This window comes from Glaesserella australis (assembly GCF_003260095.1).
Lineage (GTDB): Bacteria > Pseudomonadota > Gammaproteobacteria > Enterobacterales > Pasteurellaceae > Glaesserella > Glaesserella australis.
In genome coordinates this window covers 1-115,343 of sequence record NZ_PTPX01000001.1, presented here as the reverse complement: position 1 = coordinate 115,343, position 115,343 = coordinate 1, and the positions used below count along the sequence as shown (strand labels likewise).

Genomic DNA, 115,343 nt, shown 5'->3' with positions numbered 1-115,343 from the left:
TTTATAAAAAATACAATAATAAGAATAAAATCTTTAAGATATTTTATTGATACTTAGATTTTATCTAAAAAATCATGCTATATTTTATCTAATTTCTAACAAAAGATAGAAAAGGAGCAAAAAATGCAAGTAAATTATCAAGCAACTTCTCGTATTGATGAACTTGACCAACAAATTTTACGGGTATTAACGCAAGATGCGCGTGTTCCCTATGCAGAAATGGCGAAAAACTTTGGAGTTAGTGCGGGAACTATCCATGTCCGTGTCGAAAAAATGCGCCAAGCTGGAATTATTGAAGGTACAAAAATTCGCATTAACCCACGTCGTCTCGGATTTGATGTCTGCTGCTTTATCGGTATTATCCTTAAAAGTGCAAAAGATTATGAGAAAGTGATCGCAAAACTTCAAGCATTAGACGAAGTCGTCGAAGCGTATTACACCACGGGTAACTACTCTATTTTTATTAAGGTGATGACGCATACCATTGAAGAGCTTCACTATGTACTTGCGGTGAAAATTCAGGGGATTGATGAAATTCAATCGACAGAAACCTTGATCTCAATGCAAAATCCGATCTTGCGTGAGATCAAGCCTTAGGGTCTGTTTATAATTCATAAACAGACCCTAAAGCAAACGTTTCCTATTGATCTTGTTCACATTTTAGAAAATCCATTTGCAAAAAAGATCGCAGATCTGACCGCTTGATTGGTAGAATGAAGCATTATTTCAGTCGAATTTTAATTAAAGGAGTCAATTATGTCCGAAGTCTTTCATCTTGGTTTAACTAAAGCAATGTTAAAAGGGGCAAAAGTTGCGATTGTTCCAGGTGATCCAGCACGTAGTGAACGTATTGCAGCAAAAATGGATAATCCTGAATTTTTAGCTTCTACTCGTGAATTCACTTCGTGGTTAGGCTATGTGAATGGTCAGCCGATTGTGGTGTGTTCAACAGGGATTGGCGGTCCGTCTGTCTCAATCTGTGTAGAAGAATTAGCACAATTAGGCGTACGCACCTTCTTACGTATCGGCACAACAGGTGCGATTCAGCCACATATCAACGTGGGCGATGTGTTAGTCACAACAGGTGCGGTACGTTTAGACGGGGCAAGCCGCCACTTTGCACCATTAGAATATCCAGCTGTGGCGGATTTCCGTTGCACCAACGAGCTTTATGCTGCCGCTAAAAATCAAGGCATTGAGCCCTATGTTGGTATCACCGCTTCATCGGATACCTTCTACCCAGGTCAAGAGCGTTACGACACCTTCACAGGTAAAATCTACCGTCATTTCCAAGGATCGCTCAAACAATGGCAAGATATCAATGTAATGAACTTTGAAATGGAATCTGCTACGCTTTTTACTATGTGCTCTGCATTAGGATTGCGTTCAGGGATGGTATCGGGAGTAATCGTAAACCGTACCCAACAAGAGATTCCAAATGAAGCCACCATTAAAGGCACGGAAGATCGTGCCGTGTCTGTGGTAGTGGAAGCCGCTGGGAAGTTAGCGCAGGACTATAAATAGTAATATTTAACAAAAGACCGAATAGTTGTTGGCTATTCGGTTTTTTTATTTTAGTAAAATCACATCATAGTGGACAAAAACTATGCCACTAGATTTGCATCTATAGCTTTGTTTCCCACTTCGCAAACTCAACAAATTCCGCTAATTCAGGATACTGTTTAAGCCATTTTTGCCACTGGATTTTATCGACTTCAATCTCAACTAGGCGGTCGCCGAAGTCGTTGAAGCGTTCGGCTTTGATACATTGTTGTTGGTAAAATTTTGTATAAATCTGACCGCTTGTCGTCGGTAGCAATACCGTTTCGCAGACTAATTCGTTTTTTAGCCTTGCTCGCATTGCCTCAAACAGTAATTCAATGCCTTGCTTTTGTTGAGCGGAGAGATAGACGGCGATAGGCTTGCCGTCGTCGTTGTATTCGATGTGTGGCTCAATACCGTCCAAGCGATCGACTTTGTTATAGACCAACAGGGTTGGAATATCTAACGCTTTGATTTCGTCTAGCACTTGATTGACTGCATCGATGTTTTCGTTTTTGCGATCATCTGCACCGTCAATCACGTGCAAAAGCAACGTCGCTTCGGTGGTTTCTTGCAGGGTCGATTTAAAGGCAGAAACGAGATCGTGGGGCAGAAAGCGAATAAAGCCAACGGTATCGGCTAAAATTGCCGTGCCGACATCTTGAATTTGAATGCGTCTCAATGTGGGGTCAAGTGTCGCAAAGAGCTGATCGGCGGCATAAACACCTGCGTCAGTGATTGCATTGAACAGGGTCGATTTGCCGGCGTTGGTGTAGCCGACAAGGGAAATGGTCGGAATATCGGCTTTTTGGCGAGTTTTGCGGTTTTGATCTCGCTGTTTGCTCACCTTTTCTAAACGGCTTTGGAGCTGTTGAATACGCACTTTGATTAAACGGCGGTCAGTTTCCAGTTGGGTTTCGCCCGGTCCTCGTAAGCCGACAGCTCCGCCTTTTTGCTGATCTTGATTACCTAAACGGCGTACCAAGCGGGTCGATAAATGGCGAAGTTGTGCCAGTTCGACTTGCAGTTTGCCCTCGTGAGATCTCGCCCGTTGAGCAAAAATATCTAAAATCAAGCCTGTGCGATCCACCACTCGACAATCACACAGCGATTGCAAATTGCGTGTTTGGGCTGGGCTGAGTTGGTGATTGACTAACACCACCGTTGCCCCAAACTCTTTTACCGCATCGGCAATTTCTTGAGCTTTGCCTTGTCCGACATAGTATTTGATATGGGGAGCGGAACGAGTAGTCGTGAGTGTGGCGGCAATTTCAACGCCTGCGGATTCGGCAAGGGTTTGAAATTCAAGCAGATTTTCCACATCTTTGGTTTGAGAAAGATAAAGATGTACCAAAATGGCACGCTCTTTGTCAGGGCTGTGTTGGCTATCTTCAGGCAACACAAAACCAAACACAGATTGCTCTGCGTTTGGTTCATTAAAAAGATCTAAGGTCGTAATAAAAGTTATTCCGCTTTTTCTACCACATCTGCAAGCTGCTGTGTAGCCTGATGAGAGTGGTTAGAATTATTATTGTGAGAAATTGCACGAGCAGGCACAACTGTTGAAATGGCATGCTTGTAAACCATTTGGCTCACCGTATTTTTTAATAAAATTACAAATTGATCGAAAGATTCAATTTGACCTTGTAACTTAATACCATTCACGAGATAAATGGAAACGGGAATCCGTTCACGGCGAAGTGCATTTAAGTATGGATCTTGTAAAGATTGACCTTTTGCCATTTTATGTTCCTTCTAATTATAGTAGTTTAATGCTTTGCCAAAGGCGTAGCGATATTACCACAGTTTTTTGTAGTTTTGCTGTACTTTTTCGATCATTTTTGTATAAGATCTCTTCGGTTCTAAACTATCAAGCCATTCTACTTCACTTGTCCAACCTCTCAACCAGGTAATCTGTCTCTTAGCCAACTGACGAGTAGCACAGATACCTTTGTATATCGCTTCATCAAGGGAAACTTCGCCTGCTAAGTATTCCCACATTTGCCTATAACCGACACAGCGAATAGAAGGTAAATCGGCGTTGAGATCGCCCCTTTCATACAGCGTTCGCACTTCTTGCTCAAAGCCGAGATCGATCATCTTGTGGAAACGTTGCTCGATCCGTTGGTGCAACACCGTTCGATCTTGCGGTGCTATCGCAAATTGCAGAATATCGTAAGGGATCGCCTCGCCCTGTTGAGCGGTGAGTTCCGTCATTGTTTTTCCCGATATATAGAACACTTCTAAGGCTCGGTTGATCCGCTGGCTGTCGTTTGGGTTGATCCGCTCGGCTGAAATCGGATCGATTTGGCTCAGTTCTTGATGTAAGCCATTCCAACCGATCTGCTCCGCTTTCGCTTCAATTTCTGCACGCACAGTAGGATCCGCAGACGGCAACGGCGACAAGCCATCAAGTAAACTTTTGTAGTAAAGCATTGTGCCACCAACCAACAGCGGAATTTTGCCTTGAGCGGTAATTTCCGCCATTTCACGCAGGGCATCTTCACGGAAATTCATTACAGAATAACTTTCCGCTGGGTCAAGAATATCAATCAAACGGTGCGGAGCTAGCTCAAGTTCCTCCTTGCTTGGCTTAGCGGTGCCGATGTCCATACCTTTGTAAATCAAGGCAGAATCAACACTAAGCACTTCCACAGGAAGCTGTTGGCGTAGGGAAATAGCAAGATCGGTCTTGCCCGAAGCGGTAGGACCCATTAAAAAAATTGCGAGTGGTTTTTGCATTATATTCGTTCTATAAAATAACAAGCGGTGAGATTGTAGCGAAAGTTGGTAAAAATTTCACTAAATCTCACCGCTATCATTAACTCTTATAGCAAATTACTCTGTAGCCGTAAAATCATTTAATGTATTTGCATCTAGTTCAGGGCAACCTCTCCAAGTACAACCTTCTTTTGTTGCACCAAAGACACCATGAACATCTTTATCACTGCCAGCAGTGCGGTAGAACATACCACCAATATCTTGGGCTTCGCTACCATAAAATGCCCCTTTTGTCGTAATATCGTTGTAAGTACCCGCAAAAGTATTACCACTGATATTTCCACCAAAGACTGCTTTTTCACTCGTCGCATCAGAAAGCGTCACTTTCACTTTCTTATTCGCAAAATCTGCAATGGCTTTTGAACTCAGTTGTTCGTATGTGCCATCTTTTCCATAGAACGCAGAGCCAACATATTCAAACACACCTGTACTTGGTAACTTACGTAGTGTTGTACCTTCAGTGCCTCGCTCTGTACCATAGTAGTAGTGAGAATAGCGAGAATTTTCTGAACCACTTTCTGGCGTTAAATGTCCTTGAACAAATAGACTTGTTTTTCCATCCACAGTAACATACCCATAACGCATTTGCTCAAAAGTACTACCAAAACGTCCCTTTGGTAAACTTCCAACTTTTCCTGTCACTGTGCTATTTGTACCTTCGGCAAGATCGCTGTTCGTTAATGATTTAATATTATGCTGTTCAGAAGGTGTATCTTGATCTCGACGATTAGTTATCTCTTCTTTTGAGAAGAGCGTAATTGTTTTGCCATCAACAATAAGTTGGTTTAAATCTTTATGCTCTTTGATAATAGGTTTATCAACAAGTGTTTGTCCTTCAATTGCAAGGACTTTCCCATTGACATAACTAAAGTTGCTTTTTCTTGTGATAGACAGACCTGACCAGGCATCTATTTCAGTCCTAGAAACTTCTTCCGTCGCTTGGTTTTCAAACCCTTTTTTAAGTTCTGATGTATTATTTTCAACTCGTTTTATATCTGCGAGTTTTTCTGCTGAGATCTTAGCTTCTAATGCTTTTTTAGCTTCTTCTGCATTTTTTTCTGCAATCTCTTGAGCTTTAAGGGCTTCTTCTAATTGTTTTTGAAGTTCGTCAAGCTTTGCTTTTGACGTTGTTGAACTTTGTTCAGCCGCTTCCTTTTCTGCTTGTAATGTTGCTACTTTTTGCTCTGCTGCGAGCTTAGCTGCTTCAGTTTCTTTTGCTTTATTTTCTGCAGCCTGCTGTGCTTTTTGAGCATCTTCTGCTTTTTTATGGGCTTCTTTTAGTTCTTCACTCGCTTTACTATTCAAATAAGAATCTACACCTGATTTACTACCATTTGAACATGCTGTTAAAGCCAATGCACAAGCAACTGTAATTAAAGATAGTGTTATCTTTTTCATTGAAAAATCTCCTTAGTTTAAGAATGAGAGTTCTTTAGCACGAAGTTTATCAATAAAAAATAACAATCTCAACATTATTGATAATAATTATTATTTGATGAATAATAGTTTAGCTGATAATATCTATCCTATAGCTCATAAAGAGAGGAATATACAATGAAACATTTCAAATTCACTTTACTAGCGATTTCTTGCCTACTTGCTTTAACCGCTTGTTCTAGTAGCAGTGGCGGTGGTGGTGGATCAGCCCCGACCTATTTCACTGAAAAACCTCAAACAGAATCAACTTCTAGCTCAGGTAGTAATACTTCAGTTAACCAAAATACAGAAACATCTCCACAAAATGAGCCTAAAACACTCAAAGATCCTATTTTTCAAGGAAAAAATGGCGACAAATTAGTGGGAGCCCTAGTTACCATTACCCCAAATGGACAAATCTCAGGACAAAATCTAACTAGTTATCTAGGTGAAGATTTGAATGTTCTGATGCTGAATAAAGTCGAAATACCTTTGCTACCTACTAGTGCAGATGACGATCAATCTGGCTTTAAAGCGATTACATCAACTGAAGCTACTGCGAAATTAGGTAATATTCAAGGTTATACAAATAAAGCAACAACTGACTATCGTGATACCCGTTATTATCAGTTTGTACGTTTTGGTGTGGTTTCATTAAATAATCAAAACACCTTATTTGTTCAAGGGCTACAAACACCAATAAGTGGCTCTATCAGTGATATTGAGAACGGCTATGCTACACTTTATTCTATGCCAAAAAGCGGTAAGTTCGTTTATAAAAAAGGCGATGCGCTATATGGTAAAGATGGCAATTACGAACAGCTTACCGCAGATGTAAGTGCAGATTTTACTAACAAACAACTTAGCGTTTCTTTAAAAGATAGCGCAACAAAAGCGGAAAAAGTCGCCTTTTCAAGTGTTATTGATGGAAATACATTTAGCGGTAGCCATAATGGCGTAGATAGTAAGGGAGCATTTTATGGTAGCCAAGCAAACCAAGTTGCTGGCGTATTTTATCGAACAGAAGGTACAGAAGCTGGCTATCATGGTGTTTTCGGTGCAACAGATAAAAGACGAGACGCACAATAATACATATGTCGCTTTGTCCCATTAAAAAATCCCCTCTATCAGAGGGGATTTTTATTAGCTAGCTTGATGATTAAAACTTAATTTCTGCAGAGAATGCAAAATTTCGTCCTGGAGCATAAAATCGTTCAAGTCCTTTACCTTCACGATCAACCGTATTTGTGGTACTTTGTAAATTAATACCACGTAATGCGTCCCAAGTATGGTATTTACGATTGAAAATATTATAAACCCCGGCTCTCAATGTGACCTGTTTCCCGACTTTAACAAAGCCGAATAGATCAAACAATGTTGCCGAGCCATTTAAAAACGGATAGGTTTCTGTACCACCACTTCTATCGTAATAATATGTCAGAATCTGGGCATCTTTTGCTTTTTTCGCCCCCAAGTAACTCCAACGGGCCTGAATACTCCAACGGTCCTGCGGATCATCATATCCTGCGCCAAGAATCACTTTTACTGGTTGGATAGAAAGCAAACTTTCATCCGTATTATAAAGTTTACCTTTTGCATAACCAATGCTACCCATGACATTCCAACCCGGTTTAACAAAATCCCAAAGCGCATTTAAATTCAACTGACCTTTAATTTCAAGACCTTCGATTTTTGCTTTATCAATATTAACCGCTTGTTGGAATAATGTTGAATAGTAAGGTGACGAGCAACGGAAATCACATTCAGGATTCAGCTGCCAACCTAGAGTCTCTCTTTCATATAAAAAGTCACGGTATTTGGTTCTATATAACTGAATTGCAAAATTCCCAACAGAACTATCCGCTTGTAATGCCACTGTTTGGTTCAAACTCTGCTCAGGTTTTAAATTAGGATTTGCCAACCAGTTACCCGAAGCATTCAAGAAAGTGAAATACATTTCTGAAGCAGATGGCACACGATAACCACTAGATAAGTAATAGCTCCCTTTCCATGTTGGATTAAATTGGTAGGTAACGCCTAAATTACCACTTAGGCTTTGAAAAGTCGTGCTGTTGGAAGAAACCTGACCACAAAATTGGCAATAAACATCCGATGGTTTTGGGATCATTTTAGTAAAATCATAGCGTACGCCGAAATCACCAGACCATTTATCATTCCAAATAACTTTATCTTGTAATGCCAAATAAGCCTGCTGAGTTTTAATCGGCTTTTGAATCATATAGGAGTACACAGCTTGATAGTTTTCTCCGAAACCGACAACATCACGATTGATATTTTTAAACGATTTTTCCGAATAAGCTGTTTTCAATGATAAAACATGAGAACCGAATGCGGTATCTATTGGTGTGCTATCTATCCGAAAACTAAGACGATGGAAATCATTTTTCATATTACGATCGTAAATATCGTCCAAATCGCCCCATTGAGATCCTTTAAAATTCACTGCACCGGTCGTCGTTTTTTGCCAATCATAATCTACTTTCAAATAGCTTAATATGCTTTGTGTCGGAAAATACTCATAAGCAACATTCAGGTTATCTCGCTCAGTAATGTCTTTGGTATTACGCCAAGAATTAGCCGTAAAAGTATAGGATTTTTCTTCCGTATTATTTTCGTGATTTTGCCCAGAATAGGAGACGCTAACACGATGGTTTTCGTTTAAGAAATAGGCTATTTTAGCTAGATAGTTATGATTTTTGTGGTGAGACGGATCTGGAATCCCCCGCGATGACCCATAAGTATCTGCCCCGTTACCTAAACTTTTTAATTCATGCCCACGACGCTGTGAATATAGCCCGACGATTTCCCATTTGTCATCCTTATAGGCAGTACCCGCTGTATATACCCATTCGCGGTTCTTACTCGCATATCCTGAACGTAATAACACGCCAAATTTGTCACTTTCAGGGATAATATCATCTGCTATCACGGTACGATAACTGACCCCGCCACCTAGCGAACCACTTCCTTGATTGAACGAGTCCGAACCTCGCATAATATCAATGCCCGTTACTAACTCAGGATCGATTTGAATACGAGAACTGTTAAAGTTACCATAACGCGCATATAGGCTGTTTTCCTCAAAATCAGGTAATGAAACCCCATCAATGCTTATACCAACACGGTTTCCCTCAACACCTCGCATCGCAAAACCTTTGTTATGACGACCATTATCACTAACCCCTATATCTGTTGTATAGCGAACTAAATCTTTGGTATTCGTAATTAATTCATCCTGAATAACACGGCGAGATTTTTTAATTTCTCCCGTTGCTTTACTCTCTTCCTTCGCAACAACCCGAATTTCATCCAATTCTGTGGCTTGTTCTGCATACGCCATATTCCAACAAATCAAGCTAATCACACTGGCTAAAGGTAACATTGTGAGATTTTTCATAATTTCCTCTATCTTACTTAGGCAACGACACAGCCATTTCTGAATTATTAATATGCCCTAATTATTTTAATTTTATTAATAGATTATAGCGAAAGGAAAATAACTTTTCCATACAAATAAAAACAAATCTCATTTGTAAAATATATTGATTTACATCGTGTGCCATTTTAGAATTTAAATAATAAAAATATAGAATGAGTAACCTATGACTACACTTCAACAACAAATTACCCAGCTATTAGCTGAAAACCCAAACATCATTACCCTTGAAATTGCAGAGCAATTAAACTTACCGGAAGGAACCGTCCTTTGTAATTTACCGAGTGAATTTGTCCGCTTGTTCCCCGCAGAACGAGCAGAGGAGCTTCTCAAAGCAATCAGCCAGTGGGGAACTTTCACCACGATCATTGAAAAAGAGGGGTCAATTTTTGAGATCAAAGATCGCTTCCCAAGCGGTATCTTTGCTCGTGGTTATTACAATTTAAATATGAAAGAGGAAGAAGGGGCATTACACGGGCATCTTAAACTCGACAACATCGCCCAAATTGCCTTTGTTAGCCTGCCATTTAGAGGAAAAGAGAGCTATAACATTGCGTTTATTGCTCACAATGGACAAACGATCTTCAAAGTCTATCTTGGTAGAGATGATCAACGCCAACTTTTCCCAGAACAAATCGAAAAATTTAAGACATTTCAGTAATAAGGAGTAAGTAATGTCAAATCGTCAAGAAGTCTTACAAAACCGTTTAGGTCCTGAAATTCAAGAGTTCAAACAGAAAATGAAAACATTGGTGCTTGCCACGGTAGATAAAGATGGCACACCAAATGTGAGCTATGCCCCGTTTGTCATCAATAACGGTGAATATCAAGTGCTCATCTCAACCATTGCTCGTCACGCTCGTAACTTACAAGAAGTACCAAAAGTATCGTTGATGTTGTTGGAAGACGAAAGTCAGAGCCGTGAAATTTTTGCTCGTCGTCGCTTAACCTTCGATGCCACCGCTCGTGTCGTTGAACGTCATAGTGATGAGTGGAACGACGGTATTGAGAAATTAAAAGCACGCCACGGAGCTTTAGTTGATGAGCTTGCTACCCTGCAAGATTTCAAACTATTCTGCTTTAAGCCACAGCAAGGGCTATTTGTAAAAGGCTTTGGCAAAGCATTCCAAGTCAGCGCCGATGAGTTGGTCAATTTTGTTCACCTTGATGAAGGGCATAACAAAGAGCTTGGGCCTCACGAAAAAGAAGCTTAATTGTAAAGAAGGGCGGAATTCCGCCCTTTCTTACAGCCCCAACGCATACTTCAATGCTCGTTTTTTCAACGGCGTTGCCCGTTCTGCTACCACCAACGCCAAATTGCGAGCCACTTTTACAGGCAATAAATCCGTTTTAAAGGTTTTATAGAACAGATCCATACCCGTTTGCATCAGTAAATTATCAGGTTTGCGTTTCTGTTCATACCGTTTCAGCACCGTTTCATCTGCAACATTCTGCCCTTTTTCGACCGCTTGACCGATCACGTCCAACAGCACTTTGACATCTTTAAAGCCCAAATTCACCCCCTGCCCAGCCAGTGGGTTAATGGTATGAGCCGAATCGCCCACCAGCACAATGCCGTTACGAACATAGTGTTGAGCGTGTTGGCGAGTCAGCGGAAAACTGCCGTGAGCGGTCACTTCGACCTTACCCAAACGGCTTGGGAAATGGCGATTGATTTCATCGCTCAATTTCTCTTTACTCATCTGTTGCAACTGTGCGATCCGCTGTGGCGAGTCGTACCACACCACACAGCCATTATTTTCCAGTAACGGTAAAAAAGCTCTCGGACCGCTCTCAAAAAATTGTTGCCAAGTCACACTCTGTTGCGGAAGTTCGGTTTTCACCACCGCCAATAAACAGTGTTGGCGATATTGCCAACTGGTTAATCCGATCCCTGACCAACGGCGAACCAACGAATTTGCCCCGTCACACGCAATCAATAGCGGAGCAGAAAAGCTCTGCTGATCGACCTTAACTGTCCAAATGCCCTGTTCATCACGATTTGCAGAAATCTGCTCAAATCCGACCGCTTGCTGACAGTTCGGATAATCTGCCAACGCCTGCCACAGCCCGATTTGAATCAGATTATTTTCCACCATATAGCCGAGCTTATCCAAACCGAGATCTTGTGCGTGAAAAGCGGTATTAAAACCGTCAATTTCCCACGTTTCCAAACCGTCATAAGCACAAACTCGCATCGCTTCAATCTTCTGCCAAGCCCCTAACTGCTCAAGCAACGCCACTGAAGCGACACTGATCGCTGAAATTCGCACATCATAAGGTGCTTTCTCATCAAAGGTCGGCAACGGATTTTTCTCAATCAACGCCACGCTCAACCCTAGCTTTGCCAGCCCCAAAGCTGTCGCCGCTCCGACCATTCCACCGCCGATTACTATTGCATCTTTCATCACAGATTCCTTTTCAAATTTGTTGGCGAAAGTTTACTACAAGCGGGTTAATCTGCATTGATTTTTACAAAATTTTTGTGACACTCGTCGAAAAACGAGAATTTTTCACTGTTTAAGTACTCTTTTCCCCTTTACGCTAAAGCAAAAAGGAAAACTTATGTCTTTAGCGATTATTTACAGTAGAGCATCTATCGGGGTGGAAGCACCGCTTGTCACCATTGAAGTTCATATCAGTAGAGGCAGTCCGGGCTTAACTTTAGTCGGTCTGCCTGAAAAGAGTGTTAAGGAAGCACAAGATCGGGTGCGAAGTGCTTTGATGAATGCCAACTTTGACTATCCAGCACGGCGGATTACGATCAACCTTGCCCCTGCGGATTTGCCGAAAGAGGGCGGTCGGTTTGATTTGCCGATTGCGATTGGGATTTTGGCAGCATCGGGGCAGATTGATTTGGATAAGCTCAAACGGATTGAGCTGTTGGGCGAACTCTCTTTGACGGGCAATTTGCGAGCGGTTCACGGCACTATTCCTGCGGTGATCGCCGCCAGTCGAGCCAAGCGAGAAATTATCATACCCCAGCAGAATGCGAATGAAGCATCGTTGGTGTCGAATACGCAAACCTATTGTGCTTCAACCCTGTTGCAAGTGGTCAATTTTCTCAACAATCGGGATCAACTGCCGATAGCTCAGCAACTTCCGCAAAAAAATGTCGAAAATGCACCGCTTGTTAGCCGTGATCTGACCGACATTATCGGGCAGCAACACGCTAAACGGGCGTTGATTATTGCCGCCAGCGGTCAGCATAATCTGCTATTTTTAGGTCCACCTGGCACGGGCAAAACGATGCTTGCCAGTCGCCTTGCGGATCTGTTGCCTGAAATGGAAGATAGCGAAGCGATTGAGACGGCATCTGTAACGAGCCTTGTGCAGAACGAGCTGAATTTCCAAAACTGGAAAAAACGCCCTTTCCGTTCGCCCCACCATAGTGCGTCAATGGTGGCATTGGTTGGCGGTGGTTGTTAAAATTACAAATAACTGTCAAACGATACAAATAATTGTCGCCTTATAATCCAAATCATTTATAATCCACTTATCTATTTAACTGACTGAAAAGGAAGTGGATTATGTCATATTTCGACGAGAATAATTTAGATAGAGTTCGCTGGCGTTGCTCGCTTAATTTAGAGAAATATTTTGAAGGTGAATCACTTGGTGGGCGTTACTATAAAAATAATGAGTATGTTGCCACTTGGTATGAAAACCGTCTTTCACTAGATAAATCTAAAACACTCGTTGAGGTCACTTTTATCAATTTAACCAATCCTACCTATACAAACAAGAAAACAGGTGAAGAATGCCAAAGTTTCTTTAAGATTGCTTTACCTATCAACTACCTGCATAAAATTCCATTCGGCAGTATTTGGAAGAATGGTGAGTCGGAATATAAGTTTAAACTTAAAGAGTTTAAAGTTACCTTTTCAAAGAGTAAGGGATTAACCTATGAGCCACTTTGGGTAAATAAGGAATCTCATCCATTTGAAGCGGATAAATACGTTCATTCGTCTTATTTGAGAACATTTAAAGGGGATGGAAACCAGTTACTTGTTATTAAGCCTGAAAGTGATAATAAGTCTTATATTGTTCATCCATTACACTTCTTTATGGCTCACTATGGTTATTCAAGTGAGTTAAAACGCATCTTGATTACGGATAATTGGAGTAAGGTTGAGAAAAAACTACACCTAAATGAACCCTTTGAAGAAAAAGGTGTATTTGTACCAAATAACCTTTCCACGAAAGACGCGGTGTTTCTTTATCACTTGAAATATGACGCTTACACAAAAACAGTCGTAAAAGATATAACGACTAAAATCATCTTTTCTAAAGGTCAAGAAAGACCACACTATCGCATTCCTTGCTGGCACGACAAACCAATCATGCTTTCATTCTATGGTATTGAGTTAGGAAATTCTGTGCTTTGCTGCCAAATTACAGGGATTAACCAACCACAAGGCGAGCCAATTAACCTTTATTACCATTCTGCGATAAAAACAAGCAAAGATGGCAAGGGGCAAAAAGGCGGTGAACCTCAATACAGAACGAGAAAACAAGAGCGAGAACATGAACTTGAAAAGCTCGACATTGCATTAGATAACGTAAATAACCTTGTGACGGCTGATGTTATTGAACATCTGAAATTACTCGGCGAAGAGAGAGTGATTAACCGTGTTCAGCTTGTTCAAGAAGTGGAAAAAAGCGGCAAAGTAAAATTCTTAAACTACGATGAACCAGAGAATTACGGAGTGGGTGAAAAACAAGGAAAAACAGGTAATACAGGTATTGCTAACTGTTTCTATGACATTCCTAGTAATCAAGAAATTGAAGGTAAATCACGCCTCGATACCGTTTGGGAACATGCTAAACGCTTACGTCTCGAACAAGGCGCGAAGGTCTATTGGTACACTCCTAAGCTAGGGTTTAACGAAAGCGATAAGTTTACATTAGTTTCATTAGAGGAAATCCTTGATTCTCTGGAGCAATACTATCCAGTCGCAGCGTTAATATTGCGAGTGGATGTGCAACAAAGAACATTCTTTGTACTAAGTTTTCCTGCGAGAAATGAAAAAGAAAACTCAGGTTTTAGTAGCGTTGTTTACGAGCCAAAAGATATTAAACCGTTTTTATCAAACGAAGTAGATATTCATAGCAGAAATGAAAACCTGTTTAAGCTATTTATTGAAATCGTATCAAGCGAAGGTGTGAGCAGCGATTACGTTGATTCTAAAGACGGGAAAATGTCTTTATTTAGACATGTGGAAGCTAAAAAGACGAATAATAACTGGGTTTGGAATGGGATTAAAAAATTACTCTAACTTTTAGAAAATCATAATGGATAAAAATTTAATACCATTATTGACACTTCTAACTATATTTGAAGAACTTAGAACAAGACTCTAACAAAAATAGAATTTACAGTAAAGCTAATTATCTAATATGGCTACGTTAAAATTGAAGGAAATAGACAACTGTTATGAAAAGTAAAAAATATTTAAATATCCTAAGAGGAAATTCAATATCAAATCATACATTCAACACAATTTTAAGCGAAGTTAATATAAAGGAAATGTTAGACAATCTTAATTTATTGTGTACATACGAAGTATTTAAGTTAAGATTATCTACTCAAATTGATCAAACAGAAGAATCTTTATACACCCTAAATTATAGGCATATAAATGCAGAATCTGATTTTAAGTGGTTACTATTTTCTTGTGTTTTCCATAGAAAAAAACTATATAGCTTCATAAATAAAGAAAGGAATTTAGAAAAGTTTATTCTAGAAGAAGAATTTCATAAAGCTTTATGCGAATTATCTGATATAGAAAAAGAGTGTGGTATCTCTTTGTGGTCTATATCAATAAGAAAAACGTTAGAAAATAAACTAGGAATTAATGAAACGGAAAACAAAAATGGAGTAATGACATATATAAAGTATTATATGAAGGATAAATTTAATGAACCAAATATATTTATTGCTCAATATAAAAATATAACAATAGAAATAGATAAAGCACCAATAGATGAAAATCTAAAGAGATACATAAAATGGAAGATTTTTGGAGCTTCCGAATTGAAAGAATATCAAGACTTAGAGCACATATTGCGATATGAGATGAGAACATCTCTTATTGATATGTTTAAATTAGTTGTAGAAATTGTCACATACACACAAAAATGCGGAGGCGAAAACGAATTCTATAATCTATTTAATATGAAATTTCACCATATAATCAACACGCTAAAAGATAATATAACCTATTATATCTTCAACAATATTGCATATACATACTCTAGACTAGAAGAAAAATATAATTATGATAAAGATTATCTAAGTTTATACAATTATTATGTTAAAGGTGAAACATATAAATTTTTAGAAAGTCTTAATCAAATGCAAATAGGAAAAATAGATCTCGAATTACTAGAGATCGCTGGAGAATTAGATGTTTCTCCAGAAAACAAATTTATTAATAATATAGTTAAAAATATAAGAAATATAATCTTAAGAAATGATAAGTATATTGAATCCTATCAATACCTAAGGTGCGTATCATTATCATTCAGAGGAATCCCGTTATTCCAACAAATTAACTTATTTCTTTTGAGAGAAACCCCTTTTCTCAGTACAAATAATGAGGAATTTTATTCTTGGGCTTCTTGCTACTCAAAAGTTAAAACGCCTTTTTTGTTCTTTAATTTAAACAAAAATAAAGCCATATTAGATATAGAGAAAATCGAAAGTAAAAACATTATAGAAAAGATATGTTTATATCTGACAAACAAAGACATAAATGCAGATCTGATTTTTTCTTATTCAGAATTAAGATCTGAGCTAGCAAAGTTTTTATTTGCAAAAAAACTAACAAAAAACAATGAGTTAATTAAATCAAATAAATTTATTATAGACAACCAAGAAAACATCCATGATGAATTTTTTAAAGTAAAACTGGAACAGTTATTAATAAATTCAGAGTCTTTTAAGTATGATTTTGAAGGTGTATTAAGAACTGCATTTATTAATATAGAAGAAAGAAAAAATTTATATCTCTACAATTTGATTTTTATCGCGGAAGAAATAAGCTCTAACTTTGCCAAAGTTTCAAATAGTATTTATACACCTATATTTTTAAATATTTATTCGCTATGTATAGATAACAAACATGACTCTTTGCTGAAGCTAAGTCTTGAAGATTTTCTATATAAAAATAATTATAGTTCTATTCTCGAACTTACACAAAAAAGTGAGTTAAGTTTAGAAGAGCAATATTTTTTAAGGAATGTTTGCAAAACAGCAAATATGAAATTACTATTTGATAATCAATCAGAACTCAATAATGCTAGATTAAGCATATGCAAATATTTAATTTCCAAAAATACTGGTGATCAAGAACTTATTGATGAAATTAAAGATTTAAATAGAAAAATTACTCTTTATAAAGCAAAAAAGAACATTGAAACAAGTAGAATTTATGTTGACACATCTGTTTTTTTAGGAAGAGATTCACATAAATATAAAGATTTATTTGAAAGCTATTTAAGTCATTGTGAAAAAAATATTTCTTCAGAAGATGATGATGCTTTAGAAAAATTATATAAAATTATTAAAGATATTGACTATAAAGAAAATGGTTTCTCAATGAATGAAGCGATTCCATTAATTTATCCACTTGACTTAAATTATAGTGCGAAAAATTTAACATTTTATAATTTGATGAAATTAATGATGCATGAATTTACATTTGGAGAGAAAGGGTTAAATAATTTTTTAAGCACAAGAATTAGGCATGGTTTGCTACCTAATATTATAAGAAAGTGTGCACAAGATGAATATATATTATGTGCTGAACATTTTGAAGATAATGGGATAAATGAATTATCAAAGTTTGCTAGAGATGAAAGTGAAATAAACTTATTAAATGATTTTATAAGAAAATTCTCTAAGGAATTAGAAAGTAAAATAGAAGAATTAAATGATCAAAAAATTCAGATTAGCATATTGGATAGTCTCCTTCAAAAGGATAATAATCTTTTTAATGAAAATGCATTATTTCAATATAACGTAAATCCATTAGAGGCTTACGTAGTACAAAAGAATCTCAATTTATCTCCTACGTATAATGATTTTGTTAAAATCATTGTTGAGTGGTTATGGAAAAGGACCGATATAAACCTTAAAGCTGTAAAAAATCACCTAAGAAATGAATTCAAAGATAGCATTTTAAAATTGTCTGAAGATACAAAAATAAATATACCCAAATCTTTCAATCCAGAACTAACTAATGAACTATCTAATAGGGTTAATAGATTTAAAAATAGTTTTGAAGTAAACCTAGAGAAAATATCATCATGGTTTGAACGTTCAGAAATAGATAATGAAAATATAAGTTATGATATAAGAATAGCTATTGAAACAGCTCAAGACATACTCTCATTACCTCTAAAAATATTAAAAGTTGATGATTTTAAAATATCTAGCAAAAATCTATCTTATATTGTTGATATACTACTAATACTTTTTGAAAACTCCATATCAAAATCTGGCTTTACAAAAAAAGAAGACATTAATACTGAAATATCAATAAAGCAATCAGAAAAAGGTACAATATTAATATCTTGTAAAAATAACTATAGAGCTTGCGAGCCCGCTAGTTGTCTAAATAAGAAACTTGAGTTCTATAGAGAGTCTTATGGAAATGAAAGCAGAATGAGAAAATACCTTCAGCAAGAAGGGGGATCTGGATTATTTAAAATATGGAAAATAATAGCTATAGATTTAAATATATCTGAACATAATACTAATTTTTATTATGACAATGAATGCTTTATAATTAATATAGAAATGAAAGAGGTATCTCTATGATTAAAATATTACTAGTTGAAGATCAAGAAGAAAAAAGAAATGAAATAGAAAGATTTATTTTATCTTTAGATATTAAAGTGGAAATAAATAAGAAAACATCTCTTAGAGGAGCATTAAAAGAAATCTCTAATAACAAAAATTATTATAGTTTAATTATTTTAGATATGAGCTTACCAAGCTACGACCCCTCTGAAGATGATATAAACGGAGGTGAGCCGGAAAGTTTCGCTGGTTCAGAAATCCTATCCCAAATGCACTTAAGAAACATTAATATTCCAACTATTGTTATTACACAGTTTTCTAAATTCATAGGGGTTAACGTTGAATTTAAAGACTTGGATGAATTATTTAACTCTAAATACAATGACTTTTATAAAGGTTCTATATTCTATAATTCTATAGATAACACATGGAAAAAAGAATTGGAAAAAATTATATCAAATATATATTTAAAGGAACTTAAATAATGAAAAAAATATTAATTATTGACGACAACTATAGCAATCAGAAAATTGTAGCAAAACTATTAAAAGATGAATTAGATAAGCATACTATAGGGATTGAAACTAAAAATACAGTAAAGAGTGCCATAGATGAATTAAAGTTAAAAAAATATGATTTAGTTATTACAGATTTATTTCTACCATTAAATCTTGGTGATGAAGTAGATAATAACGGCGCCAAAATATTAATGGAACAAATAGAAAAAAATGGAAACGTATTAAAACCGACATATATTATTGGAATTACATCTCATAAAGAAGCCTACAACCAATATATAAATTATTTTAACAAAAAAGGGTGGAGATTATATATAAATGACTCTTCATTATCTGAATGTGAATTGAAAGAAAATATAGTAAATTATATGCTACACTCACCGAAAGAAGATGATAATGTAGATATATTAATAATTACAGCCTTACAAAAAGAACTAGATCAAATCCTTAATTTACCTTTTAAATGGGAAAACAAAAAATCTAGTTCTCACACATTCTATTTTAGCGATGTTAAAAATTTAGAAAGTAAAAACTTAAGAATTCTCGCTGTATCTTGTTTACATATGGGAATTGCCGCATCAGCATCCTTAACTTCAAAACTAGGAGCTTTATTCAAGCCTAAGCTTATATTAATGTCTGGTATTGCAGCAGGCATAAAAGGAAAAGTAAATCTAGGAGATATATTAGTCGCAGAATATTGTTGGGATTGGGGAAGTGGAAAAAAAACTCAAATAGATGGACACAGTGTAACAAAACAAGCACCGCACCAAATGTCTATGCCACTAAAATATAAAGATGGATTTCTACAACTCTCAAAAGACAAAAAGTTTTTAAATAAGTTATTTTGTGATTATCATGGTAACAAACCACCTTCAAATTTAGACTTACATGTAGGACCGTTAGCTACAGGTTCAGTTGTTTTAGAAGATCAAAATATAGTTACATCTATAATAGACCAACATAGAAATACACTGGGAATTGAAATGGAAGCCTATGGAGTAGCTTATGCAAGTCAATTACTAGGAATAGATTCAATAATAATAAAATCAGTTTGTGATTTTGCAGATACTGAAAAAAACGATGATTATCAATCATATGCAGCATACACAAGTGCAAAAGCTATAGAGAAATTTATTCAAGAGATATATGATCCTGTCTAACATAATGTAACAGTTTTATAAAAACTCGAAATCTTAACGGTATTATGTATACATCACATGATACTGTTTTTTTAGATTATTCCTACCTTAGATGGAAATTAAATTGCTTTTATAAATTTATATCTGCTTCTGTTTAATTGTTCACATACGAACCCTGTTGTATTTAAACCAGCAAAAATAACAGAGATTTTTTATGGCTCGAAGTTTACTAATAAACTCGCTTGATAAGTTGATCGTTGATTTACGAAAAAGCATACCTCCTTCTCAGTATTAGACTAAGAAGATCGCTAATGCACTAGGAATAAATTAAAAGGACAGCAAAAACCTGGTCTGCTAGAAAGCAGTTTCCTAGTGGAATAAATTCAATGAATTTGATGACATTATCTCCGCAAGTAAGAGAGTTTATTTGGGATTCAACCAAGTCAGAGAATGACCATATAGATAAACAGATAATAAAAGCAGTATTCCGAGATTTTCTTGAAGATGTTATAGAAAGATTATAGATAAAATAAGAGCTTCTGATTTAAAATACGGGTATGAAAAATCAGAAGCTCTTATAGTTATTTTCTGAAATTTGATAAGCTATCTAAAAAGACTAATAGCCCACGTCTTTCATCCGCACTTAGTTGATCCATGTGATAAGTCAAACGTTCTCTCACTTCATCTTCGCCAACAGGTATAAATTTTCTTGTATACGTTGTCTTACTATCTTCCGCTAAACAATCAATAAAGAACCAACCAATAGATGTATCAAGTGCGGTTGCAATTTCAACTAAATGGGAAACATTAATTTTATTATCCCCACGCTCATAGCGAGAAAGTTGTTGTTGAGCAATACCAATTTGTTCCGAAAGTGCTGATGCAGTAAGCCCCAATTCTTTTCTACGTTGCTGAATACGTTTACCAATAAATCTATCTACATCTGTAACGGATAACTTTGACATCGATCTAAATTCCTTACTTATCTTTTATTGATATTTTCGGGATTATTTACTAGTAAAAGAACATCTGATATAGTACATATAACCTAAATTACCTAATAACGGTGTATTTAGGGTGTAAACATAAATTAAAACATCACAAAGGGTTATCACAATGAAGAAGCTACTTCTCTTACTCGGAATAGCTGTATTTTCAGCTAACGCCACAGCCACATCTACACTTGATCAAGCCAAATTAAATACGGTTGCAAAGGTTTATCAAACAGGAAATTTATATAAATACGCCACCCCTGATTTTCAGAAATTGTTAGCTAAAAAAGCAAAATACGATAAATCCACGCCTTGTGATGATTGTGTAGGACACGAATCTTGGATTGATGGTCCATCTGCACAAGATGTTCCTGATTCAATTAACCCTAAATTCAAATTAGTTAAAGATAAGGTGTATGCCACGTTCTTATTTTTTGATGATAAAGTGACCATTAAATTTAGCTTAGATTGTAATAAGAATAATCAATGTTTGGTTTCTGACTTTATTACAGCAGAAGGCGATAGTTATAAGAAATCAATAATGAAATATATCAGATAGGGAAATTGAGATATGAAAAAAGTCTTTATTGCAACAACACTTGCTTTATCACTGACATCTTGTGCGGAATTAGCTTCATTTGCAAATGCATTACAACCTAGCAATACAATGCCTTCTTATGAGTTTTATGAGAAATTTAGCGAAACGAATAACGCTAAAGTAGTATTGACGATTTTAGAGAAACACCTAACAATGGTATCGATAGATGGGCAAAATGAACAAGTATTTTTATTTTCATCTAGTTTAGTGAATCAATCTACATTTGGTTGGTTTACCCCAAATGATGATTATTCCTTCAATAATAGAGTAAGCTATTTACAAGAAACGAAGAACAATAAAATTGAATATATTAGCTTTGGATTCAGCCACGTTCTAAGTTTATCTAAATCAAATTTTTATCAGATCTTCAATCTTAATCCAAATGATGTTTCGATAAGTCAATTAAAACAACATTGTTCCGCTTATCGAAGAATTGTTCCACTTTACAAACTTTCTATTAAGAATGGGAAATCACTCTATTTAGCTGAAGATATGGGAAGTGGTTCTGCTAATTCTTCAACAAATTTGATTATGTTTAACAGCAAGCCAGCTTGCAAGCGTTTAGGTTTTGATAAAACAGTCAAAGAATATGGTAATGAAAACTTTGAACAATAGAGTTTATCTATTTTAGTTTAATCCCAAAAATCAATCATCTTATTACAGAAGGAAACCATTATGAAAGAGTTGATCTATTTCTATCTTATTGTCGGTTGCTACATTGCACATCGTAGAACATCTCATCTTGATGCTAATTCAGCCGAATTTCTAAAAACATACCTGAAAATAGTATGTACATATCCTAAAGAGTTATTTAGCAAAATACCTAGTTTAAAGAAAAAAGAGTCTGAAAATCCTGAAAAACAACAAGGAGAATAAAATGGCTTTTTCTAAGTTTGGAAAATATATTTTTCCAGTGATTGCTACTGCATTTAGTATAGATGTTTTAGTGCCTAGTATATCGCCTTTACAACTAGTACCTACCTTTCAAAAGGAAATTGAGTGCGATGATTATGTTGTTGAAGAAACAGTCCGTAGATTCATTAACGAAGGAATCCGAGCTCAAAATGTTCAAGCAAATAAACTTGCTCAATTTTTTGTAGGGCACGCTACGCAAGGTTTAGACCGCTCCAATCCACTCTGGGATATGTTTGGTCGAGCAATGGAAGGTGCAGGAAGTATTGCTGAAGGTACAACAAGAATGCAGAATTATATTGCATTTTCTTCTTTTGAATCTAAAGAAATATCTGATAACAACGGTGTGAAGAAGTGTAGAATTATGGCTAATTCTATTGGTAACAGATTATCAGGTAGTGCAGACTATACTACACATAACTATATTGTGAGCATTAATGGTAATCAGGTTAGTGTTGATTAACTTGTTATATATCCATTTTTTAGAATCACAGTTCATAAGCAACTCAGCAATGGGTTGCTTTATTTTTTAATTTAATATTTAAAATAAAGTTGTTTAATTGAAGTATTTTAAATTCAATGAGTATTTGATAATAAATTATAAATAGCATAAAATTAACGACATGAATTTCGTCATCTTGAGTACAAATATGAAAGTAGTTTATCAGCATATTTATTCGGTAATGATATTTGCCAGCCTTCCTTATTCTCTTTTTGCTAATCAAACTGAAAACTTCTCTCGTTTAAATCAAATCGATGCTACGCAACAACAACGACAGCAACACATTCAACAAGCACAAGATAAAATATTGCAACCTCAATCTGATGTACGTTTAGATACCACCAATAAGGAAAGGTTGACATTATCAAACCACGAAATGCCTTGCTACCCCATCCATCGTATTAGTCTCGTTGATTACTCCACTACGCCCACTTCCTCTGAAAGCCAATTCCAATGGGCATTTGATAAAGCCGCTCATGATTTAAACTTAACCTTACCACACTGTTTTGGCGGTGAAGGTTTAGGTATTTTAATGAAGCAAATTCAAAATCGTATCATTGAAAAAGGTTATGTGACGACAAGAGTAGTGACCCAAGAGCAAGATTTACGTTCAGGGATGTTAACACTTACGGTGATTGCAGGTAAGGTGGGGAATACATTAGTTTCCGACAGTGGCAATGTCCCACGCTTTACACGCTTACATGCATTAACAGGACTTACCTTTGCGAAAGGCGATGTTTTAAATGTCAGGGAGATTGAGCAATCCCTTGAAAATCTCAAACGTGTTCCAACCGCCGAAGCCAATATTGAGATATTACCAAGTGAAACGGATGTCGGTGTCAGCGATATTAAAATCAGCTACCAACAAGCATTTCCTTTCCGTGTTAATCTCGGTTTAGATGATTCAGGCTCTACTTCAACAGGTAAATACCAAGCTTCAGGTACACTCTCTTGGGATAACCTGTTTTCAGCCAATGACCTGTTTTATACCAGCTTCACCCACAGTTTAAAAAGTAGCGATGATGAAAACGGAAAGCGTGCGACTAAAAACCTCACGTTTTACTATTCTATCCCATTTGGTTATTGGACACTTTCTGCTTCACAAACCTATAACCGTTACCATCAAGAAGTCTTCGGTGCCTTTGACAATAACTACCTGTATGCCGGTGAAAGTAATACCACCAAAGCGACACTTTCTTATTTACTCTACCGTGACAGCAAACGTAAAACTTCGATTTCAGGCTCGTTTTGGTCTCGTCAATCGCAAAATTATATTGACGGTGCGGAAATTGAAGTGCAAAAACGCCGTATGGCAGGATGGGAAGCGGGCATTTCACATAAAGAATATATCGGTGATGCAACCCTTGAGTTATCGGCAAATTATAAAAGAGGTACAGGTGCAAGGGGTTCGCTTGAAGCACCTGAAGAGCTTTGGGGAGAAGGTACATCTCGCCCTAAAATAATTACCGCCTCCATTGAGCTAACCAAGCCATTTATGTTAGGTGAACAACCGTGGCAGTACCAAAGTAGTTGGAATGCACAATGGAATAAAACACCACTGATTGCCCAAGACCGTTTTAGTATCGGTGGGCGTTATACGGTGCGTGGCTTTGATGGTGAGCTGACTTTATCCGGTGAGCGAGGTTGGTTATGGCGTAACGAGTTAGCTTGGAATGTGAATCGGAAAGGGCATCAGCTTTATCTCGCCTTAGATGGCGGACGGGTGATGGGATGGTCAACTGAATCACAACTGGGACATCATTTAATGGGTACTGCACTAGGCTTAAAAGGTGGCTTCGGTGGATTTTATTATGATGTTTTTGTCGGCAGACCTATCCGTAAGCCTGAGGGCTTTAGAACCTCGGATGCGGTAGCAGGTTTTAATATTGGATACAGTTTTTAATGGCTGATTGTCTTTCATTGGTTATTGATGTCTCGGAGTGAAAAATGAATAAAAAATGTTTCCGTGTAATTTTTAGTAAAACCCTTCAACGCCTTGTGGTGACATCTGAATTAGCAAAATCAGAAGGTAAATCTACGGAGCAATCCGCTTTTAGTTTATCGCAAATTTTTGCCCAAATCCGACCGCTTACCTTTAGCCTTTATTGTGCATTAGGGTTTGTGGCATTCTCTGATTCGGCATTAGCTAATCTGATTATTCAAGCGGACAAATCCGCCCCGAAAAATCAACAACCGATAGTGCTACAAACAGCAAATGGTTTACCGCAAGTCAATATTCAAACTCCGAACGACAAAGGACTTTCACACAATAAATATTCAAAATTTGATGTCGATACCAAAGGTGCAATTCTTAACAATAGCCGCACGAATGTGCAAACCCAACAAGGCGGTTGGGTGCAAGGCAATCCTTATTTAGCCAAAGGCGAGGCTAAGGTTATTTTAAATGAGGTGAATTCTTCTGACCCGTCGATATTAAAGGGTTATGTGGAAGTAGCTGGTAAAAAAGCGGATGTGATTATCGCCAACCCATCGGGTTTACATTGTGAAGGTTGTGGCATCATCAACTCCGACCGAGCAACCCTCACCACAGGTAAACCGCAAATTAAAAACGGTCACCTTGACAGTTTTGTGGTGGAAAAAGGCAAGGTCAAAGTTTCAGGTAAAGGGTTAGACAATAGCCGTGTCGATTATACGGAGGTTATTGCTCGAGAGACGGAAGTTAATGCAGGTATTTGGTCGAAAAAAGAAGCTAAGGTGGTAACAGGTAAAAATACCGTCAAGCGGTCGGATAGTCCAAAAGATTTGCAAATTATTCACACAAACCAACCGCTTGCAACAGAAAGTCAGCCACAATTTGCCATCGATGTCGGCGAGCTAGGTGGTATGTACTCAGGTAAAATCCACCTTATCGGTACTGAACATGGTGTCGGGGTGCGTAATGCAGGACATATCGGAGCTAGTGCAGATACCTTACATATCGACAGCCAAGGGCGAATTGTGAATAAAGGCACGTTAAATGCGCATCATACCGTTCAACTTACAGGCACAAAAGGCATTGAAAACCGAGGAAAAATTGAAAACCGTCAGGGAAATATCACCCTTAACACGGCATCCGACATTCAACAAAATGGCTCGATAGTCGCTCGCAGTGGTCATATTCATAAAACAGCAAACCAAGCTATTAATCAACAAGGTGAAACGGTGGCGAAAGGGCATATTACCTACAAGGCTCCAACAGTCACCACTTCAACGTCATCACTGATTGCCTCAGGTGTCGAGGTCAAAGATAGCGCACAAGGTGAAGTTCGTACACTTGAACCCCAATCGGCTCAAGGTAAGTCGATTACCGTCACCACCACAGGGAAAACCACATTACAAGGTAAAAATGTGGCATCGGGCAATATCAATGTCAGCAGTTCGGAAGCTGATTTAGACCACAGCCACACTTCTGCGCATGCAGTCAATGTCAATGCATCTCAAGGCAAAATTCAAGCTAACAATGCAACCTTGATTGCCCATACCGAGTTAGTCTTAACCACGCCAACCTCGCTTGAAACTCAATATAGTGATGTAAAAGCAGAAAAAATCACGACGAAACAACGATCATTGAATACGAAAGGAGCCACTTGGGAGCAAACCGGTACAGGCGAATTAAAACTGGATGTTGCAGATACATTACACAATAGCGGTGGTACCTTTAAAACCCAAGGGGATTTAACCGTTAATGCCCAAGGCGTAGATAACCAACAAGGGCGTTTGATTGCGAAGGGTAAATTAACAGTCAATACCGAGCGAGGTAAATTAGATTCGACACAAGGCTTATTGGTGGCAGAGAAAGATGTTACTATCAATTCGGGTGAATTGATGAATGACAGCGGTTTAATTCAGTCTAGCCAAAATGTGACGATAAATACCCACGGGCAAGCGCTCTCGAACCAACACACCTTAACAGAGGCACAAGATAAAGGAATTGTGGCGTTGGGGCAATTAAATATTCAGTCGTCCAATTTTTCCAACCAACAAGGGCGAGTAGTCAGTGGTGGCAATCAACAGTTTTCTGCCACGAACGTAAATAACGACCAAGGTTTGGTTTATACCCAACAAAACCTCGCCTTAAACGCACAAAATCTGACTAACCATCACGGCACGCTCAATGCAAGCCAACAGGCAACCTTGGCACTGACCGGGAATTTAAGCCAAACGGCAGGCACGGTTGAGGCGGAGCGTTTAAATGTGAGTGTTGGTACATTAAATTCGACCGCTCAAAGTGTGATTTTTGCGGATACGTTTAATATCACCACAGCACTAGGCTTCAATAATCAAGATAGTCGTGTTGTTGCAAAACGAGATGGTTATATTTTAACAGGCAGTGTATTGAATAATACCCGAGGCACACTAGGTAGCCAGCAAGGGGATATGATGATTGATACGCAAGGTCATCGCTTGCTGAATAAAAACGGTACGCTGGCGGCAGCAAAAAATATCACGGTAACAAGTGGGGAATTGCATAATCAGCAAGGGGTAATCTCTGCTCAAAATGTGGCGTTAGAGACAAATAATCAAGCACTTTATAACCAAAACACGCTAACAAACCAAAAAGAGAAGGGCATTATTGCTCAACAGACATTAGTCTTGAATGCCGGTGTGCTAAATAATGATAATGGATTAATTCTTTCTTACGATAAGAATAAAGTGACGGGATCTGCTTTGACTAATCACGGCGGGGCGATTCTTGCGGCTTCGCAACTTGATTTAAATTCAAATGATCTCAGTCAACAAGCTGGTTTAGTGAGTGCCAATATATTGAATATGGTGGTCGATCATATTCAATCTCATCACCAAAGCGAAATCAGTGGGCAGCAGGTTAATCTTCAAGCTCAAACTTTCGATAATCAGGAAAGTAAACTGATTGCTCGCCAGCAGGTAACGCTTGATGTTAAACAGGAACTGAAAAATCAGCAGGGAATGATTGCCAGCCTTGGCGATAAACTGATGATACAGGCTCATCAATCTACATTGAATAATGAAAAAGGTATCGTTGCTGTTGAAAATGGCACACTACAACTTGAAGCAGGCGCATTAGATAATCATCAAGGTGCAATTCAGGCAAACGTTGCGACATTGAATGTTCAAAATACCTTAAATAACCGCAATACGTTGGCAAATGAAACACAAGGTATCGTGGCAACAGATTTAACACTGAATGCGGCATTGGTTGATAATCAAGGCGGACGTATTACAGGACGAAATAAGGCTAGCCTTCAGGCGGAAACGCTAAAAAATCAATCTGGTGAAATACTGACGGCACAAGATAATACTCTTAATACACACCATCTTGACAACCAAGCTGGCACAATTGCTTCTGTTGCGGCAAATTTAAGTATAACAACCCAATCGGTATTAAATAATCAGCAAGGAAAGCTCAGTGCGAAAGATCGCTTAGTATTGAATACAAAAGGGATCGCAAATCAAGAAGGGAATATTACTTCATCTCATCAATTGCAACTTAATACGGCACAACACGCTTTGGATAACCAAAAAGGGGTTATTTTTGCTACACAACAAGCAAACATCGATGCGGGCGAGCTCAATAACTCGCAAGGTTTAATTCGTGCTGATAGTGATCTTGTCATCAATACTCATCAACATGCAATTGATAATCGCCATACACAAAGCCAACAGCAAGGCATTGTGAGTCTGGGAAATGTGAGCTTATTGGGATTAACACAACTTCTCAATCAGCAAGGCAAAGTCTACGCAGAAAAAGCTCTGGATATAGATGTCCAACAACAGACCCATAACCAACAAGGGCTAATAAAGTCTAATCATACTTTTACGCTAAATACCGCCACATTAGATAACCAAGCCGGAAATATCAGCGCTAAAACGGGTGTTATCACTGCTCAAAACATTGATAACCGTGCTATCTCTGAAAATGGCTCCCTGATTTATGGTGAGTATTTAACATTGAATGTCGCACAATTGGATAACCAAGGCACAAAAGCAACAGGAAAAACACCAAGTCAAGGTATCCAAGGGGCTGATATAACGCTTCGTACAACAGCCTTAAATAACCAACAAGGTGGTATTTATAGCAGTAATCATACTTCAATGACGATCGAACAACGATTGGATAATCAACAAGGCGAGTTATTGTCGGGTAATACGTTAAGTATTCAAAACGGCGGACATTTAATGGTGGATAACCAAGATGGCGTGATTCAAGGTCATCACGCCATTGACTTAACTGCGAAAGGTTTAGTCTCGCAAGGTCTGGTAAAAACCGAAGGGGATTTATCCGTGAGCTTAAAAGATAGCTTTACCTTAAATAAAGCGTTTGAGGTGGGCAATAACCTGACATTTAAAACAGAAGGCGATTTTACAAATAATATTGAACAAGCGGTCAAAAATAAGATAACGATTGCTGCGAATCATATTGTGAACAATCTGAATGCAGAACTTTCAGCGAATGAAACCACCCTTAATAGCAATAGTTTAACTAACCGAGGCTTAATTGACGGAAATAAAACGTTAATTAATAGCACGAAGGTGACTAATATTGGTACAGGACGAATTTATGGGGATCACCTGTCTTTCCGAGCAAATACGATTGAAAACCTAGCTGAAACACTAAATGGCGAAACGAAGGCGGGGACAATTGCGGCAAGGGAACGTTTGGATTTTGGGGTAGATAAACTCACTAACCGAGATCATGCATTAATTTTAAGTTTGGGGAATATGGCTATTGGTGGTGATCTTGATGCTCAAGGGTATGCAATAGGGCAAGCCGGCTTTGTTGATAATGGTAGTGCAACAATTGAGGTGTTAGGTGGAGCTGATATCAATACGATACGATTATTAAATCATGATCTTTATTTAAAAACAGGTATTAGAACAAATAAAGCCTATTTCAAAGAGTATACACCTGAAGCAAGCAGTGATATTTATTTTGGAAGTGGAGGAGAAAATTCTCAGGGATGGTTAGATTGGAACAACAATAACCGCCATGATCGTAATGCTTATTTCCGATTTAATAATGGTACATCAGTAGGTTCGCCAACTTGGTTTCAGAAATTTTATACCCGAACAACGAATACAACGACACTAGAATACCAAGATCCTGCCAAAATTTTGATTGGTGGTACTTTATCTTTTTTAGGTGAAAAATTAACGAACGATTCTTCACAGTTACTAATTGGACAAAAATTACGATTAGGTGATCAACTTTTTGATAGAAATATTGACAATTCTAGTTTAACAACTGTAGATACTCATTTAGAAAATATTGATTTACTAGGTGAAATCCATCGCCTTGATCAAGGTGAAACATCCACCTTAGTTTCTAAAAGAAAACGTAGAGGGACAAAAAAAGTTTGGGCTCATTATACAGAAAATATTAATCATAATTTTAATAGAACCTTACCAATTGAAACATTTGGCTTTCAATTAGTTTTAAACACCATTGGCACACCAATTTCATCGACTGCATCACTGGACAGCAAGCCTCAGGCTAAAGATGTGCAATTAGATACTGTTTCGGTTACTACAGCAACTGCAGAACAATTAGGAAAGATCACGGTTCCCCAAACGCAGTTAGGTGGTAAAACCTTTACGGAAATTACGCTTACGCCGGAGATCAATCGTGATGAAGTGGTTAATTCCGGTCAAGTGATTGCCAAACTCCATCAAGTTGTGGAAGGCGATACGGTTCCGGATTTAGCTAACCTGACCATGCCAATGGTAAAAACCCATTTGGCAGATGTACGTCTACCGGAAGCAAGTTTGTATAAAATCAACCCGGATGCTCCGAACGGCTATCTAGTCGAAACCGATCCAAAATTTACCGACCGTAAGCAATGGTTGAGTTCAGACTATATGTTTGAACAGCTCCGTTATAACCACGATAACGTGCATAAACGTTTGGGCGACGGCTTCTATGAACAGCGTTTAATCAATGAACAAATTAACCAGCTCACCGGTCGCCGTTATATTGAGGGTTACAACAACGATTTAGCACAATATCGAGCGTTAATGAATAGCGGTGTGCAATACGCCAAACAATTTAATCTTGCTGTGGGTGTGGGATTAACGGCAAAACAGATGTCGGAGCTAACGACCGATATGGTGTGGTTAGTCAATAAAGAAATTACGCTTGCAGACGGACGCAAAATCACCGCCCTTGTTCCACAAGTGTATTTAGTTGCACGAGATAGCGATATTAGTTCTCGAGGTGCAGTGATTTCTGCTAATCAAATTGTGGGCAATGTGGACGAACTCAACAATAGCGGCGTGATAGCCGGACGGGATTTAACCCGTATTCATTCCAACCAATTAGAGAACCAAGGCACGATTTTAGGTGAAACGGTTGATTTATCCGCTCAACAAAATCTGATTAACCTCGGTGGTCGCATTGAGGCAGTAAAATCTCTCTCATTGTCGGCAGGGAAAAATTTAGAAATTAGCAGCACGCTGTCTTCTGCTGAAAGTGCGGACGGCAATTTTGCCCGCACGGTTTTAGACCGACTTGCCTCCGTGAAAGTGAGTGGTGAGGGCGGTCAATTAAACTTACAGAGTGCCGGTAATCTTACCGTGAAGGAGGCACAGCTAGAAAGCCAAGGCAGACTGAATGCCAATGCCGGCGATGCTTTACACATCACCACCTTAACGACCCAAAACAAAGCGCATTACAACGGCGATGCGGATAACTACTACCGCTTAGACCAAAAAGCGGAGGTGGGCAGTACGTTAACGGGTAAGGAGGGTATTTCGCTGGTAGCCAATCATGATGTGACACTTCGTCAAGCGGAGGTCAGCAGTGAAGTCGGCAAAGTGTTAATCGGCTCAAAAGCGGGTGATATTGTGGTGGAAGCCGGTCAAGCGGAAGAGCAATTAGCCACATCAGTAAAATCCACCTCAAGTGGGTTCTTAAGTAAAACGACCACGGTGTCACGCCATTTTCACGATAACAGCAATGCGGTGGCAAGTAATGTAGACGGGCAAGCGGTGAGTCTGATTGCACAACAAGGCAATATTAGCGTGAAAGGCTCGAATGTGGTAGCAGAGCAAGATTTAATGCTGGCGGCGAAAGAGAATGTGTCGATTGTTTCGGGTGTGAATACCCATTACCAAGAGGATTACAGCAAAACGACGAAAAGCGGTTTAATGGGTTCGGGCGGAATAGGCTTTACGATTGGGAATAAAAAAGAAACCACCGAGCAAGACCTTACCCAAGAAAGTGCGGCGAGCAGTCAAGTGGGGAGCTTAAAAGGTAATACGACTATTCAAGCCGGCAACCATTACCAACAAACGGGCAGCATCGTGACTTCACAAGCAGGTGATGTCGATATTTTCGCTCAAACTGCGAACATTAGTACCGCCCGTTCGGATTATGAAAGCAATTATAAATACACGATGGAGCAGAAAGGCATCACGATAGCTTTAACCGGTGCAGTTGCGGCAGCGATACAAGCGGTCGATTCGACAGTGAAATCTGCAAAAGCGGTGGGTAGCAGTAAAAACAACCGAGTGAATGCAATGGCAGCGGCGAATGCCGGTTTTGAGGCGTTGCGGGCAGCGGAGCAATTACAAGGTGTCGCCCAAGCGGTATCAAACGGCTCGGCAACGGGCGGTGCGGTAGGGGTAAGCATTACCTACGGGCAACAAAAAACGGAACAAACCCAACATAGCGAAGGGAATACCGCCGAGAAAAGCCAAGTGAATGCGGGCGGTAAAGTGCATATTCAAGCCACCGGCAAAGGCGATCAGTCGCATCTTACGATTGAAGGGGCGGATATTTCGGGGCAAGGCGGTACGCATCTGAAAGCGGATGGGGATGTCAATATTCTCGCCGCAGACGAAAACCATCTTGAACGCACTAAAAATAAATCGAGTGGTTTTAATGTGGGTGTAGCGATTCAGTTCGGTAACGGCATTGCAGCAGGGATTACCGCCGGGGGAAATGTGGCGAAAGGCTACGGCAACGGCGAAAGTCAGGCGTGGGTGGCAAGCCAAGTGGGCGATAAAAACAGTCACACCACGATAGAAAGCGGCAAGGATACGAATGTTATCGGCTCACAAGTGAAGGGTAAACGGGTTGAAGTCAGTGCGGAAAACCTGAATATCGAAAGTTTACAAGACACGGCGAAATACGAGGGCAAACAGGAAAGTGCGTCGGGACAAGTGACGGTCGGCTATGGCGTCTCGGCAGGCGGAAGTTACAGCAAGTCGAAAGTCAATTCCAACTATGCAAGTGTAAAAACACAGGCGGGGATTTATGCTGGAGATGAGGGGTACGACATTGACGTTAAAGACCATACGGAGCTTACAGGTGGTTTAATCACGTCAACGGAGCAAGCCGAAACAGAACAACGAAACCGAGTGAGTACAGGGACGCTGAATGCAACGGATATAGAAAACCACGCCAGTTACAAAGGCTCAAGCATTGGTGTAAGTGGTTCGGTTGCAATGAACTTTGATACCCCGCTGGGTAATAGCGAAAATGGCATAGCCCAAAGTAATAAACAAGCTGTCAATGAAAAGGGTGAAAAAATTTACCTTGACTCACAAGGTAATGAAACGACAGAGGTGAAGACGGGCGACCAAGCTAATCAAGCCAAATTAGCGACGGGCTTAGCTTCGCTTACAAGTGGAGTCAATATCGGTTATGGCAGTGACGGCGACAGCCAACACAGCCAAACGAAATCGGGGATTAACACGACGAATATTGACATCCGAGATAGCCAAGTACAGTTTGAGAAAACAGGCAGAACGGTGGATGAAACACGGACACAACTTAAAACCGATATTACCACCGAAAATGCCGAAACCCGTTCAGGTGCACTAAACAACAACTTTGATAAAGCACGAGTTCAAAAAGAGCTGGATTATCAAGTGAAAGCCACAAGTGAGTTCCAAAGCATTACCCTTGCACAAATAGATAAAAAAGCGAATGAACATACTGAAAAATTAAAGCAAGAAGCCGACCATCAAATGCACATTGGCAATGTGCAAGAAGCTGAACGCTTAAAACAAGAAGCAGAAAACTGGGAGGTGGGAGGCAAATATCGCCAAGTATTAAGTGCGGTAACGAACGGAATCGGCTTGGCTTTAGGCGGTGCTCCAACGGAAGGCATTGTTGCAGGTGCTGTTTCGCCTTATGTCAACACCGAAATCAAAAAAGCGACGGAAGGCAACGATATGGCGAATATTCTTGCCCACGGCGTATGGGGAGCGATTGAAGCAGCGACTCAAGGCAGAAATGCACTGGGTGGTGCAACAGCCGCAATGGCAGGTGAAGCAGGGGCAAAAGTTTTATCAAATGTGCTTTATGGGCAAGATAACCCTAAAAACCTCACCAATGAGCAAAAAGAAACGGTTTCAAGCTTAAGCCAACAGCTTGCCGGCATTGCCAGCGGTGCTACAAGTTTAGCGACAGGTTCAAATAGCGTAACCGTTGCCCAAAACGCAACTGCAGGAATGGGGATTGCGAAAAATGCGGTGGAGAATAATTATTTATCTAAACAAGATTGGATAGACTACAAACGAGAAATATCTGCTTGTGGTAATAATCAGGAATGTATTAAAGAGGTAAAAGACGAATTTTCCGATATTAATCGGGCAAATAGTGAAAACCTAAAAGCAGCCTGTCGTTTGGGAGGTAGTAGTAAAGCCTGTGTAGAACATACCAAAGCGGCACAAGAGGGATTTGATTATGCAAGAACTAATATCCAATTTGACGGTTCAGGCTGGATGGCTAGTGTAATGAATACAAATAAAAAAGAAGCTAAATCGGAACCATCTCAAGGTTTATTAGGTAGTGAGATTATTTCCGGTATAGAGAAAACATTGTCAGATCCTAACATTCGTTCAAGACTGGAAAATGATCCTGTAACAAAAAGCAATCTTGAAAAAAGTATTGATCAAGCAGCAAAAGCTGTAAGAACAGAAAAGAGTAACGCTTATGAGTTTAGTGCAAGAATGGAATATCCAAATATTGCAGGTCTTTCAAATAACTATTCTGTTTTTGGGCAGGAGTTAGGGTTAGAACCTGTTATACCAGAATATTACATCTATTCGGTATTGGGGGCAGGAAAAATAGGTAAAAGCCTATTTGATCTATCTTCTCCATCAACTCGATTGATTGTAGGAGCAAACGGTGTAGTTAGTGCAGGTTCTCAATATGTTACTAATGGTGAAATTAGTTTAAAAGATACAGCCAAAGATATGGCAGAAGCCTATATAACTAAAGATTTTAGTTTTAAAACCTATACAGCTTGGAATTTAGGGGCAGGATTTTTAGAAGGAAGCTTGGAAAATGCTAAATGGCAAGACGGTAGATTGCAAGGTTTCTCTGTCGAAAATGGTTTGGAAAGGGCAAGTGCAAAAACCGTAACAAGTACATTAGGCTACGGGCTTGGTAAAGGAGTTGAAAGTACATTAAATAAAAATATTAATACTTATGGAAATAGCCTAAGAACAGAACCGATTAGAGCGGGAAGTCCTATTAGTCGGTTTGTTGAGCCTAGCTTAATGCCTGTGGGAGTTGGGAATGTTGTAGATAGTAGCATATCTAAATTCTCAGAATATCAATTTAATAATTTAAAGTTATCAAATGAGGTGAAGAAATGAAGTACTCTTTAAAAGGATATGTTTTTATTTATTTTATATGGTATCTCAGTATTCTTTTGATTACATTTTTAAGTCTTTTTTTTGTTAATGTATATGCTTATGTTAGGTATGCTAGTGCAAATGTGAGTTTTGGGATGTTGTTTGATGATGTTTTTTTTAAGTTAATAATATTTATACCTCCTATTTCTGCTTTTTTTATAACCAAACTATATCTGTATAAAAATAGGTAAATAAATAAAATTTCCATTGAGAGTACTAGTTAAGGTTTTTTTATATATTTATTTTGTTTCATTTTGTTTTCTTGCTTTTATAGTACTTGGCTAAAGTTACTATATGTATTATTTTATTTTAGAAATGAAAATACCTTTTTGGTCTATGATTGATAGTAATGAACTTAGATATATCATTGTAATACCAGCAATGTTGAGTACAGCTGTCTTAGTTATGTATTTTGGACAAAAAAGGTAATTTATATGTAAGTTCAACGAATATTCTTGAAATTCAATAAATATTAATACTTATGGAAATAGCCTAAGAACAGGACCGATTAGAGTGGGAAGTCCTATTAGTCGGCTTGTTGAGCCTAGCTTGATGCCTGTGGGAGTTGGAAATGCTATAAATAGTATTAGTACTAAGTTTTCAGAAAATGAATATGAAAAATTTAAATTATTGAATGGGGAGAAAAATAAAAAAAACCAAGATAGCGCCCGTCTCCTGAAGGGTGCTAAAAGTTAATGAAATAGAGTCCATAAAAGGCACTCGTCGGGAGACGAGCGCCATCGGGGGGGAATTATGAGAAATTACCGAATGGTAATTATCGTAATATATTAACCAGACAAGAAATTCAACAGCCTATTGATATTGGTCATTCATATGGCTGGGAACATAGACGGTTATCATTAGCGGCAAAAGAATTAAATTGGAGCCAAAAGCGGAGGTGTTCCACAAAGTATGCTGTTTATAATTTGAACTCGTTGGAAGCCTTGAAAATACAGGTTTCTTCATCATAAGAATTTTTAATAGCATACAATGTGGAACACAGGGGTAATACAAGCGGTTATTTATGATTAAATCTTTGCAAATTCTAGCGATAAATTTACCACTTATATTTGATACAAGTGGCTTTTCGATTACCCGAAAATATCCCTATCTATACGAAATAGCTTACGCCATTCACTAAGGTAATGTTTTTCGAATCGATTTCCTTTAATGATAGCTAATCGCTTATCAAACCGCCTTAATATATGTGGAATAGTGCCGATAACAATCATTTCATCGTTTTTCTGTTCCTCTTCAAGCCATTGTTTAAATTGAGCTTTTAAGGTTAAGTTTTTTGTACTGTTCATGCTTCTCTCCAACTAGTTGATAGTTTAATAACTGGACGGCACTTTAACAGTTAAGCGATTTCTGTCGAGAAATGCGTTTCAATTTTTCGAGCAAGATCGCAAAAATAACATTTTTTCTCGTCAAAACTGCGGTTTTATACGCAGATAGATGTCTTGTGGAAGGAAATAATCCTTCGTCTTATCGCGGTAATAAGCCACACCATCTAGCAGTAAAATGGCATCAGGTTTTGGCTTTTTGATTTCAATACCGTGCAAGCTATATAGGACAACGGATACTAATTCCATCTGTTCATCATCCATTAATTCGGTCTGTTTGTAGAGTTCAACTAAACGTTTCGAATAATGCTTTTTAAGCCGTTTAGCTTTCATCTGTTGAATAAGTTTGCGGTCAATGTCTAACTCGCAGTGATATGCCGATTTCAGGTGATTGACAAAGCCTGTAATTGACGCTATTTGTCCTGATTTATCAGCAAGATAGTCATTTAACTGTTCCTGTGTTGGATAATCAGTAATGTCGTTAGAGCTTATTAAGTCGATAGCTGGCTGTAAAGCTAACCGAACAGATTTTAGTGAAGTTTTACCATCATCATATCGTCTTTGTAAAAGTTTATAGTAACTTGCTATACAAGGTACAGATTCTTTAAGTTTATTAAAAAGGGATTGTATGCGTTGCATTTCAGCTAAATCGTCTTTTAAAGCTTCATCTACAACTACTTGATTTGTGTCAAGTAACCAACGTAATACGGTTAAATTTGCACGCAAGCCATTTGGTTTAAAATGAATAACCAACTTTTCATAATCAGGAATTTTTTGCCAATTATCGTCACAATCAATAAAGAATCTCATAAAGTCTGAACCTTTATGTAAAGCAACGCTAATCCCGCATTTTCTCATGTACCAAAAAATAAATTTCTTATAGGCTGTTTTAATTGTCTTATGGCGAAAGATATGCACATTTAAGCGAATCATATTGAATAATAAAGTTCGTCTTGCACAGTCAGGACAAATATTTCCATAACCTGAAGCCATTTCCGCTTTGCACTTAGGGCAAGTTGAAAGTAACTGTTCATCACACTTTTTGCATAATTGCTTTTCTTGATTATGAATTTTGCGATAACGGCTACAATTCTTACACGTTGCAAAAGTATATTGTCGATAGCAAGAAAGGCATATAGATTCTTTTGTGATTGGTGAACGATACCTATCTCGGGTCATATTGCCACATTCTGAACACATTTGTTCTTCACGGAAGTAACGAACACATGATGAACATACAGCTCCGTAATTCGTCACCATTCCTACATTAAATGTACCAGCTTCTTTTCCACAACGAACACAATCCGTCAAACGTTCGCACTCAAGGCAAAATTCGCCATCACGGTGAATACGCTTTAATTGACCACATAACTTACAGGTTTTCTTTTTAAACCATTGAGCGTAACAATTCGCACAATAGTATTCCTCTCGGAATTTGCGTGTAACTGGTGTTTTTCCACAAATAGAACAACTATTTTGCGAACGAATTTGGGTTATCTTCATACTGCAATTTGTAATTGTCGTTTTAGTCGTTCCCATTGACGGTTAAGACTTAAATTAGAATTAATTTTAGGCTTATTTGCTATTGTTTTTCGATTAACTTCTCTACCTTCTCTTGCATGCTTGAATAGTGAATCAAGCTCAGAAGGGTAATTTTCAAAAGCAAAGGCTTTTTGTGTAATCTCACTTTGTTGAATCGCATAAATAATTGCTTCGGAAGATAACTGAAGAATTTTTACAGCATTCACCAAAAGATTTTTACGTTCATCTATCGGTAGCAATTCAAATGCTAATGCTGTTTTAGGTTGACATAGATTACCTTGTGATATGCCTAACTGTTCAAGAAACCTTGCAATAGCGTGAGAAGATTTTACTATTGCTCCACGACGAATGAGATTAATAAAATAACGTAAAATAGCAAAATACTCTTGAGAATTAACTTGTTTCTGAAAACATATACCTAAATCACTTGTAAAAACAGCATCTAGTATTTGTAGTGTTTCAATTTCCGTTTCACTTAATAAATCAGAGTGATAATTCAACATCTCACCACAATGATGACAATAATTGAGCTGTCTTTTATCCGCAGACAGTAAATGCGGTTGATATAGCTCACCACAACAAGGGCATTTTGCATCAAGTAATGTTTGATGTTTCAGACAACCAAAATACCATGCAAAACGCCATTCATTCCGTAAATATGGTGCTTTATCTAAACAGCATGAGCAATAATGCTGACCGCTACGATGTGAGCGATTACGAGAGCTTCTTGGCAGTACCCACTTCGCTTGACCTTTCATTAAGGTCTGTTCACCGTTAATCCGTTTTAATGCGGAATAAAGAGAGTGAGCTTCTAGGTTTACCATCCCATTCAGAGATAAGTCACAAATATCAGAATAGATTTGCTGCTGAATAGGTTCAAATCCCCTATCTAAATCATACGTCCATAACCGCAATTTATCCCAATAAAATCCCGTGAACGTTAATGGGTCAGTGCCGCAATCTAATGCTGCACGAATTAACCACGAACTAATGCTTTCATTTGGTTGTATTGGCGTTCTAATAACACCTGATTTTATCCGATAATTTTTCGGAAGCCCTGCGTTGGTTGTACCCATGAATTTTTCTCGATAATGTCTAACGTAATTTGTTCAGTACCTGATGTAATTGCTTCTACTGCACACGCAGTCAATAAACGATGTACATTCCCTAGATTTCCACCTGAAATCGTATGAATTTTAGTAGCGAGTTCAGGTGATTGTAGGTTAGAGCATTTCTTCAATGGCAAAACACCCTGAAATTGGAAAAGTAACTTTTGAAAGTCCTTATCCAATTTCCACCTTGGCAATTCAGCAACATCAAAACGGCTAGCGTGTTGTGGGTCAGTATGTAGGACACGAATTGCATCTCTTGTACCTACACCAACAATAGGAATTTGCAGTTCATTACATAACATTTTAATCGCATTCATAACCTGACGTTGTAAACGTGGCGTACCCACAAGTAAAGAATGAAATTCATCAATAACTAACATTTTTACTTTGTATTCACGAAACAAATGAATCGTTTGATAACGTAACTTTGCCACACTATCAGTTGAGCGATAAGGCACATAAAAACGTTCTAATAACGAAATATAAAGTTCTTTCTCATTCGCACTCGGCGGTGCTTCTGCCAAAATAATAGGGCGGACACCATCCGATAGACTATCGACATAAGGTTGTCCGTATAAATCGTAGAAATGGCGAATTAACGTTGTTTTACCGTTATTGGAATCACCTACCACCAACAAATTAAACATTCTTGGTCTTTTTGGTTTATTCATCAGTGAAACTAGATTCTCAATAATTCGATTTGCAACAGGATAACCCACCCAACGAGGTTCATCTAAAAACTCAATCCGTTCTTGATTATTTGCGGTCACTAAATGACGAAATTTTTCATGAACATACTCATATTGCTTTTCCATTATTCAATATCCCCAAATGTGAATTCATCATCTGAAAGCAAGCTAGAAGCTGGTGCTTTTACTATTTCATGTTGTGTTTTCTCGATTACATTAGTCGGTACTACTACATCACTTTTTGCATGGACTTTCTGTCGTTGTGCTTGTCGGCGAGCTTTCTTCGTTCTATGAGCTGATTGCTCAACCATTTCACGCATTTCTGTTAAAGCATCATTAATTTGTTGTGAATGAATCAATTTTTCATCTTTGTCTTTCAAGAATTGACGAACTTGTTTATATTCCCAAATACTCATATCAGGTAATGATTGATCTGCAAACGGAATAGGGAAATAACGTTTTAATCTTGGATCGTAAAACCAAATTTTGCCAATATTACGTGGATCTCGACGAAATAAAAATTCCTTGCTTTTACCGTTTTCATCCGAATCATTGATGTACATATTGAGAGCAACATCATAGTAACGTAAGCCATCTATCGTTACGCCATTATGTTGAATCGTACGTTTTTCACTTGGTAAAAAATCGAGTAATAATGTTTGTTCATCAACAGGCATCTGCGGATAACCGTAGCCCACATGGTCTTTATCACCAAAAATACCTAAACGCCATTTTTGAACAGGCGACATTCCTAAAGCAGAGTGCGTACGTTTATGGTACACATTCACAATGTAGTTAATTAGCCACGCTTCAAATTCATCTAACGTCATTACAGCTTCGGCTTCAGATTGATAAGTATCTTTTTCTTTCGTATTAGAGAAAGTTGTACCGCTCAAACCATGAACCTCTTTCATAAATGTACCAATCACACGTTCAATATGTCCGCCAAATTCAGGACGACCGACTGGAAGAAATTCCAAAGCAATACCGTGTGCTTCACAAGATTTTGATAAATCAAGTGAACGAAAATCTGCACCGTTATCTACGTGAATTTTGTTTGGATAACCAAATACAGCCCATTCACCTTTGATGTTGTGGTCTAGTAATAAATGCTCTTTGGGCAAAATACTGCGAGCAATACACATTGCGACAGAAGTAACAGATGGAGCGTCAAGCGAAAGGTAATAACCTGTAATCATTCGGCTATACACATCCATTGCTAACGTTAAATATGGTCTGCCAATCGGCTTGCGATACTGATTATCTACGATAATCAAATCAACAGGTGTATGGTCGATTTGAATCACACTCAGCGGAAAATCAGCATTTGGAAAACTATTTGGTTTAGGTGTAAATTTATTCTTCGCTTTTTCTTTTTGTCCACGCTTACGTAACCTTTCCTCTTCCGAAATACGCAAAATACGCTGTCGAATTGTTCTACGACTAGGGCTATCAATGCCTTTTTGACTCGCTACACGTTGTACTTCACGAATCGTCTGTTCAATAGAAGGACGTTGCTTATGCAGGTAAAATTCATTAATGACCAATGTAACTAATTCATCTTGTTCTTTAGTTAAACGAGAATTACCCTCAGCCCAACCACGTTTACGACTAACCAACCCTGCGATAGAGCCTAGTGAATTATAGGCTTGCAACCATCGGTATAAACTGCGCTCACTTACGCCAACTTCTTCCGCTCGAGCTCTTACCGAAGCTGGACTATGTTGCTCATAGTTAAGTAACGGTTTAATCATTTCGTATTTTTTTAACGCCTTTTCCCAATAATCATCACTGATTGCACTTAAATCAACTGATACATCTTCACGCTCGTTGATTTTCAAATTATCTAACTGGTGAATACTGGCAATCTTACTTTGGCGAGTATGAAGATTTCGGATCATCACTTGTGCATCTTCATCTAAATACTCAATCAGTTCATATTGTTCGCCATCTTCGCGATTTACATAAACGTTGCCTTTTTGCAAAATCAGGCGACCACGCTCTAATCGACCGTGATAGCGAGGATGAATAAATCCTTTAGTCATTTGAATACCCCCAAACTTCGGTAAATTCAGATAATGGCTCGAACCAGTTACAAGTAAGCTGTTTGGTTGCCAATAAGTGATAGATAATTTGCAATCCTTTGGTTCGATAAAGTGAACCTGTAAATAATCGAGAAAGTAGAAAATCTATTGTTGTATTGCCGTGTAATTTAACTTGAGTAAGTATCGCTTCAATATCTTCAGGATCGCACTGTAATCGTTTGTAACGTTGAACCGCATTAATGTTGAATAATGCAAGGTGACGAATTTTATCTTCATCATAAATATGGAAGATGCACTCGTTCTTTTTGCTGAATGCCATTGCTGCTTTCCATTTTTCTTTCCAATCACGCCAATGTTCTTGCCATTTTGATTTTGGTTTTACTTCAATCAAAAGTGATGGTCGTCCATCATTGAAACGGATGAAGAAATCAGGCGTATAAGGATAAGTCATCCCATTTTTTATAAACAAAATGCGAACGGGTTGAGAAATAATTTCTTCTACCACAGGCATATAAGTAAAATAGAGTAAGAGATCTCGCTCAAGTGTAGATTCGTAGGGAATACTTACTCCATCTTTAAAAGGAAGTAAACCTGATACGCTAAGACGCGTTGGTTTAATCTTACGAACCTGTTGGAAAGTGGGTTCTGTTTTCATAAATAATTTGACCTTTATTGGTATCTTTTAATGTGTTTTGACAGCTATTTGTAGCTTTTGTGTCATTAAATAGTATCTTCTAAGGGTAAAAAAATAGGCTAAAGCCTTATTCTACCGTTCTAGGTTTTGCTTATTATGACACTTATTTGTAACTTTGACAGTGGTTCGATCCCAAAACCAGGCGAAATTTCGTTGGCTCACAATGGCGTGCTATTTTTGGACGAACTGCCCGAGTTTGAACGCAAGGTGTTAGATGCGTTGCGACAGCCGTTGGAGTCGGGGGAGATCATCATTTCAAGGGCAAATGCAAAGGTGCAATTTCCTGCTCGTTTTCAGTTGATTGCGGCAATGAACCCTAGCCCAACAGGGCATTATCAAGGCACACATAACCGCACATCGCCCCAACAGCTGATGCGTTATCTCAACCGTTTGTCAGGGCCATTTTTAGACCGTTTCGATCTCTCAATAGAAGTGCCATTACTGCCACAAGGGGCGTTGCAAAACAACACGGAACAACGGGGCGAAACCACCGAACAGGCTCGCAAGCGGGTACTTCAGGCAAGATATTTGCAATTTCAGCGGCGGGGGAAAATCAATGCACAGCTCACCACCAAAGAGATTGAGCAAGATTGCAAATTGAGCGACCGAGATGCGTTGTTTTTGGAAAATGCACTAACCAAACTTGGCTTGTCGGTGCGAGCTTATCACCGTATTCTCAAGGTCTCTCGCACCATTGCCGACCTTGCCGATGAAGCTCAAATTCAACAGCCACATTTGGCGGAAGCGTTGGGCTATCGGGCAATGGATCGTCTGTTACAGCGACTTCAGGGAGAAAGTTAGTTTTCAAACACGTCCAACGCCAACTTGCTCAAGCAATCGAGCAACATCAGCTCTTGATTGACCGCATTGACTTCAACCAAATCCCGTTGGGTTTGTTGAATGATTTGATGCCCCTTGAGCAAGCCTTGTGCCGTAAGCTGTTGGCTAAATGGAATAATACCGTTTTGTAAATCAGGATTGAGCCAGCCTGTCGAAATCTGCATTTTGGCTTTAAGGGCATCGCTAAAAAAGGATGCAAGCCACTCAAGTTGTTGTAATACTTGATCTTTTTCTTTATCAAAGGCGGAAAAGAGTAGGAAAACATCACGGCTCTTGTAAAAACGCCAAAAGGTCTGCAAAAAGGTTTTACGGCTCGGCAAGCGGTCGTTTTCAAGAAAATTTTTGCAAATCAGCGGACGGTTGTGACACAAACGCAGGGCGGTCTCAATCTCGTTTGGCTGTGCCGTTGAACATTCGGCTTGCAGCCAGTCAAACGCTTGTTCAAGCTCGGGAGTCTGAATCAGCCACGTTTGGCAACGGCTCTGAATGGTCGCCAACATTGTGGCTTGCAACGGGGATTCCAGCAAGAAATAGACGTTGCTATTCGGCTCTTCAAGGGTTTTCAGCAACGCATTTGCAGCCGCTTCCGTCAAACGATCCGCTCCAGCCAAATAGACCACTGCATTGCCCCCTTGTTGCGAAAATTGTTGTAATTTTGCCGTGATCTCTCGCACCTGATCGATCCCAATATCTTTATTTTCAATCGGTTCAAGCAGATGAAAATCGGGGTGGTTGCCACTTTGCCACAGCAAACAGCTTTTGCACTGCCCGCAAGGTTGGCTCTCTTGTGGCGTTTGGCAAAGTAACCAATGTGTAAAGTGTCGGATAAGCTGTTCCGTGCCTAAGCCAACATCAGTTTTAAACAACAATGCGTGATGCCCCCGACCTTGCTGAAAGGTTGAAGTGATTTGGTGGTAGGTGGGTTGGTGCCAGGTGTATAAGTTCATTTTATTTAGATTTTAAAATTAACATCTATTTCTCTCTCCCGCTTACAAAAGAGAACTTTGCAAATTTTTAACAATAAGTAACCGCTTGTTTACCCTCTCTCTGCTTAAAATTGCCTTACGCAATTTTAAGCTGTCTCTCCCCCGTAAACGGGGGAGAGTAAGGTTATACCATTGACAAAAACCTTTCCACCGCTTGTTTTATATCTGCCGAAACCTGTTCGATATCCGCTTCAGCATTGATTAACACGGCTTTGGGGTTATCTTTCACCAACGCTAAATAACGCTCGTGGGTGCGGTGGAAAAAGTCGATATGTTGCTGTTCGATGCGGTCTAAAGCACCACGCCCTTTGGCTCGTTCTAGTCCAACGGCAGGATCAATATCAAGGTAAAGGGTAAAATCAGGTTCAAAATCACCTAAAATCGCAGAGCCGATTTGATCCACCAAATCCGCCAAACCCCGTCCGCCACCTTGATAGGCTTGGCTGGACATATTGTGTCGGTCGCCGATAACCCATTTGCCACTGGCAAGGGCTGGTTCGATCACCGTTTCGACCAACTGCGTACGAGCGGCGTAAATCATCAACACTTCGGCTTTGTCGGTGGTGTGTTCGCCGTCTCTGCCCTCTTTCCACAAATCACGCAGGGCTTCGGCAATTGGTGTGCCGCCCGGCTCTCTTGTGCGGATAAAATCAATGCCATGGGTAGCTAAGGTTTCTGCTACCACACGTTGAGCGTTGCTTTTGCCTGCTCCCTCTAATCCCTCAATCACAATAAATTTGCCACGCATTATTTGTTCTCACTCTTTTTATTTCGTTCAATTTGGATCCAATTACGCACCGCTTGATTATGTTCATCTAATGTTCGGCTGAACTTATGCCCGCCCGAACCGTCCGCCACAAAGTAGAAATAAGGGGTAGTGTCGGGTTGAGCAGTCGCTTTAATTGACGCTTCACTTGGCATTGCTATCGGGGTCGGCGGTAAGCCGTCAATGATGTAAGTGTTGTACGGCGTAGGTTCTAGCAGATCTTTTTTGCGGATATTGCCGTTGTAGCGGTCGCCCATTCCGTAAATCACCGTTGGGTCGGTCTGCAATTTCCAACCTTGACGCAAGCGGTTGATAAACACCGATGCCACTTGCGGACGCTCACTTGCCACGCCCGTCTCTTTTTCGACAATTGACGCTAAAATCAGCATCTCATAAGGCGATTTAAGCGGTAGGTTCTCCGCCCGATTTTGCCAAGCCTGCTCTAAGGCTTGTTGCTGTTTTTGATAAGCACGTTTTAGCAATTCAAGATCGCTTGAATACGGCACATAGCTGTAAGTATCAGGGGCAAGCCAGCCCTCGAGCTTTTCGTTTGGCACGCCAAGCAGTTTGGCAATATCTGTCTCATTTTTATCGGCAAGTGTCTGCTCTAAATAACGAGCCTTTGCCAACTGTTCACGCCACGTTTTAAAGGTTTTGCCCTCAATAAATTGCACATTCAACTGCACTTCTTTGCCACTGTTAAAGTGTTGGAGTAGATCTTTCACGGTTTTGAGATTATCCAACGCATAAACACCTGCTTTAAATTTGCTCAATTCAGGCTGCAGACGAATGAGATAAGGTAACAAATCGGCATCATCACTACTGATAATACCTTGCTCTGCAAGCAATTTTGCCAATTTTTGACTTGATGTGCCTTTTTCTAAAATAAAGAGTTGATCGGGCTTGGTTGTCAGTTGATGTTCTGCTAACTGATTGATTTTTTGATAGGCATAAAATCCGCCACCAAGAGCAACCACAGACAGCAAGCCAAGTGAAATAAAGAGTTTTTTTAACATTTGAATCAACGTATAAATCGAATTAAAAACGGAGCGAACCTTACTACAAGGCATACAAAAAAGCTATACAAGCGGTAAGATTTCTAAAATTTTTTGTAACGCTAGTTTTTGTGTTTTTTGATTTAGGGGATAAATGGTGGGTCGTGAAGGATTCGAACCTTCGACCAACGGATTAAAAGTCCGCTGCTCTACCGACTGAGCTAACGACCCATAATCTTGCGTAACGGGAGCGTATCATACGGATTTTCCGCGTGAGATCAACCCTTTTTTTCTTTTTTTAAATTATTTGCATAGTTTGCAAGCAACAAGCGGTAAGATTTTGCAAAAAATTTACCCTATCCGACCGCTTGTCTCTCAGAAATTACGCTTTCGCTTTTTCTGCTGCTTTCACGATTACCGCAAAGGCTGGAGCTTTAAGTGATGCACCGCCAACTAACGCACCGTCAATGTCTGGCTGGGTGAATAACTCTGCAGCATTGGCATCATTTACTGAACCGCCGTATTGAATGATCACTTGATCGGCAACCGCTTGTGAGTGTTTTGCAATGTGACCACGAATAAATGCGTGAACTGCTTGTGCTTGTGCTGGAGTCGCTGATTTACCTGTACCGATAGCCCAAACAGGTTCGTAAGCAATTACGGCACCGTTGAATGCTTCAGCACCTAAGCTGTTTAATACTGCATCTAATTGACGAGCACAAACCGCTTCTGTTTGACCTGCTTCGTTTTCCGCTTCAGTTTCACCGATACATAATACTGGCACTAAACCTGCTTCTTTTAACGCAGCGAATTTTTTCGCAATAAATTCATCGCTCTCTTTGTGGTAAGTACGGCGTTCAGAGTGGCCGATGATGATATATTTAGCACCGAAATCTTTTAACATTGCTGTTGAAATATCGCCAGTAAATGCACCTTGTACATTCACGTCCACGTTTTGTGCGCCTAATGCGATCAATTTTTTGGTGGTACATTCACAACCACAGCTTGCTAATGCCGCTTCTGCTTCCGCTAAGTACATCACAGGCGGTGCGATAGCGACATCACAACCTGTAACGCCATCAAGTTCTCTTTTTAAGCTTTCCACTAATTCTTTAGTGAATGCTTTGCTACCATTTAATTTCCAGTTACCCATTACTAACGGACGACGTGCCATTTTGTTTCTCCTATTGAGTGAAATGTAATAATAAAACTGCGCAAACTATACCAAATTTTTACAAGAATTTATTGTTTTTCCGCAAGATTTCAGCTCAAGATCAGAAAATAACTGATAAAATAGCCAAAATTTTAAGGGGCGGGGTTTATCCCCGCCCGAAATGTTAATGGGATAAACAATGCAATTAGCCTATTTATTCGGCAAGCCCACGCAAGCGGGCAGATTAAAAGCAGAATTTGCCGATTTTATTGTCAAAGAAGAACTCGGTTATACCCTTTCAGGTGAAGGGGAATTTGTGGCGGTAAAGATTCGTAAAACCGATACGAATACCTTGTTTGTCGGCGAAAAATTGGCAGAATTTGCAGGCATTTCCGCCAAAAATATGAGCTATGCAGGCTTAAAAGATCGCCACGCCGTGACAGAACAGTGGTTCTGCTTGCATTTGGCAGGCAAAGAAACACCCGACTTTTCAGCCTTTCAACTTGAAGGTGTCGAAGTGTTGGAAGTCACTCGCCACAACCGCAAAATTCGCATCGGCAGTCTTTCAGGCAATCACTTTGAGCTGTTATTAAGAGACGTAAAACAGAGCGATGATCTCACCGCTCGTTTAAACCAAATACAAGCGGTCGGATTTCCGAATTATTTTACTGAACAACGTTTCGGGCGAGACGGACATAATTTGACCCAAGCAATGCGTTGGGCGAAAGGCGAAATTACAGTAAAAGATCGTAAAAAACGCAGTTTCTATCTCTCTGCCGCTCGCAGTGAGATTTTTAATTTGGTCGTTTCAAACCGCATTGAACTTGGCTTAACCCAACAGGTGTTGCCTTTTGACTTAATACAACTGGCTGGCTCAAACAGTTGGTTTGTGGCACAACCTGAGGAATTAAACGAATTGAACAAGCGGTTAGATTTGCAAGATATTTTGCTCACCGCACCGCTTGTCGGCGAAAACTCTTTATCACAGCAAGTGTCTGAGTATGAACAAAACATCGTTTCCGCCCAGCAAGATCTGTTGGCATTAATGGCAAAAGAGCGAATGAGTGCTGCTCGTCGTGCGATGTTTTGTAAGCCACAACAGTTTGAGTGGCAATTTGAAGAAGCAGGATTACGTTTGAAATTCTTTCTTGATGCGGGCAGTTATGCGACAGCGTTGGTGAGGGAGTTGGTTTTGGTGGATGATTAGTCGCCTATGATGGCACTTGTTTTAACCACAACTGCTCGAAACATATAACTCATTGATTTGAAATCATTCCCTTCCCCCGTAAACGGGGGAAGGTGCCGAAGGCGGAAGGGGGGATTGCAAACGAAGTTTGCAACATTTTAGCGATTTTTAACCGCTTGTAGATTGTTCTTCGGACACCCCCCTCAGCCTTCGGCAGCTCCCCCCGCAAGCAGGGGGAGCGAACGGGGTAACATCATCGTATTATAAGTTTCGAACACTTATGATTTTTAACGAGTGCCTAAAACGTAATTAAAATATGATAGGCACACGTTGAAAACCTGTACTATTGGCAACGAAGATAATAATGCAAGGAAATAACAAACAATGAACATTCTATTAAGCAACGATGACGGTTTCCACGCTCACGGCATTCAAGTTTTAGCAAAAACACTGCGTGATGCAGGACATAAAGTCACCATTGTTGCCCCTGATCGCAATCGCAGTGCGGCATCAAGCTGTTTGACGTTGGTCGATCCATTGCGTGTACATCAATTTGATAATGGTGATTATGCCATTATTGCAGGCACACCCGCAGACTGCGTACATTTGGCGTTAAATGGGCTACTTGATGAACCCTTTGATTTGGTCGTTTCGGGCATTAACCACGGGGCGAATTTAGGCGATGATGTGGTTTATTCAGGCACGGTTGCTGCCGCCCTTGAAGGTCGTCACTTACCTTTCCCGTCGATTGCAGTCTCTTTAGTTGGGCATAAAGGGGCAAATTATTTGGCGGGTCAGTGCCATTTTGAAACGGCAGCACAGGTGGTATTAGATTTATTGCCAAAAGTAGTCACGGATGCAATCCCTGCCAATCAAGTATTGAATGTCAATGTACCCAATGTGCCTTATACTGAACTTAAAGGGATGATGGTTACTCGCTTGGGCGACCGCTCACCTGCAGCGGAAATCATTAAACAGCAAGATCCCCGCGGGGCAAATGTTTATTGGATTGGTACAACGGGTAAACCGACTGACGAAAGCGAAGGGACAGACTTTTATGCTATCAATCATAACTATGTCTCTATCACACCTGTGCAAGCAGATATGACAGCACATCAATCCATTCAAGCATTAAAAGAGATTTTATAAATGAAACTATTTGGTACGATTTATGATAAAACGATGGAATGGTCGAAACACCGTTTTGCTGCAGGTTGGCTCAGTTTTGTCAGCTTTATTGAAGCGATTTTCTTCCCTATTCCGCCCGATGTAATGCTTATTCCGATGTCGATGAGTAAGCCACAAATGGCAACACGTTATGCGATTTACGCTACCGTTTCGTCGATTATTGGCGGAATTATTGGCTATTCTGTGGGTTATTTTGCGTCAGATTGGGTACAAGAAGTTGTCGCAAATTGGGGAATGCAAGCCAATTTTGATCGCGCAATGAGCTGGTTTGAAACGTGGGGAATCATGATTATCTTCTTAGCAGCAGGTTTCTCACCCGTTCCATTTAAAGTCTTTACCCTTTGTGCCGGTGTACTACAAATGGCGTTTTTACCATTTATTCTCACGGCAACAATTTCTCGTTTTATTCGCTTTCTGCTTGTGGCAAAATTATCTGCATGGGGCGGAGAGAAATATGCGGATAAAATCCGCCGTTCTATTGAATTAATTGGTTGGGGTACAGTAGCGGTTGCTGTTGTTGCCTACGTGATTTATGTCTTATTGAAATAAGAGGCTATTATGAAAAAATCATTCCTTCTACTTCCACTTGCTGCAATGATCTTAACAGCTTGTTCATCAAATACATCATCTGAAACGTCACCAAATGTTGAAGTAACAGAAGCTGGATCTTCATGGCAAACGGAAGTACAACAAGTAGAGATGCCGAGTTCTATGACATCACCTAGCTACCAAGCGCCACAACCGACTTATACACCGACACCGCAACCAACTTATAGTCAGCCACAGCCGACCTATAGCCAACCAAGTTATGGGCAAACAAACTATGGCGGACAAAGTGAAACCGTTGGGGCTTGTAACGTTGTGAGAGATTCAAACAATACGCCTGTTTATAGTCAAATTCAAAAAGGTTGCTATACCGACAGTTCTTATACTGTAGGTAAACATGATACTTGGTTCTTAGTTGCTTATTTAACAGGACAAACCGCAAATCAACTTGCAACATTGAATAACTTAAGTACATCTACACCATTAAAAGTAGGTCAAGTACTACGTGTAAGATAATTCCATAGAGAAATTTCTCTTTTATAAAAATTATTTTCAGAACGCCATATTAGGCGTTCTTGTTTTGTTTTAGGATATTTAGAATGAAAAAGTCTTTTTTATTACTTCCACTCGCCGCATTCGTATTAACGGCTTGTGGTTCAAATACACCTGCACCGGTGGTCAATGCTGATGGTGCAGATTTATCCCCTGGGGTTATGCAACCCGTTTCTGGCACCATGAATAGCGGCACTGGTTGGCAAACAGATGTACAAAGTACATCGATGCCAACAACGATGGCGACACCAACTTATACACCAGCACCACAACCGGTGTATCAAGCGCCACAGCCAACATATCAGGCTCCGCAACCTGTTGCTCAACCAAAACCAGTGCCAGTAGAAAAACCAAAAGCAACAACGGCTAAAACAACCAAAAAACAAGTACCACAAGATTTTACGATCCCACGTGATGAAAATAATGCGCCTATTTATAGCCAAATTGATAAAGGGTTCTATAACGGCGACACCTATACCGTGCGTAAAGGCGACACGATGTTCTTAATTGCTTATATTGCAGGCAAAGATGTTAAAGAAGTCGCAGCACTCAATAATATGAGTGAGCCATACCAATTACGTGTAGGTCAAACCTTAAAACTGGGGAATAGCCAAGCGGCAGCAACAGAAACGCAAACCGCCAAAGCTGCGCCACAACCTGTAGCCCAACCAGCACCAAAACCCGTTCAAGTAGAACCTGTCGTCACTTATACCCAAGCGCCAAACGGTACAGCTTATGGCTCTGATGGCACGATCACAGGCCCTGTAAAAGCAGGAACAGGCGATGCAACGGCTGTGACTCGCCCAACGGTTACCGCAAGTGCAGGAACCGTTGCTTCTACACCACGTGTCACCGCAACTACTGCAAGTAGCACACCAAACTACAGTAGCAATACACCTGCGCCAGCGGTCTCATCAATCAAATGGCAATGGCCAACACAAGGTCGAGTGATTTCAGGCTTCTCATCATCTGAAGGTGGCAACAAAGGTCTTGATATTGCAGGTACAAAAGGTCAAGCGGTTAAAGCTGCCGCTGCAGGTCGTGTTGTGTATGCAGGGAATGCCTTACAAGGTTATGGTAACTTAATCATCATTAAACATAACGATGACTTCTTAAGTGCCTATGCACATAACGACAGCATTAAAGTTGAAGAGCAAGACAACGTAAAAGCAGGTGAAACCATTGCGACTTTAGGTAGTACAGGCACCAATAGCAACAAACTTCACTTTGAAATTCGTTATCAAGGTAAATCTGTTGACCCTGCACGTTACTTACCGAGACAATAATGTATGAAACTATTCAAACAACTCAGTCTGTTTGTGGCAATAGGAGCATTGATGGCTTGTAGTACACAACCTGAACCCGTGATGTTAGGCGGTGGCAAAGATAAACACGGTTGCTTATCTAGCGCAGGGCAAAGTTATTCTTACCTGAAACAACAATGCGTTCAGCCTTTTGATATCGCAGATATTAAATTAACAGATCCCGCAAATACGACCTTAGCTGTCTATGTCATTTTATCTGACGATAAATCACAGGCAGAAGTGTTTGCCGCAGACTTACCCGAGAATACCATTCTTGATGCGGTCAAAGGCGGATACTTGTCTAAAGATCGTAAAGTCCGTTTAACCAAAACCGCAACGGCTTGGAAAATTCACAAGTAATTTGCAAAAAATAAGAGAAATCTGACCGCTTGTCACCACAAGCGGTCATTTTTTACAAGGAAAATACCAATGACGACACGCTGTAGCTGGGCAGGTGATAGTGAAATATATGTCAACTATCACGATAACGAATGGGGAAAACCTGAATATGATAGCCAAAAACTGTTTGAAAAAATTTGTCTAGAAGGGCAACAAGCAGGGCTATCTTGGATTACAGTATTGAAAAAACGCGAAGCCTATCGAGATGCATTTTATCAATTCGATCCGCATAAAATCGCACAAATGAAGGAATCCGATCTCGATCGCTTAATGCAAAATGCGGGATTAATCCGCCACAGAGCCAAGCTAGAAGCCATTATTAAAAACGCCAAAGCCTATCTTGCTATGCAAGAACAAGGTGAAGATTTTAGCCAATTTATCTGGTCTTTTGTTAATGGCAAGCCACAGGTAAATGACATCCCGACTCTTGATGTTGTCCCTGCCAAAACCGCAGTGTCTACCGCTATGTCAAAAGCATTGAAAAAGAAAGGTTTTGTATTTGTTGGCGAAACAACTTGCTATGCGTTTATGCAATCAATGGGATTGGTCAACGATCATCTAAATCACTGTTTATGCAAAACAAAATGGTAAAAAAATAATGGAATCTGACCGCTTGTCGATTATTTTCGCTCATCATAACGAGCCAATTCCTGCCGATTTTTTTGATTATTCCAAACCGAAAAATAAAGCGGAAAATGAATTATCTGAACGTCAAATAAAAAAATGGAAAAGTCGCCGCATGGCTTATTTTTTATTACATCAATTATTTGAGAAATTTAATTTAGATAAGTCATTGCTTAATAATATTGAAAAAACAGCGAGCGGCAGACCTTATATTCATCACCCCAATATTGATTTTAATATTAGCCATTCAGGTGATTGGGTGGCAATTATATTTTCTTACCACAATCCAAAAAAAGTGGTCGGGATTGATATTGAACATCCGCAAAAAGTCAGACGTTTTCAAGCCTTATTAGATTATTATGCAGGTGAGCAAGAGCTAACTGAAATCCAGAATCCAACGATTTTGCCTGAACTTCACTCACTCGCTGATCGTTTCTATCTGACTTGGTGCTTGCGTGAAGCGATATTAAAATCACAAGGCGTGGGGATCGTGAAGCTTTCAGAAGTCACTCACTCATTAAGCGAGCAGAAACTTACCAGCACTTATTGCCCTAAAGGGATATTACACTTTTATGCGCAATTGCCTTTTTATTTAGCCTATTTTTTTGAGCAATCAGAATCTATGGTATTATTGCCCCATCTTCAACAATGGAAAAATAATCAGTTGATTGAGATTAAAAATCTCACACCGATCATTTATCAAGTAAATTAAGGATTTTATGTCACATCTTATTTCAGAAAGCAAACATTCACGTTTCGGAAAATTAATCTCCGAAGGTTTTCAATGGATTTTGAATATTTCTTTATTAGCGATTGGATTAATTCTTGCTTATTCACTTTTCTATGAAGCTTATACACTCGTTGATTTATTTGTTAGCCATAGTGATAAATTTCAAATTGTAGAAAAAATTGTTATCTTCTTTTTATATTTTGAATTTCTTGCCTTAATTGTGCAATATTTTAAATATAACTACCATTTTCCGTTACGTTATTTTTTATATATCGGTATTACAGCGATGGTACGTTTAATTATTGTTGACCATTCAAATGCCATGCACACTTTATTATTTGCATTAGCGATTCTCGTAATGGTTATTGCACTTTATGTGGTACACACAGAGAGTTTACATAAAAGCTAAGGAGAATATCATGACGCAAATTCATCAGTTTCAACCAAAAGATTTAGAAATCCTACGAGAAGAAGTGGTTTATCAAGGTCACTTCACCATGAAAAAAATGTATTTTCGCCATAAACTGTTTAACGGTGGCGTAAGTGGTGAAATCGTTCGTGAATTAATGATTAAAGGTTCGGCTGCGGCACTCATTGCCTACGACCCTGTGAAAGACGCAGTCGTATTAGTAGAACAAGTTCGCATTGGCGCTTACGATCCAACAAGTCCTCAATCGCCATGGCTTGTTGAGCTGATTGCAGGTATGGTCGATGAAGGTGAAACACCTGAAAATGTGGCTATTCGTGAAAGTTATGAAGAAGCTGGCTTAACTGTGAGTAATGTTGAACATGCCTTGAGTATTTGGGATAGCCCGGGCGGTGCTGTAGAACGTTTACATCTCTTTTTAGGCTTGGTCGATAGCACCCAAGTAGGTGGCGTTTACGGCTTGGAAGAAGAAGGCGAAGATATTCTCGTCCACGTGGTAAGCCGTGAGCAAGCATACCAATGGGTTGTTGAAGGAAAAATTGATAATGTGATTGCCGTTGTTGGTTTGCAATGGTTACAGTTGAATTATCAAAAATACAAAAAAGCCTAAATTACTCACCATACAAGCGGTAAGATCGCTCAGACAATTTGCAAATCTTTGTTGAGATCTTACCGCTTGTGACATGCTATGGATTTGATCTTGAAAATGCAGCCGCTTCTGCAATCAGATCATCTTCAGGGCGAATCCCCGTATAAAGCACAAACTGCTCTACCGCCTGTAATGTCATCACTTCAGCCCCTGAAATCACCTGCTTACCTTGCGCTTGTGCATACTTAATCAACGGCGTCTCCGCTGGCATTGCAACCACGTCAAAAGCCGTTTTAGCCTGTTGGATCATCATTTCAGGGAAGGATAGATCAAACTCTTCTTTACCGCCTTTCATACCAATCGGCGTGACATTGACTAAAATATCTGCCTGCTGATTTTCAAGGCTATCAATGTAATCATAGCCATAAAGCTGTGCCAAATATGTTCCTGTTTCGGCGTTACGAGCATAAACCTTCAGATTAGCGAAGCCTGAATGTTTAAAAGCTGCGACTACTGCTTTTGCCATTCCGCCACTGCCTTGAACAATCACACAAGCGGTCGGATCAAGCCGATATTTTGCAATTAATTTTTCAATCGCAATGTAGTCCGTATTGTAAGCCTTCAGATAACCGTCTGTATTTACAATGGTATTCACGGATTCAATCGCTTGAGCTGACGCATCAATTTCATCTAAAAACGGCATACAAGCTTCTTTAAACGGCATAGAAACGGCACAGCCACGAATCCCTAACGCTCTCACACCTTTAACGGCATGTTCAATATCTTTTGTCGTAAAAGCTTTATAGACAAAATTTAAGCCTAGTTTCTGATAAAGGTAGTTGTGAAAATAAGTGCCTGTATTCCCCGGTCTGCCCGATAAGGACATACAGAGTTGAGTATCTTTGTTGATCATAAATTTGCCCTATGAAATAAAATAAAAGGGATTATGCCTGTTTTAGAAACAAAATAACAAGGATAAAGATCAAAAAAGCCTTGGGTTTCCCCAAGGCTTCCGATTTTTGCATCAACGCATAAGCGAAAATTATTCGCCAAGACGCTCTTTGATACGTGCAGATTTACCTGAACGCTCACGTAAGTAGTAAAGTTTCGCTTTACGTACCGCACCTTTACGTTTAACAGAGATGCTGTCGATAACTGGTGAGTGAGTTTGGAATACACGCTCAACGCCTACGCCGTTTGAAACTTTGCGTAAGGTGAATGCAGAGTGCAAGCCACGGTTACGAATTGCAATAACCACGCCTTCGAACGCTTGCAAACGTTTTTTACTACCTTCTACTACCCATACCTTAACTTCTAATGTGTCACCTGGACGGAAGCTAGGTACGTTTTGTTTTAACTGTTCTTGTTCGATTTGTTTGATGATGTTACTCATTTTAATAAACCTTCTATGTCCTAGAATTAACTGATTTGTGCTGTTTTTTGATTTTGTTCAACAACACGCGTTGTTCGTCAGTCAGAGCTAGGCTATCCAATAGCTCAGGGCGTCTTAACCACGTTCGTTCTAGCGATTGTTCTAATCGCCATTTGCGAATTTGTTCGTGATGACCCGACATCAGCACTTGTGGTACGGGTAAGCCGTCTAACACTTCAGGACGGGTATAATGTGGGCAATCCAATAATCCTTCTGCGAAAGAATCTTCCAACGCCGAAGCCTGTTTACCTAATACCCCAGGGATAAACCGTGCAACCGCGTCAATTAACGTCATTGCGGGCAATTCCCCTCCTGTGAGAACGTAATCGCCGATTGACCATTCTTCATCAATTTCAGTTTGAATCAATCGCTCGTCAATCCCTTCATAGCGTCCACAAACCAAAATCAACTTCTGATTTGTCGCCAGCGTTTGCACGCCTGATTGATCGAGTTTACGCCCTTGTGGTGAGAGATAAATCACTTTTGCCTCCACACCATCTTCTTTACAAGCGGCGGCTTTTGCTTCACGAATTGCATCACGAAGCGGCTGCACCATCATCAACATACCCGGTCCACCACCATAAGGGCGGTCGTCCACGGTTTTATGTTTGTCGTGAGTGAAATCCCTTGGATTCCAACACTGCACCTGTAAAAGATTTTGTTTAACTGCTCTACCTGTGACCCCAAAGTCCGTAATTGCTTTAAACATTTCGGGGAAAAGGGAAATAATACCAATCCACATATTGTCACCTACGAAATGCGACTGCTAAAGCTCACTGCATACCTGAGGTTAGAAACCAGCGTCCCAATCCACCGTAATTGTTTTGGTGGCGAGATCTACTCTTTTAACTACTTGTTCATATAAGAACGGAATTAATCGTTCTTGCTTACCAAAAGCATCTTTACTGCCTGCTTTTACCACTAACACATCATTTGAACCTGTTTCCATCATTTCGGTCACCGTTCCCATTGCATAGCCTTCAAGGTTCACCACTTGACAGCCGATTAAATCGTGCCAGTAATAATCCCCTTCTTCCAATTCAGGAAACACCGCCAAATCCACGCCGATTTCTGCGTTGGTTAAGAGCTGTGCGGCTTCACGGTCTTCTGTGCCTTTTAATTTCACAATCAAATCATTGTTATGATAACGCCAGCTTTCGAGTTCAACTGGTTGCCATTGCCCTTTAATTTTTAAAAACCACGGCTGATAGTCGAAAATGCTTTCAGGATATTCTGTCGATGAATAAAGACGTAGCCAGCCACGGATACCATAGGTTGAACCTAATTTTCCGACAACTTCAATTTTTTGCTCGCTCATATTCACCTACTTATTTAATTTGTGGAATTAAGCTGCTTTACGCGCTTCTTTCACTAATACTGCAACACGATCAGAAAGTGATGCACCTTTAGCAACCCAAGCATCAACTGCTGCAACGTCTAAACGTAAACGTTCTGCGTTACCCGTTGCGATAGGATTGAAGAAACCGATACGCTCGATGAAACGACCGTCGCGTGGGCTACGGCTGTCAGCGACAACGATTTGATAGAATGGGCGTTTTTTAGCTCCGCCACGAGATAAACGAATGGTTACCATAACCGTCCTCTAAAAGTTTAATGATAGTAAAAAAGAAAACCCTCGTTCGAGGTGAGGGTGCGAAACTTGTTCAAAAAAGAGAGAACAAGCGGTGGAATTATACGGATTTTTTACGAAAAGGCAAGGATCAGTCCCACTAGAAAATAAAAACACCGCCTTACAAGCGGTGTTTTTTAACTTAAATTTTGTAATTAGCAGTCTTGTTTGCCATATTGCTCTTGACGAAGGATTTCACGAACACTTGCGTCAAACTGTGCTAACACTTCTTCGGCATTTTTCGGATCCGTGCCACGAGCGTCTAAGTAGAACTTGATCTTCGGTTCTGTACCAGACGGACGTGCGATTAAACGGCTGCCATTTTCAAGGACGAACACTAAAATATCGCTTTGACGATCGGTTTTGGTGTGGTCTAAGAATGTCGCCACTTTAAAACCACCGACTTCGCTTGGTGGGTTAGTACGTAATGCAGTCATCAATTTGCCGATTTCAGATAAATCGCTTACGCGGATAGAAATCTGACCGCTTACATAAGCCCCAAACTCTTTAGTGAAATCTTCTGCATAGTCTGCAAGGGTTTTGCCTTGTTTTTTAAGATTACGCACTAAATCTAAGAACATAATTGCCGCAGAGATACCGTCTTTATCACGCACTTTATCAGGATCAACTAAGTAGCCTAACGCTTCTTCAAAACCGAATAATAAGCCATCAACTTTACCGATATATTTGAAGCCTGTTAGCGTTTCTTCTGACTGGAAGCCGTATTTCTTCGCAATTTCAGCCAAAGCTGGAGAAGAAACAAGTGAGCAAGCTAATACACCTTTTTTGCCCGCAGCGTGGTATTGTTTCGCCAAATACCAACCTAAGAAACAGCCGATCACATTGCCGTGTAGTACTTTCCAATTGCCTTGAGTATCTGGCACTGCAACTGCTAAACGGTCTGCATCTGGGTCGTTGGCAATGATGAACTCAGCATTTTTTTCTTTCGCCACTTTAATCGCTAAGTCTAATGCCCCTTTCTCTTCTGGGTTCGGGAAGTTTACCGTTGGGAAAGTGCCGTCTGGCCATACTTGATCTGCCACGATGTGCGGTTGTGGTAAGCCAGCTTTCGCAAGGGTTTTACTTAGTACTTCATAGCCCACGCCGTGCATTGCGGTATAAACGTAGTTAATATCCACTTGTGGCTCTTTCGCAAGGCTTGCGGTTTTTGCAATATAGGCATCAACGATTTCATCATCTAATACCACATAATTTTCGCTACGTGGTAAATCTTTGATATTGCCTTGAGCAACTTTATCAATGCAAGCGGCAATTTCTTGGTCTGCTGGTGACACAATTTGACCACCGCCGTTCGCTTTACCTAAATAAACTTTATAGCCGTTATCTTCTGGTGGGTTGTGGCTTGCAGTTACCATTACACCTGCGGTGGTGTCGAAATATTTGATCGCATAAGCAAGCACTGGGGTTGGTAATTTGCGTGGAAGAAGATAGGTTTTAATCCCTGCTGCTGCCATAATTTCTGCGGTATCACGAGCAAACACATCTGAATTTTTGCGTCCATCGTAACCTAACACAATAGACGGCTCTTTATCATAGCCTTTAAGGAACTCCGCTAAACCTGCGGAGGCTTGAGCCACAAGCACACGGTTCATACCCATTGAACCTGCTTGTAAGCGTCCACGTAAACCTGCCGTACCGAATTGTAAACGTCCATCAAAACGGCTAGCCAATTCAGCTTGTGCTTTCGCATCGCCCGATTTCGCTTGTGAAATGAGTTGCTCCAACTCTGCATGAGTTTCTAAATCAGGATCTTGATCTAACCAGTTTTGTGCTACTTTAAAGAGAGTTTCCATAGTGAGTTTCCTTAAATTAAGATAACAAATATTCTTTGGTAGACTAACTGAAAAGCGGTCAGATTGGAATGATTATTTGTAAATATAGTGCGGTTATTTGATATGAATAAAAGACAAACGGTTGCAAATAAAAAACACCGTCTAATGTAAGACGGTGTTTATCAAGATTATAATGTTTGAGCGATACGATCTAACTCGACTTTCGCCGCTTCGCCTGCTTTAGCCGCAACTTCTGGACCGTAGCCAATCCCTTCGGCATAGACAAACTCAACATCGGTAATACCAATAAAGTTTAATACCGTTTGCATATACATTTTAGTTAAATCTGCTGGACCATCTTTATAAATGCCACCGTGAGCAAGTACCACAACGGCTTTTTTTCCTTTAATTAAGCCTTCTGGACCATTTGCAGTATAACGGAATGTCACACCTGCACGGTTTAAGTAGTCGATATAGGTTTTAAGCTGTGCAGGGATACCTAAGTTATACATTGGTACAGCAAAAACAAGCACATCACTGTTATTTACTTCACCAATTAATTTGTTAGAAAGATCAAGAGCAGCACGCTGAGCATCATTTTGTGGCTCACCACGTGTACCTGACGCTGCATTAAGATCGTAGTACGGTAATGGATTTACCCCAAAATCGTGTTCCGTGATGTTGGCTGTGATTTTAGATTTGAGATAATCTACTAATTTATTAGAAGTAGAGTTGTCAGCAAGAATACTGGATTTGATGACTAATACATTTTTCATTGAAATTCCTTAATATCGCTTTAGAGAATAATTGAACAAGGTTAAGTCTAAATGATTAAGGAGAAGAAATAAAATAACCAAAAGTGAAAAGAGTATTTATTAAAATGAAATAATGTACAACTTGCAAAAGTCTGAATTATTCTGACCGCTTATAAAAACAAAAGCCCGATAAATATCGGGCTTTTAAGTTGAATAAAAAATTATTCTGCTGCTTGTTCAGCAACTTCAGGACGATCAACTAACTCAATGTAAGCCATTGGCGCGTTGTCACCTGCACGGAAACCACATTTTAAGATACGAGTATAACCACCCGCACGATTTGCAAAACGTGGACCTAATTCATTGAATAATTTAGCAACGGTTTCGATGTTGCGAGTACGAGCAAAAGCTAAACGACGATTAGCAACGCTATCTACTTTTGCTAAAGTAATTAATGGTTCAACTACACGGCGTAATTCTTTTGCTTTTGGTAATGTAGTCTTGATAATTTCGTGACTAACCAATGCACTTGCTAAATTACGGAACAGCGCTTGACGATGGCTGCTGTTACGGTTTAGTTGACGTCCACTCTTACGATGGCGCATAACCTTATTCCTTCTAAGAAAATCTAAACCTAAAATTAGTCTTCAGCAATACTTGCTGGAGGCCAATTCTCAAGGCGCATACCCAGTGATAAGCCACGAGAAGCAAGAACATCTTTGATCTCAGTAAGAGATTTCTTACCAAGGTTAGGTGTTTTTAATAACTCAACTTCTGTACGTTGCACTAAATCACCGATATAGTGAATTGTCTCTGCTTTCAAACAGTTAGCAGAACGAACTGTCAGCTCTAAGTCATCTACTGGACGAAGAAGAATTGGATCAAACTCCGGTTTTTCTTCTTTCACTTCTGGCTGACGAACATCACGCAAATCAACGAATGCAGCGAGTTGCTCTGCTAAAATCGTTGCAGCACGACGGATGGCTTCTTCAGGATCTAATGTTCCGTTAGTTTCCATCTCAATAACGAGCTTATCTAAGTCTGTACGTTGTTCAACACGAGCAGCTTCAACATTGTAGGCAATGCGATCTACTGGGCTAAAACGTGCATCTACTAACAAGCGACCGATTGGGCGATCATCATCTTGTGTATGTACACGCGCTGATGCGGGTACATAACCACGACCACGTTGTACACGGATACGCATATTAATTGATGCGTTTTTATCCGTTAAGTTACAGATTACGTGTTCTGGATTCACAATTTCAACATCACCATCGTGAGTAATGTCGGCTGCAGTTACAGGGCCAATCCCAGATTTAGTGAGTGTCAAAATAATATCATCTTTATTTTGCACTTTTACCGCTAGACCTTTAAGGTTTAACAATACTTCAAGAATATCTTCTTGCACGCCTTCTTTGCTGCTGTATTCATGCAATACACCATCAATTTCTACTTCTGTAACTGCGCAACCAGGCATAGATGAAAGTAAAATGCGACGAAGTGCGTTACCTAAAGTGTGGCCAAAACCACGCTCTAACGGCTCTAAGGTCACTTTTGCGTGAGTTGAACTAATTTGCTCAATGTTCACTAAGTGTGGCTTTAAAAATTCTGTTACAGAACCCTGCATTTTATCCTCTCTTTGCTTTTAAGCTTTAACTATTATTTAGAGTAAAGCTCAACGATCAGATGTTCATTAATATCTGCTGATAGATCAGAACGCTCAGGAGTACGTTTAAATACACCTTCCATTTTAGTTGCATCAACTTCTAACCAAGTTGGTTTTTCACGTTGAGTTGCTAACTCTAATGATGCTTTGATACGTGCTTGTTTTTTAGATTTCTCACGAACAGCAATGACATCATCAACAGAAACTTGGTATGAAGGGATGTTTACAACACGACCATTTACCACGATAGATTTGTGGCTAACTAACTGACGTGCTTCAGCACGAGTAGCAGCGAAACCCATACGGTAAACAACGTTGTCTAAACGACCTTCTAACAATACTAATAAGTTCTCACCGGTATTGCCTTTTAAGCGGTTAGCTTCTTTATAGTAGTTACGGAACTGACGTTCTAAAATACCATAGATACGGCGAACTTTTTGTTTTTCACGTAACTGACTACCATAGTCAGATAAACGTGGTTTACGAGCACCGTGTTGACCTGGTGCTGTATCAATTTTACATTTTGACTCGATCGCGCGAACACCTGATTTAAGGAATAAATCGGTACCTTCACGACGGCTTAGCTTGAGTTTTGGACCCAAATATCTTGCCATTTTCTTTCTCCAATTATCCTAACGTCAATTACACACGACGTTTTTTCGGTGGACGACAACCGTTATGTGGAATCGGAGTCACATCTGTAATATTCGTGATACGGAAACCCGCTGCATTTAATGCACGGATAGTTGATTCACGACCTGGACCCGGACCTTTAACCATAACTTCTAAATTCTTTAAACCAAACTCTTTTACCATTTCTGCACAACGCTCTGCAGCAACTTGAGCAGCGAATGGAGTTGATTTACGAGAACCACGGAAACCTGAACCACCCGCAGTTGCCCAAGCTAGAGCATTACCTTGACGGTCAGTAATGGTTACGATTGTATTATTGAAAGATGCGTGGATATGAGCTACGCCATCTACGATCTGTTTTTTTACACGTTTACGTGCACGAACTGGTGTTTTAGCCATTATTTATCTACTCCGATTATTTTTTGATCGGTTTGCGTGGACCCTTACGAGTACGCGCATTAGTCTTAGTACGTTGACCACGTACTGGTAAACTACGACGATGACGTAAACCACGGTAGCAACCTAGGTCTAAAAGACGTTTGATGCTTAAAGTTACTTCACGACGTAAATCACCTTCGACAGTAAATTTACCAACTTCTTCACGCAGTTTTTCAATCTGCTCTTCAGACAATTCTCTGATCTTCACATCTTCAGCAATACCCGTTGCAGCACAGATGGCTTTTGCACGAGTTTTACCGATGCCATAAATAGCAGTCAGTGCGATTACGGTGTGTTTTTGATCAGGAATGTTAATGCCTGCAATACGGGCCACTATGCACTCCTATTTAACTAAAGTTATTGATATGCTGATCTTGAAAAGCCCGTTTCAGGATACTCAAACAGCATATCAGGACGAAATGAGCTGAGCAGTATAACTGCTCAGCAGGTTCTTTGCAAGAAATAATGTCAATTAACCTTGACGTTGTTTGTGTTTAGGGTCGCTACAAATTACGCGTACAACACCTTCACGTTTAACAACTTTGCAGTTACGACACATTCTTTTAACTGAAGCACGAACTTTCATTGCTTATCCTTTTGATCTAAGGGCTATTGCCCTAAGCCTTTCAAATTGGCTTTCTTCAACACAGAGTCATATTGTAAAGACATGAGATGACTTTGAACCTGTGCGATGAAATCCATAATAACAACCACAACGATCAATAATGAAGTACCACCTAATTGGAAAGATACTTTCCATAATGATGTTATGATATAAGGAACCAAACAAACAAAGGTAATATATAACGCACCAATTAAGGTTAAACGTGTCATTACTTTATCGATATAACGAGATGTTTGCTCGCCTGGTCGATAACCTGGTACAAACGCACCTGATTTTTTCAAATTATCCGCTGTATCACGAGGATTATATTGCATTCCCGTATAAAAGAATGCAAAGAAGATTACAGCCATTGTAAATAATACAACATATAACGGCTGACCTGGTTGTAATAACTGAGATAAATCAAATAACCATTCAAAACCTTCACTTGTTCCAAACCATTGTGCAATGGTTGCAGGGAATAAAATAATACTTGAAGCGAAGATTGCAGGAATAACCCCTGCCATATTAACTTTTAATGGTAAATGAGATTGTCTTGCAGGTGCCATCATTCTTCCCTGCTGGCGACTTGCATAGTTTACAACAATTCTTCTTTGTCCACGTTCCACGAAGACAACAAAATATGTTACAGCAAATGCGACTACAGCTATTAGTAATAACACTAATAATGAAATCTCACCTTGGCGAGATTGTTCAATCGTCTGCCCAATTACTGACGGTAAGTCAGCAACGATCCCTGCAAAGATAATTAACGAGATACCGTTACCAATGCCACGTTCAGTGATTTGCTCACCTAACCACATCAGGAACATTGTACCTGTTACTAAACTAATTACAGAAGTTACATAGAACAGCATATTTGGATTAGGAACTAATCCAGCTAGCATATTCGGTAGGGCTAATGAAATACCAATAGACTGAATAAATGCTAATAACAACGTAGCATAACGTGTATATTTGCTAATTTTACGACGCCCTGCTTCACCTTCTTTTTTCAATTCGGCAAGTGCTGGGTGTACCGCAGTCAATAACTGAATAATAATTGACGCTGAAATGTAGGGCATAATCCCTAATGCAAATATAGAAGCTCTACTTAAAGCACCACCAGAGAACATATTGAACATATCAATGATGGTGCCTTGCTGTTGTCGTACTAGCTCGGATAATACAGAAGCATCAATACCAGGAACAGGAATAAAAGAACCGATACGGAAAACGATTAAAGCACCTAAAACAAACAATAATCGTGATTTTAATTCACCAGTTCCTTTTTGGGTATTACCTTGATATCCTGGTTGTTTAGCCATTTATTATTCCTCGATAGAACCACCAGCAGCTTCGATAGCAGCTTTAGCACCTTTAGTTACACCTAAGCCTTTCACCACAACTGCTTTTTCAACTTTACCTGCAAGAATAACTTTTGCAGATAAAATATCTTTTGTGATGACATTAGCCGCTTTAAGAGCTTCTAAAGTTACAACATTACCATCTACTTTTGCTAAGTCACTTAAACGAATTTCAGCTACGTGTAATGCTTTAAGAGAAGTAAAACCAAATTTTGGTAAACGACGGTATAAAGGCATTTGACCACCCTCGAAACCACGACGAACACCGCCGCCTGTACGAGATTTTTGACCTTTGTGACCACGTCCACCCGTTTTACCTAAACCAGAACCAATACCACGACCTAAACGTTTTGCACTGTGTTTAGCACCTTCAGCTGGAGAAAGAGAATTTAAACGCATTCTATTATTCCTCCACTTTAACCATATATGAAACTTGATTGATCATACCACGTACTGCTGGAGTATCTTCTAACTCTACGGTATGACGAATATGACGAAGACCTAAGCCTTTCAACGTTGCTTTATGCTTCGGTAAACGAGCGATAGAGCTACGAGTTTGAGTTACTTTAATTTTAGCCATATTCAATTACCCCAAAATTTCTTCAACGGTTTTGCCACGTTTAGCAGCAACCATTTCTGGTGATTTCATATTTGCTAGTGCATCGATTGTTGCACGAACAACGTTAATTGGGTTAGTTGAACCGTACGCTTTAGAAAGTACGTTGTGAACACCTGCAACTTCTAATACTGCACGCATTGCACCACCTGCGATGATACCAGTACCTTCGCTAGCTGGTTGCATAAATACGCGTGAACCAGTGTGAGAACCTTTAACAGGGTGTTGTAATGTACCTTCGTTTAACGCTACATTAACCATATTGCGACGAGCTTTTTCCATCGCTTTTTGGATTGCTGCCGGAACTTCACGTGCTTTACCGTAACCAAAACCTACACGACCGTTACCATCGCCCACTACTGTTAAAGCAGTGAAACTCATAATACGACCACCTTTTACGGTTTTAGATACACGGTTAACCGCGATTAGCTTTTCCTGCAGTTCACCAGCTTGTTTTTCGATGTTTGACATCTCAAATTCCTCTATTAGAACTGAAGACCAGCTTCACGAGCAGCATCTGCTAATGATTGCACACGACCGTGGTATTTGAAACCAGAACGGTCAAATGCAACCGCTTTAATACCTTTTTCTAAAGCGCGCTCAGCAACTAATTTACCAACTGCTGCTGCTGCATCTTTATTACCAGTATATTTAACTTGCTCTCTAATTACTTTCTCAACAGTTGAAGCTGCTGCTAAAACTTCTGAGCCATTAGGTGCAATCACCTGCGCATAAATATGGCGAGGTGTGCGATGCACAACTAAACGTGTTGCACCTTGCTCTCTCATTAAATGACGTGCACGGCTTGCACGACGGATACGAGCTACTTTCTTATCCATAGTGTTACCTTACTTTACTTTTTCTTCGCTTCTTTAATACGTACAACTTCATCAGCGTAACGTACACCTTTACCTTTATAAGGCTCTGGTTTGCGGTATGCACGAATATCAGCTGCCACTTGACCGATTAACTGTTTGTCCGCAGACTTAAGAATAATCTCAGTTTGTGATGGACATTCACCAGTTACACCTGCTGGCAACTCATGTTCAACCGGGTGTGAGAAACCTAAACTTAATGCAACAGTGTTGCCTTTCATTTGAGCTCTGTAACCAACACCCACTAATTGCAATTTCTTAGTAAAGCCTTCAGTAACACCGATAACCATTGCGTTAACAAGGGCACGAGCTGTACCAGCTTGCGCATCAGCATTAACAATTCCCGCTTTTGGCGCAAATGTTAAAGTATCAGCTTCGTATTTTACTTCAACTGCATTGTGAATTTCGCGAGATAACTCGCCATTTTTACCTTTTACTGTTAATAGCTGACCATTCAAAGTTACTTGAACGCCGGCAGGAACAGCGACAGGTGCTTTTGCAACACGAGACATTTTTCCTACCTCACTATTATGCTACGTAACAGATAATTTCACCGCCGAGACCCGCTTGACGCGCTGCACGGTCGGTCATTACACCTTTAGATGTAGAAACTACTGCGATACCTAAACCACCCATTACTTTTGGTAATTCGTCTTTACGTTTATAAATACGAAGACCAGGACGGCTTACACGTTGGATACTTTCTACAACTGGTTTGTTTTGGAAATATTTTAAAGTGATTTCCAATTCAGGTTTTGAACCTTCAACAACTTTGAAGCTCTCAACATAACCTTCTTCAGCTAAAACGCTTGCAATAGCAACTTTTAACTTAGATGAAGGCATACTGATTGCAACTTTATTCGCAGCTTGACCGTTACGAATACGGGTCAGCATATCTGCGATTGGATCTTGCATGCTCATGTATTTACTCCCATGATTCCAAATTAAAAGAGGTTATTACCAGCTTGCTTTCTTAAGGCCTGGAATTTCGCCACGCATTGCAGCTTCACGCACCTTAATACGGCTTAAACCAAACTTACGAAGTACACCGTGTGGACGACCAGTTTGGCGGCAACGGTTACGCTGACGGATCGGGCTTGAATCACGTGGTAAAGTTTGTAACTTTAACACTGCTGCCCAACGATCTTCATCTGAAGAATTAACATCAGAGATGATTTTCTTTAATTCTTCACGTTTAGCGTAGAATTTATCAGCTAATTTCGCACGTTTTACGTCACGTGCAATCATTGATTGTTTTGCCACGATAACCTACCTTATTTACGGAATGGGAAATTGAAAGCCGCTAATAAAGCTTGACCTTCTTCATCACTTTTCGCAGTTGTGGTGATAGTAATATCTAAACCACGAACACGATCTACTTTATCGTAGTCGATTTCTGGGAAAATGATTTGTTCACGAACACCCATACTGTAATTACCACGACCGTCGAATGACTTAGCGTTTAAACCGCGGAAGTCACGGATACGTGGAACAGCGATAGTAATCAATCTTTCAAAGAATTCCCACATACGTTCACCACGTAGGGTTACTTTGCATCCGATTGGATATCCCTGACGGATTTTAAAGCCTGCAACAGATTTGCGTGCTTTTGTAATTAAAGGTTTCTGACCGCTGATTGCTGTTAAATCTGCTACTGCGTTGTCTAACAGTTTTTTGTCGGTCAATGCTTCACCCACACCCATATTCAGGGTTATCTTTTCGATTCGTGGGACTTGCATGACAGATGAGTAGTTGAATTTCGCTTTCAATTCATTAACTACTGTATCTCTGTAGTAATCATGCAGTTTCGCCATCGCATTACTCCAGTTAATTAAATTGTTTTCTCGTTAGATTTGAAGAAACGGACTTTTTTGCCATCTTCGAATCTAAATCCTACACGGTCAGCTTTATTTGTTTCTGGGTTGAAAATCGCTACGTTTGACGCATCAATCGCCGCTTCTTTCTTCACTAAACCGCCAGCTTTGCCTAATGCAGGAACTGGTTTTTCGTGTTTAGTGATAATGTTGATACCCTCAACAACCACTTTACCGTTTGGTAACACTTTAGTTACCTTACCACGTTTGCCCTTGTCTTTACCAGCAAGAACAATTACTTCATCGTTTTGACGGATTTTTGCAGCCATTACATTCTCTCCTTATAGTACTTCTGGAGCTAAAGAAATGATCTTCATAAACTTCTCAGAACGAAGTTCACGCGTCACAGGTCCAAAAATACGAGTACCGATTGGTTGCTCAGTGTTATTGTTTAAAATTACACAAGCATTGCCATCGAAACGAATAACTGCGCCATCTGGGCGACGAACACCCTTCTTGGTGCGCACAACAACTGCTTTTAACACATCACCTTTTTTAACTTTACCGCGTGGAATTGCTTCTTTCACAGTAACTTTGATGATATCGCCGATAGCAGCGTAACGACGGTGCGATCCACCTAGAACCTTGATACACATTACGCTACGAGCCCCTGAGTTATCAGCAACATCCAGCATAGTCTGTTCTTGGATCATATTAGTGCTCCGTTAAAATAAAAAACACCCTTTCGGGACGAACCTACTTGCCCTATGCAAATAGGATGCGGATTATATCGCAACTCAAGCGGCAAGATCAACTGAATTTTAGACAATTCATAGATTTGCAGAAAATGTAGAAAATCAGACCGCTTGTAAATTAAAAGCCCCTGCAATTGCAAGGGCTTTTAGATTTTATATTGTTGATTAAGCTACTGCTTTTTCAACGATACGAACTAAAGTATGTGATTTCGTTTTAGAGAGTGGACGACACTCTTTTACTTCAACGACATCGCCTAATTTAGCTTCGTTGTTTTCATCGTGTACGTGTAATTTAGTCGTACGACGGATAAATTTACCGTAAATTGGGTGTTTTACCGTGCGTTCGATAGCAACAACAAATGATTTGTCCATTTTGTCGCTAACAACTTTACCTTGTACTGTACGAATTTTATCAGTCATTACTCACCCGCCTTTTCGGTTAATACAGTTTTAACTTGTGCAATGCTACGACGCACTTGTTTTAACTGGTGGGTTTGTTGAAGCTGACCGGTGGCTGCTTGCATACGCAATTTGAACTGTTCACCTAAAAGGTTCACTAATTCACCATTCAGCTCTTCAACACTTTTGTTACGTAGTTCTTGAGCTTTCATTACATCACCGTCTTAGTTACAAATGTGGTTTTAAACGGAAGTTTCGCTGCCGCTAATGCGAATGCATTGCGTGCGACTTCTTCAGATACACCGTCCATTTCATAGAGAACTTTACCCGGCTGGATTAAGGCTACCCAGTACTCTACGTTACCTTTACCTTTACCCATACGGACTTCTAATGGTTTTTCAGTAATTGGTTTGTCTGGGAACACACGGATCCAGATTTTACCTTGACGTTTTACTGCACGGCTCATCGCACGACGCGCTGCTTCGATTTGACGAGCGGTTAAACGACCACGACCAATTGCTTTTAAGCCGAATGAACCGAAGCTCACTTCTGTACCGCCCGCGATACCACGGTTACGGCCTTTGTGTACTTTACGGAATTTTGTACGTTTTGGTTGTAACATTCAGTGATCTCCTTATTTACGACCTTTGCGAGCTGGCTTTTTAGGCTGTGCCGCTGGTTCTTTCTCAGATTCAATCACTGCAGCCATACCACCAAGAATTTCACCTTTGAAGATCCACACTTTCACGCCGATTACGCCGTAAGTTGTGTGAGCTTCTGCAGTGTTATAATCGATGTCCGCACGAAGAGTATGTAGAGGTACGCGACCTTCACGATACCATTCTGAACGTGCGATTTCTGCACCACCTAAACGACCGCTAACTTCAACTTTGATACCTTTAGCACCTAAACGCATTGCATTTTGTACCGCACGTTTCATTGCACGACGGAACATAACACGACGCTCAAGTTGAGCTGCGATGCTATCTGCAACTAATTTTGCATCTAGCTCTGGTTTTTTCACTTCAGAAATGTTGATTTGTGCAGGAACGCCAGCGATTTTTGATACTGCGTTTCTTAATTTTTCAACATCTTCGCCTTTTTTACCGATAACGATACCTGGACGAGCTGTGTGAATAGTTACACGAATGCTTTTTGCTGGACGCTCGATAGTGATACGAGATACAGACGCGTTCGCTAACTCTTTGTTTAAAAATTGACGTACTTTGAAATCGCCTTCTAAGTTATCAGCGAAATCTTGTGTATTCGCGAACCAAGTAGAGCTCCAAGGCTTAACAATGCCAAGGCGAATACCATGTGGATGTACTTTCTGACCCATTGCTATTCTCCTACTGATTAACGATCTGATACTACCACAGTGATGTGGCTAGTACGTTTTAAAATACGATCTGCACGACCTTTAGCACGTGGCATAACACGTTTCATGCTTGGACCTTCATCAACGAAAATCTTCGCAACTTTAAGATCATCGACATCTGCACCGTCATTGTGCTCTGCGTTTGCGATAGCTGACTCTAAAACTTTCTTCACTAAAGCTGCTGCTTTTTTGTTAGTGAAAGTTAAGATTTCTAATGCTGCAGAAACTTTCTTACCACGGATTAAATCAGCAACTAAGCGAGCTTTTTGTGCAGAAGTACGAGCGTAACGATGTTTTGCAATAGTTTCCATCTTTTACCTCTTATTTCTTAGCTTTCTTATCTGCGGCGTGACCGCGGTATGTACGAGTCGGTGCAAATTCACCAAGTTTATGACCGATCATTTCATCAGATACATAAACTGGAACATGCTGACGACCATTATGGACTGCGATGGTCAATCCGATCATTGATGGAATGATCATTGAACGACGGGACCAAGTTTTAATTGGTTTTTTATCCCCGCTTTCCACCGCCTTCTCTACCTTCTTCAACAAGTGTAGGTCAAGGAAAGGACCCTTCTTGAGAGAACGTGGCATGGCTTATCCTCTTTAATTAATTAAAAAATTATTTGCCACGACGACGTACGATGAATTTATCAGTACGTTTGTTGTGACGAGTTTTCTTACCTTTGGTTTGAACGCCCCAAGGTGTAACAGGGTGTTTACCGAAGTTACGACCTTCACCACCACCGTGTGGGTGGTCTACCGGGTTCATCGCAGTACCACGAACAGTTGGACGAATACCTCTCCAACGGTTTGCACCTGCTTTACCAAGTACGCGAAGCATATGCTCTGAGTTACCGACTTCACCGATAGTTGCAGAACATTCCGCTAACACTTTACGCATTTCGCCTGAACGAAGACGTAAAGTTACATAGTTACCTTCACGTGCGATAATTTGTACATATGCACCAGCAGAACGAGCGATTTGACCGCCTTTACCTGGTTTCAATTCTACGTTATGAACAGTAGAACCGACTGGGATGTTACGCATTGGTAATGAGTTACCTACTTTAATTGGCGCTGAAGCACCCGCTTGGATCGTATCACCAGCAGCTAAACCTTTTGGTGCTAAGATATAACGGCGTTCACCATCTTTATAAAGTACTAATGCGATATTCGCAGAACGGTTTGGATCGTACTCTAAACGCTCAACAACAGCTGGAATGTCTAATTTGTTACGTTTGAAGTCAATTAGACGGTAGTGTTGTTTGTGTCCGCCACCAATGTGACGAGTAGTGATACGACCTAAGTTGTTACGACCACCGGTTTTAGATTTAGTATCTAAAAGTGCTGCAAAAGGTTTACCTTTGTGAAGCTCAGTGTTAACAACTTTAACTACATGACGACGACCAGCGGAGGTCGGCTTACATTTAACGATAGCCATAGTTTTCTATTCCTCCGAAATTACTCTGCCGCACCTTCAACGAAGTCAAGTGATTGACCTTCTTGAAGAGTTACATAAGCTTTTTTCCAGTCACTACGACGACCTGATTTTGCACCGTGACGTTTAGTTTTACCTTTAACAACCACTGTACGTACAGAATCTACTTTAACTTCGAAAAGTTGTTCAACCGCGTTCGCAATTTCCACTTTATTAGCGTCTAATGCGACTTTGAATACGATTGTGTTACCTTTTTCTGCGTTATTTGTCGCTTTCTCAGAGATATGTGGTGCTTTAAGCACTTTTAGCAAACGTTCTTGTTGAATCATGCTAACATCTCCTCAATTTGTTTTACTGCATCAACAGTGATAACCACTTTATCGAAAGCGATTAAGCTTACTGGATCGATACCTTGAACATCACGAACATCAACTTTGTATAAGTTACGTGCTGCTAAGAATAGGTTCTCATCTAAGCTTGCAGTGATGATAAGAGCGTCAGTTAACGCCATATCTTTTAATTTTTGTACTAAAACTTTGGTTTTTGGTGCATCGATTTCGAATTTCTCAACAATAACCAAACGGTCTTGACGAACTAATTCAGAAAGAATGCTTTTGATTGCACCACGGTACATTTTCTTGTTCACTTTTTGGCTGTGATCTTGTGGTTTCGCTGCGAAAGTTACACCACCTGAACGCCAGATTGGTGATTTGATATCACCTGAACGAGCACGACCTGTACCTTTTTGACGCCAAGGTTTTTTGCCTGAACCAGACACTTCAGCACGAGTTTTTTGTGCGCGTGTACCCTGACGAGCACCTGCTGCGTATGCAACAACTACTTGGTGGATTAACGCTTCGTTAAACTCACGTCCGAAGGTAGTTTCAGAAACAGCTAGTGCGTTAGCACCTACAACTTGTAATTCCATCTCTATCTCCTAGACTTATGCTTTAACTGCTGGTTTAACAATAACATCACTATTAGTTGCACCAGGTACAGAACCTTTCACTAATAATAATTTACGCTCAGCATCTACACGAACAACTTCAAGTGATTGAACGGTTACACGCTCAGCACCTAAGTGTCCTGCCATTTTTTTACCTTTAAACACACGACCTGGAGTTTGGTTTTGACCAATAGAACCAAGTACACGGTGTGATAAAGAGTTACCGTGTGTAGCATCTTGAGTACGGAAGTTCCAACGTTTAACACCACCTTGGAAACCTTTACCTTTTGATGTACCAGTAACATCGACTTTTTTAACATCTGTGAAGATGTCTACGTTGATTTCTTGACCTAAAGTGAATTCTTCACCTTCAGTACGAAATTCCCATAAACCGCGACCAGCTTCAACACCTGCTTTAACGAAATGACCTGCTTCAGGCTTAGTTACACGACTTGCTTTTTTAGAGCCAGTAGTAACTTGAACTGCAGTATAGCCATCGTTTTCAAGAGTTTTAACTTGAGTCACACGGTTGGCTTCGATTTCGATAACGGTAACTGGAACTGACACGCCGTCTTCATTGAAGATACGGGTCATACCAACTTTACGACCGACTAAACCAATCATTGTAATAACCTCTTAATTAACCTAGGCTGATCTGCACGTCAACGCCGGCAGCCAAATCTAAACGCATTAATGCATCAACAGTTTTTTCTGTTGGCTCTACGATATCTACTAAACGTTTGTGTGTACGAATTTCGTATTGGTCACGTGCGTCTTTGTTTACGTGTGGAGAAATCAACACGGTGAAACGTTCTTTACGAGTTGGTAAAGGAATCGGACCACGAACTTGTGCACCAGTACGTTTAGCTGTTTCTACGATCTCCGCAGTAGATTGATCGATCAAGCGATGATCAAAAGCTTTTAAGCGGATACGGATTCTTTGGTTCTGCATTAGACCAGAGCTCCATTAAATTTTAGCTAATAAAAAAACCGAACCACCGCTTAACATACTTAAGTTAAGGGGGCACAGTCATACCTTGTTATAGTTTCCAAATCGGAAACATTGTAAGTGTTACAATATCTGTAACACCACTTAGTAAATGATTACACTAAGCGACTTTAGCCTTATTGGTTAAAGTTTTAAAATTCTACACAATTAAAAAACTGTTAGCAAGAAAAATTTCACTAACTAAGAAAGTGCCACTTCATTTTTCGAGTTCTTTTCCAAGATGAAATTTTCACCAATGCACATTTTTCATACTATTTACCAAACTTTTTTCTAATTTTTCGACGAATGTCACAAAAAAATTCACTCCATTTGATTGCATTACCCTATCTCTAAAGGCGATTATCTCACTGAGCCATGCTCATATATCAATAGTGTAAAAATATAGCGTTACCATGAGGTCTTTTTATGAAATACATTGATGTACAAACACAACATGTCCGCGATCAACTCTATCCAATTATTGGTCATACAACAGCCAAAACTTATTTCTCTTACTACGGTATTATGAAAGATGAGATTATGTTCGCACTCTATAAAAATGGACACTTTTATCTCCATATACCTAAGGAATATTTACATGAACTTAACCAATATCCCCAAATAACTCGTTTGCGTGATGAACGCTACGGCATAAATTCTAAAACTTTTTATCTCTTACCCGAAGAAATGATGACTAATTTATTCTCTTATTCCCATTGGTTCAAACAAAGTATCAAATCTATTTCTCATACACGTCAATTAAATTACTCCAGAAAAAAACAATACATACGTTCCTTACCTAACATGAATATCCAACTTGAAAGAACATTAAAAAAACTAGGAATAACGTCTCCTAGTGAGCTAATGGCACAAGGTGAAATTGCTATCTTTGTTAATCTTGTGAAAATCGGTATTGATGTTGACCAAATGATGTTATTTAGATTACATGGGGCAATCAGGCATCAATATATCTACACATTATCAGAGCAGGAAAAAATAGCACTATTACAAGAAACAAATAGCGCATTATACGCAGCCGGTTTACGTAAGCGTTTCACCATAAAATAGTGATGTTCTAAATTTATGATCCATATCACAAAAAACACAAAAAGTAAGAAGATTCCCCCTTCTTTTGATTCCTTTCTAACTTATGGAATGTTACGATTTCAACGATTTATCATCTTAATTTTTATATCAACTTAGGAGAACACCATGGAATTTCGTATTGAAAAAGATACTATGGGCGAAGTGCAGGTTCCTGCAGATAAATATTGGGCAGCTCAAACTGAGCGTTCACGCAATAATTTCAAAATTGGTCCTGAAGCTTCAATGCCTGCTGAAATCATTGAAGCCTTTGGTTATTTGAAAAAAGCCGCAGCCTATGCCAATCACGATTTAGGCGTACTTTCTGCGGAAAAACGTGATTTAATCGCACAAGCCTGTGATGAAATCTTAGCGAACAAACTTGATGACCAATTCCCGCTTGTTATTTGGCAAACGGGTTCAGGTACGCAGTCCAATATGAACGTGAATGAAGTGGTTTCAAACCGTGCTCACGTTTTAAATGGCGGTAAATTAGGCGAAAAATCAATCATTCACCCAAATGATGATGTCAATAAATCCCAATCTTCAAATGACACCTACCCAACGGCAATGCATATTGCAGCGTATAAAAAAGTGGTAGAGCATACTCTTCCTTGCGTCAAACGCTTACAAAAAACCTTAGCCGACAAAGCTGCCGCATTCCAAGATGTAGTGAAAATCGGTCGCACACACTTAATGGACGCAACGCCATTAACATTAGGTCAAGAGTTCTCAGCCTATGCAGCACAATTAGCCTTTGGGATCAAAGCGTTAGAAAATACTTTACCACACTTAGCGGAATTAGCATTAGGTGGTACAGCGGTAGGTACTGGGCTAAATACACCGAAAGGCTACGATGTGAAAGTGGCAGACTACATCGCAAAATTCACTGGTTTACCATTTGTGACCGCACAAAATAAATTTGAAGCCTTAGCGACTCACGATGCGATTGTCGAAACCCACGGTGCATTAAAACAGCTAGCGGTTTCACTTTATAAAATTGCCAACGATGTGCGTTTATTAGCATCTGGTCCTCGTTCTGGTATCGGCGAAATTTTAATTCCTGAGAATGAACCTGGCTCATCAATTATGCCAGGTAAAGTCAACCCAACCCAATGCGAAGCGATGACAATGGTTTGTGCTCAAGTATTAGGTAATGACGTGACTATCTCATTTGCAGGTACACAAGGTCATTTCCAATTAAACGTGTATAAACCAGTAATGGCATACAACTTCTTACAATCAGCACAATTATTAGGCGATGCGTGTGTATCATTTGATGAACACTGTGCAGTGGGTATTGAACCGAACTATCCACGCATTAAACAACAATTAGACCAATCTCTAATGCTTGTTACTGCATTAAATACCCACATCGGCTATGAAAATGCAGCGAAAATTGCAAAAACTGCACACAAAAATGGTACAACTCTCAAAGAAGAAGCGATCAACTTAGGTTTAGTAACTGCTGAACAATTTGACGAATGGGTACGCCCTGAAGATATGGTGGGAAGCCTGAAATAATCTCTAAATCTCTTTTTGGCACGCTTCGGCGTGCCTTTTTTATTAAATAATCAATTCTTCTGATCTTATCAACTCAAATATTGTGTATTGATTTCTCACATTTTATTCCCATATTATTGATGATAATCAATATCATTATATTGCAATTCAAGTATAAATAGGCTCTTAGAAGGAGACTATATGAACTTGATTACATCAATACCTTGGCAAAAAACACAAGCTGTACCAAATGCTTTTCCAGAGCGACAATCGTTAATGCCAATTTGGGGTGGGATTAGCGTACCACAAGAAAAATGGCAAAGCCTTTGGAAACAGCACGCTCCATACGTTTTGAACGAAGATGGTTTAGCCTATCTACATATTCCATTTTGCGCAAGTCACTGTATTTTCTGTGGTTTTTATCGTAATGCATGGAAAGCAGAATATAGCAAAATCTATACAGATAAATTAATTGAAGAACTCGCCTTTGAAGCATCTATTCGGCAAGGTAATGGCAAAATACAAGCGGTCTATTTTGGTGGAGGAACGCCTACAGCCTTAGATACGGAAGATTTAGTTCGTTTGATTAAAGCATGCTATCAATATCTACCTTTGTCTGAAGATTGTGAAGTCACTTTAGAAGGTCGCATCAGCCACTTTGATATAGATAAAGCCAAAGCTTGTGTTGAAGCGGGTGTTAATCGTATTTCTATCGGGATTCAAACCTTCAACTCAGCTATTCGTAAACGACTTGGGCGTAAACATACAGGCGAAGAAGCTTATGCTTACCTTCAGCAACTGTGTGAATTAGATGCAGTAATTGTCGCGGATCTGATTTTCGGTCTGCCTAACCAAACTGATGAGATTTGGGCAAAAGATATTGAAACAGCCTGTACCTTAGCTTTATCTGGTTTGGATATTTATGCCTTTAACAATTATCCTTTTTTACCAATCAATCGCTTAATTGAACACGGTAGTCTGCCACAGCCTGCTAGCTTTGAAATTCAAGCTCAGCACTATGCCTATGCTGTTGAAAAATTGCAAGAACAGGGTTGGCGGCAAGTAAGTAACAACCATTTTGCTTTCCCAACACGCAAGGAGCGTAATCGTTACAATAGTCTGGTTAAAGCCAATATGCCTTGCTTAGCATTTGGTTCAGGAGCTGGTGGAAATTTAGGGGGATATAGTTATCAAGTACAAAGCGACTTAAAACGCTACTTAGAAACACCACCACAACAAAAAGCACTCTCTTTTTTCAGCCAACACGGTGAACATAAATCCCTATTAGGTCAAGTGCAGTACAGTCTTGAATTAGGTTACTTAGATACAAAACTTTTCGCAAATCATCCTAAAGCCAAAAAATTGCTACAACAGTGGCAAGATCTCGCTCTATTACAGATAGATGAGCAAGGGATCGCCCGATTAAATACAAGTGGACGTTACTGGTCGCCAACGCTTGTACGTAAATTAATGCTAACACTACCCACTCAAACAGATGGAGAACCTAAAGTAATGAAACTCACTGAAGAACAACGTCATGTTTTAACTCAATCACTTTCAGAAAATGCTGGACAGATTTTAGAAATGTTAGCTGGCATGCATCAGTGCAGTATGGAAGACGTAATTCAATGTTTGCCAAGTCACATGGTCATCAAAACCGATGGCAGCCGCTTCGTTGAAATCATGCAAGCACTTTCTACACTCACTGAGCCAACCACCTTTATCACTCACACTACCGATGCCGTGATGGAAGTAACTGGGCTTATTCCAAGCGGTAAGATCGGGCGAGGATTTTACAATTTCGATCATAATGAAACCGGTGGAATTCATGGACATCTACGCTATGAAAATTGTGCTGCTATTTATTTCATTGAACGTCCATTTATGGGTAAACAAACTGCATCTCTCAATTTTATCAATCATCAAGGGGGAGCAATGTTTAAAATTTTCGTTGGAAGAGATGAACAAGGTAAATTACGTAATAACCAAATTGCGATGATGAAACAACTTGTACAAGGAGTAAATGAATGATCGCCATCTTCGGGGCAAATGGCTTATCCGGCAGAGCCTTAATTGAACAACTGGATTCCAACGTACTTGCCGTATTACGTCAACCGAGTGACGATCCCTTTTTCAGCGACAAATCTTGTGCGGTGGTCGATGCAATGCAAGCGGGGAGTTGCGATAGTTTTTTTGCAACCTATCAGCCCAACATTGTGGTTAGCTTTATCGGGGGTAAAAAGGAAGGAATACGCAGTGATGCAGTAGGAAACATCAACCTAATCAATGGATTACAAAAACATAGCCCACATAGCCACTTGATTTTAATCACAAGTCTAGGCTGTGGTGAGCAGTGGTCTCTACTGAGCGAAAAAGCCCAGTTTTATCTCGGCGAAGCCATTCAAGCTAAAAATCAAGCTGAAGCCCATTTACAGCAAAGCGGACTGAACTGGACAATACTCCGCCCAAGTGGTTTAAATACTGACGATAATGAGCAATATCATCTTTATCCACAGACTGAATCTCTTGAGAAATTACCTCATCAATATATAAGTCGCAAAGGATTAGCCAAAGCGATACAGCATATCATCGCTGAACCACAACACTTTCTACATCAAATCTATTCAGTAGGTCTGTAAAAAATCGGGTGGAATATTCCACCCGATATATCTATATAAAGCGTTAGAAACGCACCTCACCACCTACTACAAAAGTCCGACCACGAGCATAGTTAGTGAATTTGAAGACATCGTTGTCATTTTCATCGACATCATAATCGCCCCTTGTTCCATTTTGACTATTCAATGGATCAACATAGGCAGCATCAAAGGCATTTTGAACGCTAAACTTAAGTTTGAAATGTTTATTCACATCATAAATCGCATAGAAGTCTGCAACAACAGGTTGATTTGGTAGCTTTTGCTTTCTTGGTTTTGGATTATCAAGATCCACCAACGGCAAAATACGATACGCAGTTCCTGTGTATTTAATGATTGAACCTAGCGTTAATTTCTGATTAAAGAGTTTTGTGCCAATATCCAATGTTGCCGTATGTTTTGGTAATTCATAAATATCGCCATAGCCAAAGCCCTCAACGGAACTTTGAATACCAATCGGTTGAGATGTTTTTTGATGTGCATAGGCAAGGCGACTGAAGAATGAGCCATTATCATAATTAAGCTCAATTTCTGTCCCTGACATCTTAATTGGTTCTAAACTATTCACAGCGATCTGTGCATTAAACCCAGCGACTTCCGCCTGATTAATATCATTGGTCAGTGTACCCGCACTACTAATATAGAAATTCTCTGATATAATAAAATTTCTTACCGTTTTGCGGAAATGGGACACTTTCAAGCCGAGTTTATCTTGTTCAGTAAACACGTTATGTTTAAAGCTATTAAATCCTATTTGATACGTTTTGGCTTTTTCAGGCTTCAAATGCGGATTCATTGAGCCACCACCTTCATTATTGAAGAACAACTCTTGAATATTTGGCATTCGGCTACTTTTCGAATAGCTAACAAAAGGTGTAAACCAATCGTTCATCTCAGCCGATAAACGAATCGATGGATTCAAGCTATTTTGGTATTTTTTAATCTGCATCGCACCGCTTGGGAAACACGGAATAGGTACACCTTCCACTTCGCCACAGGCTGGTTTAAAGCCTGAAAAGCCAGAACGAGCATAAATCAGCCCTGCTTCTAAACGATAAATCCCTTTTTTCCAATCAGTTTCAATAAAACCTGCGGTGATTTTCTGCTCACCTGATGGAGCAAACGGGGTTGAGTCTAGACTGCTATAATTCTCATCATACTTTGCAATACGTTGGTAACTATTGGTAAAGTGAGATGCCCCTGCAGTCAAGGTTAAATCGACTTCGCCAAGATCAATAAAACTTTTATTCTCAAGTTTGAAAAAATTAGAGTGGTTATGGGTTCTTGAATCAACTAACGCCCATATGGAAGCATCAGGATTAAATGTCTGCTTATTTCGAGTGTGAGAAGCAAGCAAGGCAAGATTCAAGTACGAATTTGCATTGAAATCGTAACTCATTGACCAGTTACGATGAGCCAATTCACGACCTCCAATATTTGTGGTGTAATCACGCCCTGAAAATAATAATTTTTGCTGTTCCGTCGGGTTAATTTCTACCTTGCCTAACCACGATGTTGGACGCTGACTTTGGCGGCTTACATAAGCGTTATCGTGATGACGATTGCCGTTACCGTCTTTATAATTTGAGCCAATTTTATGTACCCCATAAGCAAATAATGCTCCAACACTGCCTGTAGAACTAAAAGCTTGGGTTTTACCTGCTAACGCAGTCATGGCGTTATAACCGTAAGCGTTTGTACCTGTTGCGAACTTAGATAACACGCCGACTTGATTACCCGAAAACACCACATCATCAACACCAATCGTTTTAAATTCGGCACTGCCACTTAAATTATTCACGCCAGACGCACCGTGAGCAAAGTCTCGTTCAATATCAATACGTGCTAAAAAGTTAGGATCAATCGTTGCGCCAAACTGGCTTGATGGATTTGCTACATTCTCATCAGGATTGTGATAACGAGATCCGCCATTAGCCGATGTACCAAATCCGGTTTGTGGTACGCCATCAATAGTAGTATTGACTCGTCCTAGCCCACTCATACCCCGAATATTCACATTTACCGTCCCCAATGTTGGATCGATATTGGTGTAAGTACCAGGAATCGCACGTACAACGCTATCTAAAGATTGCATTCGTTTTTCTGCGCCACGGCTAGACACCGCTCCCGCTTTTTTAAACGATTCTGTTTCTGCATCTGCAACAACAACCACTTCGCTTAAAGCCATTGTGTCTGTTGCCATGACAGGAAAGGCAAGCATTAGCACAGCTTGGCTTACCGCAAGTGCAATATAAGTTTGTTTCATTTTAAATATCTCCTTTTAATTTAAAATCCAAATGTAATCAGCATCTTTTTCAGAAAGACCTTTACTATCGCTTCCCATTAAAATAGTTACCACCTTTGTATGTGGCATTTGTGGTGAAAGATCCTGTAAATGTACTGCTACGCCAATCTGACGGTTGATGTGATGATTACCTGCAATCAGCAAGTTCGGCGTTTTAGCACTGAGTACCTTTTCCGCCATTCGCCGATCTCGAAACTGTTGCACCTGCACCATTTTCTGAATCATCGGATCTTGCACATCACAATCGCAGTGATGATGTTGTAAGATGAGTTGAGCAATTTTTTTCTGAATATCAGGATGAGTCGATTGATTGCCTTGAATCGGCTCTGCCCCACTCATTAAGGTGCTGACTTCCTGTTGAGTTAAATTGGTTGCCACTAACGCCGTTTTATTTTCTAAGGCGTAACGAACGCTCTCCCCATAAAAACGCCACTCCCAGCCCTTTTTCCAATGCAGAGCAGACGGAAGATCATTAAAGTAAGCGGTAGGATTTTGTTCGACTTTTGCAATATGTGGTTGTTGATCGACACTCAGCATTTCTAACAACACACTGCCTTGTGGGCGATATTGTTGCAGTTGTTGAAGTAACCAAAATTGTGCTTGATGATGAGCCAAATTATCGTGTTGCTCCCCCAATAAAATATGAGGAACAGTCGCGATTTTTTGAACAAAGGCTTGGGGCGTAAGCTGTTCGCCCGTGCGTAGATCTTGAATTTTACCTAACGATGTTACGCTAACATCTTTTAAAGAAGAGCTACAACTTACGATAAAAAAGAGACTAAGTAGTATTAATTTACGAAGAAAAAAATTCAGCATAGTGAACAAGCTTATTTTTGATAATAATTATCATTTTATTTTGATCCACTATTTTATGTCAAGTCACAATCAAGCGATAACATACCCCCCACTCACCTGTTTCACCACGCCTAACAATTCCAAATTCAGCAACTCAATCAATGCGGTTTCCACTGCTAAATCAGTCGCTTTGGCTAAATCGTCAATGCTGATTGGCTCAAGGTTGATTTGAGCAAAGAGAGCTTGCTGACAAGCGGTCAGTTCAGGCAGATTTTTTGCAAATGTTGGTTCAGATCGCACCGCTTGTTTGGCTGGCTCTCGCTCAAATAGACTAGGTTGCCGTTGCACCGACTGCCGTTGCCACGCAATCGCATCTAAAATATCGTTCACATTATCGACTAATAACGCCCCTTCTTTAATCAGTTTATGGCAACCTTCGCTATAACGATTTTGCACCGCATTCGGCAAAGCAAACACTTCTCGTCCTTGCTCTAACGCATAGCGAGCGGTAATCAGCGAGCCACTATTGAGTGCGGCTTCCACCACCAAAGTACCGAGCGACAGCCCACTGATAATGCGGTTGCGTCTCGGAAAATTCTCCGCTAGGGGCGGTTGGCTTGGGAAAAATTCCGACACCAACGTACCGCTTGTCTCTATAATCTGTTCAGCAAGTTTTTTATGGCGAGCAGGGTAAACTTGAGCCAAACCGCTCCCCAGCACCGCAATGGTCACGCCGTTTTCAGCGACAGCACGTTGGTGGCAAAAACCGTCAATGCCAATCGCCAAACCGCTCGTTACTGCCAGCTGATTTTTAACTAATTCGCCTGCAAAATAACTCGCCCAATGCTCGCCGTAGTGCGAATAATCACGGCTGCCGACAATCGCAATCTGCGGTAAAGACAGGCTTTGTACATTGCCACGCACAAACAGCACAGGCGGTGCGGTACTGATCTGCTTGAGCAAAAACGGGTAATCATCATCAAACAAAGTCAAAACCCGTTGCTGATCTTGCTCCGCCCATTGCAACGCTTCATCAATCCATTTTCGCTCAGGATTTCGCCACCGCTGAATTTGCCGATCATTCCAACCGATCATTTTTAACGCCGTGTTGTCGTACTGACAAAACTCCGCAAAATCCACTTCCGCCAATAACCGCCCAATCCGTTGCGCCCCAAGCTGTGGTACTTGTAACAGCGCCAATAGTGATGTGAGATGTTTCATTTTTTCCCCGTTATTTCGTTAAATTTCCCTAATCCTAATAAAAAGTTTAAAATAGCCAACATATTCTTTTTAATTTTTCGACAGAGATCGCAAAAATGGCAATTTTAGATGTACTAATTTATCCCGATGATAACTTGGCGAAGGTCTGCCAACCGGTAGAAACGGTGGACGCGGAGCTAAATACCTTTATTGATAATATGTTTGAGACGATGTACCAACACGAAGGGATCGGGCTGGCGGCTCCGCAGGTCAATGTGTTAAAACGTGTGGTGACCATTGATATTGAAGGTGACAAAACCAACCAAATCGTGTTGATTAACCCCGAAATTATTGAAAGCAGTGGCGAAACGGGGATTGAAGAAGGCTGTTTATCAATACCAGGCTGCCGAGCGTTAGTGCCACGCAAAGAGAAATTGACGGTTAAGGCGTTAAACCGTGACGGTAAAGAATTTACCCTTGAAGCTGACGGTTTGTTGGCAATCTGTATTCAACACGAAATCGATCACCTAAATGGCGTGCTGTTTGTAGATCACATTTCCCAGCTCAAACGCCAACGTATCAAAGAAAAAATGCTCAAGCTGAAAAAACAGATTGAGCGTGCGAAATAAGGAGAACCCTATGATTATTGTAACCGGCGGTGCTGGCTTTATCGGCAGCAACATTGTTAAGGCGTTAAACGCTATCGGGCGAACCGATATTTTAGTGGTGGATAACCTAAAAAACGGTGAGAAATTCGTCAATTTGGTCGATCTGGACATCGCTGACTATTGCGATAAAGAAGACTTTATTGCGTCTATTATTGCAGGCGATGATTTTGGTCCTATCGATGCGATTTTTCACGAAGGGGCTTGTTCCGCCACAACGGAGTGGGACGGCAAATACTTAATGCAGAACAACTACGAATACTCAAAAGAGTTGTTGCATTTCTGCTTAGATCGCCAAATTCCGTTTTTCTATGCATCAAGTGCAGCGACCTACGGCGGACGTTCGGACAACTTTATTGAAGATCGCAAATTTGAGCAGCCACTCAATGTTTATGGCTACTCTAAATTCTTGTTTGATGAATATGTGCGTAAAATTCTGCCTGATGCCGAGTCGCCAGTGTGTGGCTTTAAATACTTCAATGTCTATGGACCGCGTGAACAGCACAAAGGCTCAATGGCAAGTGTGGCATTCCATTTGAATAATCAAATTTTAAAAGGCGAAAATCCGAAACTGTTTGAAGGCTCGGAAACGTTCTTGCGTGATTTTGTCTATGTGGAAGATGTAGCACAGGTGAACCTTTGGGCGTGGCAAAACGGTATTTCGGGTATTTTCAATCTTGGTACGGGCAATGCAGAATCGTTCCGCGCTGTTGCTGATGCGGTGTTGGCGTTCCACCAAAAAGGGCAGATTGAAACAATCCCATTCCCTGATCATCTCAAATCTCGCTACCAAACCTTTACCCAAGCAGATTTAACCAAACTGCGTGCGGCAGGTTATGATAAACCATTCAAAACTGTCGCCGAAGGGACAAAGGCGTATATGGAGTGGCTGAATAGATAAATAACAAGCGGTCTGATCTTGCAAATTTTTTACAGGAAGTGACCGCTTGTACCCATACAAAACAGGGAGCTAATGCTCCCTATTCTATTTGTAATTATTGTCCGTAATACGCATTCTTACCGTGTTTGCGTAAGTAATGCTTATCAAGCAACTCTTGTTGCATGGAGTTGATGTTTGGGCGGATTTGGTGACTGACGAAGTTCATATAGGCAACTTCTTCTAATACCACCGAATTATGCACCGCATCAAAGGCATCTTTACCCCAAGTGAATGGACCGTGAGAGTGAACTAATACGCCCGGTACCATTGATGGCTCAATGTTGCGTTTGCGGAAAGTTTCCACGATCACTTTGCCGGTTTCTAACTCGTACTCACCTGCGATTTCTTCAGGGGTCATACGGCGGGTGCAAGGAACTGAGCCGTAGAAATAATCGCCTTGCGTTGTGCCTAAGGCTAAAATATCTTCTCCTGCTTGAGCCCAAGCGGTCGCGTGGCGTGAGTGAGTATGTACCACACCGCCGATTTCAGGGAATTGGCGATAAAGCTCTAAGTGCGTTGGAGTGTCTGATGATGGTTTTTTCGTTCCCCAGACACGATTGCCTTGTAAATCGACAATCACAATGTCGTCTGCGGTCATCACATCGTAATCTACGCCTGAAGGTTTAATTGCTACTAATCCTGTTTCACGATCAAGTTCACTTACATTACCCCAAGTGAATGTGACTAATTTATATTTTGGTAGCTCAAGATTGGCTTTAAGCACTCGTTCACGCAATTCTTTTAACATTGAAAACCCCCTTCTTTCATTTTTTGTTCAATCCAACGGCGAGCGTTGATGATTTCCGCAATCGGCTCTTCCGCTTTTTCTGTCCACATTTCAATTAAGAATGCCCCACGGTAGTTGAGTTCCGCAAGGGTTTTAAAGCAAGCAACGAAATCTACACAACCGTCACCAAACGGCACATCACGGAATTGACCTTTGCACGTTTCAGTGACTTTGTAGGTGTCTTTTAAGTGGATCGCTGAGATTTTATCGATGCCTAATTTGAGTTCTTCCGCCACGTTGTCGTTCCACGCTGACAGGTTGCCTAAATCAGGATAAACGGTAAACCACGGCGATTTAATGATTTCGTCCCATTTTTTCCAGCGAGAGATTGAACTCATAAATTTGGTATCCATAATTTCAACGGCAATGGTCACTTGGTTGCTTGCTGCCAATTCAACCGCCCACTCTAAACCTTCTTGGAAACGTTGGATTGTGCCTTCGTCTTGCTCTTCATAATAAACATCGTAGCCCGCAAGCTGAATGGTGCGAATACCAAGATCAACCGCCAATTGAATGGCTTTTTCCATAATTTCGTAAGCTTTTTGACGAGTAGCTTCATCACGGCTGCCGAACGGGAAACGGCGGTGTCCTGATAGGCACATTGACGGGATTGTTACCCCTGTATTGACAATGGCTTTCACCAGTTTTAGACGCTCTTTTTTGCTCCAATCAAGGCGAGCAAGGCGTTCATCTGTTTCGTCAATCGACATTTCAACAAAGTCAAAACCACAGGTTTTGGCGATAGAAAGTCTGTCTTGCCAGCTGATGTTTTTTGGCAAGGCTTTTTCGTAGATTCCTAATTTATGTTTTCTCATTTTTAATCCTTGGGGGTTAAATATAAACTTGTAGGGGCGGACCGATGTGTCCGCCCGTTTGATATGCGTTATTTTCGGGCGGACACATCGGTCCGCCCCTACAAAAATTATGCCAAAATCACTTCCAACCCTTTTGCTCTAAGTTGCTGAATAATATTGGGGTCAGCTTCTGAGCCAGTAATTAAAATATCCACTTTGCTGAGCTCGCTAAATAACATTCCCACTCGTTTACCCAGCTTAGTACTATCTAATAGCACTACATATTTTTCTGCCTTGGATGACATCTGATTTTCAGAATGGGCGATAATCATGTCCGTTTTGTATAGACCATCCACAGTAAAACCTTTCCCACTGGTAAACATAATATTTGCCGCATAACTCATATCATGTCCACCGATAGATAGGGTAATAGCCTTATTCTTATTATATTGTCCCCCTAAAATCACTACATCTTCGTGATTATGGTCGATCAAGTGATTTGCAAGCGGTAAGTAGTTAGTGATAATTTGCAAACGTTGACCACATAGCTTACTACCTAACATGGACATGGTAGAGCCACAGGTCAAAACAACGCTGTCACCGTCTTTACACAGTTGGCTGGCTGCTTCGGCAATTCGCTGTTTTTCATCGCTGTTTTTAATTTCTCGATTTGCGGGAATAAAATCGACGCTAATCGCTTCTGCCCCATTACGTACTTTATGTAAACGCCCTTGTTCACTTAGTTTATTAATATCTCGGCGTGCAGTCGCAGGGGAAATATCAAGTAGTTCAACGATTTCTTGAGTGGAAAGTACTTTTCTTTCTGCTAGAAAATCAAGTAGCTGTCGATGTCGATAATTTTCGTTCATTATTTATCTCCTATTTTATGATTATTTTAAACCAAATAATGAACAATTTCCCCCCATTTTACAGGGGGGAATTGATGGCGATTAAAGCATTGATTTAAATTGAATGTTTGGCTCTTGCTCGAAGCAGTCGTCAAAACCACGTGGGTGGTGATATTCAATTAAGTCTTTATCTTGTGGATAAACGTATTTGCCGCCCACTTCCCAAATGAATGGGTGGAATTTGTATTGTAAGCGGTCTTTACGCATACGCCATAAATCGATGATCTCTTGGGTGCTTGCCATAAAGTTTGTCCAAATGTCGTGGTGAACTGGGATAATTACTTTACAACGTAAGCACTCTGCCATACGAAGAAGATCGATTGAAGTCATTTTATCTGCGATACCCACTGGGTTTTCGCCGTAGTTGTTTAATGCTACATCAATGTCAAACTCTTTGCCGTGTTTTGCAAATTGAATTGAGTAGTGAGAGTCTGCACCGTGATAGATGTTGCCGCCTGGTGTTTTGAATACATAGTTCACCGCTTTGCGACCCATTTCTTCATCTGACGGGCAAAGACCTGCTAATTCTCCACCTTGTGCTTCTGCACCTTCAACTGGTAAGGTTACTAAGCAAGTACGGTCGAAAGAGTCTAACGCGTGGATTTCAACGTCTTTTAATTGCACGACATCGCCTGGTTTTACGATGATGATACGCTCTTCTGGCACGCCCCATTTTTTCCAAAGTTCTGCACAGTGCCACGGACCAACGAATTTAACGTGATCTAGTTTTGGATTGTTTACAATCGCTGCCGCCACATTTACGTCAATGTGGTCGCTGTGGTAGTGAGACGCAAGAATGAAATCCACTTCATTGATCGCAAATGGGTCTAATACCATTGGCTGTGCACGAAGGTTTGGTTGTAATTTACGCACACCTGCCATGTTCGCCATTTGGTGACCACGCACCATATCTTTTACTTTCTTAGTAGATTTACCACGACCACACCATAAGTCCATACAGATGTTTGCGCCTGCAGGGGTTTTAATCCACACGCCCACACAGCCCAACCACCACATTGCAAAGTTGCCTTCTGGAACGACTTCATTTTCGATCTCTTCGTTTAACCAAGTACCCCACTCTGGGAAGGTAGAAAGAATCCAACTTTCACGGGTGATTTCTGAAATTTTGCTCATTGTAAGCTCCTATAGTTGAGTGTTAGGAAAGAATAAATAATCACAACAAATCATAACTAATCACAAAAAAATGTACACTATTTTTTTGTGATTTTGTGATCTAGCTCTAATTTTTTATTGTTAATATTAGTCTCCATACCAAAATAATTATATAACACATTAATAAATATAGATTTTATTAGCACTCAATATATAAGATTTCTAATATATTGCATTCGACTAGTATTCTATTTTCTTAGTAAAAAAGAATTACAAGTTAGCTCTTTACAAAAAATAATGTGATATAGCTCACAAATAATCAAATACAATCTTTTTTAATCTATTTAAGTTGATATCATGCACAAGACTAAATTCCGATAAGTCTGAATTTCAACGCTCAACTTCTGTTGAGAACAATTTTTATCCAAACCAAATATTAAAATAAGAGGTACTCTTATGGACATGATCACTGATATCCTGCTCTTTTTAAAAGATCAGGTGTTAAATAAAGCTCCATTCTTACTTGGTATCGTAGCCTGCTTGGGTTACATTCTTCTTAAAAAAGACACCACAACCGTTATTAAAGGTACAATCAAAACCATTGTTGGTTTTATGATCGTACAAGCCGGTTCTGGCTTCCTTGTTACCAACTTCAAACCTGTGATTGAGGGTTTATCTAAATTCCATAACTTAACAGGTGCGGTAATCGGTGCGTTACTATTAAATATCTTATTAGTGGTATTTAGAAAATTCACCGGTATTCGTACCATTATGCTGACAGGTCACATTATGTTCCAACAAGCTGGTCTTGTGGCGGTGTTCTATATGATCATCGGGGCATCAATGTGGGAAACCATTATTTACACATCTGTATTAATGGCTCTCTACTGGGGTATCTCTTCTAACATTATGTACAAACCAACCCAAGCGGTAACAGGCGGTGCAGGTTTCTCAATCGGTCACCAACAACAAATCGCTTCTTGGATTGCAGTTAAACTTGCACCGAAACTTGGTAACAAAGATGACTCTGTGGATCATATGAACCTACCAAAATGGTTACACATCTTCCACGACAGTATCTCTGCAACCGCATTAGTAATGACGATTTTCTTCGGTATCATCTTACTTTCATTCGGTTTAGATAACTTGCAACAAATGGCAGGTAAAACCCACTGGTTTATGTACATTCTTGAAATGGGCTTGAAATTTGCGGTAGCAATTCAAATCATCGTAACCGGTGTGCGTATGTTCGTTGCAGAACTTTCAGAAGCATTCAAAGGTATCTCTGAACGCTTAATCCCGAACTCAGTCCTTGCGATTGACTGTGCGGCAATTTACGCATTCTCTCCAAACGCAATGGTATTCGGCTTTATGTGGGGTGCTATCGGTCAATTCGTGGCAGTGGGTATCCTATTAGGCTTCGGCTCACCAATCTTAATCATTCCAGGCTTTATCCCAATGTTCTTCTCTAACGCAACCATCGGCGTATTTGCAAACCAATTCGGCGGTTGGAAAGCGGTAATGAAGATCTGTTTCGTAATGGGTATCATCGAAGTATTAGGTTCTGCGTGGGTAATCCAAATGCTTGCAAGTCAAGGCACGACATTCAATGGCTGGATGGGTATGGCGGACTGGGCATTATTCTTCCCACCAATCTTACAAGGTATCATTAGCGTACCAGGCTTCTTCTTCATCATTGTTGCTCTTGCTATGGTTTATATGTTCTTCGCATCTCGCACCTTACGTGCTGAAGAAGCAGAAGCAGCGGCAAAAGGTTTAACCCTTGAACAGCTAGACGGCTACGGCTTAGACGAAGTTCAAACCAAAACAGAAACAAAAGTAGAAGAAAAAGCAGAAGCCGTTGTTGCTCAAAGCGATGCTAAACCAGTACGTATCTTAGCGGTATGTGGTTCTGGTCAAGGTTCATCAATGATGATGAAAATGAAGATCAAAGGTTACTTAGACAAACGTGGTATTCCAAACATTATGGACTCTTGTGCGGTCACAGACTACAAAGGTAAACTTAACGAAATCGACATTATCGTCTCATCACAACACTTAGCAGCTGAAATTGAAGTGCCAGAAGGCAAAGCATTCTTAGGCGTGAAAAATATGTTAAATCCAAACTCATTTGGTGATGAATTAGTGGATTTAATCAATAAACACAACGCAAAATAGTCTAAGAATGTTACCGCTTGACATGATCAAGCTCGTGTAGGGGCGAACCGATGTGTTCGCCCGAAAATACCACGAAACGTCTAGGGCGGACACATCGGTCCGCCCCTACTATTCATCTTTTACATAAAGAGAAAGAATTATGAATTTAAAACAATCCCTCATTGAAAATAACTCAATCAAACTTAACCAAACTGCAAGTAGCTGGCAAGAAGCAATTAAAATTGCTATCAATCCATTAATTGAATCAGGTGCCGTAGAATCTCGATATTACGATCGTATCATTGAGTGTGTAAATGAAATGGGACCATATATCATTTTAGCACCTGGGCTTGCTATGCCACACGCTCGCCCTGAAGATGGTGTAAATCGTACGGCATTTGCGCTTGTCACGCTCGCTCAACCTGTCACTTTTGAAGGCGAAGATGAACCAGTTGATGTATTACTTGCACTTGCAGGTAGTGACTCTGATCAACATATGCAAGGCTTAATGGAAATCACCCAAGTGCTTGATGATCCAGACAGCGACACAGGCGTTGATCTTGATAAAATCCGCCGTTGCAAAACCGCAGAAGATGTTTATGCGGTGATTGATGCGGCATTAAATGGTTAAATTCTCCCCTCCCCCCTTTTTCAAAGGGGGGAATAATTTCAAGCGGTGGCTTTGGCAAAATTTTCTCCAAATCTCACCGCTTATTAACCCTATTTTTCATTTTCAAAAGGAATATATTTATGTCAAAACCACTTCTCCAAATTGCTCTTGACTCTTTAAGTTTAGAAAAAGCCGTTGCTGATGCCAAACAAGCAGAAGACGTTGTCGATATTATTGAATGTGGCACAATTCTTGCTTGTGCAGAAGGTATGAAAGCCGTTTCAACCTTGCGTGCATTACACCCAAATCACATCATCGTTTGTGACTTAAAAACCACTGACGGTGGTGCAATCCTTGCCAAAATGGCATTTGAAGCAGGTGCAGACTGGCTCACCGTATCAGCAGCTGCTCACCCAGCCACTAAAGCCGCTTGCAAAAAAGTCGCCGATGAATTTAACGCGGCTCACCCAGAACTCAAAGTGAAAAAAGAGATCCAAATCGAAATCTACGGCAACTGGACCGTTGAAAAAGATGCACAAGAATGGGTAGATTTAGGCGTAAAACAAGCGATTTACCACCGTTCTCGTGATGCAGAACTCGCTGGTAAAGGCTGGACAGCAGAAGATATTGAGTTAATGAAACAACTCTCTGCAAAAGGCTTGGAATTATCAATCACCGGCGGTATCGTCCCTGAAGAAATTCACCTTTTCAAAGAAGTGAAAAATGCTAAAGCGTTCATCGCAGGACGTGCCTTAGTCGGCGAAAAAGGCAAAGCCACTGCCGAAGCAATCCGTGCGGAAATTGATAAATACTGGGCGTAATAAGCGATATAAAAAAATAACACAAGCGGTCTGATCTTTGCCTTTTCTTACAAAATTATGGCAAAATCAGACCGCTTGTCTATTTAAGGAGAGATTATGCCAAAAGTTTATGTTGTTCATGGTTATACTGCATCTGCAGATAAACATTGGTTTCCATGGTTGGAACAGGAATTAGCGAAAATTGGAATTGAATGTCACCGCTTGAATATGCCTGATTCAGCCAATCCAAACCCTGACAAATGGTTAAAGTATTTGGAAGAAAATACTGTGATTGATGATGAAACGATTGTTATTGGTCATAGTTTAGGTTGTATTGCGTTGCTTAACTTTATGGCTCGCCATTTCTTAAAACCTAAAGGAGCAATATTTGTATCTGGTTTCTACCAACCATTAGATACCCTACCTGAACTTAATTCTTTTTCAAATAGTTATGCTGTTGCACCAAGCTGCTTACCCTTTAAATCTTATGTTGTTGCTGCATTAAACGATACTGTTGTTCCATATCAATATAGCGATGACTTCGCAAAGCACTTAAAAGCGGACTATATTCGTTTAACAGAAGGTGGACATTTTTTAGATAGAGAAGGATGGATAGAATTTTCACTTATACTTGATTTAGTGAAAAAGCTATTATCATAAAAAAGGCGAGCTTAAAGCTCGCCTGTTGCTAAATCAGATAACTATTACAGCAATACGTTAGCTAATAATAACCCGATAATCAGGCTAAAGATCATACTGAGCAAGCCTGGTAGCATAAAGCTGTGGTTGAAAATATATTTACCGATTTTGGTTGTACCTGTGGTATCAAAGTCGATAGATGCAATGATTGGACCATAGTTTGGTACGAAGAAGTAACCATTTACCGCCACAAATACCCCGATAAGAACTGGTACAGGAATACCAAGTGCAACACCTAATGGGAATAGTGTTGCAACCGTTGCGCCTTGGCTATTGACTAATACAGACAATACAAATAATGCAAAAGCAAATGCCCATGGTGCCGTCTCAACTAACCCTTTCACCATATCTTTTACCTCGGTCATATGCGCATCCATGAGAGTATCACCCATCCACGCAATACCAAAAATGGCAATGACCGCACGCATACCTGCATGGAATACAGAGCCTTGAGTGATTGCATTACCATTCGGTTTACAGATAAGCATAATTAACGCAGCCACAGATAACATAACAATTTCAATTGTATGTGCCATGCCCATTGATTTACCATCAAAGACTGGGCGTAACTCTTTAAATGTTCCCATAAAGACGACTAATAATGCGCCAAATAAGAATAAACCAACTGATGTTTTCGCTGTAGGGCTAATTTTAATATCCGTTGGATTCGTATCTGCATGATTTCTGGCTACATATTCAGGATCTTGTAATAAACGCTGATAATTCGGATCATCTTTTAGCTCTTTACCCATTTTGTTTACAAATAAACAAGCACAGAAGATACCTAATACCGTTGCAGGGATAGTCACAGATAAAATATCACCAATACTATAACCTTGTGGCTCAATCATTGCAGCAACAGAGACAACAGCTGCAGCAATAGGGCTTGCCACAATAGCAAATTGTGATGCAATCACTGCCATAGAGAGTGGACGCTCAGGACGAATACCATTGTGACGGCTTACTTCCGCAATCACAGGTAATACAGAATAAGCTACGTGGCCTGTCCCTGCTAAGAAAGTAAATGTCCAAGTTACCGCGGGTGCGATAAAAGTAATATGTTTTGGGTTACGACGTAAGATATTAGTTGCGATTTTGATCATATAGTCTAAACCACCTGCTGCTTGCATTGCCGCTGCAGCAGATACGACTGCCATAATCATAAACATCACATCGATTGGAAGACCTGCTGGTTTTAAGCCAAATCCGAAAGATAAGACTGCTAACCCTAAACCGCCCATTACCCCTAAACCAATACCACCGAGACGTGCACCGATTAAAATACAGAGTAATACAACGGCAAATTCAATAAGAAACATTGCAGACATAACTTGCTCCATTGTAATTTAACGAAAAAGCCCGCATTATATTGCGGCATTACCTGGCGATAATTCGCCCTTTTATTAAAAAGGGATGCAATATAGCATAAATATTTATTATCGCTATAATCTAGATCAATAAAAATTTCTAATCATAGGAAAATATATGCAATTCTCAAAAATGCATGGATTAGGCAATGACTTTATGGTCATTGATGGCGTTACACAAAATGTTTATTTAACAGAAGATATCATTCGTAAATTATCTGATAGACATCGAGGTATTGGCTTTGATCAGCTACTACTCGTAGAGCCTCCTTACGATCCCGAATTAGACTTCCACTATCGAATTTTTAATGCTGATGGAAGTGAAGTTGCTCAATGTGGTAATGGTGCACGTTGTTTTGCTCGTTTTGTCACTTTAAAGGGCTTAACCAACAAACAAGATATTGGTGTAAGTACTGCAAAAGGAAAAATGGTATTAAGCCTAAAAGAAGATGGTCAAATTCGAGTGAATATGGGTGAACCCATTTGGGAACCCGCTCAAATTCCGTTTACAGCGAACAAATTTGAGAAAAACTACATTTTACGCACCGATCTTCAAACAGTATTGTGCGGTGTCGTTTCAATGGGTAATCCCCACTGCGTATTGCAAGTCGATGATATTCAAACAGCAAAAGTGAATGAACTTGGGGCATTGCTCGAGTGCCACGAACGCTTCCCTGAACGAACCAATATTGGCTTTATGCAAGTTATCAATCGTAACCATATTAAATTACGCGTATTTGAACGTGGTGCAGGAGAAACTCAAGCTTGTGGTAGTGGTGCTTGTGGTGCAGTAGCTGTAGGTATTATGCAGGGTGTGCTAGATAGCAACGTTCGGGTAGATTTACCTGGTGGCTCACTGCAAATTGAATGGCTAGGAGAAGGATATCCACTTTATATGACAGGTGATGCCGAACATATTTATGATGGCTTTATTAAACTATAACGAACAAACTTCCTCGTTATTGAACTATTTTTATCACAAGCGGTAAGTTTTATCTAAGATTTTACAAATAAAAAATGCGACATTATTGATTAGATAATGTCGCATAAAATTAGACGATATTGAGGAATCTTTATTATTATTTGCGTGTTCTAATCATACTCTAAATCCTTTACAAAAGTGAAGGAATATTTCAACTAAATTTCAAAAATTGGAGCGAGATCACAAAATTATAATTTTGTGTCAAAACACATTTATTTAGCTAAAATTTTAATTAGCTGACTGTGAGAAAAGAAAAAACCCTGATGAGTTATCATCAGGGTTTAGAATATGGCTCCTCCTGCGGGACTCGAACCTGCGACATATGGATTAACAGTCCACCGTTCTACCGACTGAACTAAGGAGGAAAAGAGTTTGTAACATTAAATGGTGCCTCGAGGCGGAATCGAACCACCGACACGGGGATTTTCAATCCCCTGCTCTACCGACTGAGCTATCGAGGCATCTCGTCGTTACGGGGCGCATTATGCTGATTTTCTTTCAGTTCGTCAAATGTTTTTTTCAAAAAAATAAAAAAATCTGTTTAATGGATCGCTTTTTATTCAATTTGTTTAAAAAACAACATGTTAGCGCACATTTTTATATTTCTGTTGGGCCTTATTCACTTTAATAAGATAATTTCTCGCCTGCGAAGATGGATGTGCCGTTGTTAAAATACGATATACCGCACTAGGATCTAAATTGCTAATACGTTCCATCGCTTCCCATTTATCATTATCAAAGACTCGCAATACTGCTCCTGCTCCACTATTATAGGCAGAAATCATCGCATAACGTTTAGATACTGGGTTAGTAATCTCGCTAAGATATTCATCACGTAAAATAGCTAAATACATAACACCAGCATCAATGTTCTGACTCGGATTGTAGAGATAATCACGATCTGGCTGCCCACCCCAACCTTTACGTGCAAAAATATCACGCCCCGCAGTTCGCGGAACAACTTGCATTAAACCAATTGCATTTGCATAACTGACCGCATAAGGGTTAAAGGCTGATTCAACTTCCATAATCCCTAAAACCAAACTCAAATCAATGTTGTACTGTTTAGCAACCTTACGTGCAATAGGCAAATAGCGTCTTGCACGGACTTCCACGTGGTTTGCCGCCATAGGGATAGTCACATAAGTTGCGGTATACCCATTTTGTAAACGACGAGTTTTAAGCTTATTTTGCAATAGATAAGTAGCAAAATCATTAGCGATAGCAATATTTGTTACTGAACGACCAAATTGATCGACTACCTGTCCTGCTAAGAAAGGATTACTACTAATTGGCACATCGCCAGATGCAAATAAATCAATTCCAGATGCATCAGATCCCATTAATAGCGTGTGAATAATTGAGTTTCGTAAACGGTTTTGATCGCCTAGGGTTTCAATCGTGATTTGCCCATCTTCAAAACTAATATGGCTACGTGTGTAGTATTTATCGGTATATTTAACGTAATCTTTTTGGCTTGCTTGGAGTAACTCATTAACCCCCCAAATTTGATCGATATTACGAGAAAACTGTCCCATTAAAATATCAAGACCATTAATATCTTTCGTATAATCTGGACGCGTTTTTTTGGACGATTTCTTTGTAGTTGAACTACCACAAGCAACCAAAAAAGGAATAAGAAGCGCCAAAGAGATATATTTCTTATTTAATTTCATACGATAACTCAACTATTTTGCATCTACAGGTACATAACCTTCAATATGTACATCTTTACCTTCAAACAGAAAATTCACCATTTCCGTTTCAAGCAACTGACGATGTTCAGGGTTCATCATATTGAGTTTTTTCTCATTGACCAACATTGTCTGTTTTTTAATCCACTCCGCCCACGCCTGTTTACTGATATTGTCAAAAATACGTTTACCCAATTCCCCAGGATAAAGTTGAAAATCTAAACCTTCGGCTTCTTGTTTTAAATATGCACAAAATACGTTACGAGCCATTTTTCTGTCCTAATGTCAAAGTTAATTCATCTAAAATACGCTTGATCGGCGTTGCTAAGCCGACTTCGCTAGGTTGAGTTAAATCATACCAATAATCCGCTGTTGAAGATACAGACAAACGATAATTTCCCTGCTTTTCCGCTACGCCAAGCGGTAGGATTTCGGCATTTTCTGGCAAATTAAGTTCCGCCAAAATCGGATAAATATCCAAATGAAAATGGCTAAATGTGTGGCGAAAAGCAATTAGTTGGGTTAATTGCACATTTTTACCCGAAACCGACCGCTTGAGAGCGTCCAAGCTGTCAAACTGCGGAAACACATAAAGCCCGCCCCACAAACCTTTGGCTTCACGCTGTTGCAACAACACTTTCGAGCCTTGCTTTAAAATCAAAAAATAGCCCTGCTTTTCAGGTAACGCTTTTTTCGGTTTTTTCGCTGGAAATTCCGCCCACGCCTGTTTTGCATTCGCCTGACAGCGATTTTCAATCGGGCAAAGAGAACATTTCGGCTTGGTGCGAGTACAAATCATCGCCCCCAAATCCATCATCGCCTGATTAAAGTCCGCCACTTGCGAAGTTGGCGTAACGGAAGCGGTCAGATCCCACAACTGATTTTCCACCGCCTTTTCACCCGCCCAGCCTTGCACCGCAAAATAGCGAGACAGCACCCGTTTCACATTGCCGTCTAAAATTGGGTGCGGAGCGTTCAACACAGACGATAAAACCGCCCCAGCGGTACTTCTGCCTACGCCCGACAACGCCAACACATCAGCAAAATCGGTCGGAAACTCGCCCCCAAATTCATCACGAATTTGCTGTGCCGCCTTATGCAAATTTCTCGCCCGAGCGTAATAGCCCAACCCCGTCCACAAATGCAACACTTCATCAAGGGACGCATTCGCCAGATCCACCACAGTCGGAAACCGCTCCACAAACCGCTCAAAATAGGGAATTACTGTCGCCACCTGCGTCTGTTGCAACATCACTTCCGACAGCCACACACCATACAAGGTTTTATTCTGCTGCCACGGTAAATGCTTACGCCCATACTGCTGATACCACGCCAACACGCTTTTCGCAAAAGGGGCATCAACGGACGATTGAGCCAAAGGGAATTCGTTTTTTTCTTTTTTCATAGAAATTCATTACACGTTAAAAACGTTGCATAGTATCGCAAGCGGTGAAATTTCGCTAAAATTTTGCAAAATTTTTACGATTGTTTTAAATACATTATTATAAACATTGATCGTAGGGACACACTGCGTGTGTCCGAAAAATAGATATATTTCAAGAATATAGAAAAAATTATGAAACGGACACACGCAGTGTGTCCCTACGACTTTACGGAAAAAACAAATGATCTTCCCACCACTCTCATCAGGCATTTTAATCCAACGTTACAAACGCTTTTTAGCCGATGTTCAACTGCCAAACGGCGAACAAATTACCGTTCACTGCCCAAACACAGGGGCGATGACAGGCTGTGCCAATGCTGGTGATACCGTATGGTTTTCAACTTCCGACAACCCCAAACGCAAATATGCTCACACTTGGGAACTCACCCAAACGCAAGCAGGGCATTTTATCTGCGTCAATACCCAACGAGCCAATCAGCTTGTTGCTGAAGCTCTAGCAAACAAATGGATCACCGAACTTGCCGACTATCACACTATTTTGCCTGAACAAAAATATGGCGAAGAAAATAGTCGCATTGATTTTCAGCTGAAACAACAAGGGTTGAGCGACTGCTTTGTGGAAGTAAAATCGACCACACTGCTTACCGACAATGGCGTAGGAATGTTCCCTGATGCAAAAACCGAACGTGGACAAAAACATCTGCGAGAACTCACCACAATCGCTCAACAGGGGCAACAAGCGGTGATTTTCTTTGCGATTTTGCACACAGGTATTGAACGCTTTGAAGTGGCAAAACAGATCGATGCAAAATATGCAATGCTGTTTAATGAAGCATTAGAAAAAGGCGTTAAAACGTTGGTGTATAAGGCAGAAGTGGTTATAGATAAAAAAGTTCCTATAGAAATGAAATTAGCGATATCTCTTGATGCTAAGTTAGATAAGTTGTAGTAATCATTTTCTACACCGATCAAAAATTCACTCAATATTGGTAAATAAACTCTCAAAAAGTGTCTGAAACCGTTAGAATAGCAATATCATTTTTCAAAAAGGTCACACAATGAAAATTGGATTAGTATTAGAAGGCGGAGCAATGCGAGGGCTATTTACCGCAGGGGTGCTAGATGTGTTTATGGATGAACATATTCATATCGACGGCATTGTGAGCGTATCCGCGGGGGCGTTGTTTGGGGTGAATTATCCATCAAAACAACCTGGGCGTGTGTTGCGTTATAACTTGAAATACCTTAATGACCCACGTTTTCTCGGTTTTAAAAGCTTTATCACCACAGGCAACATTGTAAACAAAGATTTTGGCTTCTACGAAATACCATATACCCTTGATCCTTTTGATAACGAAGCTTATAAACAAGCTAATATTGATTTTTATGCGACTCTCACCAATATCGAAACAGGTGAAGCGGAATATCATAAAATTACCGATCCCTTTGCCCAAATGGAAACCTTACGAGCAACATCGGCAATGCCTTATGTTTCAAATATTGTAGAAGTGAATGGCAAAAAATATCTTGATGGCGGTATTGCTGACAGTATTCCTTTAGCGCAATGCCAAGCGCTTGGCTATGATAAAATCATTGTGATATTAACTCGTCCACTTGATTACCGTAAAACGCCCTCTAGCCCTTGGCTGAGTAAACTGTTTTATCGTAAATATCCGAAATTAGTCGATGCCTTAAATAATCGTCATACCAATTACAACGCCTGTGTGGAAGATGTGATTAAACAGCAACAACAAGGTAAGATTTTTGTGATTCGCCCATCTCAAACCCTAGCAATTAAACGAATTGAAAAAGACCCGGTTAAAATTCAGGCGATGTATGATTTAGGCGTTGCCGATGCGAAAAGGGAAATGGCGAATCTTAAGGCTTATTTGGCTGATACGATATGAAGACAAGCGGTAAGTTATGTTTAAAAATTTGCAAATTCTTAAGCGAAACTAACCGCTTGATTAAGACTTGTTATAAGAAAATTTATGTAAAAATATTTTGTGATAATGCTCACATTTTACACAAAAAAACTTACACGAAATCATCTCATTTTGTTACCATTTGACTCATCTTAGTAGCTCAGATTTTTCCATAAGTCCTGTAAGGAGTCTAATATGAGAGTCTCTACAATCTTACTTAGTCGGTGGTTTAATCTCGATCATAAACTTTCCTTTTTCTTTCCATTAAATCCTGTCGCTTAACTTTTTTCTTTTATTTCAATTTGTTATTCATTTAAGCCACCAAATAACTTTGGTGTAAGGATTTTATTATGCAAAATTTCAAACATTTACCAGAACCTTTCCGCATTCGTGTGATTGAACCGGTTAAACGCACCACTCGAGAATATCGTGAACAAGCGATTGTTAAAGCAGGCATGAATCCGTTTTTATTAGATAGTGAAGATATTTTTATTGATTTACTCACCGATAGTGGCACAGGCGCAGTCACACAAGATATGCAAGCCGCTATGTTGCGTGGCGATGAGGCTTATAGTGGCAGCCGTAGTTATCACGCCTTAGCCAATGCGGTTAAAGAGATCTTTGGTTATCAATATACCATTCCAACCCACCAAGGACGTGGTGCAGAGCAAATTTACATTCCTGTGCTGATTAAAAAACGGGAGCAAGAAAAAGGCTTAGATCGCTCAAAAATGGTGGTAATTTCTAACTATTTCTTTGATACCACCCAAGGTCATAGCCAAATTAATGGCTGTACTGTCAAAAATACGTACATCAAAGAAGCCTTTGATACCAGTGCAAGAGCCGATTTTAAAGGCAACTTCGATCTCGAAAAATTAGAGCAAGCCATTTTAGAGGCAGGTCCAAACAATGTACCTTATATTGTCTGTACCATTACTTGCAACTCAGCAGGCGGGCAGCCCGTGTCGATTGCGAATATGAAAGGGATGTACAACATTGCACAAAAATATGATATTCCAGTGGTCATGGACTCTGCTCGCTTTGCCGAAAATGCTTATTTTATCCAACAACGTGAAGACGCCTACAAAGATTGGACGATCGAACAAATCACCTACGAAAGCTATAAATATGCCGATATGTTGGCGATGTCGGCGAAAAAAGATGCTATGGTGCCAATGGGTGGATTACTCTGCTTTAAAGACGAACGTTTCTTTGATGTCTATACTGAATGTCGCTCGCTTTGTGTTGTGCAAGAAGGTTTCCCAACCTATGGCGGCTTAGAAGGCGGGGCGATGGAGCGTTTAGCTGTCGGCTTGAAAGACGGTATGCGTCAAGATTGGCTTGCCTATCGTATTAACCAAGTACAATATTTGGTGGATGGTTTAGAAGCTATTGGTATTACTTGCCAGCAAGCTGGCGGACACGCTGCTTTCGTTGATGCAGGCAAATTATTACCACATATTCCCGCAGAACAGTTCCCAGCCCAAGCCCTTGCTTGTGAGCTCTACAAAGTCGCCGGCATTCGTGCGGTAGAAATTGGTTCTTTCCTACTTGGACGTGATCCAAAAACAGGTAAACAATTGCCTTGCCCTGCAGAATTGTTACGCTTAACCATTCCACGTGCTACTTATACTCAAACACATATGGATTTTATTATTGAAGCATTCCAAAAAGTGAAAGAAAATATCCATAATATCAAAGGACTAACTTTCAGCTATGAGCCAAAAGTGTTAAGACACTTCACTGCATTACTGAAAGAAGTGGACTAATTTAGCCAAGGTGGGTAAATGCCCACCTTATCAAAAAGGAAAACATTATGAGTAAACAACCTTCAGTCTTTGGCGGTGCTTGTATTATTGCGAGCGTCTGCGTTGGTGCAGGTATGCTTGGCTTACCAAGTGCAGGTGCTGGAGCTTGGACGATATGGACAATTTTGGTGATGCTACTCACCATGATTATGATGACCTTATCAGGCTGGATGCTGTTAGAGTCTTATAAACAGTATGATCTTCGCGCTTCATTCAACACCGTGACGAAAGCGGTTTTAGGAAATCAAGTGAATCTGATTAACAATCTAGCAGTCTATTTCGTTGGTGGAATTTTGCTTTACGCTTATATCACCTCATCAGGTTTGATTTTGCAAGATCTGCTTGGGCTAGACAGTAAAATTGCATCTATTCTGTTTGTGTTAGTTTTTGGTGCTTTTGTTTGGCATTCCACTCGAGCTGTTGACCGCATTTCTGTGATTTTAATCGTATTCATGGTATTGAGCTTTACCTTTAGTATTTTTGGCTTAACCAGCAATATCAGCCTAGATACCTTATTTGACACAGCAAAAAGTGAAACATCGGAATATACTAAATATGCGATGATGATGTTACCAGTCGCTCTCACATCCTTTGGTTATCACCACTCTGTTTCATCAATGCGAGCCTATTATGGCGAGGAGAAAAAAGCGTCTCGAGCCATTTTATATGGTACCTTGATTTCCTTATTTCTCTATCTCGTTTGGATCTTAAGTATTTTCGGTAACTTACCTCGAGACCAATTTGCCCCAATTATTGCCAGTGATGGTAACATTGATGTGTTATTAAAAACCTTAGGTGGCGTGATTGATTCACCACATATCAAACAGGCGTTAAATGCCTTCTCAATGGCAGCAATTCTTTCATCTTTTATCGGTGTAGGATTAGGGGTATTTGACTTCTTAGCCGATTTCTTCAAATTTGAGAACAGCAAAGCAGGCAGAACAAAAAGTTGGCTAGTCACCTTCCTTCCACCGCTAGTTTTATCGGTGTTATTCCCATTTGGGTTCTTAAAAGCGATTGGCTATGCGGGCGCTGTAGCAACCATTTGGACGTGTATTATCCCAGCCATTTTGGTTTATAAAGTCCGCCAACAAAACCCGAACCAGCAAGGATTTATCGCCTGTGGTGGTTCTTTTATGGTAGTCGCTTTAATTCTCTTTGGAATTCTAGTGGCTACATTCCACTTCTTAACAATGTTCAACATGTTGCCAATATTTAAAGGCTAAATAAACAAGCGGTCAGATACGAGATATTTTTTGCAAAATACATACGTCATCTAACCGCTTGTTCTTTTGATAAGATTAAGATTTTAATCCTTCTTGTACACGTACCGAATCTACCGCCTTATCCGCTTCGACACGTTCAATAAATGATTTAAAATGCGTTAAGTGGCTTACATCTAAGCCTAATTTTTTACACCAGCCTAACATCGTATAAAGATATATATCTGCAACACAAAGACGCTCACCAAAGAAAGCGTGGTGTTCAAGGTGATCATTAGCAATTTCTAACATTCTTAACACATTTTCAGCCGCATTTTGGCGAATTTCTGCGGTTAAAGCGTCGTTACCTTGCGCATAAGGTGGTACACGGAAAAGCGGCACAAAGGCTTTATGCACATCTGAATTGAAGAACGATAACCAACGCATCGCTTTTGCTTTGTCTTGAGCAGTATTGCTACCAAACAATTTTGCTTCAGGGTGAAGGCTATCAAGGTAGGTTAAAATGGCAATGTTTTGTGATAACACAAAATCACCATCAACCAACAGTGGCACAGCACCTTGTGGGTTTAAGGCAAGGTATTCAGGTGATTTGATTTTTGCGTGATTTACTGCTTCTGCTTCGTAAGGTTCGCCAATCCATTCTAATGCGGTATGAGGAACGAATGAGCAAGCGCCTGGGAGATAATAAAGTTTCATAACCAGTTTCCTATTTGATTAAGATAATTAAGAGGGTATACATTTTCCCTCTTCCGCCCTTCGGGCACCTTCCCCCGTAAACGGGGGAAGGAAAATTTTTTAAACATCTCTAACCATTCGCTCCCCCTGCTTGCGGGGAGCTACCGAAGGCTGAGAGAGGAATATTCCAAATCATTATGGTTTTACGGTAGCAATTTTTCTAAACGCCATAATTCTTCAAAGCTGGCTCGAGCTTTGATTAAGTGAGCCTTGTTGCCATCAACCATAATTTCTACCGCTTGTGGACGAGAGTTGTAGGTTGATGACATGGTTGCACCATAAGCCCCTGCAGAACGAACGGCGATTAAATCGCCTTCTGAAATAGCTAATTCACGCTGTTTGCCAAGGAAATCTGAGGTTTCGCAAATCGGACCAACCACATCATAAACCGCTTTTTCGGCTGCAAGCGGTCGGTTTACTTCAATAATTTGCATATAAGCTTCATAAAGCGCAGGGCGAATCATATCGTTCATGCCTGTATCCACAATGGCAAAATGACGATCTTCATTCTGTTTAATATATTCAACTTTGGTGACTAAAATACCTGCATTAGCGGTAATCGCTCGCCCTGGCTCTAAAATGATTTCAAGATTTGGATAAGCTTTGAGTTTATCCAGTAATGCCGCTGTATATTCTGTTGGATGTGGAGGAGTTTCATCAGTATAAGTCACGCCTAAGCCGCCGCCTAAATCAATGTGGTGTAGCTCAATACCGTCTTCTTTTAGCTGTTCCATCAACACAATCACGCGATCTGTTGCATCTAAAAACGGCTGTAATTCCGTGAGCTGTGAGCCGATATGGCAATCCATTCCCGTGATTTTTACATTCGGTAAGGTTTTGGCAAAGCGATAAACTTCACGCGCTTCTTTAACGCTAACGCCAAATTTATTCTCTTTTAAACCTGTGGAGATATAAGGGTGTGTTTTCGCATCGACATCTGGATTCACTCTCAAAGAAATCGGCGCAATTTTGCCGAGTTGCCCTGCCACTTCATTAATGCGTTTTAATTCAGAAACCGATTCCACGTTAAAACAACGAATCCCGACTTCTAAGGCTCGTGCGATTTCGCTATGTGATTTGGCAACCCCTGAAAAGACCACTTTACTTGCTTCACCGCCTGCGGCAAGTACACGTTCAAGTTCGCCTTGCGAGACAATATCAAAGCCAGAACCTAAACGAGCCATGATGTTGAGTAACGCAATATTGGAGTTAGATTTCACCGCAAAGCAGATTAAATGCGGATGTGCGCCAAAGGCGTTATCAAAGGCATGCCAATGGCGTTCTAATGTGGCACGAGAATAAATATAAGCGGGCGTGCCGTGTTGTGCGATGATGTCGTTAATTGCAACATCTTCTGCAAAAAGTTGTTGATTTTTATAGTGAAAATGATCCATTTAAAATATCCAAGTTGTGTTTGCAAGCGGTGAGATTTTGTGAAAAATTTACAAGATCGTACCGCTTATTGTATTTGCGTTTGTTCTGTTTTTTCTGGGAAATAGAGTGGGCCTTTTACGCCACAAGCTGTTAAACCTAGGCTTGCGATAACTAGCATCAATACGATTTTCTTCATCTTTACCTCCGAAATGGGAAAGTTTGGATTTTACGCTAGAACAAAATCGGAGGCAAAGAAAAAGCCGTTTGAACCTAAAATTCAAACGGCTTAAAAAGTACTTTTAGGGTTATTTACCAACTTGACTACCGATAACACCACCAAGTGCCGCACCACCGAGTGTCGCCCCTGTTGATTTACCAATCATGTTACCTGCCACACCGCCAATCGCTGCACCAATTGCCGTGTTACGTTGTGATTCACTTAAATTATGACAAGCTGATAAGCCAATCGCCAATGCTAATACAGTGATTACTTTTGTCATTGCTTTCATATTAAACCTCATAAATTTGCTTTCTAAGTGCGCCAAAGCGCACTACTAAGACGTAAAAAGCTGATATTAGTTCTTAGCATGAAGATTATTTGAGCAATTTTTAGTCCATTTCTAATAAAAAAAGCACCACATTGCTATGGTGCTTTGATAATGAACCCTATGAAATCATTATTTCTTTTTTAGCTTTTCCGCCGCATCTTTTAATGGTGAATTTTTTTTCGTTGCTGGCTTTCTCGCTGTTGTTGCTCTTTTAGTCGGAGCCTTTTTCGCAACAGGTTCAGTGACCTTTTTACGAGTTCCCTCAATAATCTCTTGAGATTCTGGTAATAGGGTTAATTCAACACTGTTTTGATCTGCCCACTCTTTTAATTTGGTTAAGAACACACGCCCCATTGGACGAGGGTCACCTGTAAATAGAGTTTTTAAGCCATTGTTTTCAATAATGTGACGACGAAGCGCTAAACGCTCTTGGTGATTTTCAGCCAAACGAATGGAGCGTTCAACATATTCATCAACAGTATTGGCAATTAACCATTCCGGTAAACCTAAACGTTTAAATAAGCCTTCATCAATATGTTCATGAACTTCAGGACCTGTTTTACATACCCCTACTAAACCTAAAGTAACCATATCAATGATACCGTTAGTATTACCGAATGGGAATGGATTTACCATCATATCGCAGTGATGTAGGATTGATAGATAGTTATGATACGGCGAATGTGGATGTGCTGTCGCATCATCACCTAAATAGCTCTTAATAAAACGTGCAACATAAGGGTGAGTAATGCCATTTGATTGACCCAATGCGAAATGGAAATGTACTTTTACTTTTGCACGATCACGAATCGCTTTTAATGCTTCTAAGAAATATGGATTAAGCTTCATTGTAGTCGAAGCAATACCAATATTAACCACTTCTGGATTCTCACGGAAACGATATTCTACATTTGTAGGCGCAAGGGCAGATGGTACATAAGGCAAAGCATCTTTTGGCAAACGTAATAGTGTTTCACTGAAACACTCTTCAGATCCGACATAGTCATCTTCCACGATCACATACTCAATGAAATCAGAATGTGTCGTACCAGGATGACCTAAAGCAACCGCTTGAATTGGTGCTAAACGTGTATTACTTGCAAAAATAGGCAATAAATCCATACCAATACTTGGCATATAAAATACCGCTGCACCATTTTCGGTACAGATCGTTTTAATTGCATGCAATTTTTCAAAAATATTATTTCCAGGAACAATATGAAATTCATCAAATACATTACGTCCAGCCTGATCAACGGCCGTACCACCTAAACCAATAAGATAAAAGTGTTCACGAGCAGCAATCATTGATGTTGAATGCGTACGATAAATTGAATGTGCTGAATGGAAATGCTCCAGTAACACAACCATTACAGGTTTACCATTACGGTAACCAATATGGTTAACATTAATCCTATCTTCCCATCTACCATCTAATAGGTGTCGACGAATAACTTGGTTTAATGCTTTTTTCACATTATGCTTATTTGCTGCAACATCATAGCTACAATGCATATATACATCATGAGAAATGCTACTTGGAAGCTGATTAAGTGTTCTAATCTGAGCTAACTTTTCTGGGAACCACTGCAAAATAGTACCACGTTTTCCAAATGCCGCTTTCGTTCCTATAAAACGAGGAGATTGCAGAGCAAAACAAAGTGATGCACAAATCTCTGGGTTACTATTCCAAATAGCATCTAAGCTCACATTAATATTTGACTCTGGCAAATACATAATGCAAAACTTTAATAAAGCATTTTTTGTAGGCTCTAATTCGACATTCTTTTGATCACCATCAGCAGCTTTATTATAAGTATGTAGAATATGATCCGCATTAATATAAGGTGAAGAAGCAAAAATCAATGCAATCCAACGTTGGAATCCAAAGAAGCTTTGTGCGCCTGCATCTGATAATGCTAATTTTGGATCTTGAAATAGATGCGTAATTGCAACAGCCATACGCGTACAAAAGAGAACTGTACGATCCGTCTCTAGATTCACAATTTGATCTGGCACATCAAATTCAATATCATTAATACCGCCAAAATTACTATCTAATTTTCCTAAGATAGCTAACAGTTCTTTACATGCTTCTTCATAATTTTTAGCTTCAACAGCTTTCTCAAAACGAATAACACTTGGTTGTTTATTTTCTGACATAATGATTCCTTATAAAATCAGCAAGTTCCCCACAGATCATATTCATCTGCATGAGTAATAGTTACGGAAATAAATTGTCCAACTTTAACATCCATATCAGATACATTATCAACATAGACCACACCATCAATTTCTGGTGCATCTGCCATTGAACGACCGATAATGCCTTCTTCATCAATTTCATCGACCAATACAGTTAACGTTTTACCAATTTTCTGTTGTAAACGTTCCGCAGAAATTTGCTGCTGTAATTGCATAAAGCGATGGAAACGTTCTTCTTTAATTTCTTCTGGAATTTGATCCTGCATCTCTGTTGCCACTGCACCATCCACAGGGCTAAATTTAAAGCAACCCACACGATCTAATTGTGCTTCTTTTAAGAAATCCAACAACATTTGGAAATCTTCTTCTGTTTCTCCAGGGAAACCCACAATAAATGTCGAACGAAGTGTAAGTTCAGGGCAAATTTCACGCCATTTTTTAATTCTTTCTAATGTACGTTCAATAGAACCAGGGCGTTTCATGGCTTTCAAAATTTTTGGACTCGCATGCTGTAGCGGAATATCCAAATAAGGCAAAATTTTGCCTTGCGCCATCAGTGGAATAAGATCATCAACATGTGGATAAGGGTAAACATAGTGTAAACGCACCCATGCCCCCATAGAGCCTAATTGCTCACATAACGTCATGAGATTATTTTTAATCGGCATACCGTTCCAGAAAACCGTTTTTGTGCCTTCTTCTCGTTTTTTATCTAATGCGTAGGCAGAAGTATCCTGTGATACAACTAACAGCTCTTTTACCCCTGAGTCCACTAAACGTTTTGCTTCATCAAGTACTTGTACGATCGAACGGCTCTCTAAATCACCACGCATAGATGGAATGATACAGAAGGTACAACGATGGTCACAGCCTTCTGAAATTTTCAAATAAGCGTAGTGTTTAGGCGTAAGCTTAACACCTTGCTTCGGCACTAAATTGACATAAGGATTGTATTCTGGTTTTGGTACATATTTATGAACGTGCTTCATAACCGCTTCATAACTATGTGGACCGGTAATTTCCAATACTTTTGGATGTACTTCACGAATTTGGTTTTCTTTTGCACCTAAACAGCCTGTCACAATCACTTTGCCATTTGCTTCAAGTGCTTCACCAATGCTTTCTAAAGACTCTTGCACTGCACTATCAATAAAGCCACAGGTGTTTACAATCACTAAATCTGCACCTTCGTAACTCGAGATGATGTTATAACCATCTGAACGAAGCTCGGTTAAAATACGTTCCGAATCGACTAAGTTTTTCGGACAACCTAGGCTCACAAAACCAATATTTGGTGATGAACTCATAAAAATCTCAATAAAAAATAATAGGTAATCATTCAATAAAAATTTGCCTATGATTTACATAGGCAAAATGGGGGAAGAATTGTACAAAATTTGAAAACAAATTTCGATAACAAGCGGTTACTTTATCGTAAAATTTTGCAAAAATTTTCATAAAATAACCCCTTATTTAAACAATTAACTAAAATTATTCAGCATAGCTAACACAATTTCTGATGATTTTTCTGCAGCCAATGGTAGAAATTCATCAAAAGAGAGATGTGATTCTTTATCTGCCACATCTGAAATAGCACGTACAACGACAAAAGGAATATTAAACGCATAACAAACTTGTGCAATAGAGGCAGCTTCCATTTCAACGGCTTTTACCGCAGGAAAATCATGGCGAATCATATCTATTTTTTCTTTACCGTTGACAAACAGATCTCCACTACAGATTAATCCAACGATACTGTTAAAATTTGCTTTCTGAACTTCTTTGGCTGCTATTTGAATAAGTTGCTCATTTGCAATAAATGCGGCTGGATTTGCTGGTAACTGACCTTTTTCATAGCCAAATGCAGTGACATCAACATCGTGATGACGTACTTCACTTGAAATAACAATATCTCCAACGTTTAAATTGACATCTAATCCTCCAGCAGACCCCGTATTGATGATCATATCTGGTTTAGTTAACTGTAATAGCAATGTTGTTCCAATAGCCGCAGCCGTTTTACCAATACCTGATTGTAATAATGCAACCTGTAGATTATTAATTTTACCTTCATAAATTTTACAGCCTGCAATTTCCGTCAATTTAGGCTCAGTCATATACCCTAATAGAATTTTTACTTCTTGTGCCATTGCACCAATAATCCCGATTTTCATTATTTTTTCTCCTGTTCTTTATGTAATTTATCCACTAAAAAATCTAATACTGCAAAAGTATAATCATCATTGTATAGCGTATTTTTTAATAATATATATTTACCATTTAATACCGCCATAGGAATCATAGATGGCGTATAAAGTGAAATAACATGCCTATTTTCTATCAATTTCTGCTTATAAGCTACTGATTGCCTAACTTTCTCAATTTCTTCTAAAGAAATATGGTGAGTAACTAACCATTTCCTTATCTCTTGATCATTTTTTATCAGCTGATCTTTATAAGCGCTATCAAATAAATATAAATCACTCAGCTCTGGACGACCTAAAACTTCAAAAATAGCATTCAGCCCCATTGAAATCTTACTTTCATCACTCGGCACGGCTATTCTTTCTAAAACAACTTTATCAGAATTTCTTGCAACATATTGTTTAATATAATCATCACCATCTAAGCAAACTTGGCAACCATATTGATAAAAATATGTGATTAATACTTTTCCATCATTAGGCAACGTTATTTTGAGTGGCGATTTGTAAGAATAATAGCCTTTACCATCCTTAAATAAAGGTTCTTTTGATGTTTCTTGTGCAAAAAGCACACTAGAAAATGCAACTAAACTAATTAAGCAAAATAATTTTTGTTTAATTTTCATATGTTATTTCTCAATTGAACAAAATTCACAATATTGGTTCTAATAGTGTGGCGGTGGCGTTTCTTCTGAACGACTCGCAATATTACTTGGTTGTATACCTTGTAATTTTTCAGCTAAATGACGAACTTGTTGTTGAAGCTTATCCAAAGCAAATTGTTGATCGATGACCGCTTGATTTAGCGTTTCAATGGTATGTTCTTGGAAAGCAATTTTAGTTTCTAACTCAGTGACATAGGTCAAGATTTTATTGAGATCTGCCTGCATTTTAAAATAAAAGGTTGTGTTAAAGAGAAATACACTTTACCCTATCTACCTTTGTTTTAACAAACTATTTAATGACTTTTACAAGGAAAAGCTATGTTAAAAAACAAACTCTCCACTTTAGCGGTGATCAGTGCAGCACTTTTTACTGCACAAGTAAGTTTCGCAGAAAAAGCGGATACTAAATTTATTGATGATTCATCTTATGCCGTGGGTGTATTAATGGGGAAAAATATTGAAGATGTGATTACATCTCAAAAGGATATTTTCTCTTATAATCAAGATCGTATTTTAGCCGGTGTACAAGATACCTTGAAAAAAACAGGTAAATTAACCGATGAAGATTTACAAAAACAGCTAAAAGAACTTGATAGCTATTTAATGGAACAAGAAACTAAAATCCAAGCTGAGAAAAGTAAAGTAACGACAGAGCTTGGTGATAAATTCCGTGCGGAATATGAGAAAAAAGATGGCGTGAAGAAAACTGCATCTGGCTTACTCTACAAAATTGAGAAAGTCGGCGAAGGCGAATCACCAAAAGAGACCGATACTGTCAAAGTTCACTATAAAGGCACATTACCAGATGGTACCGTATTCGACAGCTCTTACGACCGTGGTGAACCAATTGAATTCCAATTAAATCAATTAATTCCTGCATGGATTGAAGCAATCCCGATGTTAAAAAAAGGTGGCAAAATGGAAATCGTTGCACCACCACAATTAGCTTATGGCGATCGTAAAGCAGGTAAAATTCCTTCAAATTCAACCTTAAAATTTGAAATTGAATTGTTAGATTTTAAAGCAGCGAAATAGTCAATAAACGAAAAATGTAGGGACGCCACGCTTGGCGTCCGTTGAAAATACGGACACACGCAGTGTATCCCTACGTTGTTTGAAACGACAACCAATATGAGTTCAACATTTAACCCCCTGTCTGATGAAGATCACGCCATTTTGGCATCTTACTTCCCTGTGGTCGATGGCATTGCTGCCTTAATCGGTGAGCATTGCGAAATCGTGTTGCATTCCCTTGAGTTTTTAGAACATTCGGCAATTTATATCGTCAATGGGCATAATACCGACCGAAAAATCGGCTCACCTATTACCGACCGTGCCTTGTGGTCTTTGCACCATATGCAAACAGACAGCGTCTCAAAACCCTATTTTACCCGTGCCAAAGGCGGTGTTTTGATGAAGTCGATCACCATTGCCATTCGCAACGGTAAACAGCATGTGATCGGCTTAATTTGTATCAACATCAACCTTGATGTGCCAGTGTCGCAGTTTCTAAGTAGTTTTATTGCTCCACAAGAGACGGAAGGATCGGTTAATTTTGCAAGTTCCGTAGAAGATTTGGTATCGCAAACCATTGAAAATACCATTGAAGAGATCCAAAACGATCGCAATGTCTCCAACAGCAATAAAAATCGCCATATTGTGACGGCATTATTCGAAAAGGGCATTTTTGATATTAAAGATGCGATTAATCAAGTGGCGGACAGGCTAGATATTTCACGCCACACCGTCTATCTCTACATTCGCCAGCTCAAACAGGACGGTGAATAATGCGATATGTGTTAGCGATCAAACAAGGCATTTACGGCTCACAAGGGGCGTATCTTGCCTATCAAGTCGCACAAGAATTACTGGCTCAAGGGCATATCATTGAGCAGATTTTCTTTTTCCAAGACGGCGTGAGCAATGCGAACAAATGGGTAGATCCAGCCAATGACGAATTTCATTTGCTCAACGCTTGGAAAAACTTAGCACAATCACACCGCTTGTCGCTACATCTGTGCATTGCCGCCGCACAAAGACGAGGCATTGTCGAAGCCAACCTTGCCGAAGGCTTTACACTCGCAGGGCTAGGAGAATTTAGCCAAGCCGTATTTACCGCAGACCGATTACTGACCTTTTAAGATGAAATACAAAGTCGCTATTCTCTTTACCCAAGCCCCATTTGGCACGGCAACCAGTCGTGAGGGGCTTGATGCGTTACTTGCTGCCAGTGCCTTTTGCAACGAAGATGAAATGGCTATCGCCTTTCTTAATGATGGCGTATTTAACTTGGTTGCCAACCAGCAGCCCGACACAATTTTGCAAAAAGATCATATATCTACCTTTAAACTGCTCGATCTCTACGACTTAAGTGAATGTTTTGTTTGCCAACAATCTATAGACGAACGGAATTTAAACAATAGTCAATGGATCTTATCTGATTTGAATTTTGTAAGCCGAAATGAAATTTTCGACACACTTCGACAGGCAGAGAAAGTGCTGACTTTCTAAGGAATATCAATGCTCTACACCTTTTCCAAAGCCCAATACGACAGCCAATCGCTTAATGCTATTTTAGATAATATCACCGATGATGATGTGGTGGTGTTATGGCAAGATGGTGTGTTACAAGCGGTGAAATCGCCACAACTTTTTGCAACAAAGCGAGTATTTGTACTTCAAAATGACGTGGTGGCTCGGGCGTTGTCTGTGAGCTTTCCGATGATTTCCTTAAGTGAATTTGTTAAATTAAGCGAACAGCATTTTCCGCAACTTGCGTTTTAGGGGGCAAAATGGATTTACATCATATTCGAGAAGAGTACAGCAAACAGGCTTTATCGAAAGCTGATTGTGCCGCAAATCCGTTGGAACAGTTTCAAAAATGGCTTAACGAAGCAATGCAAGCTCAAGTCAATGAGCCGACTGCAATGAATATCGCCACTGTGCAAAATGGCAAACCGTCAAGCAGAATGGTACTACTCAAAGAGTTAAATGAGCAAGGCTTTGTTTTCTTTACCAACTACCGTAGCCGTAAGGGGCAAGCTATCGCTGAAACTCCTTATGTAGCACTTACGTTCTTTTGGGCGGAATTAGAACGACAAGTTCGAATTGAAGGCAAAATTTCCCCGATTAGCGAACAAGCATCTGACGACTATTTCCAATCTCGCCCTTACACCAGCCGTATCGGTGCTTGGGCAAGCGAACAGAGCAAAATTATAGCTTCCAAACAAATCCTACTGGCAAGAGCGGCAAAATTTACGTTGCAATATCCCCTGCACGTTCCACGCCCAAACCACTGGGGCGGTTATGTGGTAATCCCCGACTATATCGAATTTTGGCAAGGCAGACCCAGCCGATTACACGACAGGATCTGCTATAGTTTAGAGCAAGGGCAGTGGGTAAAAACACGTTTAGCCCCTTAATCAAGACAAGCGGTCAGAAATTTTCCATCATTTGTAAAACCTTTCCCCAATCTCCCTGCTTGTCTACCCACCTTTTTGCTTTTCGTCTACTATGTTTCCCCATCCCCAAACGCAAAAAACCGCAAGCTATCTCTAACTTGCGGTTTTCTTTGGTATAAAACCCTGATGGTGCCCTACTCTCACATGGGGAAACCCCACACTACCATCGGCGTTACTGCGTTTCACTTCTGA

The 115,343-nt window shown here is 39.8% G+C and carries 119 protein-coding genes, 3 tRNA genes and 2 pseudogenes; 49 read left to right on the top strand and 75 right to left on the bottom strand.

The annotated features are described in order from the left end of the window. The first annotated feature begins 123 nt into the window (after positions 1-123). Positions 124-597, top strand: a complete 474-nt coding sequence (gene asnC / locus C5N92_RS00630) for a transcriptional regulator AsnC (RefSeq protein WP_111748953.1) — start codon at positions 124-126, stop codon at positions 595-597. A gap of 159 nt (positions 598-756) precedes the next feature. Then, a complete protein-coding gene (udp, locus tag C5N92_RS00625; protein ID WP_111748952.1) occupies positions 757-1,524 on the top strand; it encodes a uridine phosphorylase in 768 nt (255 codons plus the stop codon). A 100-nt stretch (positions 1,525-1,624) separates the two neighbouring features. Here udp and hflX read toward each other — a convergent pair whose 3' ends face one another. The 4 genes from hflX to C5N92_RS00605 all read right to left on the bottom strand — a co-directional run bounded on the left by hflX (position 1,625) and on the right by C5N92_RS00605 (position 5,721). Then, entirely contained in the window at positions 1,625-2,956 is a 1,332-nt protein-coding gene (gene hflX / locus C5N92_RS00620) for a ribosome rescue GTPase HflX (protein WP_238138409.1), read from the bottom strand. A gap of 50 nt (positions 2,957-3,006) precedes the next feature. After that, entirely contained in the window at positions 3,007-3,285 is a 279-nt protein-coding gene (hfq, locus tag C5N92_RS00615; RefSeq protein WP_111748950.1) for an RNA chaperone Hfq, read from the bottom strand. 54 nt (positions 3,286-3,339) lie between these two features. After that, positions 3,340-4,284 carry a tRNA (adenosine(37)-N6)-dimethylallyltransferase MiaA gene (miaA, locus tag C5N92_RS00610; RefSeq protein WP_369828924.1) on the bottom strand — a complete coding sequence of 315 codons (945 nt, stop codon included), beginning with the start codon at positions 4,282-4,284 and terminating at the stop codon, positions 3,340-3,342. Positions 4,285-4,380: 96 nt separating this feature from the next. Continuing rightward, on the bottom strand, positions 4,381-5,721 hold the full coding sequence (locus tag C5N92_RS00605; protein WP_111748949.1) for a transferrin-binding protein-like solute binding protein: 1,341 nt from the start codon (positions 5,719-5,721) through the stop codon (positions 4,381-4,383). Between the two features lie 156 nt (positions 5,722-5,877). Between C5N92_RS00605 and C5N92_RS00600 the strand changes: the two genes are divergently transcribed. Continuing rightward, positions 5,878-6,828: a transferrin-binding protein-like solute binding protein gene (locus C5N92_RS00600; protein ID WP_111748948.1), complete on the top strand. Its 951-nt coding sequence runs from the start codon at positions 5,878-5,880 to the stop codon at positions 6,826-6,828. Between the two features lie 70 nt (positions 6,829-6,898). On the opposite strand, the gene C5N92_RS00595 is transcribed toward C5N92_RS00600, so the two are convergent. Continuing rightward, the gene (locus C5N92_RS00595) at positions 6,899-9,157 is read right to left on the bottom strand and encodes a TonB-dependent hemoglobin/transferrin/lactoferrin family receptor (RefSeq protein ID WP_111748947.1); all 2,259 of its coding nucleotides are present in this window, start codon (positions 9,155-9,157) and stop codon (positions 6,899-6,901) included. Between the two features lie 205 nt (positions 9,158-9,362). Here C5N92_RS00595 and hutX point away from each other — a divergent pair, with 205 nt between their 5' ends. Both hutX and hutZ read left to right on the top strand, forming a co-directional pair. After that, positions 9,363-9,857 carry a heme utilization cystosolic carrier protein HutX gene (gene hutX, locus C5N92_RS00590; RefSeq protein WP_111748946.1) on the top strand — a complete coding sequence of 165 codons (495 nt, stop codon included), beginning with the start codon at positions 9,363-9,365 and terminating at the stop codon, positions 9,855-9,857. Between the two features lie 13 nt (positions 9,858-9,870). Beyond that, on the top strand, positions 9,871-10,410 hold the full coding sequence (gene hutZ / locus C5N92_RS00585) for a heme utilization protein HutZ (RefSeq protein ID WP_111748945.1): 540 nt from the start codon (positions 9,871-9,873) through the stop codon (positions 10,408-10,410). A 30-nt stretch (positions 10,411-10,440) separates the two neighbouring features. On the opposite strand, the gene C5N92_RS00580 is transcribed toward hutZ, so the two are convergent. Next, positions 10,441-11,604 carry an FAD-dependent oxidoreductase gene (locus tag C5N92_RS00580; protein ID WP_111748944.1) on the bottom strand — a complete coding sequence of 388 codons (1,164 nt, stop codon included), beginning with the start codon at positions 11,602-11,604 and terminating at the stop codon, positions 10,441-10,443. 157 nt (positions 11,605-11,761) lie between these two features. Between C5N92_RS00580 and C5N92_RS00575 the strand changes: the two are divergent. The 5 genes and pseudogenes from C5N92_RS00575 to C5N92_RS00555 all read left to right on the top strand — a co-directional run. After that, positions 11,762-12,619 (top strand): annotated as a pseudogene (locus C5N92_RS00575) (YifB family Mg chelatase-like AAA ATPase); the annotation flags it as partial. 107 nt (positions 12,620-12,726) lie between these two features. Next, positions 12,727-14,475, top strand: a complete 1,749-nt coding sequence (locus tag C5N92_RS00570; RefSeq protein ID WP_111748943.1) for a hypothetical protein — start codon at positions 12,727-12,729, stop codon at positions 14,473-14,475. Between the two features lie 158 nt (positions 14,476-14,633). After that, positions 14,634-18,023 carry a hypothetical protein gene (locus C5N92_RS00565; RefSeq protein WP_111748942.1) on the top strand — a complete coding sequence of 1,130 codons (3,390 nt, stop codon included), beginning with the start codon at positions 14,634-14,636 and terminating at the stop codon, positions 18,021-18,023. After that, on the top strand, positions 18,020-18,490 hold the full coding sequence (locus C5N92_RS00560; protein WP_111748941.1) for a response regulator: 471 nt from the start codon (positions 18,020-18,022) through the stop codon (positions 18,488-18,490). Before C5N92_RS00565 ends, C5N92_RS00560 begins: the two co-directional genes overlap by 4 nt. Continuing rightward, a complete protein-coding gene (locus C5N92_RS00555; protein ID WP_111748940.1) occupies positions 18,490-19,683 on the top strand; it encodes a phosphorylase family protein in 1,194 nt (397 codons plus the stop codon). Before C5N92_RS00560 ends, C5N92_RS00555 begins: the two co-directional genes overlap by 1 nt. A gap of 560 nt (positions 19,684-20,243) precedes the next feature. On the opposite strand, the gene C5N92_RS00550 is transcribed toward C5N92_RS00555, so the two are convergent. After that, a complete protein-coding gene (locus C5N92_RS00550) occupies positions 20,244-20,627 on the bottom strand; it encodes a helix-turn-helix domain-containing protein (RefSeq protein WP_111748939.1) in 384 nt (127 codons plus the stop codon). Positions 20,628-20,778: 151 nt separating this feature from the next. Between C5N92_RS00550 and C5N92_RS00545 the strand changes: the two genes are divergently transcribed. The 6 genes from C5N92_RS00545 to C5N92_RS00520 all read left to right on the top strand — a co-directional run bounded on the left by C5N92_RS00545 (position 20,779) and on the right by C5N92_RS00520 (position 35,254). Further along, on the top strand, positions 20,779-21,213 hold the full coding sequence (locus C5N92_RS00545; protein ID WP_111748938.1) for a hypothetical protein: 435 nt from the start codon (positions 20,779-20,781) through the stop codon (positions 21,211-21,213). A 12-nt stretch (positions 21,214-21,225) separates the two neighbouring features. Beyond that, a complete protein-coding gene (locus C5N92_RS00540; RefSeq protein WP_111748937.1) occupies positions 21,226-21,867 on the top strand; it encodes a hypothetical protein in 642 nt (213 codons plus the stop codon). 60 nt (positions 21,868-21,927) lie between these two features. Then, a complete protein-coding gene (locus C5N92_RS00535; protein WP_005822158.1) occupies positions 21,928-22,128 on the top strand; it encodes a hypothetical protein in 201 nt (66 codons plus the stop codon). Position 22,129: 1 nt separating this feature from the next. Then, positions 22,130-22,627, top strand: a complete 498-nt coding sequence (locus C5N92_RS00530; protein ID WP_111748936.1) for a hypothetical protein — start codon at positions 22,130-22,132, stop codon at positions 22,625-22,627. A gap of 187 nt (positions 22,628-22,814) precedes the next feature. Beyond that, positions 22,815-24,569, top strand: coding sequence for a ShlB/FhaC/HecB family hemolysin secretion/activation protein (locus C5N92_RS00525; RefSeq protein WP_111748935.1), 1,755 nt, complete (start codon positions 22,815-22,817; stop codon positions 24,567-24,569). A gap of 44 nt (positions 24,570-24,613) precedes the next feature. Beyond that, positions 24,614-35,254 (top strand): two-partner secretion domain-containing protein, encoded by a 10,641-nt coding sequence (locus C5N92_RS00520; RefSeq protein ID WP_111748934.1) that lies wholly within the window; start codon positions 24,614-24,616, stop codon positions 35,252-35,254. A gap of 1,130 nt (positions 35,255-36,384) precedes the next feature. Here the strand turns inward: C5N92_RS00520 and C5N92_RS00505 are convergent. From C5N92_RS00505 to C5N92_RS00480, 6 genes are all read right to left on the bottom strand, one after another. Next, positions 36,385-36,600 carry a tRNA delta(2)-isopentenylpyrophosphate transferase gene (locus C5N92_RS00505; protein WP_111748932.1) on the bottom strand — a complete coding sequence of 72 codons (216 nt, stop codon included), beginning with the start codon at positions 36,598-36,600 and terminating at the stop codon, positions 36,385-36,387. A 120-nt stretch (positions 36,601-36,720) separates the two neighbouring features. Beyond that, positions 36,721-38,175 (bottom strand): hypothetical protein, encoded by a 1,455-nt coding sequence (locus tag C5N92_RS00500; protein ID WP_111748931.1) that lies wholly within the window; start codon positions 38,173-38,175, stop codon positions 36,721-36,723. Continuing rightward, on the bottom strand, positions 38,136-39,254 hold the full coding sequence (locus C5N92_RS00495; protein WP_111748930.1) for a TniQ family protein: 1,119 nt from the start codon (positions 39,252-39,254) through the stop codon (positions 38,136-38,138). The genes C5N92_RS00500 and C5N92_RS00495 overlap by 40 nt, the downstream gene beginning before the upstream one ends. Beyond that, a complete protein-coding gene (locus C5N92_RS00490) occupies positions 39,212-40,105 on the bottom strand; it encodes a TniB family NTP-binding protein (protein ID WP_111748929.1) in 894 nt (297 codons plus the stop codon). Before C5N92_RS00490 ends, C5N92_RS00495 begins: the two co-directional genes overlap by 43 nt. Then, positions 40,105-42,024 (bottom strand): Mu transposase C-terminal domain-containing protein, encoded by a 1,920-nt coding sequence (locus C5N92_RS00485; protein ID WP_111748928.1) that lies wholly within the window; start codon positions 42,022-42,024, stop codon positions 40,105-40,107. Before C5N92_RS00485 ends, C5N92_RS00490 begins: the two co-directional genes overlap by 1 nt. Then, the gene (locus tag C5N92_RS00480; protein WP_111748927.1) at positions 42,017-42,679 is read right to left on the bottom strand and encodes a TnsA endonuclease N-terminal domain-containing protein; all 663 of its coding nucleotides are present in this window, start codon (positions 42,677-42,679) and stop codon (positions 42,017-42,019) included. Before C5N92_RS00480 ends, C5N92_RS00485 begins: the two co-directional genes overlap by 8 nt. 159 nt (positions 42,680-42,838) lie before the next feature. On the opposite strand from C5N92_RS00480, the pseudogene C5N92_RS00475 reads away from it, so the two are divergent. Beyond that, positions 42,839-43,519, top strand: a pseudogene (locus C5N92_RS00475) (ATP-binding protein); the annotation flags it as partial. On the opposite strand, the gene C5N92_RS00470 reads toward C5N92_RS00475, so the two are convergent. The 5 genes from C5N92_RS00470 to tpiA form a co-directional block, all read right to left on the bottom strand. Beyond that, positions 43,516-44,505 (bottom strand): DNA polymerase III subunit delta', encoded by a 990-nt coding sequence (locus tag C5N92_RS00470; protein ID WP_111748925.1) that lies wholly within the window; start codon positions 44,503-44,505, stop codon positions 43,516-43,518. The pseudogene C5N92_RS00475 and the gene C5N92_RS00470 overlap by 4 nt on opposite strands. A 163-nt stretch (positions 44,506-44,668) precedes the next feature. Further along, positions 44,669-45,292, bottom strand: a complete 624-nt coding sequence (gene tmk / locus C5N92_RS00465) for a dTMP kinase (protein ID WP_111748924.1) — start codon at positions 45,290-45,292, stop codon at positions 44,669-44,671. After that, positions 45,292-46,326 (bottom strand): endolytic transglycosylase MltG, encoded by a 1,035-nt coding sequence (mltG, locus tag C5N92_RS00460; protein ID WP_111748992.1) that lies wholly within the window; start codon positions 46,324-46,326, stop codon positions 45,292-45,294. The genes tmk and mltG overlap by 1 nt, the downstream gene beginning before the upstream one ends. Before the next feature lie 134 nt (positions 46,327-46,460). Beyond that, a tRNA-Lys gene (locus C5N92_RS00455) sits at positions 46,461-46,536 on the bottom strand. A 151-nt stretch (positions 46,537-46,687) separates the two neighbouring features. Beyond that, positions 46,688-47,479, bottom strand: a complete 792-nt coding sequence (gene tpiA, locus C5N92_RS00450) for a triose-phosphate isomerase (RefSeq protein WP_111748923.1) — start codon at positions 47,477-47,479, stop codon at positions 46,688-46,690. Positions 47,480-47,657: 178 nt separating this feature from the next. Between tpiA and truD the strand changes: the two genes are divergently transcribed. The 10 genes from truD (at position 47,658) to nudF (ending at position 55,024) form a co-directional block, all read left to right on the top strand. Further along, positions 47,658-48,665, top strand: coding sequence for a tRNA pseudouridine(13) synthase TruD (gene truD, locus C5N92_RS00445; RefSeq protein WP_111748922.1), 1,008 nt, complete (start codon positions 47,658-47,660; stop codon positions 48,663-48,665). 363 nt (positions 48,666-49,028) lie between these two features. Then, on the top strand, positions 49,029-49,793 hold the full coding sequence (gene surE / locus C5N92_RS00440) for a 5'/3'-nucleotidase SurE (RefSeq protein WP_111748921.1): 765 nt from the start codon (positions 49,029-49,031) through the stop codon (positions 49,791-49,793). Beyond that, entirely contained in the window at positions 49,794-50,381 is a 588-nt protein-coding gene (locus C5N92_RS00435; RefSeq protein ID WP_111748920.1) for a YqaA family protein, read from the top strand. A 9-nt stretch (positions 50,382-50,390) separates the two neighbouring features. Further along, entirely contained in the window at positions 50,391-50,894 is a 504-nt protein-coding gene (locus tag C5N92_RS00430; protein WP_111748919.1) for a LysM peptidoglycan-binding domain-containing protein, read from the top strand. A gap of 83 nt (positions 50,895-50,977) precedes the next feature. Beyond that, on the top strand, positions 50,978-52,216 hold the full coding sequence (gene nlpD / locus C5N92_RS00425; protein WP_111748918.1) for a murein hydrolase activator NlpD: 1,239 nt from the start codon (positions 50,978-50,980) through the stop codon (positions 52,214-52,216). 3 nt (positions 52,217-52,219) lie between these two features. Beyond that, positions 52,220-52,594: a hypothetical protein gene (locus C5N92_RS00420; RefSeq protein WP_111748917.1), complete on the top strand. Its 375-nt coding sequence runs from the start codon at positions 52,220-52,222 to the stop codon at positions 52,592-52,594. A 69-nt stretch (positions 52,595-52,663) separates the two neighbouring features. Then, complete coding sequence (locus tag C5N92_RS00415; RefSeq protein WP_111748916.1) at positions 52,664-53,224, top strand: DNA-3-methyladenine glycosylase I; 561 nt, start codon at positions 52,664-52,666, stop codon at positions 53,222-53,224. Positions 53,225-53,231: 7 nt separating this feature from the next. After that, the gene (locus C5N92_RS00410; RefSeq protein WP_111748915.1) at positions 53,232-53,969 is read left to right on the top strand and encodes a 4'-phosphopantetheinyl transferase family protein; all 738 of its coding nucleotides are present in this window, start codon (positions 53,232-53,234) and stop codon (positions 53,967-53,969) included. 7 nt (positions 53,970-53,976) lie between these two features. Next, positions 53,977-54,396, top strand: coding sequence for a phosphate-starvation-inducible protein PsiE (gene psiE, locus C5N92_RS00405; RefSeq protein WP_111748914.1), 420 nt, complete (start codon positions 53,977-53,979; stop codon positions 54,394-54,396). A gap of 10 nt (positions 54,397-54,406) precedes the next feature. Continuing rightward, complete coding sequence (gene nudF / locus C5N92_RS00400; protein WP_111748913.1) at positions 54,407-55,024, top strand: ADP-ribose diphosphatase; 618 nt, start codon at positions 54,407-54,409, stop codon at positions 55,022-55,024. 76 nt (positions 55,025-55,100) lie between these two features. On the opposite strand, the gene C5N92_RS00395 is transcribed toward nudF, so the two are convergent. The 35 genes from C5N92_RS00395 to rpsJ all read right to left on the bottom strand — a co-directional run bounded on the left by C5N92_RS00395 (position 55,101) and on the right by rpsJ (position 74,503). After that, positions 55,101-55,916: a shikimate 5-dehydrogenase gene (locus C5N92_RS00395; protein WP_111748912.1), complete on the bottom strand. Its 816-nt coding sequence runs from the start codon at positions 55,914-55,916 to the stop codon at positions 55,101-55,103. Between the two features lie 129 nt (positions 55,917-56,045). Further along, positions 56,046-56,396 carry a 50S ribosomal protein L19 gene (gene rplS, locus C5N92_RS00390; protein WP_111748911.1) on the bottom strand — a complete coding sequence of 117 codons (351 nt, stop codon included), beginning with the start codon at positions 56,394-56,396 and terminating at the stop codon, positions 56,046-56,048. Positions 56,397-56,409: 13 nt separating this feature from the next. Continuing rightward, positions 56,410-57,177 carry a tRNA (guanosine(37)-N1)-methyltransferase TrmD gene (trmD, locus tag C5N92_RS00385; protein ID WP_111748910.1) on the bottom strand — a complete coding sequence of 256 codons (768 nt, stop codon included), beginning with the start codon at positions 57,175-57,177 and terminating at the stop codon, positions 56,410-56,412. A gap of 48 nt (positions 57,178-57,225) precedes the next feature. Beyond that, positions 57,226-57,753 carry a ribosome maturation factor RimM gene (rimM, locus tag C5N92_RS00380; protein ID WP_111748909.1) on the bottom strand — a complete coding sequence of 176 codons (528 nt, stop codon included), beginning with the start codon at positions 57,751-57,753 and terminating at the stop codon, positions 57,226-57,228. 27 nt (positions 57,754-57,780) lie between these two features. Further along, positions 57,781-58,029 (bottom strand): 30S ribosomal protein S16, encoded by a 249-nt coding sequence (gene rpsP / locus C5N92_RS00375; RefSeq protein WP_111748908.1) that lies wholly within the window; start codon positions 58,027-58,029, stop codon positions 57,781-57,783. A 191-nt stretch (positions 58,030-58,220) separates the two neighbouring features. Next, entirely contained in the window at positions 58,221-59,879 is a 1,659-nt protein-coding gene (locus C5N92_RS00370) for a phospho-sugar mutase (protein WP_111748907.1), read from the bottom strand. A gap of 167 nt (positions 59,880-60,046) precedes the next feature. Then, entirely contained in the window at positions 60,047-60,634 is a 588-nt protein-coding gene (locus C5N92_RS00365) for an FMN-dependent NADH-azoreductase (protein ID WP_111748906.1), read from the bottom strand. A 200-nt stretch (positions 60,635-60,834) separates the two neighbouring features. Next, complete coding sequence (gene rplQ / locus C5N92_RS00360; protein ID WP_111748905.1) at positions 60,835-61,218, bottom strand: 50S ribosomal protein L17; 384 nt, start codon at positions 61,216-61,218, stop codon at positions 60,835-60,837. A 35-nt stretch (positions 61,219-61,253) separates the two neighbouring features. Further along, a complete protein-coding gene (locus C5N92_RS00355) occupies positions 61,254-62,243 on the bottom strand; it encodes a DNA-directed RNA polymerase subunit alpha (RefSeq protein ID WP_111748904.1) in 990 nt (329 codons plus the stop codon). 32 nt (positions 62,244-62,275) lie between these two features. After that, positions 62,276-62,896: a 30S ribosomal protein S4 gene (gene rpsD, locus C5N92_RS00350; RefSeq protein ID WP_005711975.1), complete on the bottom strand. Its 621-nt coding sequence runs from the start codon at positions 62,894-62,896 to the stop codon at positions 62,276-62,278. 28 nt (positions 62,897-62,924) lie between these two features. Then, positions 62,925-63,314 carry a 30S ribosomal protein S11 gene (rpsK, locus tag C5N92_RS00345; protein WP_005711978.1) on the bottom strand — a complete coding sequence of 130 codons (390 nt, stop codon included), beginning with the start codon at positions 63,312-63,314 and terminating at the stop codon, positions 62,925-62,927. A 16-nt stretch (positions 63,315-63,330) separates the two neighbouring features. Further along, a complete protein-coding gene (gene rpsM / locus C5N92_RS00340; RefSeq protein WP_005599322.1) occupies positions 63,331-63,687 on the bottom strand; it encodes a 30S ribosomal protein S13 in 357 nt (118 codons plus the stop codon). Between the two features lie 138 nt (positions 63,688-63,825). After that, complete coding sequence (gene rpmJ, locus C5N92_RS00335; protein ID WP_005705974.1) at positions 63,826-63,939, bottom strand: 50S ribosomal protein L36; 114 nt, start codon at positions 63,937-63,939, stop codon at positions 63,826-63,828. Positions 63,940-63,962: 23 nt separating this feature from the next. Beyond that, positions 63,963-65,285 (bottom strand): preprotein translocase subunit SecY, encoded by a 1,323-nt coding sequence (secY, locus tag C5N92_RS00330; RefSeq protein WP_111748903.1) that lies wholly within the window; start codon positions 65,283-65,285, stop codon positions 63,963-63,965. 3 nt (positions 65,286-65,288) lie between these two features. Further along, positions 65,289-65,723, bottom strand: coding sequence for a 50S ribosomal protein L15 (gene rplO, locus C5N92_RS00325; protein WP_111748902.1), 435 nt, complete (start codon positions 65,721-65,723; stop codon positions 65,289-65,291). Positions 65,724-65,727: 4 nt separating this feature from the next. Next, positions 65,728-65,904: a 50S ribosomal protein L30 gene (gene rpmD, locus C5N92_RS00320; protein ID WP_006250021.1), complete on the bottom strand. Its 177-nt coding sequence runs from the start codon at positions 65,902-65,904 to the stop codon at positions 65,728-65,730. A 6-nt stretch (positions 65,905-65,910) separates the two neighbouring features. Next, on the bottom strand, positions 65,911-66,411 hold the full coding sequence (rpsE, locus tag C5N92_RS00315; protein ID WP_005711985.1) for a 30S ribosomal protein S5: 501 nt from the start codon (positions 66,409-66,411) through the stop codon (positions 65,911-65,913). Between the two features lie 14 nt (positions 66,412-66,425). Further along, positions 66,426-66,779, bottom strand: a complete 354-nt coding sequence (rplR, locus tag C5N92_RS00310; RefSeq protein ID WP_111748901.1) for a 50S ribosomal protein L18 — start codon at positions 66,777-66,779, stop codon at positions 66,426-66,428. A gap of 14 nt (positions 66,780-66,793) precedes the next feature. Continuing rightward, positions 66,794-67,327 (bottom strand): 50S ribosomal protein L6, encoded by a 534-nt coding sequence (gene rplF, locus C5N92_RS00305; RefSeq protein WP_111748900.1) that lies wholly within the window; start codon positions 67,325-67,327, stop codon positions 66,794-66,796. A 16-nt stretch (positions 67,328-67,343) separates the two neighbouring features. After that, on the bottom strand, positions 67,344-67,736 hold the full coding sequence (rpsH, locus tag C5N92_RS00300; RefSeq protein ID WP_005705955.1) for a 30S ribosomal protein S8: 393 nt from the start codon (positions 67,734-67,736) through the stop codon (positions 67,344-67,346). Positions 67,737-67,772: 36 nt separating this feature from the next. Next, positions 67,773-68,078, bottom strand: a complete 306-nt coding sequence (gene rpsN, locus C5N92_RS00295) for a 30S ribosomal protein S14 (RefSeq protein ID WP_005708075.1) — start codon at positions 68,076-68,078, stop codon at positions 67,773-67,775. 11 nt (positions 68,079-68,089) lie between these two features. Further along, entirely contained in the window at positions 68,090-68,629 is a 540-nt protein-coding gene (gene rplE / locus C5N92_RS00290; RefSeq protein WP_047977345.1) for a 50S ribosomal protein L5, read from the bottom strand. A gap of 17 nt (positions 68,630-68,646) precedes the next feature. Next, a complete protein-coding gene (gene rplX, locus C5N92_RS00285; protein WP_005711996.1) occupies positions 68,647-68,958 on the bottom strand; it encodes a 50S ribosomal protein L24 in 312 nt (103 codons plus the stop codon). A 12-nt stretch (positions 68,959-68,970) separates the two neighbouring features. Then, positions 68,971-69,342 (bottom strand): 50S ribosomal protein L14, encoded by a 372-nt coding sequence (gene rplN / locus C5N92_RS00280; RefSeq protein WP_005711998.1) that lies wholly within the window; start codon positions 69,340-69,342, stop codon positions 68,971-68,973. Between the two features lie 207 nt (positions 69,343-69,549). Next, a complete protein-coding gene (rpsQ, locus tag C5N92_RS00275; protein WP_111748899.1) occupies positions 69,550-69,804 on the bottom strand; it encodes a 30S ribosomal protein S17 in 255 nt (84 codons plus the stop codon). Continuing rightward, the gene (gene rpmC / locus C5N92_RS00270) at positions 69,804-69,995 is read right to left on the bottom strand and encodes a 50S ribosomal protein L29 (RefSeq protein ID WP_005711179.1); all 192 of its coding nucleotides are present in this window, start codon (positions 69,993-69,995) and stop codon (positions 69,804-69,806) included. Before rpmC ends, rpsQ begins: the two co-directional genes overlap by 1 nt. Next, positions 69,995-70,405, bottom strand: a complete 411-nt coding sequence (gene rplP / locus C5N92_RS00265; RefSeq protein ID WP_006249357.1) for a 50S ribosomal protein L16 — start codon at positions 70,403-70,405, stop codon at positions 69,995-69,997. Before rplP ends, rpmC begins: the two co-directional genes overlap by 1 nt. Positions 70,406-70,417: 12 nt before the next feature. Beyond that, positions 70,418-71,122 carry a 30S ribosomal protein S3 gene (gene rpsC, locus C5N92_RS00260; RefSeq protein WP_010786465.1) on the bottom strand — a complete coding sequence of 235 codons (705 nt, stop codon included), beginning with the start codon at positions 71,120-71,122 and terminating at the stop codon, positions 70,418-70,420. 17 nt (positions 71,123-71,139) lie between these two features. After that, on the bottom strand, positions 71,140-71,472 hold the full coding sequence (gene rplV, locus C5N92_RS00255; protein ID WP_005706427.1) for a 50S ribosomal protein L22: 333 nt from the start codon (positions 71,470-71,472) through the stop codon (positions 71,140-71,142). Positions 71,473-71,482: 10 nt separating this feature from the next. Next, positions 71,483-71,758, bottom strand: coding sequence for a 30S ribosomal protein S19 (rpsS, locus tag C5N92_RS00250; RefSeq protein ID WP_005539416.1), 276 nt, complete (start codon positions 71,756-71,758; stop codon positions 71,483-71,485). Between the two features lie 28 nt (positions 71,759-71,786). After that, positions 71,787-72,608, bottom strand: coding sequence for a 50S ribosomal protein L2 (gene rplB / locus C5N92_RS00245; protein ID WP_005711173.1), 822 nt, complete (start codon positions 72,606-72,608; stop codon positions 71,787-71,789). 20 nt (positions 72,609-72,628) lie between these two features. Beyond that, positions 72,629-72,934 (bottom strand): 50S ribosomal protein L23, encoded by a 306-nt coding sequence (gene rplW, locus C5N92_RS00240; RefSeq protein ID WP_005599290.1) that lies wholly within the window; start codon positions 72,932-72,934, stop codon positions 72,629-72,631. Continuing rightward, positions 72,931-73,533: a 50S ribosomal protein L4 gene (gene rplD, locus C5N92_RS00235; protein ID WP_111748898.1), complete on the bottom strand. Its 603-nt coding sequence runs from the start codon at positions 73,531-73,533 to the stop codon at positions 72,931-72,933. The genes rplW and rplD overlap by 4 nt, the downstream gene beginning before the upstream one ends. Before the next feature lie 15 nt (positions 73,534-73,548). Beyond that, on the bottom strand, positions 73,549-74,175 hold the full coding sequence (gene rplC, locus C5N92_RS00230; protein ID WP_005711168.1) for a 50S ribosomal protein L3: 627 nt from the start codon (positions 74,173-74,175) through the stop codon (positions 73,549-73,551). Between the two features lie 16 nt (positions 74,176-74,191). Then, on the bottom strand, positions 74,192-74,503 hold the full coding sequence (rpsJ, locus tag C5N92_RS00225) for a 30S ribosomal protein S10 (RefSeq protein WP_001181005.1): 312 nt from the start codon (positions 74,501-74,503) through the stop codon (positions 74,192-74,194). A 462-nt stretch (positions 74,504-74,965) separates the two neighbouring features. Here rpsJ and C5N92_RS00220 point away from each other — a divergent pair, with 462 nt between their 5' ends. The 4 genes from C5N92_RS00220 to C5N92_RS00205 all read left to right on the top strand — a co-directional run bounded on the left by C5N92_RS00220 (position 74,966) and on the right by C5N92_RS00205 (position 79,764). Next, entirely contained in the window at positions 74,966-75,607 is a 642-nt protein-coding gene (locus tag C5N92_RS00220; RefSeq protein WP_111748897.1) for a TfoX/Sxy family protein, read from the top strand. Between the two features lie 144 nt (positions 75,608-75,751). Beyond that, positions 75,752-77,146 carry a class II fumarate hydratase gene (gene fumC, locus C5N92_RS00215; RefSeq protein ID WP_111748896.1) on the top strand — a complete coding sequence of 465 codons (1,395 nt, stop codon included), beginning with the start codon at positions 75,752-75,754 and terminating at the stop codon, positions 77,144-77,146. 180 nt (positions 77,147-77,326) lie between these two features. Further along, a complete protein-coding gene (gene hutW, locus C5N92_RS00210; protein WP_181015858.1) occupies positions 77,327-79,156 on the top strand; it encodes a heme anaerobic degradation radical SAM methyltransferase ChuW/HutW in 1,830 nt (609 codons plus the stop codon). Further along, complete coding sequence (locus C5N92_RS00205; RefSeq protein WP_111748895.1) at positions 79,153-79,764, top strand: SDR family oxidoreductase; 612 nt, start codon at positions 79,153-79,155, stop codon at positions 79,762-79,764. Before hutW ends, C5N92_RS00205 begins: the two co-directional genes overlap by 4 nt. 43 nt (positions 79,765-79,807) lie before the next feature. Here the strand turns inward: C5N92_RS00205 and C5N92_RS00200 are convergent, their stop codons facing one another. The 3 genes from C5N92_RS00200 to dprA all read right to left on the bottom strand — a co-directional run bounded on the left by C5N92_RS00200 (position 79,808) and on the right by dprA (position 84,103). Continuing rightward, positions 79,808-82,048, bottom strand: coding sequence for a TonB-dependent receptor domain-containing protein (locus C5N92_RS00200; protein ID WP_111748894.1), 2,241 nt, complete (start codon positions 82,046-82,048; stop codon positions 79,808-79,810). A 15-nt stretch (positions 82,049-82,063) separates the two neighbouring features. Then, complete coding sequence (locus C5N92_RS00195) at positions 82,064-82,903, bottom strand: ChaN family lipoprotein (RefSeq protein WP_111748893.1); 840 nt, start codon at positions 82,901-82,903, stop codon at positions 82,064-82,066. A 69-nt stretch (positions 82,904-82,972) separates the two neighbouring features. After that, entirely contained in the window at positions 82,973-84,103 is a 1,131-nt protein-coding gene (dprA, locus tag C5N92_RS00190; protein ID WP_111748892.1) for a DNA-processing protein DprA, read from the bottom strand. Positions 84,104-84,198: 95 nt separating this feature from the next. Here dprA and def point away from each other — a divergent pair, with 95 nt between their 5' ends. Together def and rfaD are read left to right on the top strand one after the other, a co-directional pair. Continuing rightward, a complete protein-coding gene (gene def / locus C5N92_RS00185) occupies positions 84,199-84,711 on the top strand; it encodes a peptide deformylase (protein WP_111748891.1) in 513 nt (170 codons plus the stop codon). A gap of 10 nt (positions 84,712-84,721) precedes the next feature. Then, positions 84,722-85,648, top strand: coding sequence for an ADP-glyceromanno-heptose 6-epimerase (gene rfaD, locus C5N92_RS00180; RefSeq protein ID WP_111748890.1), 927 nt, complete (start codon positions 84,722-84,724; stop codon positions 85,646-85,648). Positions 85,649-85,742: 94 nt separating this feature from the next. On the opposite strand, the gene araD is transcribed toward rfaD, so the two are convergent. The 4 genes from araD to ulaG all read right to left on the bottom strand — a co-directional run bounded on the left by araD (position 85,743) and on the right by ulaG (position 89,310). Next, positions 85,743-86,435, bottom strand: coding sequence for an L-ribulose-5-phosphate 4-epimerase (araD, locus tag C5N92_RS00175; RefSeq protein WP_111748889.1), 693 nt, complete (start codon positions 86,433-86,435; stop codon positions 85,743-85,745). Beyond that, positions 86,429-87,289, bottom strand: coding sequence for an L-ribulose-5-phosphate 3-epimerase (locus C5N92_RS00170; RefSeq protein WP_111748888.1), 861 nt, complete (start codon positions 87,287-87,289; stop codon positions 86,429-86,431). Before C5N92_RS00170 ends, araD begins: the two co-directional genes overlap by 7 nt. A 107-nt stretch (positions 87,290-87,396) precedes the next feature. Then, entirely contained in the window at positions 87,397-88,137 is a 741-nt protein-coding gene (gene ulaR, locus C5N92_RS00165) for an HTH-type transcriptional regulator UlaR (protein ID WP_111748887.1), read from the bottom strand. Positions 88,138-88,218: 81 nt separating this feature from the next. Beyond that, positions 88,219-89,310, bottom strand: a complete 1,092-nt coding sequence (gene ulaG, locus C5N92_RS00160; RefSeq protein WP_111748886.1) for an L-ascorbate 6-phosphate lactonase — start codon at positions 89,308-89,310, stop codon at positions 88,219-88,221. 435 nt (positions 89,311-89,745) lie between these two features. Here ulaG and C5N92_RS00155 point away from each other — a divergent pair, with 435 nt between their 5' ends. The 4 genes from C5N92_RS00155 to C5N92_RS00140 all read left to right on the top strand — a co-directional run bounded on the left by C5N92_RS00155 (position 89,746) and on the right by C5N92_RS00140 (position 93,516). Then, complete coding sequence (locus C5N92_RS00155) at positions 89,746-91,467, top strand: PTS ascorbate-specific subunit IIBC (RefSeq protein WP_111748885.1); 1,722 nt, start codon at positions 89,746-89,748, stop codon at positions 91,465-91,467. A 139-nt stretch (positions 91,468-91,606) separates the two neighbouring features. Continuing rightward, positions 91,607-92,077, top strand: coding sequence for a PTS sugar transporter subunit IIA (locus C5N92_RS00150; protein WP_111748884.1), 471 nt, complete (start codon positions 91,607-91,609; stop codon positions 92,075-92,077). A gap of 119 nt (positions 92,078-92,196) precedes the next feature. Then, entirely contained in the window at positions 92,197-92,877 is a 681-nt protein-coding gene (locus C5N92_RS00145; RefSeq protein ID WP_111748883.1) for a 3-keto-L-gulonate-6-phosphate decarboxylase UlaD, read from the top strand. A 96-nt stretch (positions 92,878-92,973) separates the two neighbouring features. Then, on the top strand, positions 92,974-93,516 hold the full coding sequence (locus C5N92_RS00140; protein WP_111748882.1) for an RBBP9/YdeN family alpha/beta hydrolase: 543 nt from the start codon (positions 92,974-92,976) through the stop codon (positions 93,514-93,516). Between the two features lie 44 nt (positions 93,517-93,560). Here C5N92_RS00140 and C5N92_RS00135 read toward each other — a convergent pair whose 3' ends face one another. Continuing rightward, positions 93,561-94,883, bottom strand: coding sequence for an anaerobic C4-dicarboxylate transporter (locus C5N92_RS00135; protein ID WP_111748881.1), 1,323 nt, complete (start codon positions 94,881-94,883; stop codon positions 93,561-93,563). Positions 94,884-95,040: 157 nt separating this feature from the next. Between C5N92_RS00135 and dapF the strand changes: the two genes are divergently transcribed. Continuing rightward, positions 95,041-95,865: a diaminopimelate epimerase gene (dapF, locus tag C5N92_RS00130; protein ID WP_111748880.1), complete on the top strand. Its 825-nt coding sequence runs from the start codon at positions 95,041-95,043 to the stop codon at positions 95,863-95,865. A gap of 328 nt (positions 95,866-96,193) precedes the next feature. On the opposite strand, the gene C5N92_RS00125 is transcribed toward dapF, so the two are convergent. The 5 genes from C5N92_RS00125 to mutY all read right to left on the bottom strand — a co-directional run bounded on the left by C5N92_RS00125 (position 96,194) and on the right by mutY (position 99,003). After that, a tRNA-Asn gene (locus C5N92_RS00125) sits at positions 96,194-96,269 on the bottom strand. 20 nt (positions 96,270-96,289) lie between these two features. Further along, positions 96,290-96,365, bottom strand: a tRNA-Phe gene (locus tag C5N92_RS00120). A gap of 123 nt (positions 96,366-96,488) precedes the next feature. Beyond that, a complete protein-coding gene (gene mltC, locus C5N92_RS00115) occupies positions 96,489-97,580 on the bottom strand; it encodes a membrane-bound lytic murein transglycosylase MltC (RefSeq protein ID WP_111748879.1) in 1,092 nt (363 codons plus the stop codon). A gap of 12 nt (positions 97,581-97,592) precedes the next feature. Continuing rightward, positions 97,593-97,868 (bottom strand): oxidative damage protection protein, encoded by a 276-nt coding sequence (locus C5N92_RS00110; protein WP_111748878.1) that lies wholly within the window; start codon positions 97,866-97,868, stop codon positions 97,593-97,595. Further along, positions 97,858-99,003: an A/G-specific adenine glycosylase gene (gene mutY / locus C5N92_RS00105; protein ID WP_111748877.1), complete on the bottom strand. Its 1,146-nt coding sequence runs from the start codon at positions 99,001-99,003 to the stop codon at positions 97,858-97,860. The genes C5N92_RS00110 and mutY overlap by 11 nt, the downstream gene beginning before the upstream one ends. A gap of 220 nt (positions 99,004-99,223) precedes the next feature. Here mutY and sfsA point away from each other — a divergent pair, with 220 nt between their 5' ends. From sfsA to C5N92_RS00080, 5 genes are all read left to right on the top strand, one after another. Continuing rightward, positions 99,224-99,952, top strand: a complete 729-nt coding sequence (gene sfsA / locus C5N92_RS00100) for a DNA/RNA nuclease SfsA (RefSeq protein ID WP_111748876.1) — start codon at positions 99,224-99,226, stop codon at positions 99,950-99,952. 109 nt (positions 99,953-100,061) lie between these two features. Then, on the top strand, positions 100,062-100,910 hold the full coding sequence (locus C5N92_RS00095) for a patatin-like phospholipase family protein (RefSeq protein ID WP_111748875.1): 849 nt from the start codon (positions 100,062-100,064) through the stop codon (positions 100,908-100,910). A 213-nt stretch (positions 100,911-101,123) separates the two neighbouring features. After that, entirely contained in the window at positions 101,124-101,210 is an 87-nt protein-coding gene (gene tnaC, locus C5N92_RS11455) for a tryptophanase leader peptide (protein ID WP_111748874.1), read from the top strand. A gap of 68 nt (positions 101,211-101,278) precedes the next feature. After that, the gene (gene tnaA / locus C5N92_RS00085; RefSeq protein WP_111748873.1) at positions 101,279-102,697 is read left to right on the top strand and encodes a tryptophanase; all 1,419 of its coding nucleotides are present in this window, start codon (positions 101,279-101,281) and stop codon (positions 102,695-102,697) included. A 47-nt stretch (positions 102,698-102,744) separates the two neighbouring features. Beyond that, positions 102,745-103,962: an aromatic amino acid transporter gene (locus tag C5N92_RS00080; protein ID WP_111748872.1), complete on the top strand. Its 1,218-nt coding sequence runs from the start codon at positions 102,745-102,747 to the stop codon at positions 103,960-103,962. Positions 103,963-104,037: 75 nt separating this feature from the next. Here C5N92_RS00080 and C5N92_RS00075 read toward each other — a convergent pair whose 3' ends face one another. From C5N92_RS00075 to C5N92_RS00035, 9 genes are all read right to left on the bottom strand, one after another. Continuing rightward, positions 104,038-104,655: a glutathione S-transferase family protein gene (locus tag C5N92_RS00075; RefSeq protein ID WP_111748871.1), complete on the bottom strand. Its 618-nt coding sequence runs from the start codon at positions 104,653-104,655 to the stop codon at positions 104,038-104,040. Between the two features lie 182 nt (positions 104,656-104,837). Next, entirely contained in the window at positions 104,838-106,088 is a 1,251-nt protein-coding gene (lysA, locus tag C5N92_RS00070; protein ID WP_111748870.1) for a diaminopimelate decarboxylase, read from the bottom strand. A 65-nt stretch (positions 106,089-106,153) separates the two neighbouring features. After that, positions 106,154-106,264 carry an LPS translocon maturation chaperone LptM gene (gene lptM / locus C5N92_RS00065; RefSeq protein WP_111748869.1) on the bottom strand — a complete coding sequence of 37 codons (111 nt, stop codon included), beginning with the start codon at positions 106,262-106,264 and terminating at the stop codon, positions 106,154-106,156. A gap of 109 nt (positions 106,265-106,373) precedes the next feature. After that, positions 106,374-106,577 (bottom strand): glycine zipper 2TM domain-containing protein, encoded by a 204-nt coding sequence (locus C5N92_RS00060; RefSeq protein ID WP_111748868.1) that lies wholly within the window; start codon positions 106,575-106,577, stop codon positions 106,374-106,376. A gap of 168 nt (positions 106,578-106,745) precedes the next feature. Then, on the bottom strand, positions 106,746-108,779 hold the full coding sequence (locus tag C5N92_RS00055; protein WP_111748867.1) for a UDP-glucose:protein N-beta-glucosyltransferase: 2,034 nt from the start codon (positions 108,777-108,779) through the stop codon (positions 106,746-106,748). 17 nt (positions 108,780-108,796) lie between these two features. Further along, positions 108,797-110,128, bottom strand: a complete 1,332-nt coding sequence (rimO, locus tag C5N92_RS00050) for a 30S ribosomal protein S12 methylthiotransferase RimO (RefSeq protein WP_111748866.1) — start codon at positions 110,126-110,128, stop codon at positions 108,797-108,799. Positions 110,129-110,302: 174 nt separating this feature from the next. After that, the gene (gene mtnN / locus C5N92_RS00045; protein WP_111748865.1) at positions 110,303-110,995 is read right to left on the bottom strand and encodes a 5'-methylthioadenosine/S-adenosylhomocysteine nucleosidase; all 693 of its coding nucleotides are present in this window, start codon (positions 110,993-110,995) and stop codon (positions 110,303-110,305) included. Further along, on the bottom strand, positions 110,995-111,651 hold the full coding sequence (locus C5N92_RS00040) for a thioredoxin domain-containing protein (RefSeq protein WP_111748864.1): 657 nt from the start codon (positions 111,649-111,651) through the stop codon (positions 110,995-110,997). The genes mtnN and C5N92_RS00040 overlap by 1 nt, the downstream gene beginning before the upstream one ends. A 39-nt stretch (positions 111,652-111,690) precedes the next feature. Continuing rightward, complete coding sequence (locus tag C5N92_RS00035; RefSeq protein ID WP_111748863.1) at positions 111,691-111,915, bottom strand: SlyX family protein; 225 nt, start codon at positions 111,913-111,915, stop codon at positions 111,691-111,693. A 93-nt stretch (positions 111,916-112,008) separates the two neighbouring features. Here C5N92_RS00035 and C5N92_RS00030 point away from each other — a divergent pair, with 93 nt between their 5' ends. From C5N92_RS00030 to pdxH, 6 genes are all read left to right on the top strand, one after another. After that, complete coding sequence (locus C5N92_RS00030; RefSeq protein WP_111748862.1) at positions 112,009-112,725, top strand: FKBP-type peptidyl-prolyl cis-trans isomerase; 717 nt, start codon at positions 112,009-112,011, stop codon at positions 112,723-112,725. 96 nt (positions 112,726-112,821) lie between these two features. Further along, entirely contained in the window at positions 112,822-113,478 is a 657-nt protein-coding gene (locus tag C5N92_RS00025) for a helix-turn-helix transcriptional regulator (protein WP_111748861.1), read from the top strand. Next, the gene (gene tusD, locus C5N92_RS00020) at positions 113,478-113,831 is read left to right on the top strand and encodes a sulfurtransferase complex subunit TusD (RefSeq protein WP_111748860.1); all 354 of its coding nucleotides are present in this window, start codon (positions 113,478-113,480) and stop codon (positions 113,829-113,831) included. The genes C5N92_RS00025 and tusD overlap by 1 nt, the downstream gene beginning before the upstream one ends. 1 nt (position 113,832) lies before the next feature. Further along, on the top strand, positions 113,833-114,201 hold the full coding sequence (gene tusC / locus C5N92_RS00015; RefSeq protein WP_111748859.1) for a sulfurtransferase complex subunit TusC: 369 nt from the start codon (positions 113,833-113,835) through the stop codon (positions 114,199-114,201). Between the two features lie 9 nt (positions 114,202-114,210). Then, complete coding sequence (gene tusB, locus C5N92_RS00010; protein ID WP_111748858.1) at positions 114,211-114,474, top strand: sulfurtransferase complex subunit TusB; 264 nt, start codon at positions 114,211-114,213, stop codon at positions 114,472-114,474. Between the two features lie 8 nt (positions 114,475-114,482). After that, positions 114,483-115,112 (top strand): pyridoxamine 5'-phosphate oxidase, encoded by a 630-nt coding sequence (gene pdxH, locus C5N92_RS00005; RefSeq protein WP_111748857.1) that lies wholly within the window; start codon positions 114,483-114,485, stop codon positions 115,110-115,112. Positions 115,113-115,343 lie beyond the last annotated feature (231 nt).

Bases quoted from the DNA above. Each gene is read 5' to 3' on its own strand.
- asnC (WP_111748953.1), top strand. From the start codon at position 124: ATGCAAGTAAATTATCAAGCAACTTCTCGTATTGATGAACTTGACCAA.
- udp (WP_111748952.1), top strand. From the start codon at position 757: ATGTCCGAAGTCTTTCATCTTGGTTTAACTAAAGCAATGTTAAAAGGG.
- hfq (WP_111748950.1), bottom strand. From the start codon at position 3,285: ATGGCAAAAGGTCAATCTTTACAAGATCCATACTTAAATGCACTTCGC.
- miaA (WP_369828924.1), bottom strand. From the start codon at position 4,284: ATGCAAAAACCACTCGCAATTTTTTTAATGGGTCCTACCGCTTCGGGC.
- C5N92_RS00605 (WP_111748949.1), bottom strand. From the start codon at position 5,721: ATGAAAAAGATAACACTATCTTTAATTACAGTTGCTTGTGCATTGGCT.
- C5N92_RS00600 (WP_111748948.1), top strand. From the start codon at position 5,878: ATGAAACATTTCAAATTCACTTTACTAGCGATTTCTTGCCTACTTGCT.
- C5N92_RS00595 (WP_111748947.1), bottom strand. From the start codon at position 9,157: ATGAAAAATCTCACAATGTTACCTTTAGCCAGTGTGATTAGCTTGATT.
- hutX (WP_111748946.1), top strand. From the start codon at position 9,363: ATGACTACACTTCAACAACAAATTACCCAGCTATTAGCTGAAAACCCA.
- hutZ (WP_111748945.1), top strand. From the start codon at position 9,871: ATGTCAAATCGTCAAGAAGTCTTACAAAACCGTTTAGGTCCTGAAATT.
- C5N92_RS00580 (WP_111748944.1), bottom strand. From the start codon at position 11,604: ATGAAAGATGCAATAGTAATCGGCGGTGGAATGGTCGGAGCGGCGACA.
- C5N92_RS00570 (WP_111748943.1), top strand. From the start codon at position 12,727: ATGTCATATTTCGACGAGAATAATTTAGATAGAGTTCGCTGGCGTTGC.
- C5N92_RS00565 (WP_111748942.1), top strand. From the start codon at position 14,634: ATGAAAAGTAAAAAATATTTAAATATCCTAAGAGGAAATTCAATATCA.
- C5N92_RS00560 (WP_111748941.1), top strand. From the start codon at position 18,020: ATGATTAAAATATTACTAGTTGAAGATCAAGAAGAAAAAAGAAATGAA.
- C5N92_RS00555 (WP_111748940.1), top strand. From the start codon at position 18,490: ATGAAAAAAATATTAATTATTGACGACAACTATAGCAATCAGAAAATT.
- C5N92_RS00550 (WP_111748939.1), bottom strand. From the start codon at position 20,627: ATGTCAAAGTTATCCGTTACAGATGTAGATAGATTTATTGGTAAACGT.
- C5N92_RS00545 (WP_111748938.1), top strand. From the start codon at position 20,779: ATGAAGAAGCTACTTCTCTTACTCGGAATAGCTGTATTTTCAGCTAAC.
- C5N92_RS00540 (WP_111748937.1), top strand. From the start codon at position 21,226: ATGAAAAAAGTCTTTATTGCAACAACACTTGCTTTATCACTGACATCT.
- C5N92_RS00535 (WP_005822158.1), top strand. From the start codon at position 21,928: ATGAAAGAGTTGATCTATTTCTATCTTATTGTCGGTTGCTACATTGCA.
- C5N92_RS00530 (WP_111748936.1), top strand. From the start codon at position 22,130: ATGGCTTTTTCTAAGTTTGGAAAATATATTTTTCCAGTGATTGCTACT.
- C5N92_RS00525 (WP_111748935.1), top strand. From the start codon at position 22,815: ATGAAAGTAGTTTATCAGCATATTTATTCGGTAATGATATTTGCCAGC.
- C5N92_RS00520 (WP_111748934.1), top strand. From the start codon at position 24,614: ATGAATAAAAAATGTTTCCGTGTAATTTTTAGTAAAACCCTTCAACGC.
- C5N92_RS00505 (WP_111748932.1), bottom strand. From the start codon at position 36,600: ATGAACAGTACAAAAAACTTAACCTTAAAAGCTCAATTTAAACAATGG.
- C5N92_RS00500 (WP_111748931.1), bottom strand. From the start codon at position 38,175: ATGGGAACGACTAAAACGACAATTACAAATTGCAGTATGAAGATAACC.
- C5N92_RS00495 (WP_111748930.1), bottom strand. From the start codon at position 39,254: ATGGGTACAACCAACGCAGGGCTTCCGAAAAATTATCGGATAAAATCA.
- C5N92_RS00490 (WP_111748929.1), bottom strand. From the start codon at position 40,105: ATGGAAAAGCAATATGAGTATGTTCATGAAAAATTTCGTCATTTAGTG.
- C5N92_RS00485 (WP_111748928.1), bottom strand. From the start codon at position 42,024: ATGACTAAAGGATTTATTCATCCTCGCTATCACGGTCGATTAGAGCGT.
- C5N92_RS00480 (WP_111748927.1), bottom strand. From the start codon at position 42,679: ATGAAAACAGAACCCACTTTCCAACAGGTTCGTAAGATTAAACCAACG.
- C5N92_RS00470 (WP_111748925.1), bottom strand. From the start codon at position 44,505: ATGAACTTATACACCTGGCACCAACCCACCTACCACCAAATCACTTCA.
- tmk (WP_111748924.1), bottom strand. From the start codon at position 45,292: ATGCGTGGCAAATTTATTGTGATTGAGGGATTAGAGGGAGCAGGCAAA.
- mltG (WP_111748992.1), bottom strand. From the start codon at position 46,326: ATGTTAAAAAAACTCTTTATTTCACTTGGCTTGCTGTCTGTGGTTGCT.
- tpiA (WP_111748923.1), bottom strand. From the start codon at position 47,479: ATGGCACGTCGTCCGTTAGTAATGGGTAACTGGAAATTAAATGGTAGC.
- truD (WP_111748922.1), top strand. From the start codon at position 47,658: ATGCAATTAGCCTATTTATTCGGCAAGCCCACGCAAGCGGGCAGATTA.
- surE (WP_111748921.1), top strand. From the start codon at position 49,029: ATGAACATTCTATTAAGCAACGATGACGGTTTCCACGCTCACGGCATT.
- C5N92_RS00435 (WP_111748920.1), top strand. From the start codon at position 49,794: ATGAAACTATTTGGTACGATTTATGATAAAACGATGGAATGGTCGAAA.
- C5N92_RS00430 (WP_111748919.1), top strand. From the start codon at position 50,391: ATGAAAAAATCATTCCTTCTACTTCCACTTGCTGCAATGATCTTAACA.
- nlpD (WP_111748918.1), top strand. From the start codon at position 50,978: ATGAAAAAGTCTTTTTTATTACTTCCACTCGCCGCATTCGTATTAACG.
- C5N92_RS00420 (WP_111748917.1), top strand. From the start codon at position 52,220: ATGAAACTATTCAAACAACTCAGTCTGTTTGTGGCAATAGGAGCATTG.
- C5N92_RS00415 (WP_111748916.1), top strand. From the start codon at position 52,664: ATGACGACACGCTGTAGCTGGGCAGGTGATAGTGAAATATATGTCAAC.
- C5N92_RS00410 (WP_111748915.1), top strand. From the start codon at position 53,232: ATGGAATCTGACCGCTTGTCGATTATTTTCGCTCATCATAACGAGCCA.
- psiE (WP_111748914.1), top strand. From the start codon at position 53,977: ATGTCACATCTTATTTCAGAAAGCAAACATTCACGTTTCGGAAAATTA.
- nudF (WP_111748913.1), top strand. From the start codon at position 54,407: ATGACGCAAATTCATCAGTTTCAACCAAAAGATTTAGAAATCCTACGA.
- C5N92_RS00395 (WP_111748912.1), bottom strand. From the start codon at position 55,916: ATGATCAACAAAGATACTCAACTCTGTATGTCCTTATCGGGCAGACCG.
- rplS (WP_111748911.1), bottom strand. From the start codon at position 56,396: ATGAGTAACATCATCAAACAAATCGAACAAGAACAGTTAAAACAAAAC.
- trmD (WP_111748910.1), bottom strand. From the start codon at position 57,177: ATGTGGATTGGTATTATTTCCCTTTTCCCCGAAATGTTTAAAGCAATT.
- rimM (WP_111748909.1), bottom strand. From the start codon at position 57,753: ATGAGCGAGCAAAAAATTGAAGTTGTCGGAAAATTAGGTTCAACCTAT.
- rpsP (WP_111748908.1), bottom strand. From the start codon at position 58,029: ATGGTAACCATTCGTTTATCTCGTGGCGGAGCTAAAAAACGCCCATTC.
- C5N92_RS00370 (WP_111748907.1), bottom strand. From the start codon at position 59,879: ATGGAAACTCTCTTTAAAGTAGCACAAAACTGGTTAGATCAAGATCCT.
- C5N92_RS00365 (WP_111748906.1), bottom strand. From the start codon at position 60,634: ATGAAAAATGTATTAGTCATCAAATCCAGTATTCTTGCTGACAACTCT.
- rplQ (WP_111748905.1), bottom strand. From the start codon at position 61,218: ATGCGCCATCGTAAGAGTGGACGTCAACTAAACCGTAACAGCAGCCAT.
- C5N92_RS00355 (WP_111748904.1), bottom strand. From the start codon at position 62,243: ATGCAGGGTTCTGTAACAGAATTTTTAAAGCCACACTTAGTGAACATT.
- rpsD (WP_005711975.1), bottom strand. From the start codon at position 62,896: ATGGCAAGATATTTGGGTCCAAAACTCAAGCTAAGCCGTCGTGAAGGT.
- rpsK (WP_005711978.1), bottom strand. From the start codon at position 63,314: ATGGCTAAAACACCAGTTCGTGCACGTAAACGTGTAAAAAAACAGATC.
- rpmJ (WP_005705974.1), bottom strand. From the start codon at position 63,939: ATGAAAGTTCGTGCTTCAGTTAAAAGAATGTGTCGTAACTGCAAAGTT.
- secY (WP_111748903.1), bottom strand. From the start codon at position 65,285: ATGGCTAAACAACCAGGATATCAAGGTAATACCCAAAAAGGAACTGGT.
- rplO (WP_111748902.1), bottom strand. From the start codon at position 65,723: ATGCGTTTAAATTCTCTTTCTCCAGCTGAAGGTGCTAAACACAGTGCA.
- rpmD (WP_006250021.1), bottom strand. From the start codon at position 65,904: ATGGCTAAAATTAAAGTAACTCAAACTCGTAGCTCTATCGCTCGTTTA.
- rpsE (WP_005711985.1), bottom strand. From the start codon at position 66,411: ATGTCAAACATCGAAAAACAAGCTGGTGAACTGCAGGAAAAGCTAATC.
- rplR (WP_111748901.1), bottom strand. From the start codon at position 66,779: ATGGATAAGAAAGTAGCTCGTATCCGTCGTGCAAGCCGTGCACGTCAT.
- rplF (WP_111748900.1), bottom strand. From the start codon at position 67,327: ATGTCTCGTGTTGCAAAAGCACCTGTCGCTGTTCCTGCCGGCGTTCAA.
- rpsH (WP_005705955.1), bottom strand. From the start codon at position 67,736: ATGAGCATGCAAGATCCAATCGCAGATATGCTGACCCGTATTCGTAAC.
- rplE (WP_047977345.1), bottom strand. From the start codon at position 68,629: ATGGCGAAACTGCATGATTACTACAGAGATACAGTAGTTAATGAATTG.
- rplX (WP_005711996.1), bottom strand. From the start codon at position 68,958: ATGGCTGCAAAAATCCGTCAAAACGATGAAGTAATTGTTCTTGCTGGT.
- rplN (WP_005711998.1), bottom strand. From the start codon at position 69,342: ATGATCCAAGAACAGACTATGCTGGATGTTGCTGATAACTCAGGGGCT.
- rpsQ (WP_111748899.1), bottom strand. From the start codon at position 69,804: ATGACTGATAAAATTCGTACAGTACAAGGTAAAGTTGTTAGCGACAAA.
- rpmC (WP_005711179.1), bottom strand. From the start codon at position 69,995: ATGAAAGCTCAAGAACTACGTAACAAAAGTGTTGAAGAGCTGAATGGT.
- rplP (WP_006249357.1), bottom strand. From the start codon at position 70,405: ATGTTACAACCAAAACGTACAAAATTCCGTAAAGTACACAAAGGCCGT.
- rpsC (WP_010786465.1), bottom strand. From the start codon at position 71,122: ATGGGTCAGAAAGTACATCCACATGGTATTCGCCTTGGCATTGTTAAG.
- rplV (WP_005706427.1), bottom strand. From the start codon at position 71,472: ATGGAAACTATTGCAAAACATCGTTACGCTCGTACTTCTGCACAAAAA.
- rpsS (WP_005539416.1), bottom strand. From the start codon at position 71,758: ATGCCACGTTCTCTCAAGAAGGGTCCTTTCCTTGACCTACACTTGTTG.
- rplB (WP_005711173.1), bottom strand. From the start codon at position 72,608: ATGGCTATCGTTAAATGTAAGCCGACCTCCGCTGGTCGTCGTCATGTA.
- rplW (WP_005599290.1), bottom strand. From the start codon at position 72,934: ATGATTCAACAAGAACGTTTGCTAAAAGTGCTTAAAGCACCACATATC.
- rplD (WP_111748898.1), bottom strand. From the start codon at position 73,533: ATGGAATTACAAGTTGTAGGTGCTAACGCACTAGCTGTTTCTGAAACT.
- rplC (WP_005711168.1), bottom strand. From the start codon at position 74,175: ATGATTGGTTTAGTCGGTCGTAAAGTTGGTATGACCCGTATCTTCAAT.
- rpsJ (WP_001181005.1), bottom strand. From the start codon at position 74,503: ATGCAGAACCAAAGAATCCGTATCCGCTTAAAAGCTTTTGATCATCGC.
- C5N92_RS00220 (WP_111748897.1), top strand. From the start codon at position 74,966: ATGAAATACATTGATGTACAAACACAACATGTCCGCGATCAACTCTAT.
- fumC (WP_111748896.1), top strand. From the start codon at position 75,752: ATGGAATTTCGTATTGAAAAAGATACTATGGGCGAAGTGCAGGTTCCT.
- hutW (WP_181015858.1), top strand. From the start codon at position 77,327: ATGAACTTGATTACATCAATACCTTGGCAAAAAACACAAGCTGTACCA.
- C5N92_RS00205 (WP_111748895.1), top strand. From the start codon at position 79,153: ATGATCGCCATCTTCGGGGCAAATGGCTTATCCGGCAGAGCCTTAATT.
- C5N92_RS00200 (WP_111748894.1), bottom strand. From the start codon at position 82,048: ATGAAACAAACTTATATTGCACTTGCGGTAAGCCAAGCTGTGCTAATG.
- C5N92_RS00195 (WP_111748893.1), bottom strand. From the start codon at position 82,903: ATGCTGAATTTTTTTCTTCGTAAATTAATACTACTTAGTCTCTTTTTT.
- dprA (WP_111748892.1), bottom strand. From the start codon at position 84,103: ATGAAACATCTCACATCACTATTGGCGCTGTTACAAGTACCACAGCTT.
- def (WP_111748891.1), top strand. From the start codon at position 84,199: ATGGCAATTTTAGATGTACTAATTTATCCCGATGATAACTTGGCGAAG.
- rfaD (WP_111748890.1), top strand. From the start codon at position 84,722: ATGATTATTGTAACCGGCGGTGCTGGCTTTATCGGCAGCAACATTGTT.
- araD (WP_111748889.1), bottom strand. From the start codon at position 86,435: ATGTTAAAAGAATTGCGTGAACGAGTGCTTAAAGCCAATCTTGAGCTA.
- C5N92_RS00170 (WP_111748888.1), bottom strand. From the start codon at position 87,289: ATGAGAAAACATAAATTAGGAATCTACGAAAAAGCCTTGCCAAAAAAC.
- ulaR (WP_111748887.1), bottom strand. From the start codon at position 88,137: ATGAACGAAAATTATCGACATCGACAGCTACTTGATTTTCTAGCAGAA.
- ulaG (WP_111748886.1), bottom strand. From the start codon at position 89,310: ATGAGCAAAATTTCAGAAATCACCCGTGAAAGTTGGATTCTTTCTACC.
- C5N92_RS00155 (WP_111748885.1), top strand. From the start codon at position 89,746: ATGGACATGATCACTGATATCCTGCTCTTTTTAAAAGATCAGGTGTTA.
- C5N92_RS00150 (WP_111748884.1), top strand. From the start codon at position 91,607: ATGAATTTAAAACAATCCCTCATTGAAAATAACTCAATCAAACTTAAC.
- C5N92_RS00145 (WP_111748883.1), top strand. From the start codon at position 92,197: ATGTCAAAACCACTTCTCCAAATTGCTCTTGACTCTTTAAGTTTAGAA.
- C5N92_RS00140 (WP_111748882.1), top strand. From the start codon at position 92,974: ATGCCAAAAGTTTATGTTGTTCATGGTTATACTGCATCTGCAGATAAA.
- C5N92_RS00135 (WP_111748881.1), bottom strand. From the start codon at position 94,883: ATGTCTGCAATGTTTCTTATTGAATTTGCCGTTGTATTACTCTGTATT.
- dapF (WP_111748880.1), top strand. From the start codon at position 95,041: ATGCAATTCTCAAAAATGCATGGATTAGGCAATGACTTTATGGTCATT.
- mltC (WP_111748879.1), bottom strand. From the start codon at position 97,580: ATGAAATTAAATAAGAAATATATCTCTTTGGCGCTTCTTATTCCTTTT.
- C5N92_RS00110 (WP_111748878.1), bottom strand. From the start codon at position 97,868: ATGGCTCGTAACGTATTTTGTGCATATTTAAAACAAGAAGCCGAAGGT.
- mutY (WP_111748877.1), bottom strand. From the start codon at position 99,003: ATGAAAAAAGAAAAAAACGAATTCCCTTTGGCTCAATCGTCCGTTGAT.
- sfsA (WP_111748876.1), top strand. From the start codon at position 99,224: ATGATCTTCCCACCACTCTCATCAGGCATTTTAATCCAACGTTACAAA.
- C5N92_RS00095 (WP_111748875.1), top strand. From the start codon at position 100,062: ATGAAAATTGGATTAGTATTAGAAGGCGGAGCAATGCGAGGGCTATTT.
- tnaC (WP_111748874.1), top strand. From the start codon at position 101,124: ATGAGAGTCTCTACAATCTTACTTAGTCGGTGGTTTAATCTCGATCAT.
- tnaA (WP_111748873.1), top strand. From the start codon at position 101,279: ATGCAAAATTTCAAACATTTACCAGAACCTTTCCGCATTCGTGTGATT.
- C5N92_RS00080 (WP_111748872.1), top strand. From the start codon at position 102,745: ATGAGTAAACAACCTTCAGTCTTTGGCGGTGCTTGTATTATTGCGAGC.
- C5N92_RS00075 (WP_111748871.1), bottom strand. From the start codon at position 104,655: ATGAAACTTTATTATCTCCCAGGCGCTTGCTCATTCGTTCCTCATACC.
- lysA (WP_111748870.1), bottom strand. From the start codon at position 106,088: ATGGATCATTTTCACTATAAAAATCAACAACTTTTTGCAGAAGATGTT.
- lptM (WP_111748869.1), bottom strand. From the start codon at position 106,264: ATGAAGAAAATCGTATTGATGCTAGTTATCGCAAGCCTAGGTTTAACA.
- C5N92_RS00060 (WP_111748868.1), bottom strand. From the start codon at position 106,577: ATGAAAGCAATGACAAAAGTAATCACTGTATTAGCATTGGCGATTGGC.
- C5N92_RS00055 (WP_111748867.1), bottom strand. From the start codon at position 108,779: ATGTCAGAAAATAAACAACCAAGTGTTATTCGTTTTGAGAAAGCTGTT.
- rimO (WP_111748866.1), bottom strand. From the start codon at position 110,128: ATGAGTTCATCACCAAATATTGGTTTTGTGAGCCTAGGTTGTCCGAAA.
- mtnN (WP_111748865.1), bottom strand. From the start codon at position 110,995: ATGAAAATCGGGATTATTGGTGCAATGGCACAAGAAGTAAAAATTCTA.
- C5N92_RS00040 (WP_111748864.1), bottom strand. From the start codon at position 111,651: ATGAAAATTAAACAAAAATTATTTTGCTTAATTAGTTTAGTTGCATTT.
- C5N92_RS00035 (WP_111748863.1), bottom strand. From the start codon at position 111,915: ATGCAGGCAGATCTCAATAAAATCTTGACCTATGTCACTGAGTTAGAA.
- C5N92_RS00030 (WP_111748862.1), top strand. From the start codon at position 112,009: ATGTTAAAAAACAAACTCTCCACTTTAGCGGTGATCAGTGCAGCACTT.
- C5N92_RS00025 (WP_111748861.1), top strand. From the start codon at position 112,822: ATGAGTTCAACATTTAACCCCCTGTCTGATGAAGATCACGCCATTTTG.
- tusD (WP_111748860.1), top strand. From the start codon at position 113,478: ATGCGATATGTGTTAGCGATCAAACAAGGCATTTACGGCTCACAAGGG.
- tusC (WP_111748859.1), top strand. From the start codon at position 113,833: ATGAAATACAAAGTCGCTATTCTCTTTACCCAAGCCCCATTTGGCACG.
- tusB (WP_111748858.1), top strand. From the start codon at position 114,211: ATGCTCTACACCTTTTCCAAAGCCCAATACGACAGCCAATCGCTTAAT.
- pdxH (WP_111748857.1), top strand. From the start codon at position 114,483: ATGGATTTACATCATATTCGAGAAGAGTACAGCAAACAGGCTTTATCG.